The sequence below is a fragment of the Symbiobacterium turbinis genome (genome assembly GCF_055383075.1).
In genome coordinates, this window is record NZ_AP042433.1 from 1,367,614 (window position 1) to 1,479,584 (window position 111,971).

The window sequence follows — 111,971 nt, forward strand, 5'->3', positions numbered from 1 at the left end:
CTGGCTCTACGAGCGCACCCAGGCAGCGGTCCACCGGCGCGTGGCCGCCCGGTACCTGGACGAGTGGCTGAGCCGGCTCATCACGGCACAGCCCCGCCCCACTGGGATATGAAGTCCCGCAGCGCGTCCCGGGTGCTGGGAAAGGCCAGCTCATCCCAGGGGATCTCGTCCGGCGCGAAGAGCCGCACCTCCAGCGTTTCGCTGTTTGCCGACGGCTCGCCGCCCAGCACCTCGCAGTGGTAGACGATGACCACCACCACCGCATCGGGATAGGAATAGATGCCGACCGGCCGGGTGGCCCGCACCCGCAGGCCCACCTCCTCGAAGGTCTCCCGCTCCGCGGCCTGCGGCACGGTCTCGCCCCGCTCCATGTATCCCCCGGGGAAGACCCAGCGCCCCCGGGCCGGCTCAATGGCCCGGCGCGCGAGCAAGATCCGGCCGTTCAGCACCGGCACGGTACAGGCCGAGATCTTGGGATCCAGGTAGGTGATGCGGCCGCACGCCCGGCAGACCAGCCGGTCCTTCCCCTCCTGCGGCACATACCGCAGCTCCAGCTCGCCCCCACATGCAGCACAGAACTTCAGCGTCTCCTCCACCTCCCCGTGAGGCAGGCTGCCCGGTGCCCACCTCCGGCGTTAGAATTCCACACCCCGCCGCCGACTCCTGTATGGCAGGCGGACGCGCCGGTGTATCGAACCTTTGGATGAGGCAGCATCATCTTTATGGCGACAGGGGGGACGGCGCCACATGGAAGAACTGAACAGGAGGCTGGCGGCTGCAGCCGAACGCAAGGCGCGGAAGGAGAAGCTGGAGCGGCAGGCTGCCCGCCTGGAGGAAGAGTACCGCAGCGCGGCGGCCAGGGCCGAGATGCTGAAGCGGCAGCTTGCCAAAGAGCAGCGCGACGTGGAGCGGCTGGAGTCGGGCTCCCTCGGGTCCCTGCTTGCCACGTTGTTCGCCAACAGAACCGAACGGCTGGACCGGGAGCGGCAGGAGGCCGCCGAGGCCCTGGTGCGCTACGAGGAGGCCCGCCTGCACGCCGAACAGCTCCGTGAGGACCTGGAGGCCGCCCGGGCAGAGGCCGCCGGGCTGGCGGGCGCGGATGACGAGTTTCAGGCCCTGCTGGCTGAGAAGGAGCACCGCATCCGGGCCGAGCAGGGGCCTGCGGCCAGCGGCTTGCTGCAACTGGATGAGGAGGAGGCCGAGGCCCGGAATCGCCTGCGCGAGATCGCCGAGGCGCGTGCGGCGGGCGCGACCGCGCAGTCCGGACTCGCCCGCGTGACTGAGCTGCTGCAGTCCGCTCGCAACTGGGGAGCCTGGGACATGCTGGGCGGCGGCTTCTTCTCGACCATGGTGAAGCACTCCCGCATCGATGCCGCCCAGGCGGAACTGCAGGCGGTGCGGCATGACCTGGACGTCTTCCGGCGGGAGCTGGCCGACGTGGGCAGCTTCGTGAATCTGCCGTCGATCGACCTCAGCGGGTTCGCCCGGTTCGCGGACTACTTCTTCGACAACTTCTTCGTCGACTGGGCGATTCAGAACCGCATCGGCGAGGCTCATCGGAAGGTCGACGAGGCCCGGAGGCAGGTCGACCACCTGCTGGTGTGGCTGGATGAGGAGGACCGCCGGGTCCGGCAGGCCCTGGCAGACGTCCAGCGGCGGCGGGAGCAGCTCCTCACCGAGCTGGGGGGCAGGCCCTGAACCGGCAGAGCGGCGCATTCCGACGGGAATGCGCCGCTGTTCCATGTATGGTCACAACGTCACTGCCTCGGCCGGCCCTCCGCGCTCCACTCCCGGCAGACCGGCGCAAAGCCCAGCCTGGCCGCCAGGTGGAGCAGGTAGAGTTCCGACACGGGCAGGCGGCAGAGCACCCGGTGCCCCTCTTCCAGACCCGCCTGCACCGCCGCCGAAAGCGCAGCGGTGCCGTAGCCCCGGCGCCGCTCCCCCGGCCGGGTAAACAGGTACCGCACGGGCACGTAGCCGCCTTCCGGCGGGCCCATCGCCGCGCAGGCGAGCAACCGGCCGTCCCGCACCACACCAAACAGCCGATCGCCCTCCCGAAGCTGCAGCGGTTCTACCTGGTTGTACAGGCCGATCTCATCCGGCGCGATCTCAACGGCCATTTCCGCGCGCTGATCGGGCTGGAACTGCTGCCGGTCCGCCACGCAGAGCAGGTGCTGCACCGTCTGCGCGCATTCCAGCGAGCCCTGCACCAGCTCCTGCAGCCAGGGCCGGTACGTGTTGATGCGCACCTGTGCGGTGGGCGGAATCCAGGCAAGCAGTTCCAGGGCTTCGGCAGACGCCGCCGCGTCCAGCTGGATGCGGGTGATCAGGGGGCCGCTCCGGCGCCAGTCGGGACGGCTGACCAGCATGAGGGCCTTCACGCGCCCGGGGTCGTCCACGATCGCGGCGAAGCCGGGCCGCGGGCCTTTCTCCAGCGACCGGAGCAGGGCGAAGCCCACCTCTGGATGGCGCCTGGCGTAATCGAGGGCCGGCGCCAGGTCTCGCAGTTCATACGGCATGGCCACCACTCCTGAGTTTGAGGATACCACAGGGAATCCTGCAAACCCATCCAGCGAAAGGGCCATTTCCCCCCACGCGTATCAGAAAAAACGGATCTGACGGGGGCCGATGAACGTCCGCCGGTGCAGGGGACAGGGGCCGTGCCGCTCCAGCGCCTCCAGGTGCTCCTTCGACCCGTACCCCTTGTTGCGCGCAAAGCCGTACTCAGGGTAGAGCGCGTCGTATTTGACCATCATGCGGTCGCGGGTCACCTTCGCCAGAATCGACGCAGCGGCGATGGAGAGCGACTTGCGGTCTCCGCCCACCACCGGCCGCTGCCAGCCCGGCCACTGGGGAATGGGCCGGTTGCCGTCCACCAGCAGCGCGGCCTCCGCCAGCCGGCCCAGGCGCGCCGCGGCCATGGCGCGGGCCGCCTCCGCCGCCTGGGCCATCGCCTCGAAGGTCGCCTGAAGGATGTTGATCTCATCGATCCGGGCCGCCTCCACGATGCCCAGGCCCCAGCCGACCGCCACCTCCTGCACGGCCGCGAAGGCGGCCTCCCGCCGCTTCTCGGTCATCCGCTTGGAATCGTCCACCCCGGGCAGCGAGGCATCCGGCGGCAGGATGCAGGCCGCCGCCACCACCGGCCCGGCCAGCGGGCCGCGGCCGGCCTCATCGACACCGATCACCTGGCAGCCGTGGCGCCACAGCACGTGCTCCATCCGCAGATCCGCCATCCTGCCGCACCTCCTTCGCACACATCCCGGCCTGCTCCCCATGGGCCTTCGCCCGCCCCGGTCACCGCTCGTCGTGAGTGGCCCGCCCGTCCCCGCTGATGGGGATGACCGGACCCAGAAAGACCGGGCGCCGGCGTACGGCCACCTCGCCGAACGCCTTCACCCGCGCCGCGAACTCCCGGGCAGCGTAAACCCGCTCGACCCCGTACCGGAACCGGTCCGCCGCCACCCCCTGTGCGTCCAGCCCCAGCCTGGTGGCGATCCAGAGGGCCCGCGGGAGGTGGAACTCCTGGGTGACGACGATGACGTCCTCCACCTGGAAGATCGCAGCCGCGCGGTACATGGAGTCGTAGGTATCGAACCCGGCGTGGTCCAGGAACAGGTCCTCCGGGGGCACGCCCCGCTCCTCCAGATACCGCCGCATCGCGTTCACTTCATCATAATCGGGCCTGCTGTGGTCGCCCGAAAGCAACAGCTTCTGCACCTTGCCCGCCCGGTACAGCTCGAGAGCCGTCTCCAGCCGGTCCCTGAGCATGGGCGTGGGGCGCCCGTCGGCGCCGACGCCGGCGCCCAGCACCAGCGCCACCTGCGCCGGCTCCGCGGCCGCCGCCGTCGTGATGAGGCTGCGGCCGGGGAAGAAGACCAGCGCGTTGATGATCAGCAGCAGAGCCAACCCCAGCGCCGCGAGCGCGGACAGGCGCCGGCCGAACCTGACAAACCGCTGCACCCGCTGCCCTCCTTCCGCTGGGCATCACTTCTTATTGGACGTTGTGCGCCTCCCATGTGTTCACCTGCGAGGTGTATGCACACGGACAGGCCCGCAGCCGATCCTGTTTCGGCTGCGGGCCTGTCCATCACGGCAGCACTTCAAAATAGATGGTTTCGGAAACCCCGATGTGCTCGTGCCGTGGGTTGGCCAGCTCCACGTGAATCTTGTACTCACCGGGTTCAATATCGGGCACCCGGTACGTATAGCCGTAGATCATGGCTTCGGGACCGTCGTTCAGGTAGATGTGCACGTGGCCGTCCTTGCCCACCTGCCAGTTCTCCGTCTTCACGTGCACCACCAGGGTCCCGTCTTCCTGCGTCGCGGTCACCGTCAGCTTGGGCTCCGCGGTCTGCTTGCCCCCACAGCCCGCCAGCGCGAGCGACGCCGCCATCGCCGCCGCCAGCAGGGCCTTCATTCCCCACCGCCTCACTCGGCCACGCCTCCTCCCGCCAGCTCAGGTTCCGGCGCGGCCGGCCGCCGGCGCCAGGCGATCACCGAACCCACCGCCAGGACCGCGGCCGCCACCACGAACAGCACCCGCGTCCAGGTGAAGAGCGGTTCAATCTGATCCATGAGAAGGTACTGCTCCGGCACGGGCACGCCGGGCTCCACCGGAAGCGCGATCCGGTGCACATCGCCCCCGATCGCCAGATCGATGACGACCTCATACGGCCCCGCCACGTGCGGCGCCGCCCGCCCGCGGTAGGTGCCCGGCGAGACCTCCTCCATCACCACGGGCGCGCCTGCGCGGCCCCCCTGCGGCCTGGCGTACAGCTCCACCTGCTGCCCTTCCACCAGCCCGCCGTACACGTCCACCAGCCGGGCCACCACGGTGCCCTGCTCGTCCACCGACACGTAACCGAACAGGTCCATGGCGTGCCCCAGGGCCGGCTGCCACGACGCCGCCAGCAGCGCCGCCGCCAGGGCCAGGGGCAGCAGCCGCCCACCCACACGACTCCTCACCCGCAACTCCCCCCTGTGCGCGTGATCGCCCGCAGGCTGCTCCCCCCGGCCTGCGGGCGCTGGGTCAAAGGAACTACTCCAGGCGGATCAGGCCGTCTACTTCATAGACGCACTCGCCATCCCCCCGAGGTACGGTTCCCGCCTGGGTCACGGCGGGCGGAACGTCCGCGCAGGTCTGGGCCACGCCCTCGACCATGGCCTTGCACAGATGGCAGACCTGATCCGGATGGGCCGAGGCCACCTCGTGGAAGCCGCACGATTTCAGCACCAGGCTCGGCCGGCCATCCTGCCCTCTGACCACCCGGGCCGAGACGCCGAGCCGGTTGAGCGCGACGGCGCACGACTCCAGCAGCTCCAGCGGCCCCGAGGCACCGTTGGCGGCGCTCAGCGCAGGCGCCAGCTTGGCCATGGCCTCCTGCCCCAGCCTGCGGCCGAAGGACTGGCCGATCTGCTCCACGGCCTCCTTCCCGCCCTCCCCCAGGAGGGCCAGCGACTGCACCAGGAGATCGGCCAGCAGCTGAAAGTCGCGGGGCGGCACGGTGGTCAGCGAAACCGCGCTGCCGGAGGGCTCGTACACGTAGCTGGGCCGGCCGCCGCGGCCGGTCTTCTCGGTCCGCTGCCTGAGCAGGCCCACCTCGGCGAGCCGGTTCAGGTGCATGCGCGCAACATTGGGATGAAGGTCGAACCGCCGGGCCACCTCCGCCACGGGCACCGGATCGGGCGCGACCAGCACGTACTGATAGATGTTGTACCGGGTTGGGTCGGCAAGAACGGCACTGATCTTCTGCGGATCCCGTTCCAAGTTCTCCCCCCCATTCACCCTGCCCGGGCTGTCCGTCACCCTCGGGCAGCATCGCACGTCTATACTTACGACACAGTTGGGTTAAAAATCTCGGAATGGACCCGATAACACTATTGACACGGTGTAAATCTGGTCCATACAATGAGGCGTGAACCTGTACCGCGGCCACAAACTGGCTTGCATCCTATTTTACACTGTATCCACAGTGCAAAACAAGTGTATAGGTTGCGGCCATTTTCCGGTCCCAGGGAATGCTAGGACCGGCAGCGCCGGGGGCCGGTTGCACGCCGCTCGGCCAAGCAAACCCAAAACTGAAAAACCCAAGTTTCATGCGTGTGAAAGGAGTAGTGCGATCGTGACCACTGGCGCTCCGCTTGTCGTGCGGAACCTGCATGTGAGCATCGATGACAAGGAGATCCTGAAGGGCCTCGACCTGGAGGTCAAGCCGGGTGAGATCCACGCCATCATGGGCCCCAACGGCGCCGGCAAGACGACCCTCGGCTTCGCGCTGATGGGCCACCCCCGGTACGAGGTCACCGAGGGCACCGTGATGCTCGGCGACCAGAACGTGCTGGAGATGGAGGTCAGCGACCGGGCCAAGGCCGGGCTCTTCCTCGCGTTCCAGTACCCGTTCGAGATTTCCGGCGTCACCGTGGCCAACTTCCTCCGCCAGGCCGTGAACGCCGTGCGCGGCGAGGAGATCTCGGTGTGGGACTTCCAGGAGATGCTGTCTGAGAAGATGAAGCTCCTGGAGATGGATGAGTCCTTCGCCGGCCGCTACCTCAACGAGGGCTTCTCCGGCGGCGAGAAGAAGCGGAACGAGATGCTGCAGATGGCCCTGCTGGAGCCCAGGTTCGCCATCCTCGACGAGACCGACTCCGGCCTCGACATTGACGCCCTGAAGGTGGTGGCCAAGGCGGTTAACTCCCTGCGCGGCCCGGACTTCGGCGCCATCGTCATCACGCACTACCACCGCATCCTCGATCACATCAAGCCCGACGTGGTGCACGTGCTCATGGACGGTCGCATCGTGAAGACCGGCGGCCCCGAGCTGGCCCTGGAGATCGAGAAGAAGGGCTACGACTGGATCAAGGCTGAACTCGGCATCGTGGACGAGGCGGCCGAGGCGGGGGTGAAGTAGCGCGATGCCCACGGTCACCGAACCCCGCTTCCTGGAGGAGCGGCGCAAGGCCGCCCAGACGCTCACCGGAACGCTCTCGCTGCCCGCGAAGACCGATGAGGCATGGCGGCGCACCTCCCTGGAGGGGCTGGATCTCCTCCAGTACCAGCCCGCGCCTGCCCGCGTCACGCTGAAGGGCACGGTGCCCGAGGGCGTCGTCTTCGCCGAGCTGACCCAGGCCGCCGCCGAGCACGCGGAGCTCATCGAGCAGTACCTGGGCAAGCTCTTCCCGATGGAGCAGAACCTCCTCTCCGCTGCCCAGGCCGCACATCTGAACGGCGGTGTGCTCCTGTACGTGCCCCGCGGCGTCGTCGTGGAGGAACCGCTGGAGGTGGTCTACGAGGCCAGGGACGGCGAGGCGCAGTACGTGCACACCCTGGTCATCGCCGAGGATAACGCCGAGGTCACCCTGCTGGAGCGGTACGAGGGCACCGGCGACTACCTCAGCGTCGCGGTGGTCGAGGTCTTCCCGCTGCAGGGGGCCCGGGTGCGCTACGGTTACCTGCAGAACCACTCCCAGGACGCCTGGGCCTTCGCCTTCCGCCGCGGCCTCACCGGGCGCGACTCCACCCTGGACTGGGTCGGCGGCGAGTTCGGCGGCAGCCTGGTGCGCTCCGAGATCGTGAACGACGTGGCCGGCGAGGGCTCCGAGTCGAACCTGAAGGTCGTCTTCGGCGCCACCGGCCGGCAGCACCAGGACATCGTGGCCTCGCAGGTGCACAACGGCTCCTTCAGCCGCTCCGACATCCTGGGCCGCGGGGTCCTCTCGGGCCGTGCCCACACCGTCTTCCGGGGCAACGGCCAGATCAACCATGCCGCCAAGAATGCGTCCACTTATCAGCGGCAGCAGGCCCTGGTGCTTTCGGACAAGGCCCGGGCCGACTCGATTCCGGCCCTCATCATCAACGAGCATGAGGTCGAGGGCGCCGGCCACGCCGCGACGGTGGGCCAGCTGGACGAGGAGCAGCTCTTCTACCTGATGGCCCGCGGCCTCACCCGGCAGGAGGCCGTGCGGCTGCTGGTCATGGCCTTCCTCGCGCCGGTGCTGGAGCAGATCCCCGTCCAGGAACTGCGCGACGAGATGATCCGCCTCATGGGAGAGAAGGTGAGCTAATTGGCCCTGGATGTGGCCCGTATCCGGCAGGACTTCCCGATTCTCCACCAGGAGATGAACGGCCATCCCCTGGTCTACCTCGACAATGCAGCGACCACGCAGAAGCCGCGCCAGGTGATCCAGGCCCTTGTTGAATACTATGAGGGCTACAACGCCAACGTCCACCGCGGCATCCACACCCTGGCCGAACGGGCCACGGACGCCTACGAAGGGGCCCGGGCAAAGATCGCCCGGTTCATCGGCTCCCCCTCGCCCAACCAGGTGGTCTTCACCCGCAACGGCACCGAGGCCCTGAACATGATCGCCTACGGCTGGCTGCGCCAGCGGCTGCGGCCGGGGGACGTCATCGTCACCTCGGGCATGGAGCACCACTCCAACCTCATTCCCTGGCAGCAGGCAGCCCAGGCGGCCGGGGCGCAGATCAAGTATATCGAGCTGCTGCCCGACGGCACCCTGAACCAGGAGCACTACGACCGGCTGCTGGCGGAGGGGAACGTGCGCTTCGTGGCCTTCTCCGGCGCCTCCAACGTGCTGGGCACCCTCAACCCGATCAAGGAGATGGTCGCCAAGGCGCACCAGGTGGGGGCGAAGGTGGCGGTGGACGCCGTGCAGGTGGTTCCCCACATGCCCGTGAACGTGGTAGACTGGGATGCGGACTGGATCGCCGCCGCCGGCCACAAGATGCTGGCGCCCACCGGCACCGGGTTCCTCTGGGGCAAGATGGAGCTCCTGGAGGAGATGGAGCCCACTTACTTCGGCGGCTCGATGATCTCCGAGGCCCACCTCTCCGGCGCGAAGTGGGCCGAGTGCCCGGCGAAGTTCGAGGCCGGCACCCCGAACATCGCGGACTTCATCGCCTTCGGGGCGGCCGTCGACTACCTCTCCTCGCTGGGCATGGAGAACGTGTACGCCCACGAGAAGGCGCTCACCGAGTACGCCTGGGAGCGCCTGTCCGAAATCGGCGGCATCCGGCTCTTCGGTCCCCGGCAGCCCCGGGCGGGGCTGATCAGCTTCGACGTGGAGGGCATTCATCCCCACGATCTGTCGGCCGTGCTCAACGCCGACGGCGTCGCCATCCGGGTGGGCCACCACTGCGCCCAGCCGCTCATGGAGATCCTCGACGTGCCGGCCACCAACCGGGCGAGCTTTTATATCTACAATACGCAGGCGGAGATCGACCGGTTGGTCGAATCCCTCCTCCACGCAAAGGAGTTCTTCGGCTATGACGTCTGAGGCTCGGCATCCGGTGAACCTGAGCGCTCTGTACCAGCAGGTCATCCTGGACCACTACAAGAAGCCGCGCAACAAGGGGGCGGTGGAGCGCGCGGTGCTGAAGAAGCACCTGCACAACCCCACCTGCGGCGATGACGTGGAGGTCCAGGTCAGCCTGGGGGAAGACGGCAGAATCGACGACGTCAAGTGGAACGGGCGGGGCTGCTCCATCTCGATGGCCAGCGCCTCGATGATGTCCGTCGCCCTGAAGGGCAAGACGCTGGCGGAGGCGCAGGAGCTGATGCAGAGCTTCTACCGCATGATTCAGGGCGAGGAAGGCAATTACAAGGCCCTGGGCGAGATTCAGGCGCTCTCGGGCGTCAGCAAGTTCCCCGTGCGCATCAAGTGCGCGACCCTCGCCTGGCACTGCCTGGAAGAGGGGATGAAGGAGTACGAAGGAGGGGACGCGAATGGTTAGCCAGCCGCGCGACATCGTCGGTGAGTATAAATACGGGTTCCGTGACCCGGAGAACTATGTCTTCAAGTCTGACAAGGGACTGACCCGCGAGATCGTGGAGTCGATCTCCCGGTTCAAGAACGAGCCCGAGTGGATGCGGGAGATCCGGCTGAAGGCCTTCGAGGTCTTCCACGCCAAGCCGATGCCGACGTGGGGCGTCGACCTCTCCGCGATCGACTTCCAGAACATCCACTACTTCGTGCGGGCGACCGACCGCCAGGGCCGCTCCTGGGACGAGGTGCCCGAGGAAATCAAGCGGACCTTCGACCGCCTGGGCATTCCCGAGGCGGAGCGGAAGTTCCTGGCCGGCGTGTCGGCGCAGTACGAGTCGGAGGTCGTCTACCACAACATCCGGAAGGACCTTGAGGCGCAGGGCGTCCTCTTCTGCGATATGGACACCGCCGTGCGGGAGTACCCCGACATCGTGAAGGAGTACTTCGGCACCGTCGTGCCGATGACCGACAACAAGTTTGCGGCGCTCAACACCGCCGTCTGGTCGGGCGGCTCCTTCATCTACGTGCCCCCCGGGGTCACCGTGGAGATCCCGCTGCAGGCCTACTTCCGCATCAACACGGAGAACATGGGCCAGTTCGAGCGGACGCTGATCATCGTGGACGAGGGGGCCAACGTCCACTACGTGGAGGGCTGCACCGCCCCCATCTACTCCACCGACTCGCTGCACGCGGCGGTGGTGGAGATCATCGTGAAGAAGGGCGGCCGCTGCCGCTACACCACCATCCAGAACTGGTCCACCAACGTCTACAACCTGGTGACCAAGCGGGCCGTGGCGTACGACGACGCGGTCATGGAGTGGGTCGACGGCAACATCGGCTCCAAGGTGACGATGAAGTACCCGGCCATCTACCTGATGGGCCCCGGGGCCCGGGGCGATGTCATCTCCATCGCCGTCGCCTCGAAGGGCATGATCCAGGACGCCGGCGCGAAGATCTACCACTTCGCTCCCGACACTTCCTCCCGCATCACCTCCAAGTCCATCTCCCGGGACAGCGGCAACACCACCTACCGGGGCCACATCCTCGTGGAGCCGCAGGCCGAGCGGGCGAAGGTGAAGGTGGAGTGCGACGCGCTGATCTTCGACGACTACTCCGAGTCGCACACCATCCCGTATATGGACATCAAGAACCAGAACGTCGCCATCGAGCACGAGGCCACCGTCTCCAAGGTCTCCGAGGAGCAGCTGTTCTACCTGATGAGCCGCGGCCTCTCCGAGGAGCAGGCCCTGACGATGATCGTGATGGGCTTCATCGAGCCCTTCGCGAAGGAGCTGCCGATGGAGTACGCGGTCGAGCTGAACCGCCTCATCGAGATGGAGATGGAGGGCTCGGTCGGCTAAGGAGGTTGCTTCGGCATGGCCCTGGTCAAGGTCGCAGAGCTCGGCGAGATTCCCCCGGGCGGATGCAAGCGGGTGCTGGTGAAGCGTCATCCCATCGCCATCTTCCACCTGGACGACGGATTCTACGCCATCGACGACACCTGCACCCACGCGGAGGCCTCGCTCTGCGAGGGCCAGCTGATGGGCGACCAGGTGGCCTGCCCCCTGCACGGGGCCCGGTTCGACATCCGGACCGGGAAAGCCCTCACCCTCCCGGCGGTCACCCCGGTGGAGACCTACCAGGTGGTTGTTCAGGGGAACGATATTCTGGTGGAGGTGTGAGGACCGGTGGCACAGATCACCAAGGAACAGGTACTCAAGGTGCTCGAGCGGGTGAACGACCCCGAGCTGCGCATCAACATCGTGGACCTCGGCCTCGTCTACGACGTGGAGATCACCGAGGACAACAACGTCGGCATCGACATGACGCTGACGTCGCAGGCCTGCCCGGTCGGACCCCTGATCCAGATGCAGGCCGAGGCGGCCCTGAAGTCCATCCCCGGCGTGAACCAGGTGGATGTGCGGATGGTCTGGGATCCGCCCTGGACGCCGGACCGGATGAGCGAGCGGCTCAAGAAGGCCCGGCAGATGGGGCTGCTGTAACCGAATCACGACTCACCGGCACGGGTGCGCCCCGTGCCGGTTTCGCGTTGTGGCGACAATACGCGTTGACTGTCAACATTATGCAGAATTCTTCATTTTTTCTGGGAGGAAAAATGAGTCCTGTGTCGAAGAGTTGTGGGCACCAGCAGAGGTGCTCACCTGTGCGGAAGTCATTCCAGATCCACCCTCGGCTTCACTCCTCGCTGCCCCTCACTCGCTCCTAGCTACCACGGACCCAGGGGGTTGATGGATTGGCGCAGCAGGTGCGGTTAGTGGTGGCCGTGCAGCAGCCGGAGGAACGGGCCTACCTGAGCAGCGCGCTGACCGGACCCGACATGCGCGTGCTCGGCGAAACCGGCAACGGGCAGACGGCCCTCCTCCTCGTCAGCCAGCTGAAACCGGATGTGATCGTGCTGGACAGCGACCTGGAGGGCCTGGACGGCCTGAACGCCGCCCGCCAGCTCCTCCAGGACCAGAGCGTCGCGGTGGTCATGCTGGTCCACCACCACCACCTGGCTGCCGCGCGCAGCCTCGCCGAAACCGGCGCCGCCTGCTGCCTGATCAGACCCTGCTCGCCCCAGCAGCTGGACCTGGCGGTTGCCGCCGCCGCCCGGGCCCGGGCGGAGCGGCTTGCCCTGCTGAAGCGGGCGCAGACGGCCGAGCGTCGACTCGCCGACCGGCAGTACGTCGAACGGGCCAAGGCCCTGCTCATGGCCCAGGAGCGCATCAGCGAGGAGGAAGCCTACGTTCGGCTGCGCCACATGAGCATGAAGAGCCGCCGCAGCATGGGCGACGTGGCCCACATGCTGCTCCTGAACCACTCGTTGAGATCCACCTGAAACCGCACAGCCGCAGAGAACTCTTCAGGGAGGTGACCAGGCATGAGGCTGGACAGGGACCTGATGGCCGTCCAGCAAATGCGGGAGGCGGTCAGCCGGGCCTACGAGGCGCAGCAGAGGATGAGGCATTTCTCGCAGGAACGGGTGGATGCCATCGTGGCCGCCATGGCGAAAGCCGGCGAGGCGGCGGCGGAGAGCCTGGCCCGGGAGGCCGTGGAGGAGACGGGCATGGGCGTGGTGGCGGACAAGACCGTCAAGAACCTGCTCGCGACCCGCGATCTCCACCGGCACATCCGCGACATGAAGACCGCGGGCATCATCCGGCACGACGCCGAGCGCAAGGTCATCGAGATTGCGGAGCCCGTCGGGGTGATCGCCGCCCTCACGCCCACCACCAACCCCACCTCCACCGCCATGTACAAGGCGATCATCGCCGCCAAGTCCCGCAACGGCATCATAATCAGCCCCCACCCCCGGGCCGCCGCCTGCACGTGCCGGGCCGCACGCATCGTGGCGGAGGCCGCGGTGGAGGCCGGCGCGCCGGAGGGGCTCATTCAGTGCCTGGAAAACCCGCACCTGGAGGCCACCCAGGCCCTGATGACGCACCCGCAAGTCTCCCTGATCCTGGCGACGGGCGGGTCGGCGATGGTGAAGGCCGCCTACCGCTCGGGCACCCCGGCCCTGGGAGTCGGCCCCGGCAACGTGCCCGCCTTCATCGAGCGCACGGCTGACGTGCCCAGGGCGGTCTCCCACATCATCGCCGGCAAGACCTTTGACAACGGAACGGTCTGCGCCTCGGAGCAGGCGGTCATCGGGGACGCCCCCGTCGCCGACCAGGTGGTGGCCGAGTTCCGGCGCAGGGGCGGCTACTTCCTCTCCCCCGGGGAGACGGAGCGGGTCTCTGCCGCCGTGATCCGGGGCAGCGGCGTGAACCCTGCGGCGGTGGGCCAGCCGGCAGCCAGGATCGCCGAGATGGCCGGCATCCGGGTCCCGGCGGGCACCCGGGTGCTAATCGCCCCGCTGGACGGGGTGGGTCCCGAGTACCCCCTCTCCCTGGAGAAGCTCTGCCCGGTGCTGGCCTTTTACACCGCCGCCGACTGGCGGGAGGCCTGCCACCGGTGCATCGAGCTCCTGGAGTTCGGCGGCATCGGCCACTCCATGGCCATCCACTCCCGGGATGAACAGGTGATCATGGCCTTCGCGCTGGAGAAGCCTGTCTTCCGCATCCTGGTCAACACCCCGGCCACGCACGGCGCCGTGGGGGCCACCACCGGGCTCGCCCCGTCCATGACCCTGGGGCCCGGCGCCATGGGCGGCAGCGCCACCTCCGACAACGTCGGCCCGCTCCACCTCATCAACATCAAGCGGGTGGCGTACGGCCTCTGGGAGCCCGACCCTTCGCAGGAGTCCGGCGCCACGTCCGCGGACATCGAGCGGATCGCCCGGGCAGTGCTGGCAGAGTTGCGGGGCCGCTGAGCGGGCGGAGACGGTCGTGAGCGTGGAAAGGGACCACGGCGCGCGGAGGAGGCACGAAACCATGAATGCGGCCTTCATTCGGGAGCGGGTGGCGGCAGCCGGCGTCGTCGGCGCGGGTGGGGCGGGCTTTCCGACCCACGTGAAGCTCAGCAGCCAGGTGGAGTGGCTCATCGCCAACGGAGCCGAGTGCGAACCCCTCCTCTACGCCGACCAGGCGCTGATGGAGCACCGGGCGGCGGCCATCGTCCGCGGCCTGGTGCTGGCCCGGAAGGCCACCGGGGCCAGGCGGACGGTGATCGCGCTGAAGGCGAAGTACCGCGCCGCACGTGAGGCCCTGGCCGGCCCCGCCGCCGAGGCCGGGATCGCGCTTTTCCCCATGGACGACTTCTACCCCGCGGGCGACGAGCACATCATCGTCCACCAGGTGACGGGCCGTACGATCCCCTCCGGGGGCATCCCCCTCCACGTGGGTGCGGTGGTGCAGAATGTGGAGACCCTGGCGAACATCGCCCGCGCGGTGGATGAGGAGCGGCCCGTGATCACCAAGTTCCTGACGGTCGCCGGCGCCGTGCGCAGCCCCGTCACCGTCGAGGCGCCGATCGGGGTCCCCCTGGGCGCCCTGGTGGAGCTGGCGGGCGGACCCACCGTGGCGGACTACGTGCTCATGGAGGGCGGGGTGCTCATGGGCCGCCTCGCCGGGCCGGAGGAGCCGGTGACCAAACGGACCGGCGGTGTGGTGGTGCTCCCCCGCCAGCTCCGGTGGGTGCAGCGGCTCGCCCAGCCGTGGGAGATCGACAAGAAGCAGACCACGGTGTGCATCCAGTGCAACTTCTGCACCGAACTCTGCCCCCGCTACCTCCTGGGCCACCACATCTTCCCGAACAAGGCCATGCTCCAGGTCACCTACAGCCCCGACGACGAGGCAGCCCGGCTGGGCGCCTACCTCTGCTGCGACTGCGGCCTGTGCGAGGCTTTCGCCTGCCCCGAGCTGCTGATGCCGCGGCAGGCGGTGATCCACATCAAGCAGGAGCTGTCGCGGCAGGGGATCCGGTACCGGCCGGGGGCGACCCCCGAGCGGGAGCCCCACCCCTTCATCGCGGAACGCCGGGTGCCATCCCACCGGGTGGAGGAGCGGATCGGGGTGAGCCAGTACGACCGGAAGGCGCCGCTGGTGGAGGCCGCGGTCGCCTGCCCGGCCGTGAGCATCCGCCTGGACCAGCACATCGGCAGCCCGGCCGAGCCGCTGGTGCGCGAGGGCGACACCGTGACAGCCGGCCAACTCATCGCCAGGCCGCCGGAGGGCGCCCTGGGCGTCGTCGTCCACAGCAGCGTGACCGGCAGGGTCACCGCGATCACCCGCCAGGCCATTCAGATCGCCTGTGCAGACGGACCGGGCCCTTGTCCAACGTGTGTTGACAAGTGGCCGTGACTCATCAACCCCACACTGACAGCTCAACCGCTACCGACTGCCCGGCGGACTCGCCAGGCGGCGCGTGCGACCTCGGTCGCCCCCGATCATGCGCCCCAACCCGCGCAGCCGGCGGCCGTTGGCCCACTCAACCAGCCCCTCTGCCACATGCGGCGGCATCTGGTCCGGGCTGAACAGGACCAGCGCGCGGATGGGGTTCTCCGCAGCGGTGTGCATCATCATCCGGAAACTCGGGTTCTCGTAGTCCACCTTACCTCCGGCCCCCCGGGCCACCACCCGCTCCAGCACCTTGTAGAGCAGCTTGAACAGCAGGCTGCTCTCTTTCATTTCGTTGATCGAGCTGTTCAAGTCGAAGCGGCCCCGGGTCGGCGGCCTGTATTCGGGGTAGACGGGGTGGATGGTGAGGAAATCCTGCTGGCTGGGCACGCCCTGCAGCGCGTAATACCAGTCGCTGCACGGGGTCCTCACCGGGGCCACCCCCTCCACCTCCACCCGGGCCGTCAGCCGGATATCCGCTGAGCTGGCCCCGACCTCCAGGAGATACTCCCCCGCCTCCACCACCCAGTCCTTCCGGTCCGGGTCGTAGATGGCAAAGGCACGCCTGTCCAGGTGGAAGGTGACCGTGCGGGCCTCCCCCGGCCTCAGGGGCACTTTCGCAAAGCCCTTCAGCTCCTTCGCCGGCCGGTAGGCCCCGCCCGTCCGCGGCGCCACGTACAGTTGTGCCACCTCGGCGCCATCCCGGTCGCCCACGTTGGTGACGACCGCGGTGACCTCGAAGGCATGGGGGCCGGTCTGCCGCACCTGCAGGTCGGAGTAGGCGAAGCGGGTGTAGGAGAGGCCGTGGCCGAAGGGGTAGCGCACGGGCACCCCCGCGCTGGCGAAGTACCGGTAGCCGCAGTACATGCTCTCCCGGTACGGGGTCTGCCAGGGATTCTGCAGGTAGTAGCTGCTGCTCACCACGTCCTCGTACCGGAAGGGGTAGGTCTCGGCCAGCTTGCCGCTGGGGTTCTCCGCGCCGAACAGCAGGTCTGCCGCAGCCGTCCCGCCCGCCTGTCCGGGGAGGTGCATGTGGAGGATCGCCTTCACCCGGTCCGCCCAGGGCAGTTCCACCGCCGATCCGCCGAACAGCACCACGATCACCCGGTCGCACGCCGCCGCCACGGCCTCCGCCAGGGCGTTCTGGTTGGCGGGAAGGCGCATGTGCGGCCGGTCAAAGGCCTCGCTTTCGTAGAGGTCGGTGAGGCCCAAACAGAGGATGGCAGTCCCGGCCTCACGAGCCAGGGCCACCGCCTCATCCACCAGCGCCGGGTCCGGCGCATCCCGCAGCGTGTACCCCGGGGCGAAGCGCACCTGGTCGGTGTACTGCGCGAGCCCGTCCAGCAGGCTCTCCAGCCGGGTGGGCGTGACCTGGGAGGAGCCCGTGCCCTGGTACCGCGGGGTCCGGGCCAGCTCGCCGATGACGGCCACCTGCGCCCCAGCGGCCAGCGGCAGCGCCGGGCCGTCGTTCTTCAGGAGCACGGCGCCGGCGGCGGCGATACGCCGGGCCAGCCGGTGGTGCCGGTCATGCAGATGGCGCCTGTCGTGAAGGTCTGCGGGCAGGGCGCCCCTGTCGCTCCGGGTCGTACGGTCGATCAGGGTCAGCAGACGGTCGACGCTCAGGTCGATGAACCGTTCGTCCAGGCGGCCCTCCGCCACCGCCTCCCGGACCTCCCGGTCGAAGCGGCCCCGGCTCCCGGGCATCTCCAGATCCATACCGGCCCGGAAGGCAGCCACCCGGTCGTGGGTGGCGCCCCAGTCGCTGATCACGGCGCCGTCGAAGCCCCACTCGTCCCGCAGAATGTCCGTCAAGAGGCGCCGATGGTCGCTGCAGTACACTCCCTCCACCTGGTTGTAGGCGCACATCACCGCGGTGGGACAAGCCTCCTTCACCGCGATCTCGAACGGCACCAGGTAGTACTCCCGCAGCGCCCGCTCGTCCACCCGCACGTCGGTCGCCATGCGCTTGGTCTCCTGGTTGTTCAGGGCGAAGTGCTTCAAGGCCACCCCCACACCCCGGCTCTGCACCCCGGCGATCCAGGCGGCGGCCAGCTTGCCGGCCAGGTACGGGTCCTCGCTGAAGTACTCGAAGTTCCGGCCGCAGAGGGGGTTGCGCTTCATGTTGACACCCGGGCCGAGGATGATGTTGACCTCTTCCATCGCCGCCTCTGCGCCCAGGGCCTCGCCCATCTCCCGCACCAGGTCCACGTCCCAGGTGCAGGCCACGGCGCTGGCGGTCGGGAAGCAGGTGGAGGCCACGCTCGCGTCGAGGCCCAGGTGGTCGCCCGCCCCGGTCTGCTTGCGCAGGCCGTGGGGGCCGTCGCACATGAACAACGCCGGAATGCCGTGGTGGGGAAAGGCTTTCGTGGTCCAGAAAGAGGCGCCTGAGCAGAAAGCGATCTTCTCTTCCAGGCTCATGTTCGCGATGGTCGCTTCGTGCTTCAGCAATGCCGGTCCCTCCCGTTCCCCCGCCGACCGGGGGCGGTTTCACCTGATCACTTCGGCAAGGGCTGCCTTCCCCCTCCGTCTCCCGGGCGCCAGGCAACTGTTCGTCTCCGCTGGACCACCTGCTCAGCGTGGCCGTAGTGCCTCATGCTAGCGTTGATGTCCTCAGGCGACGTGAACGGTGAACAAATGAGCCACCTGATTTTGCGGTCTGGCTCAATCGGCCACCCGTCATACATCAACTACCTGACTGGCCGCCCTCGGAGGTTCGACTGCGCCCTTCACCGCCTGCTTATGGTTGGTCTCAGCCTTAGGACACAAAGGGCGTCGCAACGCAACCGGGGCAAATTTCGACTTCGTCCGCCAGGCAAGTGGCAATCCGTCGCACTTCCTCCCTCCTGTACCACTGAACCATTCCGGCCTGTGATGTGTATGTTCAGTGAACAGACGAAATGGGGGGGATTCGGTGAACGACCGGGCTGCGGATCGACGTTGCGGGCCCGGAACTGGAGCGTGGGGTGGAGCTGGCTCGCGGGGTGCAAGTGGACGAAACCGGGGGATGAAATGATAAGGCGCTCATGCTGGAGAAGACGCTGGAGTTCATCCTGAAGCACAGTGACTTGTGAAACATCCACGTCCCTGCCGCGTGCGCAGCAGGAATTGACGGAACCCTTCGAGAAGCGAAGAAGCACAGCGATATGCCCAAGAGAGGAGTGGTTCCGGAATGACGAATCTTCCCGTTCTTCCTGGCGCAGAACCGCTGTACAGCGTCGGCAACCGCACCGGCGTCCTGGTCTCGCATGGGTTCACGGGCACACCGCAGTCGATGCGCTTCCTGGCCGAGGGCATCGCCAGGGCGGGCTACACGGTGGCCATGCCCCGTCTGAAGGGGCACGGCACCACGCCGGCCGACATGGCCCAGGCGACCGCCTCTGACTGGACGGCGGACATCGTGGCGGCGATGCGCTGGCTCGAGGAGCGCTGCGACACCCTCTTCATGACCGGCCTCTCCATGGGCGGCACGCTGACCCTCTGGGCCGCTGCCCAGTTCCCGGACCGGTTCGCGGGCATCGTCCCCATCAACGCCGCCGTATCAATAGACTCCCCGGACATGGCCGCGCTGGCCTTCGCGCCGGACGCGCCGGCTGAACTGCCGGGCATCGGCAGCGACATCAAGGCCGAGGGCGTGAAGGAGCTGGCCTACCCGGTCACCCCGGTGCCGGCCATCAAGCACCTGATCGCGCTGGGCGCCGTCACGCACATGATGCTCCCCCGGGTCAAGTGCCCCGCGCTGATCATCACGTCCCGGGAGGACCACGTGGTACCGCCCCGCAACGGCGAACTGATCCTGAACGCCATCTCCAGCGAGGAGAAGGAGCTGTTCTGGCTGGAGAACTCCTACCACGTCGCCACGCTGGATAACGACAAGGAGCTCATCCTCGAAAAGACGCTGGAGTTCATCAGGAAGCACAGCTGACCCGGTTTGCGCGTGAACCGGGGCTGTCCTGCAGCGCATCAAGCTGCCGGGACAGCCCCGGCCCTTTTTGTCTTGGCCCGGGGCGCGGCGGGCCGACCGGTGGCCAGCCCCGCCAAAGCAGGACCAGCGACAGGCGGGGTAGAATAATACTCCGTCAAATTCGAATCTTGCGCGGATATCTCCCCTGGGCCCGAACAGGCGCATCGCAGCGCATGGCGTTGGTGGGCGTCAACCCATCAGCCCCGGAAGGTCCAGCGGCAAGCCACCAGCGGAGCGGGAGGAACGTCCGATGAAGCACCCGGCGGTCGTAATGCTCTTCTGGATATCCTTTTTCGCCCACATGGCGGATCGAGAGGCAGGCTTTGCCTGGTTGCGCGTCGTGTTCTACCTCTTCGCAGCGGCCACGGTGATCGGCCAGTGCCTCACCACCATGGCAGACAGCCGCAGGCAGCGGATGTTCAGCAGCCTGGCGCACCTCGCCCTTGCTGCATTGCTCTTCAGGTGGGGCGGCCGGACGTTCGCCGTTTTCATCGCGTTCCTGGGCGTACTGCCCCTGGCCGTCGCGGAAGCGGTGCACGTGTCGCGCGCCGCCCGCGGCTGAGCCGGTGAGGCCGGCGAGATCGCAGGGCGAGGCGCCCGTGCCAAAGCCCGTCCAAAACAAAAGGCGCTATCCCCCGGTCATGCCCGATGACCACGGGGACAGCGCCCTTTTTCCTGTGTTCCGCGCCAGCGCGCCTACCAGTGCCCAGCCGTCCTACACCACCACGCTGTATCCGGCCGGCACGTAGCTGCAGGCGGGGTCCTCCTCCAGCCAGTCGCCGAGCACCGTGAAGGCCCGGGCACGGGATCCGCCGCAGACCTCGCGGTACTCGCAGGCGCCGCAGCGGCCCTTCAGCTTGCTCGGGTCGCGCAGCAGCCGGAAGACCTCCGACTCCCGGTAGATCCTGGCCAGGGACTCCTCCCGCACGTTGCCCGCATTCCAGGGCAGGAAGCCGGAGGGGTTGACCTCGCCGGTATGGGAGATGAAGATAAAGCCCTTCCCGTCGTTGACGCCCTGCCCGGGGATCTTCATCCCCTTCTGAAGCAGCACGCGCCGCCAGTGCGGGGCCTCGGTGGTCTTGATGGGGAACGGGGCGGTGCGGCTGTACTCCGCCAGCCACTCCAGGACCTCCTCGGTCTCCTCGGCGGTGAGCATGTCCTCCATCTGTCCGCGCCCGGTGGGGATGTGGAAGAACACGGACCAGAGCGCCACCCCGATCTCCTCCACCTTCTCCGCGATCCGGTCCAGCTCCCTCCAGTTGTGGCGGGAGACGGTCGTGCCGATCTGGGGCACCAGGCCGGCCTCCCGCGCGGCGGCAATGCCCTCCATCGTCCAGCGGTACGAGCCCTTCACCCCGCGGAAGGCGTCGTGCGCCTCCTCGTCAGCGTGGTCGAGGCTGAAGGCCACCCGGTGCAGGCCCGCTTCGGCGCAGCGCTTCATGTTCGCCAGATTCGCGAGGCGGGTGCCGCTTGGGCTGCTGGACACCCGCAGCCCGATGGAGGTCGCGTACCGGATCAGGTCGGGCAGGTCCTTCCGCATGAACGGGTCGCCCCCGGTGAGCACGAAGAGCGGGGGGGCGAGCTCCTTCACCTGATCGATGAGCCGGCAACCCTCTTCGAAGGTGAGCTCCTGCGGATCCCGCCGGGGGATGGCCTCGGCGCGGCAGTGCCGGCAGGCCAGCGCACAGGCTCGGGTCACTTCCCAGATCACGATGAGCGGACGCTCATTGAAATCCACCTTGGGCAGTTCCCGAAACACGGGAAAGTCACACCTCCCACAACTCGCAGCACATGTATATAGCTTAAACCTACCGGCCCGCAGCGTCTATGGGTATCCGGTGCTACGACATCGGGCCCGGTCTGTATTTTTGCAATACATTCCGAAGACCATCGGGGCGGGGCCCGCACAGTAGTTAGATGCGGTCACGCCTCCTCATTTTTAGGGTCATATGGCGGGGCACAAACGGACCAATTAGGAGACATACCTGACCGATGTACCCATTGACCTTTGTTCAAGTTACAAGAAGAATAGGTATATGGTTCTGAGGAGGTGTATGGCTTGCCCACCCGCCCCACACCGCTCACACGCCGCCTCTTCGCCGCGCTGCTCCTGCTTTTCTTCGTTCTCATCGGCGCAATCGTCGTCTCGGCAGCGCTCGGGCCGGTCAGCATCCCCTGGGATCACACTGCGGCCATTCTCCTGAAACGTGTCGGCATCGCCACCAGCATCCCGATCACCGAACGTGAACTCCTGATGGTCGACCAGATCCGGCTGCCCCGAATCCTCGTGGGCGGACTGGTCGGGGCCGCGCTGGGCGTCTCCGGCGTCGTGATGCAGGCCCTGTTCCGCAACCCCCTGGCAGAGCCGGGGGTCGTGGGCGTCTCCAGCGGTGCAGCCCTGGGCGCGGTGGGCGCCATCTACTTCGGCCTGGCTGGCGTGAGCCGCTGGTTCATGCCGGCCGCCGCGTTCGTGGGCGCGATGTTCGCCGTCATCATCGTCTTCCTGGTCTGGACCCGCAGCCGGCGCTCCGGTGCAGGGACGCTGCTGCTGGTGGGCATTGGCATCAACTCGTTCCTGAGCGCCGTCATCAGCCTGATGGTCGCCAACGCCCCCAACGAACACGAACTGCGGGGCATCATCTACTGGCTGCAGGGCGGTCTCGAGGCCCGCACCTGGGAACACGTGCACCTGGTCGCGGGGCCCATCCTGCTGGGGTGCCTGCTGCTCATGGCCTTCGCCCGGGATCTGAACATGCTCCTGCTGGGCGACGACCACGCCCGCACCTCCGGCATCGACGTGGCCCGCACCCGCGGCGCCCTGCTCGCGATCGCCTCGGTCGTCACGGGAGCAGCGGTGGCGGTGAGCGGGATCATCGGCTTCGTGGGCCTCGTCATCCCCCACAGCATCCGGCTGGTCGCCGGACCGGACCACCGCCTCCTCCTGCCGGCCAGCGCCCTGGGCGGCGCCGCCTTCCTGATCATCGCCGATACCGTCTCCCGCCTGGCCTGGAACCCCATCACCATCCAGGTGGGTGTGGTCACGTCGCTCATCGGAGCGCCGTTTTTCCTTTACCTGGTGCTTCGTGGCGACAGGAAAGGAGCGACTCGATGAACCGGATTGCCGCACAGGCGGTCAGCCTGGAAGTTGCCGGCCGCCTGATCCTGGACGCCGTGAGCATGGAAAGCGGCCCCGGCCGCTTCACCGGCATCATCGGCCCCAACGGGGTCGGCAAGTCCACCCTCCTGCGGATCATGGCCGGGCTGCTGAGCCCCACCCGCGGCGAGGCCCTCCTGAACGGCAGCCCCGTTTCCCGTCTGGGCGCCCGCGCGCTCGCCCGGGAGCTGGCTTACCTGCCGCAGGAAACCCAGATCGACTTCGCATTCCCGGCCTGGGAAGTGGTCATGATGGGCCGCCACCCGCACCTGGGCCGCTTCAGCGTGGAGGGCCGGCGCGACGAGGAGGCCGTCCGGCGTGCGATGGAGCTCACCGGCACCCTGCACCTGGCTGAGCAGCCGGTCACGACCCTCTCCGGCGGCGAGCGGCAGATGACCTTCCTCGCCAAGACCCTGGCGCAGGAGCCCAACGTCCTGCTCCTGGACGAGCCCATCTCCGCACTGGACCTCAACCATCAGCTCCGGGCCCTGAACCTGATCCGCTCCCTGTGCAGGGAGGGGATGGCCGCCATCGCCGTGCTGCACGATCTGAACCTCGCGGCCCGCTACTGCGATGAGCTGGTGCTGCTGGCCAGGGGCCGGGTGCTGGCCATGGGCAGCCCGCGCGCGGTGCTGACCCCGGCCAACCTGAAGGAAGCCTACGGGGTGACGGCCATGGTGCGGACGGACCCGCTTACCGGCTGCCCGCACGTCGTCGCTTTCGACGATCCGTCGGAGTCACGGGACAACCGCCGCTTCCACGTGCTGGCCGGCGGAGGCACCGCCGGTCCCACCCTGGCCCAGCTCGTCCGGCGGGGGGCCAGCGTCACGGTGGGGCCGGTGGAGGAGCGGGATCCCGACGCGCAGCTGGCCCGCGCGCTGGGCCTGCCGGTGCTGACCTACCCGCCGTTTCATCACCTGCCGGACGGCATTCTGCATGAGGCCGGCGAGTGGCTCAACCGGGCCGACCTGATCCTTGCGGCTCCGGTGCCCCTCGGCCCCGCCAACGCCGCCCTGGAGCGGCTTCTGAAGGGCAGGCAGGTGCTCCCGCTGGGGCCCAGACCCCAGACCCAGGCCCTGCTCCTCACCGACCTGCTGCCCCAGAAGCCCGCGAACCTGGAGCACATCCTGGCTTCCTGAGAAGGGGAGGGTATGCGAGTCATGAAGTCGACCATATCCAGCCAAGGCCGCGCATCCCGCCGGTTCCGGCACCTGGCCGTCCTACTGATCGGCCTCCTGCTCCTCGTCGCCTGCGGGGGCGGCCCGTCTTCGGGCGAGCCCGGGGAGGCGGAGCCCGATCGCGCCGAGCCCGGCGCGGAACAGACTGCACAGGCGCCGCAGCGCATCGCCGCCCTCTCGACCAACGTCGCCGAGATCGCGCTGCAGCTGGCCGGTCCGGAGCGCATCGTCCTCATCGGCCGGAACGCCCTGAACCCGGCCCTCAGCAACCATGCCGACCTGGCCCGGCAGGTCCCCAACACCATCATCGACGGGGCCAGCCTGGACCCCGAGCAGGTGCTGGCCCATGAGCCAGATCTCATTCTGCTCACCGGCCGGCTGGGGGCGGAAAAGGACGCCATCGCCGTGTTTGAGGCGGCCGGCGTGCCCCTCCTCTCCTTTTCGGACTGGTCTTCCATCGCGGCCTTCCAGCAGAACATGCTGACCATCGGCGAGGCGCTGGGGCCCGAGTCGGCGGCCAGGGCGAGGGAGATCGTGGACGACATGAACCGGCGCCTGGCCGAAATCGAGAGCCGGGTTCCCGAGCAGGAGAACCCCCCCAGCGTCCTGATGATCTCCAACCAGGCCACACGGCCGCTCATGGCGGGCCCGGACAGCCTCAGCTACGAGCTGATCATGCGGGCCGGAGCGGTCCCGGCGGTGGACAGCCTGGGGCTCACGCGGTCGATGCCGGCGGGCGTGGAACAGATCGTTCAGGCCGACCCGGACTACCTGCTGCTCGTGGACGTGCTCGGCAGGGGCGAGGACTCCTTCAGGGAGCTGATGGAAAACCCGGGGATGGCCACCGTCAAGGCCGTGCAGAACGGAAACGTGCGCCTGGTGCCCGCCCGCTCGTTCTACTCGGCCAGCACCGGCATCGTGGACGGCCTGGCAGAACTGGTGGAGTGGCTCTATCCGTAAGAGACAGCCCCCCGGCCATTCGGGCCAGGGGGCTGCGTTTGTGTGTTGGCTAGTTGGCCGGCAGCACGGGCACCTCGACCTGCGGCATCTCGCCCACCAGCGAGTTCAGGAAGGCGACGATGTCATCCCGCTCCTGGTCGGTCAGGTCATGGCCGAGCTGCACCTTGGCCATAATCGTCACCGCTTCCTCCAGGGTCTCCACCGAGCCGTCGTGGAAGTACGGGCCGGTCAGCGAGATGTTGCGCAGGGTCTGCACCCGGAAGAACTTCTCGTCGTTCGGATCGCCCGTCCAGCTCGCCTTGCCGGCGTCGTTGCCCCAGTCGAACTTCATCATGGCGCCGCTGGAGAGGGCCGGGCCGGCGTGGCAGGACGTGCAGCCGATCGCCTCAAAGGTCTCCATGCCGCGGATGGCCTGGGGCGAGAGCGCATTCTTGTCGCCCCGCAGGTAGCGGTCCAGCGCGTCGTTGGGGGTGATCAGCGTGCGCTCGAAGGCGGCGATGGCCTTGACGATGTTGTCGAAGGTGATGGGATCCTCCTCGCCCGGGAAGGCCTTCTCAAAGTACTCGTGGTAGCCCTTGATCGACTTGATCCGCTCCACGGCCATGTCGGCGGGCATGTTCATCTCGGCTTCGGCCTGGATCGGGCCCTTGGCCTGCTCCTCCAGCCCCTGGGCACGGCCGTCCCAGAACTGGTTCTGGAAGAACGCCGCGTTCAGCACCGTCGGGGCGTTGCGGGGGGTCTGCGCGAAGCCGTGACCGAACGACACCGGGAGACGGTCGGTGCCGCCCAGGCCCAGGTTATGACAGGTCGCACAGGAGATCACGCCGCTGCTGCTGAGCCGTGGATCGAAGAAGAGCATCTTGCCGAGCTCCACCTTCTCAGGGGTGGACGGGTTGTCCGGGTTGTCAGGCGCTGCCACGATGGTGGCGAAGCTGCCCTGGCGGACTTCGGTGAGTTCACCCGACGAACCCTGCGACTTGGTGGAACTCGAGCTACAGCCTGCGACCATGACCATGACGAGGGCTCCGACCAGCGCAATCCAGCGCTTCCGTCGAAACATGCCTGCATCCTCCTCTGCGTGGTTCCACGGCGTACGCCGTTTGTAATCTCACGATAAACTAGAATCTTTCTAGACACAAAGACGTAATGTTGATATCCGTCATAATTCCGGGTTATGTCTTGCGCGGGGCGTCAAAGCCATTCCCGGTGCGGTTTTGCGGCATTGCATAAGGCCGGCGCTGCTGGCCGGCCTCTCAGCCAAAAGGACTACATTGTCCGCCCGAGCCCTGTCCTGCCGCCCCCGCGGACGGCGCGGAGCATCGCCAGACGTACAGGATTCTGGCGGGGAGTCACCGAATTGGCATACATATCATGCGATGATGGTCGGAAAGGAGAGTCGCCGGTGAGGTGGCTGAAGGCCCTCCTCCTTCGCATTCTCCTCTGGTTCCTGGGCCGGGGCATCTGCGCATGCGCCAGGCTCGACAGCCGCGCAGCGGCCGAGGTTGCCGGCTGGGCGGAAGGGCAGGGGCTCTGCCTGCAGATCGCGCCGACGGGCCCGGCCATGGCCCTCACGAAATCGGACGGGCGGCTGCGGTTCCTGGGTCTGAGGGCGGAACCCGCTGCCGATTTGGTGATTCAGTTCAAGCACCCGGAAGGGGCCCTGCCGGTCTTTCTGGGCAGGCAGTCCATCGCCCAGGCCTACGCCCAGCGCCGTATGACCATGAAGGGCGACCTCACCTTTGCCATGTCGGTGGTGCGCGTTATGCTCATCACCGAGGCCTACCTTTTCCCGGGACTGATCACCCGGCGCATCATGCAGCGGGTCCCCGAGCGCGAGGTGTCGGCGGCCCGCGTCTACCTGAGCACGCTGCTGACAGCTTGAGGAGGTGCCCCACGTGCTCCCGCGGTATTATGAGTTCTACAATCCGGTCAAGGTGCTGTCGGGTGATCACGCGCTGGAGAACCTGCCGTACGAGATGGCGCACCTCAGCGCCAGCCGTCCCATCCTGCTCACCAACCAGCAGCTGGTGGAGGTGGGGCTCACCCGCATCCTCGAATCCGCGCTGCGGGGCTCCGAGCTCGTCATCGCCGCCCAGTTCACCGAGATCCCGCCGGACTCTTCGGTGCATGTGGTGAACGCTGCCGGCCGAGTCTTCCGTGAGGCCGGCTGTGACAGCATCATCGCCCTGGGGGGCGGCTCCGTCATCGACACCGCCAAGGGGCTGCGGGTGCTGATCGGCCAGGAGACAGACGACATCATGCAGTACATGGGCGCCGACATCGTGAAGCCGGCGCGGCGCGTGCCCTTCGCCGTCATCCCGACCACGGCCGGCACCGGCTCCGAGGCCACCCTGGTGGCGGTCATCGCCCACCCGGAGCGGCAGGTGAAGATGGAGTTCGTCTCGCACCACCTGCTCCCGGACCTGGCCGTGCTCGACCCGCGCCTGACCCGCTCGCTGCCGCCCCGCATCACCGCCTCCACGGGCATGGACGCCCTGGTTCACGCGATCGAGAGCTACACGTCGGTTCAGCGCAACCCGCTGAGCGACGCTTACGCCTGGGCGGCCATCGAACTGATCCGCGACCATCTGCCCAGGGCGGTGGCCAATGGCCACGACACCGAGGCGCGCCTGGCCATGGCCAACGCCGCCCTCATGGCCGGAGCGGCCTTCTCCAACGCGATGGTGGGGCTGGTCCATGCCATCGGCCACGCCGTGGGGGCCATCTGCAGGGTGGCGCACGGCGACGCCATGGCCATCCTGCTTCCCCACGTCATGGAGTACAACCTGGACCTGGTGCACGAGCGCTATGGCCGATTGCTGCTGGCCCTGGCCGGGCCCGAGCTCTACGCGGCGACGCCGGCCCCGGAGCGCGGGCAGCAGGCCATCGCCGCGGTGCGGGCCTTCAGCCAGCGGCTCCACGAGGCCTGCGGTCTGCCCCTCAGGCTCCGCGACGTGGGCGTGACCGACGATGTGCTTCCGGCCATCGCCCGCACGGCCATCAACGACGGCGCCCTGCTGCTCAACCCGAAGGAGGCCGGGCTCGACGACGTGCTGCAGATCCTGCGGCAGGCCCTCTGAGCCGCCCCCGCCGGGTGTGGGCAGCGCCCACCATCGCCGCCAGCGCGCCCATGCTTCCCCACAGCAGCCCCTGGCCCCGCAGCGGCTGCACGGGCCGCCGCCCCCGGCCGTACATGTCGTGCAGGCGCCTGAGCGTCCACTGTTCCCCCTCGTCCCGGGTCGTGGCGCTGATCAGCAGCGAACAGTCCGAAGCCGTGTACCGCTGGTCTTCCGGGCTGTAGTCCAGGCCGATGTAGACCTGCAGTCCGCTGGCGGTCACACGGCGATACCCGCTGTAGGTGTAGACGAAGGTCAACGTGGGCGGCCCCTCGCCCTTCAGGTAGCGGTCGACCTCCATGGTCACCTCGGTACTGGCCACATATGGCTCCAAGAGGCGGATCAGGAGCCTGCCGTCTGCCGACGGGAGCTGCACCACCTTCGGCTTCTCCCCTGGAATCGGCCGGGCGCTCTGGATCCGGCCCAGCACCACCAGGGCGTAGTCGTCCAGCCGCTGCTCGCAGGACAGGGCCCGCGCCTTCCCCGACAGAACGGGCGCCCCCAGCAGCGCGATCCCCAGCAGCAGCGCGATCAGGCCTTTTCGCACGACCTATCCTCCTTCGAGGCGCGATAGCGAAGACAAGCCATAAGTTTCCGTGAAGTAGACGGTGTTGCCGGGGAGGCAGGTTTCACCTTCCGCCGGCTCCACTCACGCCGAGCGGCTTACGGGAGGTGCGTGTGTGCGTAGATTCATCCGCTTTGCCGTGGCGCTGGCCGCCGCCCTGGCGGTGGTCTTCGTCACCGGCCGGAGCATCGCCCACGTGCGCAGAGAACCCGAGACTCGGCCGAAGCACATCCGCATCGACGAGGCCCGCATCGCCGCCATCGACGACGTCATGGATCTCATCGAGCCCGTGTGGTGGACCGTCACCATCTACGACGGCCCCGCCGCCTACGAGGAGAGCCTCGCCCCCTTCACCCGGGCCCAGCGGCTGGTCAACGCCATCCAGTGGTACCGGGCTGAGGTGGACAACGGCGGGCACGGCCAGTTCTACGGCAACTCCACCGGCATCGTCTGGCGGGATGCCCTGGCCGGGTTCGAACTGCTGGGGCTGGAAGAGTTCGCCGACAACCTCCGGGCGTCCGCAGACCTGCTGGGCGGCGACCCGCCCCTGGACAGGCGCGAGCGTGAGGCGCTGCTGGATCAGCTGAAACCGGACTTCGGGGAGATTACCCAGCGGTTCTGGGAGCTGGAGGCGCAGACCGACCTCGATGCGGTGATCCTGGATTACGCGCGGGCCCACCCGGAGGAGTTCCTCTTCGACGGCGTGATCTACGTGCCCAGTTCGTCTCATGTTGTATTCCACCAGTTCATAATCTGGTTCTTCCCGTAAGCGCGGGTTCGGCGGCAGAAAGGAAGGTGAGGCGGATGACCACGCGGTTTGGCGGCTACATGGGCCGGATGCTGAAGATCGACCTCACCACCCGTGAGGTGAGTGAGTACCCGATCTCCGACGAGCAGCGCGAGCTTTACCTGGGCGGCAAGGTGATGGCGGCCCGCATCCTGGCGGACCTGATCACGGGTCCGCTGGACCCCTTCGGGCCCGAGAACGTCATCGTCGTCACCACCGGGCCGCTCACCGGCACCGGCGCCCCCATGGCGAGCCGGTTCAACGTCTCCAGCATCTCCCCCCTCACCGGGCTGCTCGCCTCCTCCAACTGCGGCGGCTCCTTCGGGCTGCACCTGAAGAAGGCCGGCTGCGACGGGCTGGTCATCACCGGCCGGGCCGACGCCCCGGTCTGGGTGGAGATCGCGGAGGACGGGGTCCGCTTCCACGACGCCTCCGACCTGTGGGGCATGACCACCGGCGAGACCCAGGCGGCCCTCCCGCCCCGCACCGGCAAGCTGGTCATCGGGCCGGCGGGGGAGAACCGGGTCCGCTATGCCGGCCTGGTCAGCGACGACCGCATGGCGGCCAGGGCCGGCATCGGCGCGGTCTTCGGCGCCAAGAACCTGAAGGCCCTGGTGGCCCACGGCCGCAAGGTGGTGCCCGTCGCCCTACAAGAGCAGGTGCGGAGCCGGATCAAGGGCTGGGCGCAGGAGCTGCGGGCGCATCCCATCACCGGCAACCAGCTGCCACGGCTGGGCACGGCCGGGCTGCTCGCCGGGATGCACGCCCGCCGGATGCTGGCCACCCGCAACTTCAGCCGGGGGCAGTTTGAGCGGTTCGACGCCGTCTCCGGCGAGACGCTGGCCGAGGCGCACCTGATCCGCAACGGCGGCTGCACCGGCTGCCCCGTCCACTGCGGGCGCGAGGTCAGCCTGCCCGAGGAGGGCGCGGGCGCAGGCGCCGCCGAGGCGGAGTGCGCGGGCGCAGGCGCCCCCCGGGCCACTGGCAGCGGCCAGAAGGCCGGCCCGAAGGGCCGCCGGGTGAAGGGGCCCGAGCTGGAGACCATTGTGCTGCTGGGGCCCAACCTGGAGAACGCCGACCTCCCGGCGATCATCCGCTGGAACCACCTACTGGACGAGCTGGGCATGGACTCCATCTCCACAGGCGGCACCATCGCCTTCGCCATGGAGCTGAACGAGAAGGGGCTCTGGGAGAACGGCCTGCGCTTCGGCGAGGTGCAGGACCTGCCCCGGCTCTTCGAGGACATCGCCCACCGGCGGGGCATCGGCGACCTGCTGGCCGAGGGCAGCCGCCGGCTGGCCGAGCGGTTCGGCGGGATGGGCTTCGCCATGCAGGTGAAGGGGCTCGAGCTGCCCGCCTACGAACCCCGGGCTGCCGTGGGGCAGGGGCTGGGCTACGCCGTCTCCAACCGGGGAGGCTGCCACCTGAACGCGGGCTACCTGGCCGTGCTGGAGGGGCTGGGGCTCGAGATGGACCCACAGACGCCGCGGGCCAAGGCGGCCCTCACCATGCTGATGCAGGACCTGATGGAGGCCATCTCCGCCGCGGGCAACTGCCTATTCAGCTCGTACGACGTCTTCCCCGCCGCCCTGCTGAACCGGCCCAACGGCCTGCTCGCCCGGGCCGTCAACCGGCTCCTGCCGTGGGTCGGCGGCCCCGTGGCCCTCATCCTCTGGCTGCGCTGGATGCCCATCCACCTGCCGGGCCTGCCGCTCACCCACGCGCTGGAGGCGGTAACGGGAATGAAGATGGACCTCGGCCGCCTGAAGCTCATCGGCGAGCGGGGCTACAACCTGGAGCGGCTGGTGAACACGCGCCTTGGCGTGACGGCGGCGGACGACGACCTGCCCGAGCGGCTGAAGTCCGTCGAGCAGGTGCCGGGCGACCCCCGCACCAGGGTGCCGCTGGCGCCGATGAAGCGGCAGTACTACCGGCTGCGGGGCTGGACGCCCGACGGCGTGCCGACGCCTGCCCTGCTGCGCCGGCTCAGGATCCAGCAGGAGGTGGGCGCATGGTGACGGTGCGCCTCTTCGGCACCTTGCGGCTGGACGCCGGCCGGCGCCAGGTGGAGGTGGACGCGGCGACGGTGGCCGAGGCCCTGGAAAAAACCGCCGCCGCCCTGGGGCTGCCCGGCGCGGGCCCGCTCCTGCAGGCGGCGGTCTTTGTGAACGGCGAGCGGGCGGGCCTGCGCACCCCCCTGAAGGCGGGCGACGTGCTCTACCTCCTCTCCCCGGCGGCGGGTGGGTGACGTCTTGATCACACTGTTGCGGGGATATGGCCAGATTCTGGCCGCATCCCTCTGTGTCATCGGAACGCCATAAGCAGGCGGTGAAGGGCTCCCAGAAGTCCCGCGGCCCAATCAGAAGGGACAGAGCGGCAGCCCGGGGAGCCCGGTCCGCTGAACTCGGGGACTAACTCAGGTTCACTTCCGTATACCCATACATCTCCACCTTCGCCTGCTGCATCGCCGGCTTCGCCAGCCGGCGCGCCGCCGCGCCGGCCCTGGGCAGCCCCTTCCGGGCCGCCGCCGCGGCCAAAGCAGCCAGGGCGCCGGTGAAGAGCGTCAGGATCGCCTTCCGCCGGATCGAGTTCATCGCTCCCCCTCCCCTCTAGAACCAGGGCTGGCCGCTCAGGTAGAAGAGCGCACGGCCCGCCAAGTTGCCCAGCAGCGCAAGGCCGAGACCGGCGGCCACCAGCTGGCCGCAACGCCTCAGGCTCCCGCCCTGGCGGCTCAGCGTCCAGAGCGCCACGCCCAGCAGCGCGGGCACCCCGACCGCCAGGGAGATCTCCAGCCACAGCAGCGGGCTGTTCGCCGCCACCACCTGCTGGCCCAACAGCAGGGCGGTCTTCACCGTCTCGCCGCCCACCGCCGCCTTGCCCGCGGCCCCCGGCGTGGCCAGAGCGGCCGCGGCCCCGCCAAAGAGGTGGCTCAGCCGCGCCAACAGCCCGATGCCGTAAACCACAGAGCCGGCCAGCAGCGCCGGCCCCACGTGCCGGTACGAGGTGCGGAGCACCGCGCCCGCCTCGGCCGGGCCGGCATCTCCCGCCCGCGTGCGACTCCGGAGGCCGCTCCACACGGCGCCGTGCAGCGCGGCCACCGCCAGCGGCCCCAGGGTCAGGGCAGTGCCGAAGAAGAGGACCACGGTGGACCAGTGGTTCCACATGGGACGACCGGGGATGAGATAGATCATCGCCTGCGTGACGATGGTCGCGGCGCCGACGACCGCGCCGAGGGCGCCGATGCTCCGGCGGGCCTTCCCGGCCTCAGGCCGCCACCACCAGAGCACCGTGTACAGGGCGATGAGCCCGAAGAAGAGACCTGTCGCCCAGATCTCCCGCGACATCCACGAGCTCTCCCAGTGACGCAGGGCCCGGATGGCCAGAAGCGGCCGGCCCAGGTGGGTGGTGGAGAACAGCAGGCCGACCGCCGCCACGGGCACCAGGAGGGCGCTGCCCAGCCGGGTGAACCGCGCCCGGACGGCGTCCGGCGCCTGCGCCAGCTGCAGATCGGCGGCCGCCAGCACCCAGAGCGCCCCGACGGTCACCTGAATCAGGACCGTAAAGACGGCCAGACTGTACTGCGCTTCGTGCAGCCACTCCGCCATGCTACCTCACCTCCCCCGCATCGGCTGCCCGCTCCGCCCCGGCGGGCGGCGGCGCCACGCGCACCTGCCGCTCAGGCTGCGGCCCCTTTCTGGGCCAGGCAAACCGGGTGGCGGGCCGGGTGACGGAGGGATCGGGGAAGCCCGGCGCCTCCTTCACCGCCTGCCGCTTGTCCGCCTCGTGCGCCGCCCTCTCACCGAAGCTGAGCGCCCCCGTGAGGCAGGACTGCACGCAGCGGGGCAGCTGCCCCTGGTCCACCAGCTGATAGCACCCGTTGCACTTGGAGACCACGCCGTGCTCGGGGTCGAACTGCGGCACACCATAGGGGCAGGTCCAGGTGCAGTACTGGCAGCCGATGCAGGCGGCGGGATCGTGGATCACCAGGCCATCCGCCCGCTTGGTGTACGCCTCCACCGGACAGCCCTTCATGCAGGCCGGGTCCTCGCAGTGGTTGCAGGCCAGCGTCAGGTGGACCCGCAGCGCGGTGGGAAACTCGCCCATCTCGAAGGAGCGGACCCGGCGCCAGCGGATCTCCGGCGGCAGCCGGTAGAAGTCCTTGCAGGCCGCCTCGCACGCCTTGCAGCCGATGCACTTCTCCATGTCCACGTGAAAACCAAGCTGTGTGCTCATCTGCGGATCCCCCCTTACGCCCTGCGCAGGCGCACGGCCTGCTGCTTGTAGTTGGGCTCCTTGGAGAACGGGTCGACCGCCCAGACGGTCAGCCGGTTCACCGGGCCCTCGTTGAAGTGCATCGGGATGAAGCACGAGCCCGGCGCCACCTGCGAGGTGACGACCACCTTCGCCTCGATCTCACCCCGCCGGCTCTCGATACGCACCCGGTCGCCGTACTGTACGCCCAGGGCCTCGGCGTCCCGGGGGTTCAGCTCCACGTAGGCCGTGGGCACCATGTGGTTCAGCTCCGGAACCTTGCGGGTCTTGGTGCCGGTGTGGTAGTGCTCCTGCACCCGGCCGCTGTTGAGGTTGAACGGATACTCCTCGTCGGGAAGCTCGGGCAGCTCAATCGGGTCCACCGCCCAGAGCACGGCCCGGCCGTCCGGCGTGTTGAACCGCCCGTCGGCGTAGAGCCGGGGGGTGCCGGTGGAGTTTTCGTCGGGGATGGGCCACTGCAGCCCCTTGTTCGCCTCGATGCGGGCGTAGGTGGCGCCGGAGTAATCGTTGGGCCGGCCCCTGGTCACCCGCTTGATCTCCTCGAAGCATTCCTCGGTCGTGCGGTACGGGAACAGGTGGCCGAAGCCCATGCGGTCCGCGACATCCAGGAAGATCTCGAAGTCCGTGCGGGCCTCTCCGGGCGGTGCGACCGCCGGCTTCAGCAGGTTGAGCCGCCGCTCGGAGTTGACCATAATACCGCTCTTCTCCGCCCAGAGCGAGGCCGGCAGGAAGATGTGCGCGTACTCGGCGGTGTCCACCGTCTCGTAGGCGTCCTGCACCACGAGGAGCTCCAGCTTCTGCAGGGCCTCGCGCACCCGGTTCTGGTCGGGCAGCGACATGATGGGGTTGGTGCAGATCACCCACAGGGCCTTGATCTTGCCCTCCAGGATCGCGTCGATGATCTCGGTGATGGCCGGAGACTTATCCGGCAGCGTGGCCGGGTCCACCCCCCAGAGCGCGGCGATCTCGGCCCGGTGTTCCGGGTTTCCGATGGCCCGGTAGCCGGGGTACGTGGAGGAGCCGCCCACCTCCCGGGAGGCCATTGCGGCCGGCTGGCCCGTGATGGAGAAGGAGGCGCAGCCAGGCTTGCCGATCTTGCCCTGGATCAGGTTGAGATTGTGGAAGCAGTTGTTGGCGATGGTGCCGTTCACCGACTGGTTGATGCCCATCACCCACATGGAGAGGGAGCGCTCCGCCCGGCCGTAGAGCAGGGCGGCGGCCTCGATGTCCCCGGCGGGCACGCCGCAGATCCCGGCGGCGTACTCGGGCGTGTACTTCCGCAGGTGCTGCTCCAGCGCTTCGTAGCCGGTGGTGTGGGCGTCGATGTAGGCCCGGTCGATCAACCCTTCCCGGATGATGACGTGGGCCATCGCGTTGAGCAGCACCACGTCCGTGCCCGGCCGGATGGCCAGGTTGATGGTCGCCAGCCGGCTCACCTGGGTGAGGCGGGGGTCGACGCAGATCAGCTTCGCCCCCTTCTCCACCGCCTTCACCACCCGGCCGAAGAGAATCGGGTGGCACTCGGCCATGTTAGAGCCCGAGATGAGGATGACCTCGGCCGCCTCGATGTCTGCGTACGCCCCGATGGCGCCGTCGGTGCCGAAGGAGCGCGTGTGGCCCACCACGGCCGAGGCCATGCAGGTGCGGGTGTTGCCATCCAGGTTCGGCGTGCGGAACCCGGCCCGCATCAGCTTTCCAAGGGTGTAGAACTCCTCCATGCAGAGCTGGCCGGTGTTGTAGCAGGCGATCGACTCCGGGCCGTGGTCGGCCAGGAGCTGCTTCAGCTTATCGGTCATCGCGGTAAGCGCCTCGTCCCAGGATGCCCGCACCAGCTTCCCATCCTTGCGGATCAGCGGGTGCTTGCCCCGGTCGGGAGCCGTGATCGTCTTCCACTGGTAGATGCCCTTAGCACAGAGCAGCCCGTCGTTTACCGGATACCCCTTCGTCCCGCGGATCGCCACGGGACGGCCGTCCTTCGTGCCGATCTCGATGCCGCAGCCGGTCCCGCAGAAACCGCAGGTGGAGTACGTCCACGTGTCGGGTTCCACGTGCGCCGGGGCGGCTCCCCCACTGACGTAACTGCCGGGTTCGCCGGCTATGACGGCGCCGGCCGCCCCCGCAGCCGCCGTGGCGGCAACCGAGAGCTTCAGGAACGCGCGTCGGTTCATTCCGCCTGTCATATGTGAATCCCCCTTTGCACCGTCGAGAAACTGTCTTGCTTAAAATTGTAGAGCCAGGTGCGTTTACCTCACAGTGACCGCATGGACAAACAAGGGCGCATTGTATTTTCAAGCGAGCACCCGATGCGCCTTTGTGATGTTCATCACTGCCCGGCCAACGCCAGGTCCGGCGCGGATTTGCTGCCGCGCCCCGCCACGACGAAAGCACTAGGAAGCAGAACCTGCAGCAAAATAGGGCAGGGGCCGCGCCGACGCAAAAACCCCCGATCGGCCCAAACCATCGGGGGTACATTCTGTTAGTTTCCGGTTGTGTATCATGCCAATGTTCTATTACAATGGGACAAACTATCCCAAAGGAGCGACGTCCCGATGTCCAAGTCCAAGGGAGGCAAGAGCCCCGGCCGCAAGAAGGACAGAAGCCTCTGGTGGATCGCCGGCATCGCCGTCGTGGTGACCGCAGCGCTCATCGTTGCGAGCAACGTGACGGCCCGCAGGCTCGGCGAGATCACCCTGCCGGAGGTCATCCTCACCGATCAGGAGCGGGGGGGCGAACGCAACGTCCTGGGCAGCGCAGACGCGCCGGTCGAGTTGGTGGAGTTCAGCGACTTCCGCTGCCCCGCCTGCATGCAGGCCAACCTGGCGCTGGGAGACCACATCGAGCAGCTGGTGAGCGACGGCACCGTGCGCTACGTCCGCAAGCACATGCTGGTCATCGATCCTGACGACACGTCCCTCAACGCCGCGGAGGCCGTCGAGTGCGCGGCGGACCAGGGGTACTACTGGGCGTTCCACGACCTGCTCTTCGCCAACCAGACCGGCCACGGGCAGAAGTGGACCCGCGACGCGATGAAGCAGTATGCCCGGGAGCTGGGGCTTGACACCCAGGCCTTCAACGAGTGCATGGACAGGAAGACCCACCGCGACAAGGTGCTGGCCGACAACACCGAGGCCTACGGCACCCCCGGCATCACGGGCACGCCCTCCTACCTGGTCAACGGCGAACTTCTCCGTCTCCGATCCTTCCTGGACGTCATCGATGCGGTTCAGGCCGCGGCGGGCCAGACTACCGGGCAGGGGGGCTCGTAGCCCGCTGCAGTTCGGCCAGAAACTGCGCCTCGGGGTAGCGGCCTGCGAAGGCGACCTGCCTCCGTCCGTCGATGACGGTGTGAGGCACGGAACGGACGCCGTGCCGGCCGGCCAGCCCGGGGAACTCGGCCGCCTCCACAGCGTACGCCAGAATGCGGGGATTCTCCATGGCCGCCATGTGCGCCAGGCGAACCGCCTGGGGGCACCAGGGTCACGTGGGGCTGGAGAAGACGCGGATGACCACGTCCGCGTCGATCGCCCGGATCAAGGCGCGGGCCGGCGCAGAGAGGCGGGTCGCCCCGCGCGAGACGTCGATCAGGTCCTCCAGCAGGACCATGAGTTCGTAGCCCAGCGGCGCGCCGTAGAAACGAATGCGGGCATCGCGGCCGCCCTCGTCCAGCAGCACGAGCGCCGGGGCCTGCTCCACCCGGTAGCGGGCCGCCTCCGCCCGCCCCTCCGGCCCGGTCATGGCCTTGACCCGGATCTTCCCGTCCGAAAGGGGCACCAGCTCATCGAACAGTGCTCTTGCGGCAGCGGTGGACGGCGCGTAGGCATCGGCGTAGAAAAAAAGAACCTGCACCGGCGCCGGGAGGTGCTCGGCAAACAGCTCCTTCGCCTGCCGGCGCTGGGCAGCGGAAAGCATGGCCACTCCGTGTTCCTCCTCAGGGGCTCCCCCTCAGCGGCGGGGAGCCCGTGTTCATTGGTCCCCTATTCGCTTCCGGAGGATGCCGTCCCTGCCGCGGCAGGGGCGCCACGAAGCGGACCTTAAACTACATACCCACTTCTTGTGAGCCGAGTCGCAGCGGCAGCGGATGTCCTGCTCAACCAGCAAGTGGGCGTAGTCCCACCGTGTAGCACTCCTCCTCGGTCCACACGTACAGGTCCGTGAACCGCTCGACCGCGCCGCGCGCATCCCAGAACCCACCGTCCCCCAATATTCCCTTTAGCCTTCCATCTTTGACTAATAAATATGTTTGTTGCGGATTCCGGGCTGCCTATGGTCCCCAGTGCATTGGAACTAGTCTCTTCGCCTCATGCATCGACTGTGTTACTGTGGTAACATTACGCTGCGTGTTGTAGGGAATTAAGTCTTATCTCAGACACGAAGATGGTTACCCCAGAAAATACTACGCTGATTAGATTCGTATCAGCAGGATTGCATTCTCCGTTGATCGAAGCATAAAGAGGACGACTGCGGCCGATGCCGGCCAGGCCAGGCGCCCCGCCAGGGAGGTGTTCTGAACCCTGGGAGAGAGACAAGAGAAACAGCGGATCATTCAGGAGTTCGTTCCCGGCAAACAGGTCACCCTTTCACACCTCATCGCGCATCCGACCGGCGAACTGTGTGAGCGGCTCGGCATTGAACAGGCCGGCGCCATCGGCATCCTGACCATCACCCCCGGTGAGGGGGCGATCATCGCCGGGGATGTGGCCACGAAGGCCGCAGCGGTCCATATTGCCTTTCTGGATCGCTTCAGCGGCGCAGTGGTCATCTACGGCGACGTGGCCAGTGTGGAAGCCGGATTGCGGGCAGTCAACGAGACACTGGGAGAGGTACTGAGGTTTACTCCAGCCAGCATCACACGCTCTTAACTTCGGCTCATACTGGAGGCACTGCATGCAGTCGGTCCGTGTACTCGTCGCTCTCGAAGACCAGCGCGAACGCGAGCAGACCGTGGCAGCGCTGCGGGCAGCCAACATCCCGCCGGTCGCTGACACCGGAGACGGCCAGGTTGCGTACGAACTCAGCCGTCATCTGACCCCTGACCTGTTGATTCTGGACGCCCAGCTCAGGGTCGCGAAGGGCGAACGGGTGGTCGACAAAGTTCGGTCGACGTCCGACATCTCCCTCGTCCTGCTCTCGGAACCCAAGGGTCTGTCTGTGCTTTGCGAGATGGCCCGGGTCGAAGCATCCGCCTGTCTCCTGAGACCCGTCCAGCCGGAACAGATCGTGTTAACCGCCCTCTTCGCCGCCCGCCAGCGCGCGGAGATTCAGGCGCTGCGGAAGCGGGCCGAAACCGCCGAACGGCGGCTGGCGGACCGCAAGCTGGTGGACAGGGCGAAGGCCGCTCTCATGGAAGAGCTTCAGATCAGCGAGGCCGAAGCCTACCGGCACCTGCGCAGGCTGAGCATGAACAGCCGCAAGTCGCTCGGCGAGGTGGCCGAGATGGTGCTGTTGGATCGGTCGCTCCGCTCCTGATCGCTCAACCGAAATACTGGCGGACAAAGGCGTCCGCACCCGGGCAAAGAGGCCCACCACCCTCACGTCCTGGTGAGGGTAGTGGGTCTTTTGCTTTTTTGCGAAACGGGGGGAAATCCAGAGGATGCCCAAGACGCATGTCGACGGAACCGTGCGTGATACCATCACGAGCATCGGTATCGACATCGGCACCACATCTACCTGCCTGATCGTCAGCCGGCTGACCACGGCTCAGCTGGGAGGCGTCCACGCGATGGCGTCGGTGGAGATCATCGACCGCGAGGTGCTCTACCGCAGCCCGGTCATCTTCACGCCGCTCATCGACCACAGCACGCTGGACAGCGACGCCATCTTCACCTGGGTCAGGGAGCAGCTCCGGCAGGCCAACATCACCTGGGGCAGCGTCGACTCGGGTGCCGTGATCATCACCGGCGAATCGGCGCAGCGCCGGAACGCCCGGGCGGTGATCGAGCAGCTTTCTGAGGATGCCGGCCGCTTCGTGGTGGCGACGGCCGGACCCCAGCTCGAGGCCATCCTGGCCGGCCGGGGCAGCGGCGCAGCTGCGCTCTCCAAGGAGCAGAACCTGCGGGTTCTCAACCTGGACGTGGGCGGCGGTACGACCAACGGCACGCTCTTCGTCGCCGGTGAGGTCGAGGCCACAGTCTGCGCCCACGTCGGCGGCCGCCTGGTCCGAATCGATCCCGCCACCGCCCGCATCGTCGGCATCTCGCCTCCCGCCCGGCGGGCGGCCGAGATCCTGGGGCTGCAGATCGAGGAGGGCCAGCCCGCCAACCCCGAGACGCTCTGGACGCTCTGCTCCGGCATGGCGCAGGGACTGCACGAGCTGATCCAGGGTCGGGCGGAATCCGACATGGCACAGGCCCTGCTCATCGGGGCGCCGCCATCGGCCCCCATCCGGGCCGATGTGGTGACCTTCTCGGGCGGAACCGGCCGGGAACTGTACAAGTCCACCGAGCGCCGGTCGCTGACTGAGGTGATCCAGTACGGGGACTTCGGCCCCATGCTGGCCGACGCCCTCAGGGTCGGACCCACGTGCCAGACCTTCACACTGCGTGAGCCGCCGGAGACGGTCTATGCCACCGTCATCGGCGCCGGCATGGAGGTGCTGGAGCTGAGCGGCTCCACCATCTTCCTGCACGCCGACAAACTGCTCCCGCTCCAGAACGTGCCCATGGTCAAACCACCGAATTTTGATCCGCTGGCCCCGGCTGCCGACATCGCCGCATCCGTGCGCGAGGGGCTCTCCTGGTTCGCCAACGGCGAAGAGGACCTCGATCAGCCGATGGCCATAACGTTCCCGGGGCTGCACCACCCCCGCTTCCACCAGGTGCGCAACCTGGCGGAGGGGCTGGTGCAGGGGCTCCAGCCACTGGTGGAGCGCCGCCTGCCCATCATCGTGGTCCTGGAAGAGAACATCGGCAGCGTGCTCGGGCACAGCCTCGCCACGTTCCTTCCGCCTGACTATCCGGTCATCTGCATCGACCAGATCCGCAGCCAGACCGGAGACTACATCGACATCGGTGCTCCGATGTACGGGGGCATTGTCGTCCCCGTGGTCGTCAAGAGCTTGGTGTTCCACAACTGAACCACTTGGTTAAGGAGGGAAAGGGATGATCCTGAAGACTACCTTGCGTGGACAGGTCTATCAGTTCGGATCTGTCAAGGAGGTGCTCGCGAAGGCCAACGAGCTGCGCTCCGGTGACGTGCTCGCCGGCATCGCGGCCGAGTCCGACGCGGAACGCATCGCTGCCAAGCACGTCCTCGCCAACCTGACTCTGGAGGACCTGCGCAACAACCCGGTCATTCCCTACGAAGAGGATGAGGTGACCCGGGTCATCCAGGATGCGGTCAACGAGCACGTCTACCGGCAGATCAAGGGCTGGACGGTCGCCGACCTCCGTGAGTACATCCTCTCGGACAAGGCCGACGCCGCTGAGATCCAGCGCATCAGCCGGGGTCTGACGTCCGAGATGATCGCGGCCGTGGCCAAGCTCTGCTCCAACATGGACCTGATCTACGGCGCCAGCAAGACGCAGAACGTCGTGCAGTGCAACACCACCGTCGGTCTGCCCGGCACGCTGGCGATGCGGCTGCAGCCCAACGATCCCACCGACTCCATCGACGGCATCATGCCTCAGATCATGGAAGGCCTCACCTACGGCATCGGCGACGCCGTCATCGGCATCAACCCGGTGAACGATGACGTCGAGTCGGTCTCCCGCCTGCTCAACATGATGTACGAGTTCATCGAGAAGTGGAACATCCCGACCCAGCAGTGCGTGCTGGCCCACGTCTCGACTCAGATGCAGGCCATCCGCGAAGGCGCTCCGGTGGGCGTGGTCTTCCAGTCCATCGCCGGCTCGCAGAAGGCCATGGAGTCCTTCGGCGTCTCGGTCGAGATGCTGGACGAGGCTCACGAGCTGGTCAAGAAGTACGGCTCGGCCAAGGGCCCGAACCTGATGTACTTCGAGACCGGCCAGGGCGCCGAGCTCTCGGCGGACGCGCACCACGGCGCGGACCAGGTGACGCTGGAGGCCCGGTGCTACGGCCTGGCCAAGCGCTACCAGCCGCTGCTTGTGAACACCGTCGTCGGCTTCATCGGCCCCGAGTACCTCTACGACTCCAAGCAGGTCATCCGCGCCGGCCTGGAGGACGTCTTCATGGGCAGCCTGACCGGCATCTCCATGGGCTGCGACGTCTGCTACACCAACCACATGAAGGCGGACCAGAACGACATCGAGAACCTGGCCGTTCTGCTGACCGCCGCCGGCGTCAACTACCTTATCGGCGTGCCGATGGGCGACGACCCGATGCTGAACTACCAGTGCGGCGCGTTCCACGATGGCGCTGCCCTGCGCCACACCCTCGGCAAGAAGCCGGCGCCCGAGTTCCACGCCTGGGCTCAGGAGATGGGCTTCCTGGATGCCGAGGGCCGGCTGGCGGAGCGCGCTGGTGACCTGTCCATCTTCCTGGGCAAGTAAGGAGGGAGACACGAATGGCCTACACGGAAGCTGAACTCCGCAAGATCGTCGCTGAGGTAATCTCGCGGCTTAACCCCGGCACGGAGGCTGCCGCCCCCGCGCCGCAGCAGCCCGCCGCCGTCTCCGATGGGGAAGGACTGCCCGACCTGGCTGCGATGAACATCCGCGAGACCTGCTACGTTCCCAACGCCGCCGATCCCGAGGGGCTCATGCGGCAGAAGAGCAACACCCCCACCCGCCTCGGCATCTGGCGGGCCGGCCCCCGGTACCTGACCGAGCCCTGGCTCCGCTTCCGCGCTGACCACGCCGCCGCCCGCGACGCGGTCATGCTGGAGGTGGACGAGAAGCTCCTGGAGGAGATGGGGCTGTTCACCGTGCAGACGCAGGTGCGTGACAAGGAAGAGTACCTGACCCGTCCGGACCTGGGCCGCCGGCTCTCCGAGGAGGCGAAGGCCATCATCCGGGAGCGCTGCCAGATGAAGCCCCAGGTGCAGATCGTCGTGGTCGACGGTCTCTCCTCCACCGCCATCGAGGCCAACCTCCGCGACTTCCTGCCCGCGCTGATGCAGGGCCTGAAGAACGTCGGCCTCAGCGTCGGCACCCCGTTCTTCGTGAAGTACGGCCGCGTCGCGGTGATGGACGACATCGGCGAGATCCTGCAGCCCGACGTCGTCATCGAGGCGGTGGGCGAGCGGCCGGGCCTGGTGACGGCCAAGTCGATGTCGGCCTACATGTGCTGGCGGCCGCGCCACGGCACCATCGAGTCCGACCGTTCGCTGATCTCCAACATCCACGACGGCGGCACGCCCGCCACGGAGGCCGGCGCTGCGGTGGCCGCGTTCGCCAAGCGGATCTTCGACAACCAGGCCAGCGGCACCAAACTGGCCAACGCCTAGCCGAGGGGAGGTTCCTTCGTGTACGGGTTGCAACCCATCAAGGCCAGGGTCCTGGCCATCAAGCTCATCCCCAACGTCCACGACGCGATGAAGAAGCAGCTGAACCTGCAGCCGCACCATCGCTCGCTGGGAATGATCACCTGCGACATCGACGACGTCGGCTACACCGCCGTCGACGAGGCCACCAAGAAGGCCGCCGTTGACGTGGTCTACGCCCGCTCCTTCTACGCCGGCGCCGCCCATGCGTCCGGCCCGCTGTCCGGTGAGTTCATCGGCATGCTGGCCGGGCCCGACCCGGCAGAGGTGAAGGCGGGCCTGGGCGCCGCCATCGACATGATCGAGAGCGGTGAGTGCTGCTTCTACACGGCCGATGAGGAGGGGAAGATCGCCTTCTTCGCCTACACCATCAGCCGCACCGGCAGCTACCTCGCCCAGGAGAACAACATCCCCGTGGGCTCGCCGCTGGCGTACCTGATCGCGCCGCCGATCGAGTCGATGTACGCGGTGGATGCCGCCGTGAAGGCTGCCGAGGTCGAGCTCACCAACCTGTTCGGCCCGCCCAGCGAGACTAACTTCGGCGGCGCCCAGCTCACGGGCACCCAGTCGGCCTGCAAGGCCGCCTGCGACGCCTTCGCCGGGGCCGTCATGGAAGTCGGCCGGTATCCCAAGCGGTACTAGGTCCGCACGATTCTCGCCTCAATGCTGAATGAGGAGGGACTACCATGAGCGCAATGATCGCCCTCGGAATGATCGAGACCAAGGGTCTTGTAGGCGCAATTGAAGCTGCCGACGCGATGGTGAAGGCCGCGAACGTGACCCTGATCGGCAAGGTGCTGGTGGGCGGCGGACTCGTCACCGTCATGGTCCGCGGCGACGTGGGCGCCGTGAAGGCGGCCACCGACGCCGGCGCCGCTGCCGCTCAGCGGATCGGCGAGCTGATCTCGGTCCACGTGATCCCGCGCCCGCACGGCGACGTGGAGCTGATTCTGCCGCAGAAGTCGTAGCAACGCAGACCGGAAGGGGGACGTCGCGCTTCCCCCTTCCGCGTCTCCCAACCGAAGTGCGCGATCCGAGAGGAGGCACCTATTAAATGAAGCTCAAGACCCGGCTTCGTGGTGTGACTTACGAATTCCGGGATCTGGTGGACGTTCTCGCCAAGGCCGGCGAGGAGAAGGCCGGCGACGTCCTGGCCGGCATCGCCGCCAACTCCAGCGCCGAGCGCGTCGCGGCCAAGCGCGTCCTGGCGGAGGTGACCCTGGAGGAGATCCGGAACAACCCGGCGATTCCCTGCGAGATCGACGAGGTGAGCCGCGTCCAGGAGGAGCAGATCAACGAGCAGATTTTCAGCGAGATCAAGCACTGGACCGTGGCCGAGTTCCGGGAGTGGATCCTGAGCCACGAGACCACCGGCGACATGATCCGCCGCGTCAGCCGTGCGCTCACCGGCGAGATGGCCTCGGCGGTCGCCAAGCTCATGTCCAACATGGACCTGGTCTACGCCGCCAGCAAGATCCACGTCATCACGCACTGCGAGACCACCCTGGGTCTGCCGGGCACCCTCTCCTACCGCATCCAGCCCAACCATCCGGCCGACTCCATCGAGGGCATCACCGCGTCCACGCTGGAGGGGCTTTCCTACACGTCGGGCGACGCCTGCATCGGCGTCAACCCCAACGACGACTCGGTGGAGAACACCATCCGCATCATGAACGCCATCCAGGAGATCAAGCACCGCTACGAGGTGCCCACCCAGACCGTGGTGCTGTCGCACATCACCACGCAGATGGCGGCGCTGGAGCAGGGCGGCGTGGCCGACATGCTCTTCCAGTCCATCGCCGGCACCCAGAAGTGCAACGAGGAGTTCGGCATCAACACGGCGCTCCTGGACGAGGCCTTTGAGATGGTCAAGAAGATGGGCGGCGCCCCGGGTCCGAACCTGATGTACTTCGAGACCGGGCAGGGCTCCGAGCTCTCCCTCGGCGTCCACCACGGCGTCGACATGCAGACGCTGGAAGCCCGCACCTACGCCTTCGGGCGGCGGTGGATTCCGTTCATGGTCAACAACGTCACGGGCTTCATCGGCCCCGAGACCCACTTCGACGGCAAGCAGATCATCCGGGGCAGCCTGGAGGACCACTTCATGGGCAAGCTCCTGGGTCTGCCGATGGGCATGGCTCCGTGCTACACCAACCACGTGCGCGCGGACCAGAACGACCAGGAGAGCGCCGTCATGCTGCTGGCCCTGGCCGGCGCCACCTACTACATGGGCGTCCCGCAGAACGACGACTGCATGCTGGCGTACATGGACACCTCGTACCACGACGACGCCACGCTGCGTGAACTCCTGAACCGGCGGCCGACCCCTGAGTTTGAGCGCTGGTGTGTGAAGATGGGCCTGCTGGAGAACGGGCGTCTGACCGCCAAGGCCGGCGACCCCACCATCTTCCTCAGTGACGGCAAGTTGGGAGGGATGTTCTAATGGCCCGGGACGAGCTGGTTCAGAAGGTCGTAGAAGCCGTACTGGCCCAGCTGGCAGAGAGCCAGCAGCCCTCCGCCCCTGCGGCCTCCGCACCGGCCGGCGCCGGGTGCGTGCCCGCGGCGGTGAAGGCGGCCATGGCAGAGATTGACGACGAGTACCTCAGCGACATTTCCGAATATGACCTGAAGGAACGCACCTTCCTGGAGAACCCGCGCGACCCCGAGGCGCTGAAGCGGCTGAAGGCCTCCACCCCCGCCCGGATCGGCATCGGCCGCGCCGGCCCCCGGTACCGCACCCTCCCCTACCTGCGCTTCCGGGCGGACCACGCCGCCGCGGAGGACGCCGTCATGGGCGAGGTCAGCCCCGAACTCATCGAGAAGATGGGCTGGCTGCCGCTGCAGTCCACCGCCACCTCCAAGGAGGACTTCCTGGCCCTGCCCGACAAGGGCAAGCGGCTCAACCAGGAGAGCGCCGAACGGCTGCGCAAGGAAGCCGTGCACCGGCCGCAGGTGCAGATCGTCATCGCCGACGGCCTCAGCTCCAGCGCCATCGAGGCCAACGCGGCCGACTTCCTGGCCGCCCTGACCCAGGGGCTGAAGAACTTCGGCCTGTCGGTGGGCACCCCCGTCTTCGTCAAGTACGGCCGGGTGGCCATCATGAACGACATCGGCGAGATCCTGGAGCCCGACGTGGTGGTCGAGCTGATCGGCGAGCGCCCAGGCCTGGTCACCGCCAAGTCCATGTCCTGCTACATGTGCTGGCGGCCGCGCCACAGCACCGTGGAGTCTGAGCGCTCGGTCATCTCCAACATCCACGACGGCGGCACGCCGGCGGCCGAGGCCGGCGCCAGCGCGGCGGCGTTCGCCAAGCGCATCTTCGATAACCAGGCTAGCGGAAACAAGCTTTCCGTCATCTAGAGAAGGGAGGCCAGAAGATGTACGGCATTGCTCCCATTCGCGCGGAGGTGCTGGCGATCAAGCTGATCCCCAACGTCCAGCGCGACCTGGCCGAGAAGCTTTCGCTCCAGCCCCATCATCGGTCGCTGGGCATGATCACCCTGAACATCGACGACGTCGGCTACACGGCGATGGACGAGGCGACCAAGAAGGCCGCGGTTGACGTGGTCTACGCCCGCTCCTTCTACGCCGGCGCAGCCCACGCCTCGGGCCCCCTGTCGGGTGAGTTCATCGGCATGCTGGCCGGTCCCGACCCGGCCGAGGTCAAGGCAGGCATTCAGGCCGCCGTCGACCTGGTGAACAGCGAGGACTGCTGCTTCTATACCGCCGATGACGAGGGCGGCATCGCGTTCTTCTCCTATACCATCAGCCGCACCGGCAGCTACCTGTCCAAGGAGTGCGGCATTCCGGTCGGCTCCCCGCTGGCCTACCTCATCGCCCCGCCCATCGAGTCGATGTACGCGGTGGACGCGGCCCTGAAGGCGGCGGAGGTCGAGCTCGTCAACTTCTTCGGCCCGCCCAGCGAGACCAACTTCGGCGGCGCCATGCTGACCGGCACCCAGTCGGCCTGCAAGGCGGCGTGCGACGCCTTCGCGGCGGCGGTGATGGAGGTCGCCCGTTACCCCAAGCGCTACTAAGGGATTCCCTGAGGGCTTACCGAAGGGAGGACTGACAAGTGCCAGGAGATGCCCTTGGATTGATCGAGACGCGCGGCATGGTCGCCGCCGTGGAGGCGGCGGACGCCTGCGTGAAGGCGGCCAACGTCCGGCTCCACGCCTGCACCCTGGTGAAGGGCGGGCTGGTGACCATTGAGATTCTGGGCGACGTCGGGGCCGTGAAGGCCGCGGTGGACGCCGGGGTGGCAGCCGCATCCCGCGTTGGCGAGGTCATCTCGTGCCACGTGATCCCCCGGCCCCACGAAGAGGTGGCCGACATGCAGGGATTCGGCCGGAAGCCGGAGCCGGAGCCTGAGCCGGATCCGGAGCCCGGGCCTCAGCTGGATCCGGAGCCCGAGCCGGAGCCCGAGCCGGAGCCCGAGCCTCAGCCGGATCCGGAGCCCGAGCCGGAGCCTGTGCCCGAACCCGGGCCGCAGGCGCCGGCGCAGGAGCAGGCCGAGGGCGGTGCGCAGGAAGACGACGAGCGCTGCCTGGCCGAGCTCCGCCGGCTGCTCCCGGAAATGGCTGAACTGACCCGGGTCACAAGCCTGTCAGGCCTTTCGGTGGCAAACCTGCGCCGGGTGGCGCGGGCCCTGCCGACGATCAGCCTGACCCGCGCGCAGATCCGCGACGGTACCAAGGACCAGATTCTGAAGGCCATACGCGAGGCCCTCGGGCCCAAGGACGGTGAGTAAACGTGAACCTCGACAAAGATCTACGGGCCCTCCAGGAAATGCGCAACGCTGTGGAGGCCGCCTATGAAGCGCAGCAGAAGCTGAAGCACTACTCTCAGGAGCAGATCGACAAGATCGTCGCCGCTATGGCCTCGGCCGGCGCCGCCGCCGCGCGGCGCCTGGCCGAGGACGCGGTGGCGGAGACGGGGATGGGCGTGGTCGCGGACAAGGAGATCAAGAACCTGCTCGCGACCCGCGATCTCTACCAGTACATCGCCAACATGAAGACGGCCGGCGTCATCCGCCGCGACGAGGAGCGGAAGGTGCTGGAGATCGCGGAGCCGATGGGCGTGATCGCCGCCCTCATTCCGACCACGAACCCCACCTCCACCGCGATGTACAAGGCGATCATCGCCATCAAGTCCCGCAACACCATCGTGATCAGCCCGCACCCGCGGGCCGTGAAGTGCACCACCGACGCCGCCCGCATCGTGGCGGAGGCCGCGGTGGAGGCCGGCGCCCCCGAGGGGATCGTGCAGGTCCTGCAGACGGTGCACATGGCCGCCACCAACGAGCTCATGCGGCACCCGAAGGTCTCCATGATCCTCGCCACCGGCGGTTCGGCCATGGTCAAGGCGGCCTACCAGTCGGGCACGCCGGCCCTGGGCGTCGGCCCGGGCAACGTCCCCGTGTTCGTGGAGCGGACCGCCGATATTCCGAAGGCCGTGTCGTGCATCATCGCCGGCAAGACCTTCGACAACGGCACGATCTGCGCCTCGGAGCAGGCGGTCATCGCCGACGAGCCCATCGCCGATCAGGTGATGGCCGAACTGCAGTACCAGGGCGGCTACTTCCTCTCCCCCGAGGAGGTCGACAAGGTGTCGGCGGTCGTCATCCGGCCCAACGGCGCGGTCAACCCCGCCGTCGTGGGCCAGCCCGCCACCCGCGTGGCGGAGATGGCCGGCATCCAGGTCCCGGCAGACACCAAGGTCCTGGTGGCGCCGCTCGACGGCGTCGGCCCCCAGTACCCCCTCTCCCGGGAGAAGCTCTCGCCCGTGCTGGCCTTCTACACCGCCCCCGACTGGCGGGCCGCGTGCGAGCGCTGCATCGAGCTCATCGAGTTCGGCGGCGTCGGCCACAGCATGGGGATCCACAGCCGCGATGAGAAGGTCATCATGGCCTTCGCCATGGAGAAGCCGGTCTTCCGCATCCTGGTGAACACCCCCACCACCCACGGTGCGGTGGGCGTCACCACCGGGCTGGCCCCGGCGCTCACGCTGGGCTGCGGCACCTGGGGCGGCAGCGCCACCTCGGACAACGTCAGCCCGCTCAACCTGATCAACATCAAGCGGGTGGCCTACGGTATCCGCGAGCCGGCGCTGCCCACCGACTGCGGACAGGCGTCCGCGGACATCGAGAGCATCGTGCGCGCGGTGCTCGCTCAGCTCAACTCACGCTAACTACTGAGGAGGAACCCACATGCACGGAGTTATGGCCCTCGGCATGATCGAAACCAAGGGACTCGTCGGCGCCGTTGAGGCGGCTGACGCGATGGTCAAGGCTGCGAACGTTACCCTGGTTGGCAAGGTCCTGGTCGGCGGCGGCCTGGTCACCGTCATGGTGCGGGGCGACGTCGGCGCCGTCAAGGCGGCCACCGACGCCGGCGCCGCGGCGGCCCAGCGGATCGGCGAGCTGATCTCGGTCCACGTGATCCCGCGCCCGCACGGCGACGTTGAGCTGATTCTGCCCCAGAAGGGCTAATGCAGTCCCTGCATGTCAGTGCGGGGATGAGAGGTGAAGCCTGTGGCTGCACTGACTGAGCTCGAACTGCGGCAGATGGTTCGTGAACGGGGCGAGTTCGACTCCATCACCGTTCCACCTGGCACCCTGATCACCCCCGCCGCGCGGCAGTTCCTGCAGGAGCGCCGCATCACGGTGAACTTCGGGGAGCCAACCAGCTCCTCCCCCTCCTCTCCGGCCGGGCGTCCGACACCGTCGGCCCCGCCGGAGGGGGCCCCTGCGCCGGACGGTCCGCCGGCTGCCGAGCAGCCGGCCCCGTCCCGGGCGGACGGCCCGCAGGCGAAGCCTGAGCAGATGACCCATCTGCGGGGCAGGCTGCTGGTGCCGAAGAGCCATCCGCGCATCCGGCTGCGCGGCAAGCTGGACAGCCTCGAGGCGCACATCCTGCTCGCGCAGATGGCGGCGCACAAGGAAGGGCTGGCCCCGCTCGCGCAGCACCTGGGAGAGGTGCTCGACTACGTCCGGCAGATGGTCCGGGCAGAGGTGATGGACGAGCCCCTGCCGCCCATCCAGCTCTTCGGGCTGGACGACGCACAGCTGAGAGAGCGTTCCCACCATCCCAAGAAGTACTACGGCGTGTCGCATACGCCGCCCGCCGTGGCGCACGGGGAGATCATGCTCTGGCTCAACCTGGTCCGGACGCAGGTGCGGGAGACCGAACTGGCGGCCGTTCAGGCCTTCTGGCAGGAGGGCGAGCTCCCCGAACGGCTTGATATCATCCAGGCCCTGAACCGCCTCTCCAGCGCCGTCTGGATCCTGATGATGCAGCATCTTTCGGAGAAAGGGGGAACCGCCGGTGATCTGCGCTAAGAAGGGCCCCGAGCCTGGCCGCATCCCCGTCGGGGTGTCCGCCCGGCACGTGCACCTCACGCAGGAGCACGTTGAGATCCTCTTCGGGCCGGGCGCCGAGTTGACCCCGGATCGGCCGCTGAGCCAGCCTGGCCAGTTCGCGTGCCGCGAGCGGGTGCTGCTGGCGGGCCCCAAGGGCTCCCTGTCCGGCGTGCGGGTGCTGGGCCCGGCGCGCAAGGCCACGCAGGTGGAGATTTCCGCCACCGACGCCATCGCCCTGGGCATCCGGCCCCCGGTGCGGGAATCCGGCAAGCTCGACGGCAGCGCTGCCGTGACGCTGGTCGGCCCTCACGGTGCGGTGACGCTGGAGTCCGGCGTGATCATCGCCCAGCGGCACATCCACATGCTGCCCGAGGACGCCCGCCGCTTCGGCGTGGCGGACGGCGAGTCGGTGTGGGTGGCCAGCACGGACGGACCCCGCCGCACGGTCTTCGGAGACGTGATCGTGCGGGTGAGCCCGAACTACCAGCTAGAGTTCCACATTGACACCGACGAGGCCAACGCCGCCGGCCTGCGTACGGGAGATACGGTGGTGTTGATAAAGGCATGACGACCAGACGCGGAGACTCCCTGGATCGCGCGAACCAGCTGGTTGCAACGCTGACCGAGCGCATGGCCGATCCTCAGCCGGCCCCCAAGGGGCCGCTCTACACCGGCATCGACCTGGGTACGGCCAACGTGGTGCTCACGGTGGTGGATGCCCAGGGCAACCCGGTGGACGCCGCCTACACCTTCGCGCAGGTGGTGCGGGACGGGCTGGTCGTGAACTACGTGGCCGCCGTGGACATCGTGCGGAAGCTGAAGGCCCAGCTGGAAGAGCGGCTCGGGCAGGAGCTTCTGTACGGGGCGGCCGCCTACCCGCCCGGAACCGGCGGCCGGGATGTCAAGACCCACCAGTATGTGGCCGAGGCGGCAGGCTTCGAGATCATCTCCATGGTCGACGAGGTCGACGCGGCCAACCGCGTCCTCGGCTTCACCAACGGCGCCGTCGTCGACGTCGGCGGCGGCACGACGGGCATCTCCATCCTGCAGGACGGCCAGGTGGTGCACACCGCGGACGAGCCCACGGGGGGCACCCACTTCAGCCTGGTCGTGGCCGGGGCCCACCAGGTCTCGTTCGAAGAGGCGGAGCAGATGAAGAGAGACGCTGCGCGCCATCGGGAGATCCTCCGGCTGGTCACGCCCGTCATTCAGAAGGTCGGCTCCATCGTGGCGCGGCACATCGCGCGGTACGACGTGGAGACCGTCTGCCTGGTGGGCGGCACGAGCAAGCTGACCGGTTTCGAAGAGGTCCTTGCGAAGGAGGTGGGCCGCCCCGTGATCAAGCCCGCGGAGCCGCTCTTCGTCACTCCGCTGGGCATCGCGATGGCGGCAGCAAAGGCAGGTGAAGACCTGTGACAGAGGCAGAACTGATTCAACAGATTACACGTGAAGTCCTGAAGCAGCTGCGCCAGGGTGCGGGCCAGGGTCCCAGTGCGCCCGCGCCGGCCGGACCCAAGGTCCTGCTGCTCTACACCGGCGGCGACCAGTGCCTGGACGAGGCGGTGGCCGTGGCCGGAGACCTGGCGGCAGCCGGGGCGCAGGTGCGCATCCTCTGCACCCCCTCTGCCCGGGCCCTGCTGGGCTCCACCCGTCTGGAGCGGCTGGCCTCGGCAGGCGAGCTGATGGACGAGCCAACTGAAGCCGAAATCTACGGCGCCGTGCACTGGGCAGACGTGGTGGCGGTGCCTGTCCTGACACAGAACACGGCGGCCAAGTGCGCCCTGGGCATCCGCGACACGCCGGCCACCAACCTGCTGGCCGCGGCGCTGATGATGAACCGCCGGGTCGTGGTCTGCCCCGATTCGGCGGTGCCCAGCACGGCCAACGCGCCCTACCGCGCCATGCTTGAAGCGCATATCGACAAGCTCCGCACCTTCGGGGTGGAGACTTTGCCCGCAGCGGCCATCGCCCAGGCCTGCCTGGGACAGGCGAAGCCCGCCGTTCGGGAGCAGCCGCCGGTTCAGGCGCAGGCCCCCGCTCCGGCGCAGGCGTCCGTGCAGGCGGCCGCCCCGGCGCCCGCAACACCGGCGACGTCGTGCACGTGGCCTGCGGATACCGCCGATGCGCCGCTGAAGCTGGTCACGGCCGGCGACGTGGAGAAGGCCGTTCAAAACGGCGTCCGGCAGGTCGTGATCGCCCGCGGGGCCATCGTCACGCCGCTGGCGCGGGACCTGTGCCGGAACCACGGCGTGGCGCTCGTGGGGCCGGATGGGGGTGAGACGCATGCGGCTGGCTAAGGTGATCGGAAACGTGTGGGCGACCCGGAAGGAGGAAGGCCTGACGGGCCTCAAGCTCCTGATCGTGCAGCCCATCGACGTGGACGGCACGCCCAGCGGCAGCTCCCTCGTGGCCGGCGACCGGGTCGGCGCCGGCATCGGGGAGACCGTCCTGGTGGTCGGCGGCAGCTCGGCCCGCAAGGCCACTGACCGGCCCGACAACACCCCCATCGACGCGGTGATCGTCGCCATCGTCGACACCGTGGAGTGGGAGAAAGCCATGCGGCAGACGCATCCCGAGGATGCCGCCGGAAGGGGGGCCGCTGAATGAACGCAGCGACCATCCTCGAACGGGTGGCGGCGGCGGGCGTCGTGGGCGCCGGCGGGGCCGGCTTCCCGACGCACGTGAAGCTGAGGGGCCAGGCCGAGTGGCTGATCTGCAACGGGGCCGAATGCGAGCCCCTCCTCTACTCCGACCAGGCCCTGATGGAAGGATACGCCGCCGAACTGGTCCGCGGGCTCGAGCTGGCCCGGGAGGCAACCGGGGCCCAGCGGGTGGTCATCGCCCTGAAGGGCAAGTACACCGAGGCCCGCGCGGCGCTCGCCGAGCCGGCCGCCCGGGCGGGAATTGAACTGTTCCTCCTCGATGACTTCTACCCGGCCGGCGACGAGCAGGTCATCGTGCAGCAGGTGACCGGCCGCGTCGTCCCCGCCGGGGGAATTCCGCTGGATGTCGGCGTGGTCGTCTCCAACGTGGAGACGCTGATCAACGTGGCCCGGGCCGTCGATCACGGGCAGCCGGTCACCACCAAGTACCTGACGGTCGGCGGCGCGGTGAAGAACCCGGTCTCCGTCGTGGTTCCCGTGGGCGTCCCGGTCGCCTCGCTGGTGGAGCTGGCGGGCGGCCCCACCGTGGATGACTACGTGATCATGGTGGGCGGCGTGCTCATGGGCCACCTGGCCGAGCCCGGCGAGGTGGTGACCAAGCGGACGGGCGGCGTGATCGTGCTCCCGGCCGACAATCGCTGGGTCCAGCGGCTGTCGCACCCCGAGGAGATCGACATCAAGCAGACCCAGGCCTGCATCCAGTGCACCTTCTGCACGGAGCTCTGTCCCCGCAACCTGCTGGGGCACTTCATCATGCCCAACAAGGCCATGTTGCACTCCAACTACGGCCAGCAGCCCCCTGAGGTGCTGATGGGCGCCTACCTCTGCTGCGAGTGCGGCCTCTGCGAGGCCTTCGCCTGCCCCGAGCTGCTCATGCCCCGCCAGGCCGTCATCCGGATCAAGAAGGAGCTGTCGGCCCAGGGCATCCGGTACCAGAAGGGCGCCACCCCCGAGCGGGACGTGCACCCGATGCAGGAGGGGCGCAAGGTCGGCTCCCAGCGGGTGAAGGCGCGCACTGGCGTCGCCGAGTACGACCGCAAGGCGCCGCTGGTCGAGACACCGCTCTCCGTTTCCGAAGTCCGTATTCCGCTTTCGCAGCACATCGGTGCGCCGGCTGAGCCGGTGGTCGCCGTGGGCGACCGGGTCGCCGCCGGCCAGGTGATCGGCCGGGCCCCCGAGGGCAAGCTCGGCGCAGCGGTTCACGCCAGCGTCAGCGGAACCGTCGTCGAGGTCACCGGTCAGGTGATTCGCATCAACTGTGCGGCAGAGCCGGGAGGTGAGTAAACGTGGCCATCGCCATTGGCATGCTCGAGACCCTCAGCCTTCCCACCGGGGTGCGCGCCGCTGACGCCATGGTCAAGGCCGCTGCGGTGGAGCTGCTGGTCAGCCGGACGATCTGCCCGGGCAAGTACATCACCATCGTCGGCGGCGACGTCGGCGCCGTGCGCGCCTCGCTGCAGGCGGGTCAGGCTGAAGCAGGAGACCTCCTGGCCGACAAGCTGCTCCTGCCCAACGTACACCCGTCGGTCCTCCCCGCCTTCCACCTCACCGGCGTCCACGACCTGGAAGAGATGCGGGCCGTCGGCGCGGTGGAGACCTTCACGGTCGCATCCGCGATCGTGGCGGCCGACGCGGCGGTGAAGGCCAGCCGGGTCTCCCTGCTGGAGATCCGCCCCGGCGTCGGGTACGGCGGCAAGGGCTACTTCGTGGTGGCAGGCGAGGTCAGCTCGGTCCAGTCGGCCATCGACGCCGGGCTCAACACGCTTCCGCCCGGCGCGCTGGTGGACAAGGTCGTGATTCCGAGCCTGCACCCCGACCTGATCAAGACGCTCCTCTGACGAGCCGGAGGGAGGGACTCATCTCATGACGCGTCGGCTCGTGACACGACAGGAGATCCTTTCGCTTCATTATCAAGGTGTGCACTGCCTGGAGATCCCGCCTGACGCCATCATCACGCCCGGGGCCCGGGATCTCATCATGGCTCTTGATTTCCGCATCCAGCGGGGCTCCGCGTCCTGCGCCCCTGCAGGCGATCCGGCGGCCGCTTCGGCGGACGCCGGCGCCTGCGACCGGGTCGAGGACCAGCTGCGGCGCCTCGTGGAGGAGCTGGCCCCACAGCTCACTCCCGAGCAGCGGGAGCAGGTCATCTGCGCAGTGCGCAATCAGCTCAGCAAGCAGCAGTAGGGAGGTGCAATGAATCATGGAAGCGCTCGGCATGATTGAAACCAAGGGTCTGGTTGGTTCCGTGGAGGCGGCCGACGCCATGGTGAAGGCGGCCAACGTCCGCCTGATCGGCAAGGTCCACGTCGGCGGCGGGCTGGTCACCGTCATGGTCCGCGGCGACGTCGGCGCGGTGAAGGCCGCTACCGACGCCGGTGCGGCCGCCGCGCAGCGCATCGGTGAGCTCATTTCGGTCCACGTGATCCCGCGGCCCCACGAGGATGTCGAACTGATTCTGCCGCAGCCCGAAGGCGGGCAGAAAACAGATCAGCGGCTGTAATGGGAAAGGGGACGTAGCACAAAATGAGTGCCATTAACACTGTAATTATCTGGATCATGATGATCTTCATGGTCCTCGGGGCCATCGACCGGATCATCGGCAACAAGTTCGGTCTGGGTGAGGAGTTCGAAGAGGGTATCAACGCCATGGGCCCGCTCGCCCTGGCGATGCTCGGCGTGGTCTCCATCGCCCCGGTGCTGGCCGACGTCCTCCGGCCAGTGGTCGTGCCGCTCTACCAGGCCCTGGGCGCCGACCCCGCCATGTTCGCCACCACCCTGCTGGCCAACGACATGGGCGGCTACCCCCTGGCCATGGAGCTGGCCCTCACCCGTGAGGCCGGGCTCTACGCCGGCCTGATCCTGGGCGCCATGATGGGCCCCGCCATCGTGTTTACGATCCCGGTCGCTCTGGGCATCATCCAGCCTTCTGACCGCCGATTCCTCGCGACCGGCATGCTGGCCGGCTTCGTCACCATCCCCATCGGCTGTATCGCCGGCGGCCTCGTGGCCGGCTGGCCCATCGGCTTCCTCGTGGTCAACATGATCCCGGTCGCCCTCGTGGCCGGCCTGATCGCCATCGGCCTCTGGCTGATCCCCGAGAAGATGATCAACGGCTTCCAGATCTTCGGCAAGGGCGTCGTGATCCTGATCACCGTCGCGCTGGCCGCCATCATCTGGGAGACCCTGACCGGCATCGTCATCATCCCGGGCATGACCCCGATCTGGGAAGGCGTTGAGATCGTCGGCTCCATCGCCATCGTCCTGGCGGGCGCGTTCCCCATGGTCAAGTTCATCACCAAGGTCTTCGCCAAGCCGCTGGGCGCCCTGGGCAAGGCCATGGGCATGGGTGAGGTCGCGGCGGCCGGCATGGTGGCCACCCTGGCCAACAACATCCCCATGTTCAACATGATGAAGGACATGGACAACCGGGGTAAGATCCTGAACTCCGCCTTCGCCGTCAGCGCCGCCTTCACGTTCGGCGACCACCTCGGCTTCACCGCCGGCGTGGAACCCGAGATGATCTTCCCGATGATCGTCGGCAAGCTGGTCGCCGGCATCACCGCCCTCCTGCTGGCCATGCCCATCGCTTCCCGGGTGGCCGGCGGCGACGACAAGATCGACGCGTCGGCTGCGTAGGCGATGCGCAAGCGCTCGGTCATCGTCCTCGGAGGCGTGGGCTACGGCAAGACCACCTTGCTGCAGGCAGTCATGGGCAAGCCGATCGCCTACAAGAAGACCCAGGCGATCGAGTACGGCCCCTTCGCCATCGACTTCCCGGGCGAGTTCTGCCAGCGCCCCATGTTTTACAACGCGCTGGTCAGCGCCGCCCCCGAAGCGGAGGCGATCTGGGTGCTCCAGGACGCCACCGCCCGGATCCCGGGCGTCCTGCGGGAATCCCTGATGCAGATGCGGCGCCGGGACCAGGTGGTGCGGGGCATCATCACCAAGGTGGACCTGCCCAAGGCCGACCTGGACAGGGCCGGGCGCCTGCTGCAGAGCATCGGGGTCAGGCCGCCGTACTATCCGGTCTCCGCCGTCACCGGCGAGGGGCTGGAGGTCCTCCGCAACCTGCCTGAGCTCAGGCAGGCGCTGGGCGGCGAGTCCGATCCCGCCGCTTCAGGTGAACCATAGTACCAATGACCCGGGGACGTAGTCCCCGGGTCACTTCTTATTTATGGTAGTTCCGCGAGCACGCACCAGGCGCCGATTCGGACCCAGGTTGCAGAATACACGAAAATCAGCCTTTAGTCTACTGCTCTCTGGAAGGAAGATATTCTCGCGCATCGAATTTCGTTGTTACCGCCTGTGCTCGCCACTCGCCACTGAACCGTCCCGGGAGGTGTGCGGCCCGTGGAAGAAAGACAGCGCATCATCCAGGAGTACGTTCCCGGAAAACAAGTAACGCTGGCCCACCTCATTGCGCATCCCACGGCGGAGTTGTGCGAGCGGCTCGGCATCGATCAGGCAGGCGCCATCGGTATCCTGACGATCACCCCGGGAGAAGGAGCGATCATCGCCGGCGATGTGGCCACCAAGGCTGCGCCCGTGGGGATCGCGTTCCTCGATCGTTTCAGCGGTGCAGTCGTGATATACGGTGACGTCGCCAGTGTGGAAGCCGGCTTGCGGGCAGTCAACGAGACATTGGGAGAGGTCCTGAAGTTCACCCCGAGCATGATCACACGGTCGTAGCCCACTCTCTGCTGCACTGGAGGAGCGTTCATGCAGTCGGTCCGTGTACTCGTAGCCGTAGAGGACCGGCAGGAACGGGATCAGGTCATCGTCGCACTGAAACGGGCCAACATCCCACCTCTGGCAGACACCGATGACGGCACCACGGCGCTGAACCTGACCCGGTCGCTCACCCCCGACATGCTGGTTCTGGACATCCAGCTCCGGGGTCCGGGCGGGTGCAGGGTCGCCGACGAGTTGCTGTCGTCTGCCCACACGTCTCTGATCCTGCTCTCCGAACCTGACGGTCTTCCCCTCCTCCGCACGATGGCCCTGGGCGGGGCTGCCGCCTGTCTGCTGAAACCCGTTGACCCGGACCAGCTCGGCCTGACTGCGCTCGCGGTCCTTCGGCAGCGCAAGCAGATGGCCGCCCTGCAGAAGCAGGTGGATACCGCCCAGCGACGGCTGGCCGACCGCCAGCTGGTGGAGCGGGCCAAGGCCAGCCTCATGGAGGAGTATCAGCTCAGCGAGGCCGATGCCTACCGGCACCTGCGGCGGCTGAGCATGAACAGCCGCAAGACGCTCGGCGAGGTGGCCGAGATGGTGCTGATGGATCGGTCGCTTCGTGCCTGAATTATAATTTTCCAAACCGAATATTGTGCGGACAACGGCGTCCGCAACGGGGCAACGGGGCCCACGCCCTCACCTGCACGTGAGGGCAGTGGGCCTTTTGTGTCTTTTCGGAACTGGGGGGATTGCCTCGAATGCCCAGACCTTACTGCGAGGAATCACTGCGCGATACCCTGACCAGCATCGGAATCGACATCGGCACCACGTCCACGTGTCTGATCATCAGCCGGCTGACCACGGCCCGCCTGGGCGGCGTCCACGCCATGGCATCGGTGGAGATCGTCGACCGCGAGGTGCTCTACCGCAGCCCCGTCATCTTCACGCCGCTTCTGGACGAGACCCGCCTTGACAGCGACGCCATTTTCACCTGGGTCAGGGAGCAGCTCCGGCAGGCGAATCTGACCTGGGGAAACATCGACTCCGGCGCGGTGATCATCACCGGCGAATCCGCTCAGCGGGAGAACGCCCGGGCCGTCGTGGAGCAGCTTTCCGAGGATGCCGGCCGGTTCGTGGTGGCCACGGCGGGGCCTCAGCTCGAGGCCATCCTCGCCGGCCGGGGCAGCGGCGCCGCCCTGCTTTCCAAAAAGGAGAATCTGCGGGTCCTGAACCTGGACGTCGGCGGCGGCACGACCAACGGCGCGCTCTTCGTCGCCGGCGAGATCGAGGCCACCGTCTGCGCCCACGTCGGCGGCCGCCTGGTCCGAATCGATCCAGGCACCGCCCGCATCGCCGGGATCTCACCCCCCGCCCGCCGGGCGGCCGGGATCCTGGGGCTGAACATCGAGGTGGGCCAGCCCGCCAACCCCGAGACGCTCTGGACGCTCTGCACCGGCATGGCGGATGCGCTGCACGAGCTGATCGAGGGCAAGGCGGAATCCGAGATGGCCAGGGCCCTGGCGATCGGGTCGCCGCCCTCGGCCCCCATCCGGGCCGATGTGGTGACCTTCTCGGGCGGCACGGGCCGGGAACTCTACGCGGCCGCCGAGCGCCGGTCGCTGCAGCAGGTCATCCGCTACGGGGACATCGGCCCCATGCTGGCCGACGCCCTCAGGCTCGGGCCCACCTGCCGGGCCTTCCGCCTGCGCGAGCCGCCGGAGACGGTCTACGCCACCGTCATCGGCGCCGGCATGGAGGTGCTGGAGCTCAGCGGCTCCACCATCTTCCTGCACGCGGACGGCCTCCTCCCCCTCCAGAACGTGCCCATGGTCAAGCCGCCAAACTTCGACCCGCTGGCGCCGGCGGCCGACATCGCCGCATCCGTGCGCGAGGGGCTCTCCTGGTTCGCCCATGGCAAGGAAGGGCTCGATCAGCCGGTTGCCGTCACCTTCCCCGGGCTGCACCATCCGCGGTTCGAGCAGGTCCGCAATCTCGCAGCCGGATTGGCTGAAGGGATGCGCCCGCTGGTGGAGCGCCGCCTGCCCATCATCGTCGTCCTGGAAGAGAACATCGGCAGCGTGCTCGGGCACAGCCTCGCCACGTTCCTTCCGCCTGACTATCCGGTCATCTGCATCGACCAGATCCGCAGCCAGACCGGAGACTACATCGACATCGGTGCTCCGATGTACGGGGGCATTGTCGTCCCCGTGGTCGTCAAGAGCTTGGTGTTCCACAACTGAACCACTTGGTTAAGGAGGGAAAGGGATGATCCTGAAGACTACCTTGCGCGGACAGGTCTACCAGTTCGGGTCTGTGAAGGAGGTGCTCGCCAAGGCCAACGAGCTGCGCTCCGGCGACGTGCTTGCCGGCATCGCGGCCGAGTCCGACGCGGAACGCATTGCCGCGAAACACGTCCTCGCAAACCTGACGCTTGAGGACCTGCGCAACAACCCGGTCATTCCCTACGAAGAGGATGAGGTTACCCGGGTCATCCAGGACTCCGTCAACGAGCACGTGTACCGGCAGATCAAGGGCTGGACGGTCGCCGACCTCCGCGAGTACGTCCTCTCGGACAAGGCCGACGCCGCTGAGATCCAGCGCATCAGCCGGGGTCTGACGTCCGAGATGATCGCGGCCGTGGCCAAGCTCTGCTCCAACATGGACCTGATCTACGGCGCCAGCAAGACGCAGAACGTCGTGCAGTGCAACACCACCATCGGCCTGCCCGGCACGCTGGCGATGCGGCTGCAGCCCAACGATCCCACCGACTCCATCGACGGCATCATGCCCCAGATCATGGAAGGCCTCACCTACGGCATCGGCGACGCCCTGATCGGCATCAACCCGGTGAACGATGACGCGGAGTCGGTCTCCCGGCTGCTGTGGGCCGTCTACGAGTTCATCGAGAAGTGGAACGTCCCCACCCAGCAGTGTGTGCTGGCCCACGTGTCGACCCAGATGCAGGCCATCCGCGAAGGCGCTCCGGTGGGCGTGGTCTTCCAGTCCATCGCCGGCTCGCAGAAGGCCATGGAGTCCTTCGGCGTCTCGGTCGAGATGCTGGACGAGGCGCTCGAGCTGGTCAAGAAGTACGGCTCGGCCAAGGGCCCGAACCTGATGTACTTCGAGACCGGCCAGGGCTCCGAGCTCTCGGCGGACGCCCACCACGGCGCGGACCAGGTGACGCTGGAGGCCCGGTGCTACGGCCTGGCCAAGCGCTACCAGCCGCTGATGGTGAACACCGTCGTCGGCTTCATCGGCCCCGAGTACCTCTACGATTCCAAGCAGGTCATCCGCGCCGGCCTGGAGGACGTCTTCATGGGCAGCCTGACCGGCATCTCCATGGGCTGCGACGTCTGCTACACCAACCACATGAAGGCGGACCAGAACGACATCGAGAACCTGGCCGTTCTGCTGACCGCCGCCGGCGTCAACTACCTCATCGGCGTGCCGATGGGCGACGACCCGATGCTGAACTACCAGTGCGGCGCGTACCACGACGGTGCGACCCTGCGCCAGACCCTCGGCAAGAAGCCGGCGCCCGAGTTCCACGCCTGGGCACAGGAGATGGGCTTCCTGGATGCCGATGGCCGGCTGGCGGAGCGCGCTGGTGACCTGTCCATCTTCCTGGGCAAGTAAGGAGGGAGACACGAATGGCCTACACGGAAGCTGAACTCCGGAAGATCGTCGCTGAGGTGATCTCGCGGCTGGGCCAGAGCACGGAGGCCAACGTCCCCGCGCAGTCTGCCGCCGTCTCTCAGGGTGACGGGCTGCCCGACCTGGCCGAGATCAACATCCGCGAGACCTGCTACGTTCCCAACGCTGCGGACCCCGAGGGGCTCATGCGGGTCAAGAAGCACACCCCCACCCGCCTCGGCATCTGGCGGGCCGGCCCCCGGTACCTGACCGAGCCCTGGCTCCGCTTCCGCGCTGACCACGCCGCCGCCCGCGACGCGGTCATGCTGGAGGTGGACGAGAAGCTCCTGGAGGAGATGGGGCTGTTCACCGTGCAGACGCAGGTGCGGGACAAGGAAGAGTACCTGACCCGTCCGGACCTGGGCCGCCGGCTCTCCGAGGAGGCGAAGGCCATCATCCGGGAGCGCTGCCAGATGAAGCCCCAGGTGCAGATCGTCGTGGTCGACGGTCTCTCCTCCACCGCCATCGAGGCCAACCTCCGCGACTTCCTGCCCGCGCTGATGCAGGGCCTGAAGAACGTCGGCCTCAGCGTCGGCACCCCGTTCTTCGTGAAGTACGGCCGCGTCGCGGTGATGGACGACATCGGCGAGATCCTGCAGCCGGACGTCGTCATCGAGGCGGTGGGCGAGCGGCCGGGCCTGGTGACGGCCAAGTCGATGTCGGCCTACATGTGCTGGCGGCCGCGCCACGGCACCATCGAGTCCGACCGTTCGCTGATCTCCAACATCCACGACGGCGGCACGCCCGCCACGGAGGCCGGCGCAGCGGTGGCCGCGTTCGCCAAGCGGATCTTCGACAACCAGGCCAGCGGCACCAAACTGGCCAACGCCTAGCCGAGGGGAGGTTCCTTCGTGTACGGGTTCAAGCCCATCCAGGCTAAGGTCCTGGCCGTCAAGCTCATCCCCAACCTCCACGAAGGGATGAAGAAGCAGCTGAACCTGCAGCCGCACCATCGCTCGCTGGGAATGATCACCTGCGACATCGACGACGTCGGCTACACCGCCGTCGACGAGGCCACCAAGAAGGCCGATGTTGAGGTGGTCTATGCCCGCTCCTTCTACGCCGGCGCCGCCCACGCGTCCGGCCCGCTGTCCGGTGAGTTCATCGGTATGCTGGCCGGGCCCGATCCGGCAGAGGTCAAGGCCGGCCTCAATGCCGCCATCGAGCTGATCGAGAGCGGCGAGTGCACCTTCTACGCGGCCGACGAAGAGGGCCAGATCGCCTTCTTCGCCTACACCATCAGCCGCACCGGCACCTACCTCTCCAAGGAGAACAACATCCCGGTGGGCTCGCCGCTGGCGTACCTGATCGCGCCGCCGATCGAGTCGATGTACGCGGTGGATGCCGCTGTGAAGGCTGCTGAGGTCGAGCTCACCACGCTGTTCGGCCCGCCCAGCGAGACCAACTTCGGCGGCGCCCAGCTCACGGGCACCCAGTCGGCCTGCAAGGCCGCCTGCGACGCCTTCGCCGCCACGGTTATGGAGGTCGCCCGGTACCCCAAGCGGTACTAGGATGACCGCTGCGGGCACCAGCAGTAACGAGCACAAGGAGGGACGAGCATGAGTGCAATGATCGCCCTGGGCATGATCGAGACCCGAGGCCTGGTCGCTGCCGTTGAGGCCGCCGACGCCATGGTGAAGGCCGCCAACGTGACCCTGATCGGCAAGGTGCTGGTGGGCGGCGGACTTGTCACCGTCATGGTCCGCGGCGACGTGGGCGCCGTGAAGGCGGCCACCGACGCCGGCGCCGCTGCCGCTCAGCGGATCGGCGAGCTGATCTCGGTCCACGTGATCCCGCGCCCGCACGGCGACGTGGAGCACATCCTGCCCAAGAAGTCCTGAGTCCATCGCCCGGAAGGGAGGCGCGCGCCTCCCTTTCCGGGCCGCTCTACCCGGCCGCGTGACTTGAGAGGAGGCAGCCACTGATGAAACTCAAGACACGGCTCCGCGGCGTAACCTACGAATTCCGCGACCTGGTGGACGTTCTCGCCAAGGCCGGCGAGGAGAAGTCCGGGGACGTCCTGGCCGGCATCGCCGCGAACTCCAGCGCCGAGCGTGTCGCGGCCAAGCGCGTCCTGGCGGAGGTGACCCTGGGTGAAATCCGGGCCAACCCCGTGATCCCCCCTGAGATCGACGAGGTGAGCCGCGTCCAGGAGGAGCAGATCAACGAGCAGATCTTCAGCGAGATCAAGAACTGGACCGTCGGCGAGTTCCGGGAGTGGATCCTGAGCCACGAGACCACCGGCGACATGATCCGCCGCGTCAGCCGTGCGCTCACCGGCGAGATGGCCTCGGCGGTCGCCAAGCTCATGTCCAACATGGACCTGGTCTACGCCGCCAGCAAGATCCACGTCATCACGCATTGTGAGACCACCCTGGGCCTGCCGGGCACCCTCTCCTTCCGGATTCAGGCCAACCACCCCGCCGACTCGATCGAGGGCATCACCGCGTCCACGCTGGAGGGGCTCTCCTACACGTCGGGCGACGCCTGCATCGGCATCAACCCCAACGACGACTCGGTGGAGAACACCATCCGCATCATGAACGCCATCCAGGAGATCAAGCACCGCTACGGGGTGCCCACCCAGACCGTGGTGCTGTCGCACATCACCACGCAGATGGCGGCGATCGAGCAGGGCGGCGTGGCCGACATGCTCTTCCAGTCCATCGCCGGCACCCAGAAGTGCAACGAGGAGTTCGGCATCACAGCGGCCCTCCTGGATGAGGCCCTGGACATGATCAGGAAGATGGGCGGCGCCCCGGGCCCGAACCTGATGTACTTCGAGACCGGGCAGGGCTCCGAGCTCTCCCTCGGCGTCCACCACGGCGTCGACATGCAGACCCTGGAGGCCCGCACCTACGCCTTCGGGCGGCGGTACAGCCCCTTCATGGTCAACAACGTCACGGGCTTCATCGGCCCCGAGACCCACTTCGACGGCAAGCAGATCATCCGGGGCAGCCTGGAGGACCACTTCATGGGCAAGCTCCTGGGTCTGCCGATGGGCATGGCGCCGTGCTACACCAACCACGTGCGCGCGGACCAGAACGACCAGGAGAGCGCCGTCATGCTGCTGGCCCTGGCCGGCGCCACCTACTACATGGGCGTCCCGCAGAACGACGACTGCATGCTGGCCTACCAGGACACCTCGTACCACGACGACGCCACGCTGCGTGAACTCCTGAACCGGCGGCCGACCCCTGAGTTTGAGCGCTGGTGTGTGAAGATGGGCCTGCTGGAGAACGGGCGCCTGACCGCGAAGGCCGGCGATCCGACCATCTTCCTCTGCAACGGCTCGATGGGAGGGAAGTCGTAATGGCCAGGGACGAACTGGTTCAGAAGGTCGTAGAAGCCGTACTTGCCCAGCTTGCGGAGAAAACCAGCTCCCCTGCCGCCTCCGCACCGGGCGGCGCCGGCTGCGTTCCGGCCGCCGTCAGGGCAGCCATGGCTGAGACTGCTGGCGAGTCTGAGGACGACTTCCTCAGCGACATCGGCGAGTATGACCTGCGGGAGCGCACCTTCCTGGAGAACCCGTGCGACCCCGAGGCGCTGAAGCGGCTGAAGGCCTCCACCCCCGCCCGGATCGGCATCGGCCGCGCCGGCCCCCGGTACCGCACCCTCCCCTACCTGCGCTTCCGGGCGGACCACGCCGCCGCGGAGGACGCCGTCATGGGCGAGGTCAGCCCCGAACTCATCGAGAAGATGGGCTGGCTGCCGCTGCAGTCCACCGCCACCTCCAAGGAGGACTTCCTGGCCCTGCCTGACAAGGGCAAGCGGCTCAACCAGGAGAGCGCCGAACGGCTGCGCAAGGAAGCCGTGCACCGGCCGCAGGTGCAGATCGTCATCGCCGACGGCCTCAGCTCCAGCGCCATCGAGGCCAACGCGGCCGACTTCCTGGCCGCCCTGACCCAGGGGCTGAAGAACTTCGGCCTGTCGGTGGGCACCCCCGTCTTCGTCAAGTACGGCCGAGTGGCCATCATGAACGACATCGGCGAGATCCTGGAGCCCGACGTGGTGGTCGAGCTGATCGGCGAGCGCCCGGGCCTGGTCACCGCCAAGTCCATGTCCTGCTACATGTGCTGGCGGCCGCGCCACAGCACCGTGGAGTCCGACCGGTCGGTCATCTCCAACATCCACGACGGCGGCACGCCGGCGGCCGAGGCCGGCGCCAGCGCGGCGGCGTTCGCCAAGCGCATCTTCGACAACCAGGCCAGCGGAACCAAGCTGTCCGCCAAGTAGGAGAAGGGAGGTTGGATCATGTACGGCATTGCTCCTGTGCGCGCCAAGGTGCTGGCCATCAAGCTGATTCCCAACGTACACGGGGATATGCATGAAAAGCTCAACCTGAAGCCGCATCATCGTTCGCTGGGCATGATCACGATGGACATCGATGATGTGGGCTATACCGTGATCGACGAGGCGACCAAGAAGGCGGACGTCGAGGTCGTCTACGCCCGGTCCTTCTACGCCGGCGCGGCACACGCCTCGGGTCCCCTCTCGGGCGAGTTCATCGGCATGCTGGCCGGGCCCGATCCCGCGGAGGTGAAGGCCGGCATTCAGGCCGCCATCGACCTGGCGAACAGCGAGGACTGCTGCTTCTACACCGCCGACGAGGAGGGCGGCATTGCGTTCTACGCCTACACCATCAGCCGCACCGGCACCTACCTCTCCCAGGAGTGCAACATTCCGGTCGGCTCGCCGCTCGCCTACCTGATCGCGCCGCCCATCGAGTCGATGTACGCCGTGGATGCGGCCCTGAAGGCGGCCGAGGTCGAGATGGTCAACTTCTTCGGCCCGCCCAGCGAGACCAACTTCGGCGGCGCCATGCTGACCGGCACCCAGTCGGCGTGTAAGGCGGCGTGCGACGCCTTTGCGGCTGCCGTGATGGAGGTCGCCCGTTACCCCAGGCGCTACTAGGCAATCCCTGAGGGCTCACCAAAGGGAGGACTGACACATGTCTATCGACGCACTAGGATTGATCGAAACCCGCGGCATGGTCGCGGCCGTGGAGGCGGCGGACGCCATGGTGAAGGCGGCCAACGTCCGGCTCCACTCCTGCACCCTGGTGAAGGGCGGCCTCGTGACCGTTCAGGTCCTGGGCGACGTCGGGGCCGTGAAGGCCGCGGTGGACGCCGGGGTTGCGGCAGCCTCCCGCGTCGGCCAGGTCATCTCGTGCCACGTGATTCCGCGGCCGCACGAAGAGGTGGCCGACATGGAGGGCTTCGGGCGGAAGCCTGATCCGGGGCGTGAGCCTGACCCCGATCCCGACCCGCAGCCCGGACCGAAGCAGGAACCGGAACCCAGCACCGAGCCCGGGGAGGAGGCGGAGAGCAGCTCCCCCGACCCGGTCGATGACGACTGGTACCTGGCGGAACTCCGCCGGCTGCTCCCCGACATGCCCGCGGTGGCGGAGGCGACCAGCCTTTCCGGGCTCTCGGTGGCGAACCTGCGGCGGGTGGCGCGGGCGCTCCCGTCGATCAGCCTGAGCCGCGCCCAGATCCGCGACGGTACGAAGGATCAGATCCTGAACGCCATACGTGAGGCTCTTGCACCGAAGGACGGTGACTAGCGTGAAGCTGGACAGGGATCTGCTGGCCATACAGCAGATGCGCGAAGCCGTGGAGCGGGCCTACGAGGCCCAGCAGCAGATGAAGCATTACACGCAGGAGCAGGTCGACAAGATCGTCGCAGCGATGGCCAGGGCCGGCGAAGAGGCCGCGGTGCGGCTCGCCGAGATGGCCGTGCGCGAGACGGGCATGGGCGTGGTCGAGCATAAGGTCATCAAGAACCTGCTGGCCACCCGCGATCTGCACCGGTACATCGCCGACATGAAGACGGTCGGCATCATCAACCGCGACGAGGCGCGCAAGGTCGTCGAGATCGCCGCGCCGGTGGGGGTCATCGCCGGGCTGATTCCGACGACCAACCCCACCTCCACGGCGATGTACAAGGCGATCATCGCGGTCAAGTCCCGCAACGCGCTCGTCATGAGCCCGCACCCGCGCGCCATCCAGTGCACCAGCGAAGCCGCCCGCGTGGTCGCCGAGGCCGCCGTGGCGGCCGGGGCTCCCGAGGGCATCATCCAGTGCCTGGAGACGGTGCACCTGTCCGCCACGAACGAGCTCATGCGCCACCCGAAGGTCTCGCTCATCCTGGCGACCGGCGGCTCCGGCATGGTGAAGGCAGCTTACCAGTCGGGAACGCCGGCGCTGGGCGTCGGCCCGGGCAACGTGCCGGTCTTCGTGGAGCGCACGGCCGATGTGCCCAGGGCGATCTCGTACATCATGGCGGGCAAGACTTTCGACAACGGCCTGATCTGCGCGGCGGAAGAAGCCATCATCGCCGACGAGCCCATCGCAGACCAGGTGGCCAGCGAACTGCGGCGCCAGGGCGGCTACTTCCTCTCGCCGGAGGAGATTCGCCGCCTGTCGGCCGTGGCCGTCCGCCCGAACGGGGCCGTCAACCCGGCCGTCGTCGGGCAACCTGCCATCAGCGTCGCCGAGATGGCGGGCATTCAGGTCCCGTCCGACACCAAGGTCCTGGTGGCGCCGCTGGAGGGCGTGGGACCGGAGTATCCGCTTTCCCGCGAGAAGCTCTGCCCCATCCTCGCCTTCTACACCGCCCCCGGCTGGCGGGCCGCCTGCGAGCGCTGCATCGAGATCGTCGAGTTCGGCGGCCTCGGGCACAGCCTGGCCATCCACTCGCAGGACGAGGAAGTCATCATGGCGTTCGCCATGGAGAAGCCGGTGTTCCGCATCCTGGTGAACACCCCCTCCACCCACGGTGCGGTGGGCGTCACCACCGGGCTGCCGCCGGCGCTTACCCTCGGCTCCGGCACGTGGGGTGGCAGCGCCACGTCGGACAACGTCGGACCGCTGAACCTCATCAACATCAAGCGCCTGGCGTACGGCATCCGTGAACCGGATGGCGGCTCCGATCAGGCGCAGGTCGAGGACATCGAGCGCATCGTGCGCGCGGTGCTGGCCCATCTCAATGCACGATAACTGAGGAGGAAGCCACATGACAGGAGTTCTCGCCCTCGGCATGATCGAAACCAGGGGTCTCGTGGGTGCCATTGAGGCTGCGGACGCGATGGTGAAGGCTGCCAACGTGACGCTGATCGGCAAGGTCCTGGTCGGCGGCGGCCTGGTCACCGTCATGGTGCGGGGCGACGTCGGCGCCGTCAAGGCAGCCACCGACGCCGGCGCGGCGGCGGCCCAGCGGATCGGCGAGCTGATCTCGGTCCACGTGATCCCGCGGCCGCATGGCGACGTCGAGATGATCCTGCCCCAGAAGGGCTAATGCGGTCCTCGCACCCATGCGAGGATGAGAGGTGAAGCCAGTGGCTGCACTGACTGAACTCGAGCTGCGGCAGATGCTCCGCGAGCGGGGGGAGTTCGACTCCATCACCGTGCCCCCGGGCACGCTGATCACCCCCGCCGCGCGGCAGTTCCTGCAGGAGCGCCGCATCAAGCTGATCTTCGGAGAGCCGGCCGGCCCCTCCACCTCCCCGCCGGCGGGCGCCCCTGCGCCCGATGCGGCTCAGGCTGCGGCAGCGCCGGCTGAGGCGCCGCAGGCCGCCGGCCCGCAGGCGAAGCCGGAGGAGATGACGCACCTGCGCGGCAAGCTGCTGGTGCCCAAGAGCCACCCGCGCATCCGGCTGCGGGGCAAGCTTGACAGCCTCGAGGCGTACATCCTGCTGGCGCAGAACCACGCGCACAAGGAAGGGCTGGCCGAGCTGGACCGGAACCTGGGCGAAGTGCTCGACTTCGTCCGCAAGATGGTCCGCGCCGAGGTCATGGACGAACCGCTGCCGCCCATCCAGCTCTTCGGGCTGGACGACGCCCAGCTCAGGGAGCGCTCCCACCACCCCCAGAAGTACTTCGGCGTGCCGCACACCCCGCCCGCCGTGAGCCACGGCGAGATGATGCTCTGGCTCAACCTGGTCCGGACGCAGGTGCGCGAGACCGAACTGGCGGCCGTACAGGCCTTCTGGCGGGAGGGCGAGCTGCCTGAGCGGCTGGATATCATCCAGGCCCTGAACCGCCTCTCCAGCGCCATCTGGATTCTCATGATGCAGTATCTTTCAGGGAAAGGGGGAACCGCCGGTGGTGGGCGGTGAGACAGGCGTCCGTGCCGGCCGCATCCCGGTCGGGGTGTCTGCCCGGCATGTGCACCTGTCGCCGGAACACGTGGAGGTCCTCTTCGGCCCTGGCGCCGAGTTGACCCCGGACCGACCGCTGAGCCAGCCCGGACAGTTTGCCTGCCGTGAGCGCGTGCTGCTCGCAGGCCCCAGGGGTAGCCTGTCCGCTGTGCGGGTGCTCGGTCCCGCGCGCGGGGCCACCCAGGTGGAGATCTCCGCCACCGACGCGATTGCGCTGGGCGTCCGCCCGCCGGTGCGGGAGTCGGGCCGGCACGAGGGCAGCGTCTCCCTCACCCTGATCGGACCGGCCGGCGCCGTAACGATCGATTCGGGCGTGATCCTCGCGAAGCGGCACATCCACATGCGGCCGGAGGACGCCAAACGCTTCGGTGTGTCCGACGGCGAAACCGTGTGGGTGGCCGCGACGGACGGGCCCCGGCGCACGATCTTTGGCGACGTGCTGGTGCGGGTGAGCCCCAACTACCAGCTGGAGTTCCACATTGACACCGACGAGGCCAATGCCGCCGGCCTGCGGACGGGTGACACGGTGGTGTTGATTAAGGCATGACCATGAACACGAATTCACTGGAACGGGCGAACCGATTGGTGGGGGCCCTGACCCGCCGGATGGCAGAACGGGCGAACCCCCCCGCCGGCCCGCTCTACACCGGCATCGACCTGGGCACCGCGTACGTGGTGCTCACGGTGGTGGACGGCCGGGGCAACCCGGTGGACGCGGCCTACACCTTCGCACAGGTGGTGCGGGACGGGCTGGTTGTGGACTTCGTCTCCGCCGTCAGCATCGTCCGCACGCTGAAGGCCCAGCTCGAGGAACGGCTGGGGCGGGAGCTGCTCTACGGGGCGGCCGCCTACCCGCCGGGCACCGGCAGCCGCGACGTCCAGACCCATCAGTACGTGGCTGAGGGGGCCGGGTTCGAGATCATCGCCATGGTGGACGAGGTCGACGCGGCCAACCGCGTCCTCGGCCTCACCAACGGCGCGGTGGTCGACGTGGGTGGCGGGACCACCGGCATTTCCGTCCTTCAGAACGGGCAGGTGGTGCATACCGCCGACGAACCTACAGGCGGCACCCACTTCAGCCTGGTCGTGGCCGGCGCCCACCAGATCTCCTTCGAGGAAGCGGAGGAGATGAAGAAGGACGCAGCCCGGCACCGGGAGATCCTGCGGCTGGTCACGCCTGTCATCCAGAAGGTCAGCACCATCATCGAGCGGCACATTGCGCCCTACGACGTGGAGACGGTCTGCGTGGTGGGCGGCACGGCGAAGCTGACCGGATTCGAGCAGGTCCTGGAAAAGGAGCTGCGCCGCACCGTGGTCAAGCCGGCGGAGCCGCTCCTGGTCACTCCGCTGGGCATTGCCATGGCGGCCTCAGAGGCAGGTGAGCATCGATGACAGACGAGGAACTGATCCGGCAGATCACACGTGAAGTCCTGAAGCAGCTTCGGCAGGGCCGGGAGCAGGCGCCGGCGCCGGCCGAGCCCCGGGGCCCGAAAGCCTTGCTGCTCTACACCGGCGGCGATCAGCACCTGGACGAGGCGGTGGCGGTGGCGGGCGACCTGTCCGCGGCCGGCGCGCAGGTCAGGATTCTCTGCACGCCGTCGGCCCGGACCCTGCTGGGCTCCACCCGCATGGACCGGCTGGCCGAAGCGGGCCAGGTGCTGGACGAACCGACCGAAGCTGAGATCTACGGCGCCGTTCACTGGGCCGATGTCGTCGCGGTGCCTGTCCTCACGCAGAACACGGCGGCCAAGTGGGCCCTGGGCATCCGCGACACCCCGGCCACCAACCTGCTCGCCGCAGCCCTGCTGATGAACCGGCCTGTGGTCGTCTGCACCGACTCCGCCGTCCCCAGCACCAGCAACGCGCCCTATCGTGCGCTGCTCGAAGGACACATTGACAAGCTCCGCACCTTCGGCGTGCAGACGGTTCCCGTCGCGGAGATGGCCCGGGTCTGCCTGGGCCAGGCCTGCGGGCCGGCCCCGGCCACCCCGGCGACCCCGGTTGCCTCGGCGACTTCGGCGGCCCCGGTCACCCCCGCGGCTGCCGCGGCGGCCGGAGAAACCGGGACGCCGCTGAAGCTGGTCACGGCCGGCGACGTGGAGGCGGCCGTTCAGAACGGCGTCCGGCAGGTCGTGATCGCCCGCGGGGCCATCGTCACGCCGCTGGCGCGGGATCTGTGCAAGAGCCACGGCGTGGCGCTCATAGGGCCCGACGGGGGGGACGCACATGCGCTTGGCTAAGGTCATCGGCAACATCTGGGCCACCCGCAAGGAGGAGGCCCTGACCGGCCTGAAGCTGCTGATCGTGCAGCCCATCGACGTGGACGGGTCGCCCAACGGCTCCACCATCGTGGTGGGCGATCGGGTCGGCGCCGGCATCGGGGAGACCGTCCTGGTGGTCAGCGGCAGCTCGGCCCGCAAGGCGGCGGACCGTGACGACACTCCCATCGACGCCGTGGTCGTCGCCATCGTCGACACCGTGGAGTGGGAGAAGACCGTCCGCCCGTCCGGGGCCGGGGGAGCAAGCGGAGGGGGGCCCGCTGAATGAACGCAGCGACCATCCTGCAGCGGGTGGAGGAAGCGGGCGTCGTCGGCGCCGGCGGGGCCGGCTTCCCGACGCACGTGAAGCTGAAGGGCCGCGCCGAGTGGCTCATCTGCAACGGCGCCGAGTGCGAGCCCCTCCTCTACTCCGACCAGGCCCTGATGGAAGGGTACGCCGCCGAACTGGTCCGCGGGCTCGAGCTGGCCCGGGAGGCCACCGGAGCCCGGCACGTGGTCATCGCCCTGAAGGGCAAGTACGCCCAGGCCCGCGCGGCGCTCGCCGAGCCGGCGGCCGGGGCCGGGATTGAACTCTTCTTCCTCGACGACTTCTACCCGGCCGGCGACGAGCAGGTCATCGTGCAGCAGGTGACCGGCCGCGTCGTCCCCGCCGGGGGAATTCCGCTGGATGTCGGCGTGGTCGTCTCCAACGTGGAGACGCTGATCAACGTGGCCCGGGCCGTCGATCACGGGCAGCCGGTCACCACCAAGTACCTGACGGTCGGCGGCGCGGTGAAGAACCCGGTCTCCGTCGTGGTTCCCGTGGGCGTCCCGGTCGCCTCGCTGGTGGAGCTGGCGGGCGGCCCCACCGTGGATGACTACGTGATCATGGTGGGCGGCGTGCTCATGGGCCACCTGGCCGAGCCCGGTGAGGTTGTGACCAAGCGGACGGGCGGCGTGATCGTGCTCCCGGCCGACCTGCGGTGGGTCGAGCGGCTGATGCACCCGGAAGCGGTCGACATCAAGCAGACCCTGGCCTGCATCCAGTGCAATTTCTGCACGGAACTCTGCCCCCGCTACCTGCTCGGCCACCACATCATGCCGCACAAGGCCATGTTGCACTCCAACTACGGCCAGCAGCCCCCTGAGGTGCTGCTGGGCGCCTACCTCTGCTGCGAGTGCGGCCTCTGCGAGGCCTTCGCCTGCCCCGAGCTGCTCATGCCCCGCCACGCGGTCATCCGCATCAAGCGGGAGCTGTCGGCCCAGGGCATCCGGTACCAGAAGGGCGCCACTCCCGAGCGGGACGTGCACCCGATGCAGGAGGGGCGCAAGGTCGCATCCCTGCGGGTGAAGCAGCGCCTCGGTATCGCGGAGTACGACCGCAAGGCGCCCCTGGTCGAGACCGCACTTTCCCTTTCCGAAGTCCACATTCCGCTTTCACAGCACATCGGTGCGCCGGCTGAGCCGGTGGTCGCCGTGGGCGACCGGGTCGCCGCCGGCCAGGTCGTCGGCCGGGTGCCCGAGGGCAAGCTGGGCGCCCCGGTTCACGCCAGTGTCGACGGAACCGTCGTCGAGATCACAGCCCAGGCGATCCGCATCGCCTGCGCACGAAAGCCGGGAGGTGAGTAAGGTGGCCCTCGCCATCGGCATGATCGAGACCCTGAGCCTCCCCACCGGGGTGCGTGCCGCCGACGCCATGGTCAAGGCCGCTGCAGTGGAGCTTCTGGTCAGCCGGACGATCTGCCCCGGCAAGCACATCACCATCGTCGGCGGCGACGTCGGCGCCGTGCGCGCCTCGATGCAGGCCGGGCTCGCGGAGGCCGGCGACCTCCTGGCCGACCAGCTGCTGCTGCCCAACGTACACCCGTCGGTCCTCCCCGCCTTCCACCTCACGGGGGTCTACGACGTGGAGGAGATGCGGGCCATCGGCGCGGTGGAAACTTTCACCGTGGCGGCGGCCATCGTGGCAGCCGACGCGGCGGTGAAGGCCAGCCGGGTCTCCCTGCTGGAGATCCGCCCCGGCGTCGGGTACGGCGGCAAGGGCTTCTTCGTGGTGGCAGGCGAGGTCAGCTCGGTCCAGTCGGCCATCGACGCCGGGCTCAACACCATTCCGCCCGGCGGCCTGGTGGACAAGGTCGTGATTCCGGGCATTCACCCCGACTTGATCAAGACACTCCTCTGACGAGCCGGAGGGAGGGATTCCGCTATGAAGCGACGGCTCGTGACGCCGCAGGAGATCCTTTCGCTCCACTACCAGGGCGTGCACTGCCTGGAGATCCCGCCGGACGCCATCATCACGCCCGGCGCCCGGGATCTCATCATGGCTCTTGACTTCCGCATCGCGCATGGCCCGCCTTCGTCCGCCGCAGCGGGCGGTTCGGCTGAGGCCACGGTCTGCGGCCAGACCTCTGAACAGGTCTGTGACGGCCTCTGCGACCAGGTGCGCGGGCTCGTGGAGGAGCTGGCCCCGCAGCTCACTCCCGAACAGCGGGAGCAGGTCATCCGGGCGGTGCTCGCAGAGCTGGGCGAACAGAGGTAAGGAGGTGACTGAACCGTGGAAGCGCTCGGCATGATTGAAACCAAGGGTCTGGTCGGCTCCATCGAGGCGGCCGACGCCATGGTGAAGGCGGCCAACGTCCGCCTGATCGGCAAGGTGCTCGTCGGCGGCGGTCTGGTGACCGTCATGGTCCGGGGCGACGTCGGCGCGGTGAAGGCCGCCACCGATGCCGGTGCGGCAGCCGCGCAGCGCATCGGCGAACTCGTCTCCGTCCATGTGATCCCGCGGCCCCATGAAGAGGTCGAAATGATCCTCCCGCAACCCGGAACCGAACAGATCGCGGATCAGAGGCTGTAATGGGAAGGGGGACTGACCATGAGTGTAATTAACACTGTAATCATCTGGATTATGATGATCTTCATGGTCCTCGGGGCCATCGACCGGATCATCGGCAACAAGTTCGGTCTGGGCGAGGAGTTCGAAGAGGGTATCAACGCCATGGGCCCGCTGGCGCTGGCCATGCTCGGCGTGGTCTCCATCGCCCCGGTGCTGGCAGACATCCTCCGCCCGGTGGTCGTACCGGTCTACCAGGCCCTGGGCGCCGACCCTGCCATGTTCGCCACCACCCTGCTGGCCAACGACATGGGCGGCTACCCCCTGGCCATGGAGCTGGCCCTCACCCGTGAGGCCGGGCTCTACGCCGGCCTGATCCTGGGCGCCATGATGGGGCCGGCCATCGTGTTTACGATTCCCGTCGCCCTGGGCATCATCCAGCCTGAGGACCGGCGCTTCCTGGCCACCGGCATGCTGGCCGGCTTCGTCACCATCCCCATCGGCTGTATCGCCGGCGGCCTCGTGGCCGGCTGGTCCATCGGCTTCCTCGTGCGGAACATGATCCCGGTCGCCATCGTGGCTGGTCTGATCGCCCTGGGCCTCTGGCGCATCCCCGAGAAGATGATCAACGGGTTCCAGGTCTTCGGCAAGGGCGTCGTCATCATGATCACCATCGCCCTGGCCGCCATCATCTGGGAGACCCTGACCGGCATCGTCGTCATCCCGGGCATGACCCCGATCTGGGAAGGCGTTGAGATCGTCGGCTCCATCGCCATCGTCCTGGCGGGCGCGTTCCCCATGGTCAAGTTCATCACCAAGGTCTTCGCCAAGCCGCTGGGCGCCCTGGGCAAGGCCATGGGCATGGGTGAGGTCGCGGCGGCCGGCATGGTGGCCACCCTGGCCAACAACATCCCCATGTTCAACATGATGAAGGACATGGACAACCGGGGTAAGATCCTGAACTCCGCCTTCGCCGTCAGCGCCGCCTTCACGTTCGGCGACCACCTCGGCTTCACCGCCGGCGTGGAACCCGAGATGATCTTCCCGATGATCGTCGGCAAGCTGGTCGCCGGCATCACCGCCCTCCTGCTGGCCATGCCCATTGCGTCGAGGCTGGCCGGCAACGGCGCCGAGGAAGAGGCCAAGGCGTCCTGATAGATGCGCAAGCGGGCGATCATCGTCGTTGGAGGAACGGGATACGGCAAGACCACGCTGCTGCAGGCGATCATGGGGAAGCCGCTGGTCTACAAGAAGACCCAGGCGATCGAGTACGGCCCCTTCGCCATCGACTTCCCGGGCGAGTTCTGCCAGCGCCCCCTGTATTATCACGCGCTGGTCAGCGCCGCCCCCGAAGCGGAGGCGATCTGGGTGCTCCAGGACGCCACCGCCCGGATCCCGGGCGTCCTGCGGGAATCCCTGATGCAGATGCGGCGCCGGGACCAGGTGGTGCGGGGCATCATCACCAAGGTCGACCTGCCCAAGGCCGACCTGGACAGGGCCGGGCGCCTGCTGCAGAGCATCGGGGTCAGGCCGCCGTACTATCCGGTCTCCGCCGTCACCGGCGAGGGGCTGGAGACTCTGCGCAACCTGCCCGAACTCAGGCGGGCGCTGGAAGGCGGCGCCGATCCCGCCCACCAGGGCGAGCCCTGATCAAGAAGACCCGGGGACACGCGTCCCCGGGTCTTTGCGCGCCTCCGGGCCGGAGGCGGGGCGTCACTCGCGGTAGCGCAGCTTGTCGACGATTCCCCGCGGCTTGTTCAGGTTGTAGAGCATGATCTTCTCGTTCAGCTCCTGGATGCGCACCTGCCGCTCCGGGTGATCCTTCGGGTGGGTCGCCAGCCACTCCCGGTCCTCGCGGATGGACTTCTCCAGCTCGATCCAGAGCGGCGCCACCTTGTTCTCCCGCAGGATCTTGTTGACCAGCCACGAGCCCTCCTTCGCGTACGGGTCGGGCTCGTCTTTCTCCAGGTCCAGCGGCTTGCCCTTGCCCGGCAGGTCGTCGAACTCGCCGCGGCGCATGGCCTCCGTGATGATCTCGTCCAGCCACCCCGCCGAGAACTTCCGCGGCGGGGGCGTCTTCGGTGCGTTGTCGTCCTGCACTGCCCTCGCCCCCCCTTCACCACGATATCATTCGCCATGCGGGCTCATCCGCCTGCCTGCGCGCGCAAGGCCCCCCGGCCGCCTGCGCGGTCGGGGGGCTCGGCTTGCCTGCTCTACGCCAGGTACTCCCAGGTGGAGTGGAACGGCACGTTGGCCGCGTTGATCAGGCCTGCGGCCGGGCAGCGGGCCTCCACCTTCTCCTTCAGCTCATCCAGCCGCTCCCGGGGCTCTTCGGTCTTGATCTTCACCGTCAGGCGCACCTCGGTGAAGTGCGGCTGCACCCCCGGCACGCCCTTCAGTCCGCGCACGTCGAGCACGCCGTCAGCGAGCAGCTCCACGGCCTCGTACTTGAAATCCATCTCCGCCGCGATCACGGCGATCATGACGGAAACGCAGCCGTTCAGGGCGGCCATCATGTACTCCATCGGATTCGGCGCCGTGTCGTCTCCGCCCAGCGAGACGGGCTCGTCCGAGTAGAAGGGCTCAAACCGGCGGACCTTGAGGGCTGTGCGGACCTTCGGCTCCCAGGTGCCACGGCAGCGAACGGTCGCGAGCTGCGGCTTGTCCATGGTGGCTGTCACCTGCAACACCTCCGGGCAACGTGTTCATACCCGTTCTTATGTTACCCTGTTCACGAGCCGTTGCGCATGGCTTTGCCACCCTATTTCGGAGGGAAACAATTCATCATTCTCTGCAGGTGAAAAGTCTAGCGAACCCAGCCGTTCCACAGGCACATGTGCCCTAGTCTGCCGGACTCTCCTGCGCCCCCTCCCGCGCAAACCGCAGGTTGGGGATGAGCAGCGCCGCGGCGAGGCTGAGCAGCGCGGCCAGCAGCATGACCAGGTGCACGTTGCGCAGGGCCGCCGCAAGGGCGTCCTGCATCGCCGCCTGCAGCTCCGGCCCCAGGGCGGCCCGCTGCGCGGGGTCCAGCAGCCGGTTCGCCCACGCCCCCGCCTCGGCGGTCGTCCGCGCGGCCACGCCGGGAATCCGCTGCAGCCGGCCCAGCAGGTCCACGTTCATCACGCCGCCCATCGCCGAGACCCAGATCATGCCCCCCAGCGTGCGGATGAACTGGAACGACGCGGTGGCCACCCCGCGCTGCGCCCAGTCAACCGAGGACTGAATCCCCAGGATGAAGGCCAGCGTGGAAAAGCCCATGCCGGCGCCAATCACGAATGTGACGACGGCGAGCAGGATCTCGGGTATCTCGGCCATGGTCCGCGCCAGGGCCACCAGCCCGGCCGAACCGGCCACGTTCAGCCCCAGCCCCAGGAGCGCCGAGGGACGCACCCCCATGCGCACGATCAGCCGGCTGCCCAGCACCGCCGCCAGGGGCCAGCCGATGGAGAGCCAGAGCAGCGAGGCCCCCGAGCGGGTGGCGGAGTAGCCCTGCACCCCCTGTGCCCAGATTGGGAGGTAGACCGAGGTGCCGTACATCACCCCGCCCACCATGAGCGAGGAGAGGTTGCCCCAGCCGATGATGGGGATGCGGAAGAGCCGCAGCGGCAGGATCGGATCCAGGGCCCGGCCCTGCGTCCAGAGGAAGAGCAGGAGCAGCGCCGCGGCCCCGGCCGCCATGCCGAGGATCTGGGGCGAGCCCCAGGGAAGCTGGCTGCCGCCCGTAAGCAGCACCAGGAGGAGCAGGGTCATGCCCCCGGTCAGGGTAACCGCCCCCAGATAGTCGACCCGGGCCTTGCGCCGCTCGACCCGCTCGTCGAAATAGCGCCAGACCATGAAGAGGGCCAGGGCGCCCAGGGGCAGATTTATATAGAAGAGATAGCGCCAGGTGAGGAAGTCGACCATCAGCCCGCCCACCAGCGGCCCGGCCAGGGCAGAGAATCCCCAGACCGCCGAGAACCAGCCCTGCACCTTCGCCCGCTCCGCCGGGCTGAAGATGTCTCCCAGAATCGTCTGCACGGTGGGCTGCATCGCCCCGGCCCCGAGCCCCTGCAGGGCGCGGAAGAGGATCAGGGCCTGCATCGACTGCGCCGCGCCGCAGAGGGCGGAGCCGGTGACGAAGATGAGCGCGCCGATGGTGAACGTCTTCTTCCGGCCGATGATGTCTGCCAGCTTGCCGTAGACCGGCATCGTGGCGGTGGAGGTCAGCATGTAGGCTGAGACGAGCCAGGTGAGCATGGCGAAGCCGCCCAGGGAGCCGACGATCCGGGGCATGGCCGTGTCGACGATGGTGACGTCGACGGCGGTCAGAAAGCTGGCCAGCATCAGGGCGAACACCGTAAGCATCCGGCGGTCACGCACGCGAGTACCCCCCTCCCCCTGCCCTTTGGGACGACGCGGGACCGCCTTCGGCTACGCCTCTCATGAGAGGCGGCACCCCCGCACGTTGGCAGGGGGTGCCGCCCTCATCGCTTATTTTCCGAGTTCGGGGTTCCCCATGATGGTCTGGTCGCCGTCGGCCTTGATGTCGAGCGTCTGCACGTCGGCGATGTCGATCTCCACCTCGAGCAGCTGGCCCCACGCGGCCTCGAACTCCCGGATGGGCACGTCGTTCTCGTCCACGAACGTCGCATCGGTGGGTAGGTCTCCCGGACCGACGTCTCCCCGGACGGCCGGTGGGTTGTGCTGGAGGCCCTCCGTCCCGCCAGCGCCTCCGAGTGGAACGTGTGGCTGGTCGACGTCGCCGTGGGTCGGGCGATCAAGACGGACCTGCAGGAGTCGCCGTACATCCCCGGCTACTACTAGTTCCCCGACCGGCTGATTGTGGCCGGGTGGACGGAGCTGCAGGAGTGGGACCTGACGCGCAGCGTGCGCCGGGTGCTCCCGGCCAAGGCTTCCTACGTCGGCCCCCTCTCCACCGACGGACGCTACCTGGCGGGGAGAATGCTGGAGGGCCCGGAGGATCCCGAGACCTGGCTGGCCCCGCTGACCGTGGCGGTGTACGACCTGGCCACGGAGACCGAGCGGCTCTACCGGCATGTGGGCAACTACCGGGTGCCGCACCGGGGCGGCGGCGTGCCCGTCAGCGTGCCCATGCGCTGGGGGGACGACGTCCGGAGCCTCTATGTGCGGCAGTGGGAGGATGCGCCCTACACGGACTCGCAGTCGTACTGGGCCGTGCTGGACCTGGAGACGGGGGACCTGCGCCCTGCGGAGGAAACCCTCCCCGGGGATCCCTGGTCCTACGGCTCCGGGCCGCAGACGGTGACCAGCTCGACCGGCTGGAGCTTCCGCCAGGCGGACTGGGGCCCCGTAACCCTTACATCGCCGGATGGACGGGAGGTCACGCACGGCGAGGGGCTGCCGCTGGCCTGGATGGAAGACGGCCGGCTGCTGCTGGTGCGGTGGCCCGACTACGACTACCGGCGGGATCCCTGAGCGGCAGTGGCCCATCCCCCTGCGCCGGAGCGCCCTCGCGGCACGGATGGCGACCAGAGCCGTGCATCCCCACCCTCCGTGAGCATATCGATGGGTTTCGGGGGGGATAGGATGTGCGTTACCGCACTGCAGCGTGGCTGCTGGGCTCCGGCCTCTGCCTGTTCGCCGGGCTGTCGCTGAAGAACCTCGTACCCTTCGCGGCGGTCGTGGGGTTCTTCCTCGGGTTTTCCTGTGCGCTCGCCGCCGCGGCCAGCTACTTCATCGGCCTCGTCAGCGGGGAAGACGCATGAAATGCGACCGGCCCGCACGCCCCGGACGGCGTGCGGGCCGGTCGCCTACAGAGACACAGAGAGGGGAAACAGCGTAAGAGGGAAAATGCGACTTTCAGTCTTCCGGTTTGCAGCCTGGCACTCCACCCGAACGAATCCCCATCCGCTCACGAATCTTGACGAGCTCCGAGACCTGTGTGCAGGAGAGCTCGTTGCTCCGGCCGATGATGTTGCCCGTGTACATCAGGATCGTGGCGTAGTACTCCACCGACTCCATGCGGTACCACGCCTCCAGGAGGTCCTTACCCCAGGTCACCGCGCCGTGGTTCGAGAGCAGCGCTGCGTTGTGCGTGCGGCAGAACGGGGCGATGGAGTCGGGAACCTCCTGCGTTCCCGGGGTCGCGTACGGGGCCAGCGGCACCGCGCCCAGGTTCAGGATGGCCTCCGTCAGGATCGGCCGGTCCAGGGCCATTCCGGCGATGGAGAACGAGGTGGCCACGGGCGGGTGCGCGTGCACCACGGCCATCACTTCCGGATTTTCGTGGTACACCCGCAGGTGCATCGCCAGCTCCGAGGAGGGGCGTCCGCCGGAGAGCACCCGCCCCTCCAGGTCCACCTTCACCATCATGTCGGCATCCATGTAGCCCTTCGAGACCCCGGTGGGCGTCACGAGGAGCTCCTCCGGCCCGATCTTCACGCTGATGTTGCCGTCGTTGGCCGCCACAAAGCCCTTCAGGTACATGCGGCGGCCAATGTCGACCATCAGCCGTCTCGCTTCCGCTTCGTTCATGTAGCGCATAGCCGCCTGCATGGTCACGCCCGGCCTTCCGCCGCCTCCTTGCGCCGGAACAGCTCCTGCAGCGACTCGGTGTAGGGCGGGCGGGCGATGCCGTACTCGGTGATGATCGCCGTGATGAACTCGGCATCGGTCACGTCGAAGGCCGGATTGTAGACCTTCACGTTCTCCGGCGCCATCCGCTTCGCGTACCACATCTCGGTGACTTCCTCGGGCTTGCGCTCCTCGATCACGATGTCCGCCCCGGTCTTGCAGTTCATGTCGATGGTGGACGTCGGCGCGCAGACGTAGAACGGAATGCCGTAGTTCTTCGCCAGAATCGCCACGCCGGAGGTGCCGATCTTGTTGGCCGTGTCGCCGTTGGCCGCGACCCGGTCGCAGCCGACGAAGACCGCCTGCACCCAGCCGTTCTTCATCACCATCGAGGCCATGTTGTCGCAGATGAGGGTCACGTCGACCCCGGCCTGCATCAGCTCGTAGGCCGTGAGTCGGGCGCCCTGCAGCAGCGGCCGGGTCTCGTCGGCGAACACCTTGAAGTTATACCCCCGTTCCTGGCCCAGGTAGATCGGGGCCAGGGCCGTCCCGTAAGCTGCCGTAGCCAGCGCTCCTGCGTTGCAGTGGGTGAGAATCCCCATCCCGGGCTCCAGCAGCGACAGGGCGTACTCGCCGATGGCGCGGTTGGCCCGGATGTCCTCGTCCCGGATGGCGTCGGCCTCAGCGCGCAGGGCCTCCTTGATCTCCGCGATCGGCCGCTCCCGGTTGCGCAACACGCAGTCCTCCATCCGGTCCAGAGCCCAGAACAGGTTCACCGCCGTCGGGCGGGAGGAGGCCAGGTACTCCTTCACCTTCTTGAACTCGGCGTAGAAGGCGTCGAAGTCCGCAGCCGCCGAGCCCTTCACGCCCAGGTAGGCGCCGTAGGCCGCCGCGATGCCGATGGCGGGGGCCCCGCGCACCCGGAGCACGTGAATGGCCTCCCAGATCTCCGGCTGCGTCTTCAGCCGGAGGTACTTGGTCTCGTTGGGAATCAGGGTCTGGTCGACGATCACCAGCGCGCTGTCTGCGTCGTCGAGCGCCACGGGGACGATCTGCTTACCCTGCGTCATACCTGCACTCCCCTCTTTCCGTCACTGCCGCGGGAACTGCGCCAGGGCCCGCTTGAAGGGGGCGACAAAGTCGGCGCCCGTCTGGAACCGGCGGCGGTCCTTGATGAACTCCTTCGCCGTGGTCAGGCAGACGCGCTCCGCCCGCACCCGCTTGTCGGGGTCTGCGATGGAGGTGATGTCCTTCACCTGGGCGATGCCCAGAATCCGGCGGCAGAGCTCGAGCCCCGCCACCCCCGCGGTGTCCTCCATGACGGTTTCGAGATACCACTCCTTGAAGCCTGCCGTGCGGGCCAGAACCTCGGTGGCGTGCTCATCCCAGGCCTTCAAGAACTTGGCGCGGAACAGGTCGATGACGTCGACGATGGTCGTCTCCAGCCAGTCGATGTAGTCCGCCCGCTGTGCCTCATCTTCAATGGTGGCGTCGGCGTTGGCCCAGGCGAACATCAGGTTGGCCACCACGTTGCCGATGTCGTAACCCATGGGCCCGTAGTATGCGAACTCCGGGTCGATCACCTTCGTGGAGTCAGGCTTGATGAAGATCGAGCCCGTGTGCAGGTCGCCGTGGATGAGGGCCTGGGCCTTGGTCATGAAGTCGAACTTGAGCTTGCTGACCTCGAAGAGCAGCTCCTGGTCGCCGTAGATCTCCCGCTTCACCCATTCCAGGTTGGGCGGGAAAACCAGGTTCCGGCCCTTGTAGTCGTTGAACGGCTCGGTGTAGACCAGGTCTTCGGTGATCTCGCAGAGGTCGGGGCTGCCGAAACGGCGGGCCAGTTCCTTCTTCTCCTTGTGGTCCATGACCACGTCGGAGGTCAGGAGCAGCGTGTTGACCATGAACGTGGTGATGTGGTCGGCAAACAGCGGGAACTTCTCGTGCTTGATCAGCGCGGTGCGCATGATCTGGTGGTCCGACAGATCGTCCATCACCGTGCAGTTCATGACCGGATCGTACTTGTACACCTTCGGGACCAGCCCGGGAGCCAGCTTGCCCTCCAGCATCAGCGCCTCCGCCTCGATGCGGTTGCGGTCGATGGAAACCTTGAATTCGTCGGAGATGCGGGCGGTGTCGCCGGACTGCTTCACGATCAACGATGCGCCCGAGCCCGGGTCCCACACCCGGAAGACATAGTTCAGGTTGCCGTCGCCGATCTCCTTGCACTCCAGGTCGGCGTCGGGAGCGAATATGTCAAACTGGGTCTTTACATACTCGATGACGTCTTCGGGCTTCATGAGGAAATACTGGTCGAACTTCGCCATCCACCATACCTCCCGTGCCCTATCGTTTCAGACTCACTTCTTGCGGAAGTAAGTCATCGCCAGCGCAAGCGCCAGCACGGCGCCCTTCACGATGTTCATTGAGTAGTACGGAACCGACAGCATCACGAGGCCGTTCTCCAGCACGCCCACTAGAACGGCGCCCAGGAACGTGCCGATGGCGTTGGGCCGGCCCTGGCCGGCGACCGAGAACCCGATGAAGGCCGCGGCCACCGAAGGCATGAGGTAGCCGGCGCCGGCGTTGATCTGCGCCGAACCGAGGCGTGCGGCCAGCATGATGCCGCCCAGGGCTGCCAGCAAGCAGGACAGGATGTACGCCAGGGTGCGGTAGCGGTTCACAGGGATGCCCGAAAGCCGCGCCGCCTCCCTGTTCCCGCCGACCACGTACAGATAGCGGCCGTGCTTGGTGTAGTTGAGGAAGATATGCACGACGGCGACCACGACCAGCATGATGATGATGATCCAGGGCGCCTGCCCGATCATCTTGAAAGAGTTGGGGATCGTGCCGAAGGTCGGCGTGCCGTCGAGCCGGGGCATGCCCTGGCTGATGGAGCCGCCGCCGGTGTACGTGAGGGCCACGCCCTCGAAGATGAACATGGTGGCCAGCGTGACCAGCAGGTCGGGAATGCGGACCTTGACGATCAGCGTGGCGTTGATGGCGGCCACGACGAGCGAGAACAACAGGGCCGCCGCGATGGCCGGCAGCGTCGACCAGCCGTACCAGACGAAAAACGAGATGACCAGGGCGTCCGCCAGGGTGGCCACCGTGCCGACGGACAGGTCAAAGCCATCCACCGTCAGCGAAATGGTGACGCCCACGGCGATCACCGTGACGATCGAGATGCTCCGCAGGATCGTGATCAGGTTGGATACGGTGAGGAACGACGGCGAGGCGATGGAGAAGAAGACCAGGAGCAGGACGATCGTGAGCACGGTGCCCCACTTGGTGATGAAGTTGAGAACCTGGGCACCCAGAGGGGCCCGCGTGGTCTCCGTCTTTGCAAGCATGGATCACTTGCCCCCTGTCGACCAGTACAGGATTTCCTGTTCGGTGGTCTCCGCCGTCCGCAGCTCCTTCACGATCCGGCCGTCGTACATGACGTACGTGCGGTCGGTGATCGCGAGGATCTCGGACAGCTCGCACGACGCGTAGATGATCCCCTTACCCATGGCCGCGAGCTGGCCGATCAGGTCGAAGATCTCACGCTTCGCCCCGACATCCACGCCCTTGGTGGGCTCATCAAAGATGTAGATGTCGGCATCGGCGATGAGCCATTTGCCCACGGCCACCTTCTGCTGGTTACCGCCCGACAGGTAGGCAACCTTCTGCTCTTCGCTGGGGGTCTTCACCTTCAGGTCTGCGATGACTTTGCGTGCGGTGGCTCGCTCAGCCTGCTTCCTGATGAAGTGCAGCGCGCCGGTGAAGTTTTCCAGGCTGGCGGCGGTGAGGTTGGTGACCACCGATTCCTCCACCAGAACCCCTTCCTTCCGCCGCTCCTCGGGCACCAGCGCGAGGCCCTGCTTCACCGCGGCGTGGGGCGAGGTGACGTTGAGCCGCTTGCCCCTGAGCAGCATCTGCCCGGAGCGGGCGGGCAAGGCTCCGAAGATGGTCTTACAGAGTTCGGTCTTGCCCGCCCCCACCAAACCGGCCACGCCAACAATCTCGCCGCTGCGCACAGTGAGGCTCACGTCGGTCACCGCACCATTCAGTTCGGTGAGGCCCTTCACCTCAAACAGCGTGTCCCCGATCTCGACCGGCCGCTTGGCGTAGTTCTCCTCGAACTTGCGGCCGAGCATCAGCTCCACGACGTCGTTCGCGGTGAGCCCGTTCATGGGGCGGCTGGTGACCACCGTGCCGTCCCGCATGACGGTAATCTCCCGGCAGATGGCGAACAGTTCCGGCAGCCGGTGGGAGATGAAGACCACGCCGACGCCCTGGTTGTACGCCAGGTCCTCGACCACCCGGAACAGCTCCTCGGTCTCCGTGTTGCTGAGCGGGGCCGTGGGCTCGTCCAGGATCAGGAACCGGGTCTCCTCCGCGATGGCCCGTGCGATCAGCACCATCTGCTTCTGGGCGAGGCTGAGGTCCTGAATCAGCGCGTCTGTGTCCAGGTCGATGTTCAGGCGCTGGAGCACCCGCTCCGCCGACGCGTGGATCTCTGACCAGTTGACAAACTGCCTCCGGCCCATGCTGTTGACCAGCACGTCCAGCATGATGTTCTCCGCCACGCTGAGGTGCGGGATCAGGGCCGTGTCCACCTCCTGGTAGACGATCTGGATGCCGAGTTTCTTGGCGTCGCGCGGTGTGCGGATGTCGACCTCCTGACCGTTCACGAAGATCCTGCCGGTGTAGTGGTTGTAGGCTCCGGAGAGAACCTTCATGAGCGTGGACTTTCCAGCGCCGTTTGCCCCGACCAGCGCGTGGATGGTGCCGCTGCGCAGGTTGAAATCGACGTCAGACAGCGCCTTTACGCCGGGGAACTCGATGGAGATGGACTCCATCGCGACTGTGTGCAGCTGTGGCTGGCTCATCACGGATCAACGGCTACTTGCCGTAGTGGGCGCGGAGGGTCTCCATCCAGGGCTCGTTGAAGGCGTCGGAGGTGCCCCAGCCCGGCACGACGTCGCCGAGGTTGGTCATGTTGGTCTCAGGCTTCAGCTGCTCCTGCTTGACCAGCATGGCCTCCAGGTTGTACTCGACGGGCGTCGGCTCGCCGGCGAACTTCTTGGCCAGCAGGCGCATGTTCACGACACCGATCAGGTGCGGGTCCACGGCCGCGGTGGCCAGCCACTGGCTGCCGGGCTCGCGCATCAGGTTGATGTCCTGGTTGGAGATGTCGATGGAGATCATCGGGATGTCCGTACGGTTGTTCTCCACGAGGGCCTGGTAAGCGCCCTTGGCCATCTCGTCCCAGCAGGCCCAGATGGCATCGACGGTGCCGGGCGGGTACTTGGCCAGCAGCGCGCCGACCTTGGCGGCGATGTCACCCTGCACGTCCTGGAAGTTGGAGACACCGACCGTCTCGAGGGTCACGATCTTGCCGGCATCCTCGTACTCCTTGTAGATGGTCTGGCGCCGATCCAGCGGCGGGAAGCCGGCCATCCAGAGCTTCAGCACCCGCACGGGCTCGTCGCCCTCAGCCAGGGCCACGACTTCCTCCAGCGACAGCTCGGCCAGCTTGAAGTCGTCCTGGAAGGTGAGGGTGATCTCGGGCAGCGTCTCGCCGTCCTTGTCGATGAAGGTATCGAACGCGACCACCTTCATGCCCTTGTCCACGGCGGGCTTCAGCACATCGTAGGAGTAGTCGATCTTGCCGTGGGAAACGATCAGGCCGTCGTAGCCCTTCTGGATGGCCTGGGCGATCAGCTCCTGGAAGCGGGTGTCGTCGCCGTCCGAGAGGAAGGTGTCGACCTGGAAGCCGAAGGCCGTACCCTCGGAGCGGGCGCCGTCGAGGAACTGCTTGGTGTGGTCGTCCGAGGGCAGGTTGCGCACCACGGCCACGCGGATCTGCTTCGACGTCAAGGCCTCGGGAACGCCTTCGAGGGCCGGGTCGACAGAGCCGGTCTCGCTCTGGGTCTGGGTCTGGGTCTGGGACGGGGTCTGGGTCTCGCTCGGCGCCGGGGTCGAGGCGGGCTTGGAGCACGCCGTCAGACCGACAATCAACACCAGGGACAGGAGCGCAGCCAGGTACCTTCTCATGTGTGAACCCCTCCTACACTTGAGATCGGAACCTTAAATTTCACTGACACCGGCCTTTCCCAGTATTTGCCGGGCAGTATCGGTATCCGTGATCAGGCTGTGGATCAGGCGGCCGCGCAGGGCGCCCAGAATCGCATCCACCTTTCGCGGGCCGGCGGCCATCGCCACGATGTGCGGCAGCCGCTTGATGTCGGCCCACTCCAGAGAGATGATGCACGACTCCAGCGGGCCCGGGACGTACTCCCCGTTGCTGTCGTAGAAGCGCATCAGGATGTCGCCCACGGCGCCCCGCTCCCGGAACTCGGCGACCGTTTGGGCCGACAGGTGGCCGGTGCGGACCAGGGTGCACTCCGGCCCCACATCGCCCAGCCCGACGAAGGCGATGTCGCACTGGCGGGCGTGCTCCATGGCGGTCCGGATCGACTCCTCGCTCATGATGGCGTCGCGCGCCGCCGGGCTCTGCACCACCACCGGGACCGGGAGGGTCTCCAGGGGCATCCCCAGGGCGTTGGCCAGCTGGCCGCTCACGCTGAACGGGTTGGTCTGCACCGTGCGCGTGCCCACCAGCTCGTTGATGGTGCCGCCAAGCGGCTGCTTCGGCCGCTGCAGGTACGGGATAATGCGCCGCACCGTCTCGCTCCAGGCCACCCCCAGCCGGCAGCCCGGGAACAGCAGGCTCTGCAGGTACTGCGCCCCCGCGCCGCCCAGGGCGTCCAGCGTGACCCGGTATTCGGGGTACGACCGCACGACGATGGCCCGCTTCAGACCGAAGGTCTCCTCGAGCTGCTTCGCCATACGGAACTGCACGGGCAGCGGCCGGGTGATGTGAATCTGCACGATGCCCTCCCGGCGGGCCTTCTGCAGCAGCCGCGTCACCGAGACCCGGGACATGCCGAGCCGTTGGGCGATCTTCTCGTGGGTGAGCCCCTCGTCGTAGTACATCCACGCAACCAGAACCTTCAGATCCGCCTCGCTGTGCACTTGCATGGCGGCTAACCCCCCTGCATGGCACGGCGGACCGCCGACTCGGCCGCAGCCAGGGCCTCCCGCGGCGTGGCCTTTCCGGTGAAGGCGTCGTGAACCGCGGCGTACAGGGCGCCCAGGAAGGCCCCCACCCGCGGGTGAATCGGCAGGGTTCTGGCCCGCTTCACCATCTCGTACTGCGCCGCGAGCCAGGGGTACTTCGCCAGCTCGGCGGGGCTGTAGCTGGACCGGCGCACCGGGCTGCCCGCCGCCCGGGTCACCGCCCGGTCGGTCTCCGGCCCCGCCGCCTGGAGCAGTACAGCAAGCATGCCCTCCTGCGCGGCCGGCGGCAGGTTGGCCGGAATGGCAATGCCCCACGTGCCATTCCAGGGCTGCGGGAAGGTGCCCACCCGGTAGGCGGCGCCTGCGGCATCCGGCGCCAGCATGATCGCCGCCGCCTGGCCGCCCCACGTGGCGGCGATCCCCACCCGCCCCTGCCGGAGCAGGGCGGCGATCTCGGCGTTGCCGTACTGGTCGGTGTCGGACGGGCAGTACCGGCGCAGGGCGCAGTACGCCTCCAGCGCCCTGACCCCCGCCGGGCCGGCGAAGGCCGGCCGGCCGTCCTCGTCCAGAACGTCGCCCCCCTCGCTCCACAGGTAGGGGAGCCAGTCCAGCAGGATCTCGCTGGGGTGGGCCTTCAGCGCCAATCCGTAGCGCTCAGGCGGACGGTGGGCCCTGGCCGCCAGCCCGGCGATCTCGCCGGGAGCGATCAGCGGCACCGCCTGGTCGGAGCCGGGGGCGGCCGCATCCGCCCTGCAGAAGAGCAGATGGCCGTCGGAGAAGAAGGGCAGCATGTACTGGGCCCCCCGGAACCGGCTCTCCCGGGCCAGGGAAGGAAGGACGTCATCCGGTTGGTAGCGGTCCACCAGCTCAGGAAGCCTGTCCAGAATCGGGTCCAGGGCGGCCAGCAGGCCCGCGTCCGCCAATTCTGGCACCCAGACGTGCCCTGGCACAAACACCGCATGGTAGGGCGCCTCGGGCGCGCCCAGGGTCTGCATCAGCCTGTCCCGGTACTCGGCCCAGGGCACGATGGTCAGACTGGTCTCCCACTCGGGGTGCGCCCTGAGCGCTTCATCCAGGGCGGCCAGGGCCGGGTCGTCGGGACCGAGCACACGGTAGGGCACGGCTCACTCCCCCTTTCTAAGCGGAGACGGTCGCCAGGAAGTCGCGGCAGTTCGCCACCAGGTCGGGGCCGGCCTGAAACAGCCCGCCGCCAATCAGGAGGATCACATCGCGGCCGTAGAACCGGAGCATCTCGGGAACCCGCTCCAGGCTCATGCCGCCGCCGGGGGTCGGGAAGACGGGCTTGATGTGGCCCATGGGCACTGCGGCCCCTTCGGCGATGGACCGGCACTCCTCCTGGCTGAAGGAGAAGCGGCCGCCCCAGTTGGGGTAGACCGAGGCGTCCGCCCCGGCCAGCCGGGCGATCTGCCCGAAGAGGGCGAAGTGGGAGATGCCGCTGGCCGGGCTGGTCACGAAGCTGCCCTGCAGGGCCGGGTGGCTCATGATCGGCAGGGCGAGGGAATCGTCGTCCGCCAGGAGCCGCATGGTGTCAAACCCGACCAGCCCCGGGGAGATGAGCAGCCCGCCGGCGCCGGCCTGCTTGGCCATCCGGGCCCGCTCCACGATGGTGTCGACGGGCCCGGCCACGTGCGGCATGTAGATCGCCCGCCGGCCGGTCTCCCGGTTGGCCCGCTCGACCGCTTCCGAGCACAGCTTCACCCGCTCCTCAAACGGGGCGAACTCCTGGTCTGCCAGGCCGTGGTCGTCCTTGATGATGTCGATTCCGCCCAGGGCCAGGTGATACGCCAGGTTCGCCAGGTCGGCCGCCGACAGCCCGAGCGGCTTCAGCGCCGTGCAGAGCAGCGGCCGGTCGTGCACGTTCAGGTACTCCCGCAGCCCCTGCACCCCGAACCGGGGGCCCCGGAAGCTCCTGAGCAGCGACTCGGGCAGGTCAAACCGCTCGACGCGGATGGCCGGCTTGATGCTCGTGTTGCCGAAGAGCACGTTCAGGAACTGGGTCAGCTCGAAGCCGGTGATCTCCACCGCGTAGCTGATCACGGCTTCGAAGCCCTGGGGAGCGACGGGCTGCAGCGACTCGATCCGGCCGACGATCTTCTGCCGGATGTCGCCCCTGGGCACCAGCGGCTCGGGGAACTCCACCGTCTGCTCGACGCAGACCGCCTCCGCGAACGCCCGCGCCTCCTGCTCGTCGGCCAGGGCGATGCGGTAGTGTACAGTAAATCGGTCACCTGAAAGGTTCAGCGTAGGGTTCGGTAGCATCATTACAGCGCCTCCGCCTTGGCATCGCTGTGGACTGCGGTGAGCCGGACGGCGGCCAGGTCGTCCTCGGTGATGCCCAGCGGCTGGCCCACCACCTCCTCGACCTTGCGGACCAGCGCGGCCGCGTCGAGCCCCAGCTCCTTCATGAGGTACTGGCGGCTGGCCCCGTGGGAGAAGACGTCGGGAATGCCGATGCGCACGAGCCGCTTGCCCAGGCCGGCCTCGGCCATGACCTCCGCCACCGCCGTCCCCAGGCCGCCGATGATCGAGTGGTTTTCCATGGTGATGACGCCGTACTTGGCGCTTTCCGCCGCCTCCAGCACGGTCGGGTCGGTGAAGGGCTTCAGGGTGGTCACGTGCAGGTGCTGGATGGAGACCCCCCGCTCCCGCAGCACGTTGGTGGCCCGCATGGCCTCCTCCGTGCAGATGCCGGAGGTGATGAGCGCGATGTCGGTCCCGCGGCTCAGCACCCGGGCCCGGTTGAACACCATCGGCTCGCTGGCATCGAACAGGCGCGGGATCTCACCCCGGAGCATGCGGACGTACACGGGGCCCTCCACCGCCTGCGCCACGTCCAGCACCGACTCCACGTCGGTGGCGTCGCCGGTTTCGAGGATCGTCATGTTGGGCAGGGCCCGCATGACGGCGATGTCCTCAATCGCCTGGTGGGTCGCCCCGCCGGGGGTGAGGATGCCGGGGAGGAAGCCGATCATGCGGACAGGCAGGTTGGGGTACGCGATGGACATCGCGATCTGATCGTACGCACGCCGATAGATGAAGACGGCAAAGGTATGAACATACGGGTAGAGCCCCTCGCGGGCCATTCCGCCGGCGATGCTCAGCATGTTCTGCTCGGCGATCCCGCAGCTGTAAAACCGGTCCGGGTACGTGTCACGAAAGAGGTCCGCTTCGCTGGAACTGGTGAGATCGGCCGACAGGACGACCACTTCCGGCTTGTCCTTGGCCCACTCCACCAGGTTCTGCGCGTGCACCCGCTTCAGGATCTCCATGCTATACCCCCTCCTCCGCCTGCATCTTCCGCAGCTCATCCGCGTAGAGCTGCCACTCTTCCGGACCCTTGAACCGCACGTAGTGCAGCTTGGGGGCCCTCTCCCGGAGCAGGTCCAGGCCGCGGCAGGGGTCGGTGTAGGCCAGCACCACCAGCGGCCGTCCATCGGGCTCCAGCTCCGCCGGCGCGGCCAGGGCGTCCGGGTCGTGGCCGTCCACCTGGAAGACCCGGGCGCCGAACGCCTCCAGGCGGGCCTTCAGGGGTTCGATGGACATCACCGACTCGGTGGTGCCGTCGCACTGCTGGCCGTTGACGTCGACGTAGATGCCGACGCTGTCCAGCTTGTAGAAGGAGAGGAACTGCATGGCCTCCCAGGTCTGGCCCTCCTGGAACTCGCCGTCCGACAGGTAGACCCAGGTGCGGCCGGTCTCGCCCCGCAGGCGGCGGGCCAGCGCCACGCCGATCGCCTGGCTCAGCGCCTGAGCCAGCGACCCGGAGGTGACCTCCATGCCCGGCGAGTGCTCGGCGCCGATCATCTCCACCGAGCTGCCGTCCTGGTTGAACTGCGCCAGCCCTTCCGGCGCCATGCGGCCGACCTCGATCAGGGTCGCGTAGAGCACCAGGGCGTAATGGGCGGGAGAGAGGTAGAAGCGATCCAGGTGGGGCGCGCGGGGTCCGTTGTACGCCGCGCCGGTGAAGTAGTTCTTGTTCCCGGGGCCGGGAACGCCCGGGAACGGCAGGGGCACCATGGGCGCCTCGCTGGGACCCAGGTTCATGACCTTCAGGTACAGGGTCGCCAGCGTCTCTGCCGACGAGCACGCCTGGCTCAGGTAACCGCCGTTGTTGTTGAGGGTGTGCTCCAGCACCCGCATGCGGATCCGCCGGGCCACCCGGTGGACCTGGTCCTGCCAGGTCAGGGACTTCGCCTGATTGCTCACGCTGATAACCGCCCCCTCTTCACACCTTCGCTGACTCGTGGGAATCGGCCCCGTACATCGAACCGTCCCAAGTGAACAATTGTGCAGTACTGTGCAACTGTTCAATGCATTTATAGCCGGGGAGGGCGGAGTGGTCAATAGTTATTTCGCGCTATGTTGGACAAAAGCTTTTGGTGTGCGCGCGGCACTTCCGTTCAGCCGGGTGGCACAGGTCTTCCGGCGGCCGACCCCCTGGCGCCGACGAACTATCACATGCCGCCGTGCCGCACAGGCTGACGCCAACGGGCGCCGGGCGGCATACGCTGGCCATGAGCGTACTTACGGAGGAGGATACCGATGCACCAGCCACCCTGGTGGATTCCAGGCTGGCCCGGCCTCATCGCGCAGAGGCCGCCCTGGGGCCGGCCCGACTGGAACAACAACGACTGGAACAATGACTGGAATGACAACTGGAACGACGACCGGGACGATGACGACTGGGACGACGAGCGCGACGTGGAGTGGAACCTGCGGCAGGAGGGCGGGCCCCTCAGCCGCACGGGCTGGTCCAACTGGCGGCGAATCGGCACCGGGGCCACCCTCGACTCCCCCGCCCCCGTCACGTATCAGAACGACCTGCACCTCTTCGTGCGGGGCACCGACAGCGGCATCTACTGGAACCGGATGAGCCGCCGCACCGGCTGGGGCGAGTGGTGGGAGGTCCCCGGCCAGGGGCGGACCCCCAGCGCGCCGGCCGGCACCGCGTACCGGGGCTCCCTCCACCTCTTCGTGCGGGGGACCGACAACCGCATCTACCAGAACCGGCTCACCGGCAACCGGTGGAGCCGCTGGACGGAGGTGCCCGGCGGCGGGCTCACCACCAGCGGCCCGGCCGTGACCGTGCACCGGGGCGCGCTCTACCTGGCCGTGCGGGGCACGGACAACGCCGTCTACGTGCAGCGCTACGATGGCCAGTGGCGAGGATGGCAGCGGGTGCCCACGGGGGCCACGCCCGACGCCCCGGCCATCGTGTCGTACATGGGCACGCTCTGGCTCTTCGTGCGGGGCACCGACAACCGCATCTACGGCGCCGCCATGCAGGGCGCGAACCAGTGGAGCAGCTGGAGCGAGATCCCGGGCGGCGGGCGCACCCCCAGCGGCCCCGGCGCCGTCGTCTACCGGGGCAACCTCTACCTGCTGGTGCGTGGCACCGACGACGGCATCTACCTGAATGTGCGCGACCGGCGGGGCCAGTGGACCGGCTGGTCAGAGGTGCCCGGCCAGGGGCGCACGCCCAGCGGGCCGGAGGGCGTCCGCTTCGCCGACCGACTCTACCTGTTCGTGCGGGGCACGGACAACGGCATCTACACGACGGTGCGCACGCGGCGGTAGCCTTGTTGGCGCCGAAAAGGCCGCCGCCCGGGAGGAGAATCCCGGGCGGCGGCTCCCTGTGCTTGGATGAAGGTCGGGAAGCCCCGGCAGGCGAATACGCTTGGTCAGGCGTGTCGCGATTCTGACCCGTCGCGGCACACGCGATCGGAGGTGGCCTGGGTGCGGAAGGCAATCGTGCTCGTGGCAGCGGCGGCCTGGGTGCGGAAGGCGATCGTGCTTCTGGCAGCGGCAGCCTGCGTGCTGGCCGGCATGTATCTGTACCCCGTCGGCGGGCGCATCTGGACCGCCGCGCAGGTCTCGGGCGTGGCGATGATCCGCGACGGCCGGCGGGTGGAGCTCGCGGAGCCCGCTGCGCTGTCGCATGCGGCGCGGGAGGCGGTCCTGGCGGCCCGGCTCGACCGCTTCCGACGGCTCATCCCCGCCCTTCGCAGCGGGGCGTGCGTTCCGCTGAACCTCGCCCTGCGCACAGGCGGCGAGTGGGTGGACGTGCCGCTCAGGTGCACGAGCGGGCTGCTGTTCGACTACATCGCCCGCGACGCCTGGCGGTAGGTCGTTTACAGGCGCCGCACCATGTCTGGGTCCGGGGCTGGGGCTGGGGCTGGGGCTGGGCCCGGTGCCCAGTTCCCGACCCCCGGTACCCGGTGCCCAGCGACGGCACCTGGCGACCCTGCAACAGCTGCACTCGTGCAGTCGGGCAGCGGTGCGACGCCTCTACTAAGCTGGGATGCGAGGGAGGTCATGCGATTGAATCCGCTGCACGATCTGAACGCTGCCCTGGCCCACATCGAGGCGCACTTGGACGGGGAGGTGAACATTCGGGCCGCGGCCCGCGTCGCCGGTTGCTCGGAGTATCACTTCCGCCGGATGTTCGCGGCGCTCGCCGGTATGCCGATTTCGGTCTACATCCGCCGGCGGCGGCTGACGCTGGCCGCGCAGGAACTGGCCGCAGGGGCCCGGGTCATCGACGTCGCCCTGAAGTACGGCTATGAGTCGCCCGACGCCTTCGCCCGCGCCTTTCAGGCAGAGCACGGCATCCCGCCCTCCCAGGCCCGGCAGCCCGGCCGCACCCTCAGGGCATTTTCCCGCATGGCCTTCCAACTGACCATCCGAGGAGGCACCGACATGCGCTACCGCATCGTGGAGAAGGAACCCTTCCGCATCGTAGGCATCATGCGCCGCGTGACCCTGCAGTACCACGGGGTGAACCCGGAGATCGCCTCCATGTGGAAGGACCTGGGTATGGAAGGGGTTCAGCAGTTGAAGGCCCTGTCCAACGTGGAGCCCCAGGGCATCGTTCAGGCCTCGCTCAACTTCTCGGAGGGGCGTGAGGACGGCGGCTCGCTGGACCAGTGGATCGGCGCGGCCACCGACCGCCCCTGCCCGCCGGGCTTTCAGGCCCTGGAGGTCCCCGCGCTCACCTGGGCCGTGTTCGAGTCGGTGGGCCCGTTCCCTGAGGCGCTGCAGAGCACCTGGGCACGCATCTACGCCGAGTGGTTCCCCTCTTCCGGGTACGAGGCGGCCGATGGTCCTGAGATCCTGTGGAACGAGAGCGACGATACGTCGTCGCCCAACTTCCGCAGCGAGATCTGGATCCCCGTGAAGCGGTAACGGTTACCGCGGCTTGTATGGTGGCAGTCGACGGGGAGGAACGCGCAAGACACGTGAGGACGGTTCGGGCGAAGGCGCTTGGCTTCGCCCGAACCGTCCTCATCTTGCGTAATCGACACTGCAACTGGCGGAGACGTGTACGCCTTGGGCCCGCTTGACTCTTTTCGTCTCACACGATGTGCGAGTTTGCCGTGCCAAACGTGCAAAGCGTGGGAGGGTGGGGCCGGAAAGGCCCGTGAATGGATGCGGGCCAGTGCGCCTGCGCCGCAATACGCGAAGGTGGCCTGGAGCAGGCCGGGGAAGAGGCGGCCTCGGGGCCGTCTGCTACCGCGTTTCTCGCACGATGTGCGAGTTTGTTGTACGAAACGCGCAAGGCGTGGGAGGGTGCGTCCTGGAACATCCTGGCGTGGAAGCGGTACTAGATCCGCCGGCGCCACCTTACACCGCAGCAGGCACATAGGACCGGGAGCAGGCCGAAGAGGAGGCGGTCGGGGCGTCGCGTTCCCCGGGCACCTCACACGATGTGCGAGTTTGCCGTGCCAAACGCGCAAAGCGCGGAAGGATGTGGCCGGGAAGACCCGGGCGAAGGAGCGGGCCAGGGCGCCCGGGCACGACTTACATCGCAGTAGGCGAAGATGGCCGGGAGCAGGCCGGGGAAGGGACGACCTCGGCGCCGTCCGCTGCCGGGTCTCTCACACGATCTGCGAGTTTGGCCTGCCAAACGCGCAAACCGTGGGAGTTTGGCGGCCGGATGGACCCTGGCAACAGCATGGGCCAGTCTGGAGAAATGGCACCTGTAGGCATCGCCTGCTCGTAGTTCCTCACACGAGGTACGAGTTTGCCGAGCCAAACGCACAAAGCGTGCGAGGATGTGGCCGGGAAGACCTGGGCGAAGGCGCGGGGCAGGGTGCCCGGGCACGACTTAGATCGCAGTGGGCGAAGTTGCCCGGGAGCAGGCCGGGAAAGGGGCGCCCGCGGCGCCGTCACCTGCCAGGTCTCTCACACGATCTGCGAGTTAGCCGTGCTAAACGCGCATAGCGTGGGAGGATGCGGCGCGAAAAAGGCCCCGCGAAGACGCGGGCTAGGGGCGCACGGCTTCGTCTTGTACCGCCGTAGGCGAAGATGGCCGGGAGCAGGCCAGGGAAACGGCGGCGGTGACGTCAACGGCTCCCAGGTTCCTCCCACGAAATGCGAGTTTGCCTTGCCAAACGCGCATTTCGTGGGAGGATGCGGCGCGAACAAGGCCCGCGCAGACGCGCGCTAGAGGCGCACGGCTTCGTCTTGCACCGCCGTGGGTGAAGATGGCCGGGAGCAGGCCAGGGAAGAGGCGGCGGTAACGTCACCTGCTCCCAGGTTCCTCCCACGAAATGCGAGTTGGCCGTGCCAAACGCGCAAAGCGTGGAAGGATGCTGCCGCGAAGGCCCCGGCGTAGACGCGGGTCAGGGCGCACGGGAACGGCTTACACAGAAGTGGACGATGATGGCCTGGATCAGGATGGGGAAGAGGCACTCACGGCGTCGTCCGCTGCTTCGTCTCTCACTCGAAGTGCGCGTTTGGCCTGCCAAACGCGCATAGCGTGGGAGGATGCGGCACGAAAAAGCCCGCGGAGACGCGGGCTGGAGGCGCACGGTTTCGCCTTGCACCGCAGTGGGCGAAGATGCCGGGAGCAGGCCAGGGAAGAGTCGCCCCCGACGCCGTCACCTGCCAGGTCTCTCACACAATGTGCGAGTTCGTCGTGCCAATCGCGCACGACCTGGGAGGAAAGGCGCAGAACACGGCCGCCCTGCGCCCTGCATTCCTATGCGAGCAACGCAGCGCACTCCCCGAATCGACAAAGGCCCAACCCTCGCGGGTGGGCCTCCACGATTGCTGGCATGCTGCCACGCTACCCCGCCAGCCACCGCCGGGTAGCCGCCTCCTGCACCGGCAGGGGGTTCAGCAGAGGCCGGCGGCGGCGCAGCTCCTGCAGGGCGGCGTCGTAGCTCAGGCCGTGCCGGCGGGCGTGAAACGCCACCAGGATGGCCGCCGTGCGCTCGGCGCCGGCCCGGCAGTGCACATACACGACACTGCCGGGCTGCCGCAGGCTCTCCTCCAGGAAGGCGACGGCCTCATCGAACTGCGCGGGGTGGGCGGGCCCATGTCCACGACCGGGATGTGCCGGCGCAGCACACGGTCCGCCAGCGCGTCCAGCGCCTCCTGCCCGAACCGGGGCGGCGCCCACTCCCACGGCTCGCGCAGATCCAGCACGTGGGTGACACCCCGGGCCAGGAGCCATTCGGCGTCCAGCGCGGTCAGCGGGTTGCGGCCGGCCAGCAGGCCGTAGTCGATCCAGTTGCAGTTCATGGGCGGCAGATGGGGGGTGGCGTAGACCGCTCGGTGCGCCCGGAAGAGCGGCAGGTCAAGCCCCGCCGCCGCATCGCGCAGGGCCTCCTCAGCTCGGGCGAGCAGTTCCCGGGCGGCCCGGATCACCGCTAGCGCCTCGCGCCGCTCACGCTCACGTACCTCCGCTCGCTCACGTACCTCCGCTCCGCTCTGCTCAATATGCCCCTGCGCTTCAGTCGAGTGGCGCCCAATCGGCACGCCCGAGCGCAGGGCCTCCACCTCAGCCCGCATGGCCGCATCCAGCCGCTCCCGCAGAGGCGACGGGGCCTGCGAATCGTGCAGCAGCGCAACGTCATGCATCAGGAAGGCAAGGATCTCTTCTTGAATCGCGGGCATCGGCAGTCCTCCCAAGATCAAGCTGGCCTGATCGCCGTCACCATCGTGCGGCCATCGGCCTCGACGACGGTCACCAGCCAGGCCCCGGCAGCGTCGATCGCTTCGAGCAGCACCTCGCCGTCGCCAACGCTCCTCACGGTGAACCCTTCGCTGAGCCTCGAAGGCAGTTCCAATTCCAGAGCAGTCTCCAACGCATCGGCGGTCGCCGAGCGCCAGCGCTCCGCTTCCGGCTCCATGAGCAGCACCTGCACGAACCCGGCCACGACGCTTTCCGCGGGGGTCAGCTCGATCCGGTCCCGCAGCACGTACCGCGAGCCCTCCCGCTCCCAGTCCTCCCGCACGGAGGCTCCGCCCACACCCACGAAGCGCGTGTACCGGTCGATGCCCTGCGAGGGCAGGAACACCGTGGCGACCACCGTGTCGGGTGCGGGCGGCTCAGGCCCCCACACCGCGCGCCACTCCCCGCCCTCGTGCACCTGGAGCCCCACCTGGGCCACAAACCGGGTCTGGCCGCCGCCCACGTTCATCACCACCTGCAGCAGGTCTCCCTCTCGCCGCAGGCCGTGGAAGTTGCCCACCCCCTCCAGGCCCTCCAGCGGAAACGGCTGGCTTCGCCACAGGCCATCTTCACGCCAGAAGAGCATCCGGCCGTCGTTCATCACGTTGTAGCCCTTGCCCCACTGGCAGGCAAGCACCGCTTCCTCCGGAGCCTCGGCAGTGCCGGCGCAATAGACCGCCCATCCGGGGATCTGCCACCCGTCCTTCACGCCTGCAGCCTCGGTCGGTGACATCCCCTCCAGGCGCGCCAGGATTGCTGCCGCGACGTCCGGCACAGGCTCAGACTGTTCGCCCTGGGCGGCAACAGCGCTGGCGGGGGCGGCGGGGACCTGCTCCCCCTCCCCGGCGGCTGGTGTATTGTCGGACACGGCGACCCCTTCGCCCGCGCGGGGCGACGGCGCGCCGGTGGGGTGCGGGCCGGCGCAACCCACCCCGAGGGCGCTGAGGAGAACGGCAGCGCAGACCAGCCATCTCTTCATGCCAGATCAACCCCCTGGTCCGTTAGACCACTGCCAACAGGCCGGGGTTCCGAGCCTGGATCCCAAGCCGTGTCCCAAGCCTGGATCCCAAGCCGAGTCCCAAGCCTGGATCCCAAGCCCAGGTCCAAAGCCCGGGTTCCACGCCGATCCCGCCCGCACAACGCGACGAGACGCCCCGGCAGCGGGGCGCCTTGCGGTTGACGCGGTCCACTCAGTGCGGCAGCACCCGCTGCAGGAAGCCCCCCTTGTACGCGGCGGCGTCAAGCTGCACGACAAAGGCGTGCGGGTCCAGCTCCTCCAGGAGCTGCATCACCCGCGGGCCGTGCTTGCGGCGGGCCACGACCATGAGCACCTCCCGCTCACCCGTGCGGCCCTCCGCCCGCCAGTCGGTCACCCCGAGCCCGCGCTCGCGCAACTGCGGCGCCACCCGTCCAATGCGATCGGTGATGACCTGGAACACCACGTAGCCCAGCGCCAGCCGCTCCTCGATCTTGCTGCCCACCAGCGAGCCCACGGCGTAGCCCAGCGCGTAGGTGGCGATCTTCAAAGGGTTGGAGAGCTGCGTGACGACGAGTCCCAGCGCGTAGACGTATAGGATGAGCTCGAAGAAGCTGATGGCCGAGGCTAGCAACCGCCGGCCCTTGACGAGGATGATCCACCGAACCGTCGTAATCGACACGTAGGTCGCCTGTGCGAAGAAGATGACCAGGAGGTCCAGCACGGCTCTCCTCTCCCTTCGCGAGACGATTTCGCCGGACCGGGACATCCATCCTGTCGCGCTGGCGTTGACGCATGTTTCCTGAGCCGGTAGAATGGCAGGAACCCCCACCGGGGGCAGTGGCAGCAGAGGATCCCGGGGACGGAAACCCTATCCGGGGGTTCGTGCCGCGCCGTGCGCAGCACAAGGTGACGCCCGGCGCACAGGAAGGCTGCGCCGGGCTCTGCAGAAGGTGGTGTGAACGTGATGGACAAGGCAGGCCGCGAGATTGCGCCGGATCAGCGGGAAGCGCTGCTCCGCACCCTGAAGGTCCGGTTCGAGAAGAACATGCACCGCCACCCCGGCCTGGACTGGGCGGACGTGCAGGCCAGGCTGGAGGCCCGCCCGGAGAAGCTGTGGTCGCTCCACGAGATGGAGCGGACGGGCGGGGAACCGGACGTGGTGGGGTTCGACCGCGAGACGGGCGAGTACATCTTCTACGACTGCGCGCCCGAGAGCCCCAAGGGGCGCCGGAGCCTCTGCTACGACCCCGCCGCGCTGGAGTCGCGCAAGCAACACAAGCCCGAGGGCAGCGCGGTGGGCATGGCAGAGGCGATGGGCATCGAACTGCTCACCGAGGAGGAGTACCGGGAGCTGCAGAAGCTGGGCGCCTTCGACACGAAGACGTCCAGCTGGGTGAAGACGCCCCCGGAGATCCGGAAGCTCGGGGGCGCCATCTTCTGCGACCGCCGTTACAACACGGTCTGGACCTACCACAACGGCGCCGAGTCATACTACGCTTCCCGGGGCTTCCGGGGTTCTCTCCGGGTTTAGGGCCTCTCGCCGGGGGCGCCGCGCGGGCCCGGGGCCAGGGCCGCGGACAGTGCCCGTTCCAGCATCCTGCTCCACCGGGGATGCAGCGTCCGCGCCTCCTCGGGTTGAACGAAGACCCGGCGGGCGGACTCGAACTCCGCGCCGAAGGGCAGCACTTCCGTGATGTCCACCCGGTAGAAGGCCTGGTAGCCGATCCTGGGGTACTTGCCCCCCGGCTGCCACTGGTCGTTCTCGCTGTGGTCCACCTTCACCAGCCCTACCAGGGTGGGCACCCCGCGCACGTAACCCTCCTCCATCGTCTCCCGCAAGACGCACGCCTCGGCAGACTCGCCGGGGTTCCGGTGCCCGCCGGGAATGTCCCATCCCCGATGGTTCAGGTCGACCAGCATCAACTTACCGTCCAGGAAGCAGAGGCTGTGGACGCTGGTGATGAGCTCAACCGGCGGCAGTTCCCGAGGGGCATCCAGCCACTCCAGCCGGATTCTCCCGCCGCCCCAGTTGACGTACTCGACTCCGTTCATGCAAGACGCCTCCCCATGGCAGAGACAAACCGCCGGACCCGGCCGCAGTCTGCATGCCCCGGTGAGCAGGCAGGTGCCCTGGCGAGTAGGCAGATGCCCCGCGAATGAGCAACTGCCCCGGCGAGGCCGGCGCCAAGACCGCCAGCACGGCCGCGACGATCGGCTCCGTCTGATTCATACGACGAATCACAGCGCGGCAGGTTCCGGCGGCTGAGCGCCCCACCCATAGCAGAGAGCAGACCGACCGACCCTCGCGGACAGAGGGTCGGTCGGTCTGCTACTTGCCGCCTAAATCTTCTCCACCTCCACCCACGTGTCGTACTGGGCGCTGGCGTTGGTCAGCGCATCCACCAGGCTCGAACCCCGGCCCAGGTTCTCGTCCTGCCGGATCAGGTCGTTCACCCGGAAGCCCGTGCCCCGGCCCGGGGCGAGCCCGGTCGGCTCCGTGCCCGTCTGCCGGAAGTCGTAGCCCGTGTGGCCGTAAGCCGTAACCGGCGGGATGACCACCCCGTCGATGGTCACCGCCTTCGCCCCGTACGTCTCGTGGCCGTACGAGAACTCGGCCCCCACGACCCCCGGCCGGATGCCCTCGGTGAGGTAAGCCGTCGCCTCCACCGTGTGCGAGGCCGACCGCAGCCGGATCCGGTCCCCGCTGCGGATCCCCCGGGCGGCGGCATCCTTCGGGTGCATCCACACCGGGTTCTCCTCCCGGATCTCCCGCAGCCAGGCGTTCCCGATGGTCCGGTGGTTGGAGAGGTGGCTCGACTTCCAGTTGATGAACTGCAGCGGCAGGTTGTCCTCGATCTCCCTGCCGGTGTAGTCCACCGCCCCCCAGATCATCGGCGTCCCGTCGTAGTACTTGCCCGTGTACGACGACTTCTGCCGCGCCGCCACCTCGTCGTACAGGTTCACCTGCCCGCCGAAGCGCATCGCGAGCCACTCGCCCTCGTAGGCGGTGTCCGGCGGGGCGAACCGGCCCCCGCGGTTCAGCACGTAGACCACCTTGGGCCACTCCTCGGGCGTGACCGCCGCCTTCCAGGCCTCCTCGTCGTACCGGTCGCCCAGGGCGATCCGCCGGGACCGGCTGAACAGCTCCAGCTCCTCCGGCGAGGCATCCGGCACCGGCTCCTCGTCGAAGGCGATGTTGGCCACGATCTTCAGGTAGTAGTCCTCTGCCCGGTCCAGGCTGTGGCCGCCCGGGAAGGCGTTGGGGCCGAACCCCTTCAGCCCCAGGGCCTTGCCCAGGTCGATCAGCACATCCTCCACCGCCCGGGGCCCGTCCATCACGTGGCAGGCCGGCTGCTCGATGTGGCTCTCCTTCAGGTTCTGGTTGGGGTAGATGGAGAGCAGGTTCCACCGCTCCAGGTAGGAGAGGTCGGGCAGGATGTAGTCGGCGTACTGCGACGTGCCGCCGATCACCAGGTCGAAGGCCACCACCAGCGGCAGCTTCTGCTCGTCTTTCAGCATCTCCGCCTGGTAGTTGCCGCCGGGGGCGGACTCCACCAGCGACATCCGGTTGATGAACAGGGCCTTCAGCCCGTAGGGGTACTCGTCGTACGCCGAGGGGATCACCTCGTGGCAGGCGTTGCCGCCGAGGAAGGTCCAGCGCCGCTTCGCCGGGTAGCCGTCCCGCTCGAAGAGGGTGGTCTGCTCGTAGACCTGCTTCTCCCGGGTGATGGGCACACCCCACGGCGTGTATCCCCCCTCCACCTTCGACACGTCGTAGCGGCTGCCGGAGGTCTCCTTGTACCGCACTGCCGAGGAGTTCTCGCCGCCCTTCCAGTCGTGGTTGCCGATCAGGTAGTTGAGGATGCCGATGGCGTAGACGGCGTAGAAGCCATTGGTGTGCATCGCCGGACCCCGGTAGGAGACGACGACCGCCCGCTTGCCGTGGGAGGTGAAGTTGCGCGCCATCTCGACGATGGTCGCCTCGGGCACCCCGGCCATCTCGGCGTACTCGGCGATGGACTTCTCGAAGACCCGCTCCTTCAGCAGGGTGAAGGCCGACTTCACCCGGATGCCGTTGATCTCGGTGTCGACCTCCAGCTCGCCGTCCATGGCCTCGGTGGCCGGCACCGGCACGCCGTCCTGCAGGGCCACGAAGGCGTCTCCCTCCAGGCCGATGTCCTTCGCCCGCAGCTTCGGCCGGTTGGGGTGAGAGAGGTTCACCAGGTGGGTCGCGTCGGACCAGGTGGGCTCGCCGTCGGCCGCGGCCGCCTTCTTGCCCGGGTTGCGCAGGTAGCGCTCGTCGTAGCGCTTGTTCTCGATGATCCAGCGGATCATGCCGAAGGCGAGGGCGATGTCCATGCCCGGCTTCACCGGCACCCAGAGGTGCGCCTTCTCCGCCGTCCGGGAGAGCCGGGGGTCCACCACCACCAGCTTCATGCCCCGCTCGATGGCGTTCATGAGGCGCGGCGCCAGCCAGGTCGGCCCCTTGTTGGCCACCGCCAGGTTGGTGCCCCAGGCGATCAGGTACTCACAGTGATCCAGATCGGCGTACTGCCGCTTCTTCAGCTGGTTGCCGTTCCGGCCCCGCACGTTCGCGGCCACCCCAGGCACGCCGCAGATGCCGCCGTGGTTGAAGGTGTTCACGGTGCCGATGGCCTGGTTGAACATCCGGGTGATGAAGTCGTCGCGGTTGCCGAAGACGAAGGCGATCTGGTTGGACCTGGGGCCCAGGTCCGGGTGGCGCGTGTCGATGAGGACGTCTCTGTACTTGGCGTCGAACGCCTCCCAGGTCATCTCGCCGGCCTTCACCTTCGCCCAGTCCGCCATCACCGGCTCCTTGTCGACGAAGGCGATGTGCGGCCGGAGCTTCTCCGCGATCTCCTCGATGGCCTGCTCCCACGAGATGGTCTGCCACTCGCCCGAGCCCCGGGGGCCCACCCGCTTCAGGGGCCTGGCGATGCGGTAGCCGTCGTACGCCGTCTGGATGCCCGCCTGCCCCTTCAGGCAGGTGCGCCCGCCGGCGAAGAGCCGGCCGTCCCTGGCCAGGTCGCCGTGGCCCCTGGCGGCGTCGAAGGGCGAGGTGTCGTACGGGATCTGGTCGTAGGGCACCGTGTTGAGCGGCGAGTAGGGGTTGCCGGCGATCTTGCGCACGTAGGCCTTGCCGCCGGTCTTGGCCGGATCGGTCAGGACCACCTTGATGGTGCAATGGGTCTGGCACTGCTCGCAGGTGGTGTAGATCACCCGCTCCGCCGGGGCCTCCTCGCCGAACGAGCCGGCGCCGTGGGTCTTGGTGTTGGCGAAGGGATCGTCGAAGGCCTGGGAGATGCCGCCGCCCAGGAGGGGCATGGCGGCGATGGAGCCGCCCACCACGGCCGCCCCGGCGACGAACTGGCGGCGGGTAACGCCGGCCTTCTGAGTGCCGGCGGTCTCTGCGGTGCTGCGCTTGCGGTCGTCAGTCATGAGCCGTCCCTCCGATCACGTGAACATCCTCGTCGACAGGCAGCAGGTCCGCGGCCAGGCTGAAGAGCAGCAGCCCCATGGCGATGATGCCGGCGCTCGACCACCACTCCACCGCGTTCGGGAAGTACTGCCCGGCGGGCAACCCCTCAAGCGCCGGCGTGATGAGCGGCGGCACGACAATGTTGAACCGCACCCCGACGATGCCCACCACCACCATGAGGGCTGCCACGGCGGTGAGCGGCACCGACTCCCGCAGGCGGGTCATCAGGATGATCGCAGGAGCCACCATGCCGATGCCCAACTGCAAGATCCAGAAGGTCCAGGCGTAGGGCCCCTCCATCATCAGGTGCATGACGCCGGTGTCGTGCGGCGCCATGGAGAGCAGCGGCACCAGGTATTCGTAGAACAGCAGGCCCAGGTCCACCAGGAGGAACGCCCCGAGAAGCCGGCCCAGGTCGGCCACCATCCCGCCGTCCACGGGCCGCTTCAGGGCCTTCTGCCGCAGGATGTAGAGCAGGGCCAGCAGCGCCGTGCCCGACACCAAAGCCGACACGATGAAGACGATGGGCGTGAGCGCCGAGAACCACATGCCCCGGGCCTTCACGATGGCGAAGATCGTGCCAGTGCCGCCGTGCACGCCGAAGATGGCGATGGGCACGCCGATGGTGCCGAGGATGCGAAGCATGCGGTGGTCCCGCGCGGTGTCCAGGGACTTGCTGCCGAAGCTGAGCCACCGGGCAAGCCGCGACCGGTCGGCCCTGCGCACCAGGTCGACCCGCATCGCGAACCAGAGCTCGGCCGCGAGCAGCAGGATGTAGATCAGGTAGAACCGCATCTCCCACGCCAGCGGCGAGAGCCAGTTGAAGTAGACCAGGGCGCTGAATGCCCGCTCCATGCGGCCAAGGTCGAGCAGCACGAAGGAGAGGGCGACGATCATCGCCACCAGCGCGGTGAGCAGGGCCATGCGCCCCAGCCGCTCGAACCGGGTCATGCCGAAGACGTAGATGAGGCTGGAGAGCAGGAACGCCCCGGCCGACAGGCCGACGAAGTAGATGTAAAACGCGATCCACGCCCCCCAGGGGGTGATCGAGGTCAGGTTGGTGGTGGCCAGGCCGTTTACGGTGCGGTGGAAGATGGCCGCTCCGCCGGCGATGAGCAGGGCGGCGAGCAGGACGTACCAGCCTGCTCGGAGATGCTTGCTCGGCTCAGGGGCAGGATGCTCGTCGGCGTGCCGCAGGGCCGCCTCTTCTCTGGTCAGCGCGGACATCGTGTGCTCCCTCCTCTTACTTCAGGTAGATGACCCGCGGTTGAGTGCCCATCTCTTCCTTCAGCCGGAAGGCCCGCGGGCTGGCGGCCAGCTTCGCCACCGCCGAGTCGGGGTCGTTCAGGTCGCCGAAGTACCGGGCGTCGCCGATGCAGGTCTCCACGCAGGCGGGCTCCTCGCCCCGGTTGATGCGGTGCAGGCAGAAGGTGCACTTGCGCACCGTCCCGATGGGCGCCTCCCCCTTCCGGCGGGGGCCCTGCTCGACCCCGTACTCGGGGGCCTGCACCTCGGTGAAGGCGATCATCTCGTCGTAGTTCTCGCCGAAGTCGAAAGACCGGGCGCCGTAGGGGCAGGCGGCGATGCAGTAGCGGCACCCGATGCAGCGGTCGTCGTCGATGATGACGACGCCGCTCTCGCCCTTGTACGTGGCGCCCACCGGGCAGACGCCGACGCAGGGCGGCCGGTCGCACTGCATGCACGGCCGGGGCACGTAGGTCCGCCGGGTATGGGGGAACTCGCCGATCTCCATCTGCATCACAACGTTGTAGCTGATGCCAGGCGGGGTGCGGTTCTCGGCCTTGCAGGAGACGGTGCAGGTATCGCAGCCGATGCACTTCTGCAGGTCGATCACCATCACCCAGTAGGGCTCCTTCCGCGAGCCGGGATCCTGGGCTGCTGCGGTCATCGGGGTCACTCCCTCTCTGGATCTTGTGCCTTCGCCAGAGAGATGTAGCAAGGGACGTGCCAACGGTTGGATCGGCGAAATTTCGCTCCGCAGCCGGGCAGGTGTGGCGCCAGGACCGCACTGGGGCGGCAGTGGAGCACCACTGGGGCACCACTGGGGCACCACTGGGGCACCACTGGGGCGGCACTGGGGCAGCACAAAGCAGCACCGGGGGTGACATTTTGTCACCCCCGGTGGTCTGTGCATGCATGACATTTTGTCAGGTTGTCAGATTGTCACGGGTGCGGCCGCACGCTGCCCAGCCCGGTCGGTCGGGAATCCCCGGCGGACTGCAGGGCGCGTACCGGACTAGTGAATCACACGCTTCGCGAACAGGAAGTGGGTGTACCAGTAGTCGCCCTTCTCGGGATCGTCCCTGAGGGTCGCCATGGTCACCCCCACGCCCTCCTCGTAGGTGTGAAGGATCCGACCGTCGCCCATGTAGATGGCCACATGCCGCACCCGGGAGATTCCCTCCTCGTCCGGGAACCGGTCGTCCCAGAAGAACAGCAAGTCGCCGGGCCGCATCTGGTCGAAGTGCACCCACTCGCCCTGCACGGCCTGCTCCCGGGAGTTCCAGCCCAGCGCGATGCCGTGCTTGTCGTAGAGGTACTGCACGAAGGAAGAGCAGTCGAAGCTCCTGTCCTGGAACCGCTGGGCGCCGTAGACGTACGGCGTGCCCCAGTAGGTGAGCCCCATGTCGATGATGCTGTCGGCCGTCCGCTTCCAGGCCGGCTCGGGAAGGGAGAGCCGCTGGCCCGGATAGATCAGGCCTATATCCCTGATCTGGGGGTTGGCCGCAGCCAGGTCGGCGATCGTCAGGCCGTTCTGCCAGGCAATCTGGCCGAGGGTGTCCCCGGGCTTGACGGTGTAGCGGGAGGCCTCCCGCGCCCCTGCTGCGGGCAGGGTGAGCGGCTGACCGGGGTAGATCCTGGTGATGTCCGTGATCTGCGGGTTCGCGCGGACCAGTTCGCCGATCGTCACGCCGTGCCGCCAGGCGATCTGGCCCATCGTGTCGCCCGGCCTCACGGCGTAACTCGCCGGCGCGGCGGCCCGGGCCACGCCGCCCAGCGCAAACAGCCAGATGAGCGCGCCAGCCAGAGCCCTCTTCATCGTCGCCCTCCCCCTTTCTCTGCCTAAACGTTTAATCCTATGCTAAATCGTAGCACGGGAGAGGGCGGCGCGGCGCTGAGAAGTCCTTCCTCCGGCACTGCCGCCGCGGTCCTACGTCACCTTCAATCCCCGCCGCTCCAGCTGCGCCCGAATCCGGTCCATGGTCTCCTGCGTCGGCGGCTCCACCCCCTCCAGGGTGTAGCGGATCCCCATCGCCTCCCACTTGTGCTTCCCCAGCAGGTGGTAGGGCAACAGCTCCACCCGCTCCACGCCCCGCAGGCCCTGCACAAAGTCCGCCAGGGCCTCCACATCCGCCGGGGCGTCGCTCCACCCGGGCACCACCACGTACCGGATCCAGAGCGGCACACCCCGGTCTGAAGCGTAGCGGGCGAAGGCCAGGGTCAGCTCGTTCGACTGGCCGGTGAGGGCCCGGTGCTTCTCCGGGTTGAGCTGCTTCAGGTCCAGCAGGATCAGGTCGGTGTGATCCAACACCGGCGCCGCCCGCTCCCGCGGTGCGAACCCGTTGGTGTCCAGGGCCGTGTGGATGCCGACCTTGTGCGCCTCCTCGAAGAGGCCCGCCACGAAGTCGGCCTGGAGCAGCGGCTCGCCGCCGGTCACCGTCACCCCGCCCCCGGATGCCCGCATGTAGGGCACGTAGGCGCGCATCTCGGCGATGAGTTCCGCGACCGTCCGCTCCTCCCCGCCCCGCCGGTCCCAGGTGTCGGGGTTGTGGCAGTACCGGCAGCGGTAGAGGCAGCCCTGCAGGAAGACCACGAAGCGCAGGCCCGGGCCGTCCACCGCGCCCATCGAGTCCACGGAGTGCACCCGGCCCACCCGCAGGGCCGCCGGCAGTTCCAGCTGCGTAAACTCGCAGAGCTGCACGGAAATCGCCCCCTACAGGCACTGGTGGAACGTGCGGTTGATCACCTCCAGCTGCTGCTCGCGGGTGAGCTTCACGAAGTGGACCGCATAGCCCGAGACCCGGATGGTCAGCTGCGGGTACTGCTCGGGATGCTCCATCGCGTCCAGCAGCGTCTCCCGGTTCAGGCAATTGACGTTGATGTGGTGCCCGCCCGACGTGGCGTAGCCGTCCAGCAGGCCGATCAGGTTCGACACCTGCTCCTCGGCCGACCTGCCCATGGCCCCGGGCACCATGGAGAAGGTGTAGGAGATGCCGTCCAGCGCCGAGGCGTAGGGGATCTGCGCCACCGACGTGCAGGAGGCCAGGGCGCCCTTCACGTCCCGCCCGTGCATCGGGTTGGCCCCGGGTGCGAAGGGCTCGCCGGCCTTGCGGCCGTCGGGCGTCGCGCCCGTCTTCTTGCCGTAGACGACGTTCGACGTGATGGTCAGCACCGAGAGGGTGGGAATGGAGCCCCGGTAGGTCTTGTGCCTGGCCAGCCGGGCGGCGAACTCGTCCACCACCCGGGCCGCGATCTGGTCCACCCGGGGGTCGTTGTTGCCGTAGGCGGGGAAGTCCCCCTCCCGTTCGAAGTCCACCGCGATCCCCTGCTCGTTGCGGATGGGGCGCACCTTCGCGTACTTGATGGCCGAGAGCGAGTCGGCCACCACCGAGAGGCCGGCGATGCCGCAGGCCATGGTGCGCAGGATGTCCCGGTCGTGCAGCGCGAACTCCAGCCGCTCGTAGAAGTACTTGTCGTGCATGTAGTGAATGATGTTGAGCGTGTTGATGTAGAGCCGCGCCAGCCAGTCCATCATCTGCAAGAACCGGTCCCACACCTCGTCGAAGTCCAGCACGTCGCTGGTGAGCGGCGGCAGCTTCGGCCCCACCTGGATGCCCAGCCGCTCGTCCACGCCGCCGTTGATGGCGTAAAGCAGGCACTTGGCGAGGTTGGCCCGGGCGCCGAAGAACTGCATCTGCTTGCCGATGCGCATGGCGGAGACGCAGCAGGCGATGCCGTAGTCGTCTCCCCAGTACTGGCGCATGATCTCGTCGTTTTCGTACTGGATCGCGCTGGTGTCGATGGAGACCTTCGCGGCAAAGCGCTTGAACCCCTCGGGCAGCCGCGGGGACCAGAGCACTGTCAGGTTCGGCTCCGGCGCCGGCCCCAGGTTGTAGAGCGACTGCAGGATGCGGAAGCTGTTCTTGGTGACCAGGGTCCGGCCGTCGATGCCCATGCCGCCGATGGACTCCGTCACCCAGGTGGGGTCGCCGCTGAAGAGCTCGTTGTACTCGGGGGTGCGCAGGAAGGCCACCTGCCTGAGCTTGATGGTGAGCTGGTCCATCAGCTCCTGGGCCTCCTGCTCGGTGAGTCTGCCGGCGCGGAGGTCCCGCTCGATGTAGATGTCCAGGAACGTCGAGATGCGGCCGATGGACATCGCTGCGCCGTTCTGCTCCTTGATGGCGGCCAGGTAGCCCATGTAGGTCCACTGCACGGCCTCGCGGGCGTCCATCGCCGGCCGGCCGACGTCGCACCCGTAGCCGGCGGCCATCTCCTTCAGCTCGTGCAGGGCCTTGATCTGCTCCCGCAGTTCCTCCCGCAGCTGGATGGTCGCCTCGTCCATCGTGTCCGGCTCGGTCCAGGCCATCTCGAGCTCTTTCGCGCGGATCAGGTTGTCCACGCCGTAGAGCGCCACCCGCCGGTAGTCGCCGATTATGCGCCCCCGGCCGTAGGCGTCGGGCAGCCCGGTGATGATGCCGCTCTTGCGGGCGAGCCGCATCTCGGGGGTGTAGACGTCGAACACGCCCTGGTTGTGGGTCTTGCGGTACTCGGTGAAGATCTGTTTCAGCGCAGGGTCGGGCTCCACGCCGTAAGCCGCCAGCGAGGCCTCCACCATGCGCCACCCGCCGTACGGGTAGATGGAGCGCTTGCCGGGCTTGTCGGTCTGCAGGCCGACGATCAGCTCCAGGTCCCTGTCCAGGTAGCCGGGGCCGTAGGCGAGAATCGACGAGGGCGTGCTGGCGTCGATCTCCAGGGGCGCGCGCGTGGCCTGCTCCTGCCTCAGGATGGCGAAGAACTTCTCCCAGAGGGCTTTCGTGCGCTCGGTGGGGCCGGTGAGAAATGAGCCGTCGCCCTCGTAGGGGGTGTAGTTGCGCTGGATGAAGTCACGCACGTCGATGCGCTGCCGCCACATGCCGGGGATGAAGCCTTCCCACGCGGGGTGGTCGTCGAACTCGATGCGAAACACCGCGGCATCCTCCTCTGTGGTGTTGCGTTCCGTGGGTAGGGTGCCGCGGTTCGCCCGCCCTCAGTCAGATGCAGGCGATGGCCCGCACAATGGGCCGTTTCGCCTCTCCGCAGCCCGGTGCAGACGACCTGAATTGGACAAATCCACACGCGCATACATCTCCGGGGGAGGTGGTGCGCCCGTGTTTTTCCACGACCGGCGCCTGCAATACAACGCCAAGCCGGCACGGCCCGATCCGGTCTACGCGAAAAAGCTCCAGGAACTGCTGGGCGGACAGTGGGGCGAAATCACCGTTGCGCTGCAGTACCTCTTCCAGGGATGGAACACCCGGATCCCCGGCAAGTACCGGGACATGCTGCTGGACACCGGCACGGAGGAACTGGCCCATATCGAGATGCTGGCCACGATGATCGCCCGCCTGCTGGAGGGGGCGCCCGTGTCCCAGGAAGAGGCGGCGCGCAACCCGGTCATCGCCGCGGTCCTGGGCGACATGAACCCGCAACACGTGATCGTCAGCGGCCTGGGCCCGCAGGTGGCCGACAGCGTCGGCTACCCCTGGAATGGGCGGTACGTCACCGCCAGCGGCAACCTGCTGGCAGATTTCCGCTACAACCTCACGGCCGAGTCCCAGGGAAGACTTCAGGCGGTGCGCCTCTACAACATGACCGACCATCCAGGGGTCCGCGACATGCTTGCCTTCCTGATCGCCCGCGACACCATGCACAAGAACCAGTGGCTGGCCGCCATCGCCGAACTGGAGGCGGACGGGCTGGAGAGGACGCCCGTGCCCTCGGCGTTCCCCCCTCACCTGGAGCACCGGCAGTTCTCCTACCAGTTCTGGAACCTCTCGGCCGGCAACGAAAGTGCGCAGGGACGCTGGGCGCACGGGCCATCGCCCGACGGGCGGGGCAGTTCCAGTACGTGGCCAATCCGGCCCCGCTGGCACCGCCGCCTGAGCCGCCTCCCGTCCCCAACCCGCGGGTCTACGACACCGTGCCCCGCCGCCCGCCGGCGCCGCCCGGACCGCCTGTCCGCCCATCCGGGCTGTGACCGGGCGCACCGAACTCGTCGATCAGGGCCCCGTCCGGGCACAAAGGCA

General features: G+C 67.8%; 119 protein-coding genes and 3 pseudogenes (1 of these 122 running past the window's edge). 79 read left to right on the forward strand and 43 right to left on the reverse strand.

All coding sequences use genetic code 11. From position 1 onward, the window contains the following. A protein-coding gene (locus ACZ45O_RS06635) for a hypothetical protein (protein WP_464856753.1) crosses the window boundary here: on the forward strand, positions 1-112 show its final stretch. 422 nt of this gene lie to the left of the window's left edge; 112 of the gene's 534 nt are visible here — the last part of the coding sequence; the start codon falls outside the window, past its left edge; the stop codon is at positions 110-112. On the opposite strand, the gene ACZ45O_RS06640 is transcribed toward ACZ45O_RS06635, so the two are convergent. Beyond that, positions 81-596, reverse strand: coding sequence for an NUDIX domain-containing protein (locus ACZ45O_RS06640; RefSeq protein WP_464856755.1), 516 nt, complete (start codon positions 594-596; stop codon positions 81-83). The genes ACZ45O_RS06635 and ACZ45O_RS06640 overlap by 32 nt on opposite strands. A gap of 151 nt (positions 597-747) precedes the next feature. On the opposite strand from ACZ45O_RS06640, the gene ACZ45O_RS06645 reads away from it, so the two are divergent. Next, entirely contained in the window at positions 748-1,698 is a 951-nt protein-coding gene (locus ACZ45O_RS06645) for a hypothetical protein (protein WP_464856757.1), read from the forward strand. Positions 1,699-1,757: 59 nt separating this feature from the next. On the opposite strand, the gene ACZ45O_RS06650 is transcribed toward ACZ45O_RS06645, so the two are convergent. From ACZ45O_RS06650 to ACZ45O_RS06675, 6 genes are all read right to left on the reverse strand, one after another. Next, entirely contained in the window at positions 1,758-2,519 is a 762-nt protein-coding gene (locus ACZ45O_RS06650) for a GNAT family N-acetyltransferase (protein WP_464856759.1), read from the reverse strand. A gap of 81 nt (positions 2,520-2,600) precedes the next feature. Next, positions 2,601-3,236 carry a ribonuclease HII gene (locus tag ACZ45O_RS06655; protein WP_464856761.1) on the reverse strand — a complete coding sequence of 212 codons (636 nt, stop codon included), beginning with the start codon at positions 3,234-3,236 and terminating at the stop codon, positions 2,601-2,603. A gap of 61 nt (positions 3,237-3,297) precedes the next feature. Further along, positions 3,298-3,963, reverse strand: a complete 666-nt coding sequence (locus tag ACZ45O_RS06660; RefSeq protein ID WP_464856763.1) for a SanA/YdcF family protein — start codon at positions 3,961-3,963, stop codon at positions 3,298-3,300. 127 nt (positions 3,964-4,090) lie between these two features. Continuing rightward, positions 4,091-4,435, reverse strand: coding sequence for a hypothetical protein (locus ACZ45O_RS06665; protein ID WP_464856765.1), 345 nt, complete (start codon positions 4,433-4,435; stop codon positions 4,091-4,093). Next, on the reverse strand, positions 4,432-4,968 hold the full coding sequence (locus tag ACZ45O_RS06670; protein WP_464856767.1) for a hypothetical protein: 537 nt from the start codon (positions 4,966-4,968) through the stop codon (positions 4,432-4,434). The genes ACZ45O_RS06665 and ACZ45O_RS06670 overlap by 4 nt, the downstream gene beginning before the upstream one ends. Before the next feature lie 73 nt (positions 4,969-5,041). Next, positions 5,042-5,770: a helix-turn-helix transcriptional regulator gene (locus ACZ45O_RS06675; protein WP_464856769.1), complete on the reverse strand. Its 729-nt coding sequence runs from the start codon at positions 5,768-5,770 to the stop codon at positions 5,042-5,044. A 355-nt stretch (positions 5,771-6,125) separates the two neighbouring features. Here ACZ45O_RS06675 and sufC point away from each other — a divergent pair, with 355 nt between their 5' ends. The 10 genes from sufC (at position 6,126) to ACZ45O_RS06725 (ending at position 15,533) form a co-directional block, all read left to right on the forward strand. Beyond that, positions 6,126-6,911 (forward strand): Fe-S cluster assembly ATPase SufC, encoded by a 786-nt coding sequence (gene sufC, locus ACZ45O_RS06680; protein WP_464856771.1) that lies wholly within the window; start codon positions 6,126-6,128, stop codon positions 6,909-6,911. Between the two features lie 4 nt (positions 6,912-6,915). Then, positions 6,916-8,064, forward strand: a complete 1,149-nt coding sequence (gene sufD / locus ACZ45O_RS06685) for a Fe-S cluster assembly protein SufD (protein WP_464856773.1) — start codon at positions 6,916-6,918, stop codon at positions 8,062-8,064. Then, on the forward strand, positions 8,065-9,297 hold the full coding sequence (locus ACZ45O_RS06690; protein ID WP_464856775.1) for a cysteine desulfurase: 1,233 nt from the start codon (positions 8,065-8,067) through the stop codon (positions 9,295-9,297). Continuing rightward, entirely contained in the window at positions 9,287-9,754 is a 468-nt protein-coding gene (gene sufU / locus ACZ45O_RS06695) for a Fe-S cluster assembly sulfur transfer protein SufU (protein ID WP_464856777.1), read from the forward strand. The genes ACZ45O_RS06690 and sufU overlap by 11 nt, the downstream gene beginning before the upstream one ends. Further along, positions 9,747-11,147, forward strand: a complete 1,401-nt coding sequence (gene sufB / locus ACZ45O_RS06700; protein ID WP_464856779.1) for a Fe-S cluster assembly protein SufB — start codon at positions 9,747-9,749, stop codon at positions 11,145-11,147. Before sufU ends, sufB begins: the two co-directional genes overlap by 8 nt. A 15-nt stretch (positions 11,148-11,162) precedes the next feature. Then, entirely contained in the window at positions 11,163-11,468 is a 306-nt protein-coding gene (locus ACZ45O_RS06705; RefSeq protein WP_464856781.1) for a bifunctional 3-phenylpropionate/cinnamic acid dioxygenase ferredoxin subunit, read from the forward strand. A 6-nt stretch (positions 11,469-11,474) separates the two neighbouring features. Continuing rightward, complete coding sequence (locus tag ACZ45O_RS06710; protein WP_464856783.1) at positions 11,475-11,789, forward strand: metal-sulfur cluster assembly factor; 315 nt, start codon at positions 11,475-11,477, stop codon at positions 11,787-11,789. A gap of 251 nt (positions 11,790-12,040) precedes the next feature. After that, positions 12,041-12,628, forward strand: a complete 588-nt coding sequence (locus tag ACZ45O_RS06715) for an ANTAR domain-containing response regulator (RefSeq protein ID WP_464856785.1) — start codon at positions 12,041-12,043, stop codon at positions 12,626-12,628. A gap of 42 nt (positions 12,629-12,670) precedes the next feature. Beyond that, a complete protein-coding gene (locus ACZ45O_RS06720) occupies positions 12,671-14,104 on the forward strand; it encodes an aldehyde dehydrogenase family protein (RefSeq protein WP_464856787.1) in 1,434 nt (477 codons plus the stop codon). 61 nt (positions 14,105-14,165) lie between these two features. Beyond that, positions 14,166-15,533, forward strand: coding sequence for a 4Fe-4S dicluster domain-containing protein (locus ACZ45O_RS06725; RefSeq protein WP_464856789.1), 1,368 nt, complete (start codon positions 14,166-14,168; stop codon positions 15,531-15,533). Between the two features lie 30 nt (positions 15,534-15,563). Here the strand turns inward: ACZ45O_RS06725 and ACZ45O_RS06730 are convergent, their stop codons facing one another. Then, entirely contained in the window at positions 15,564-18,017 is a 2,454-nt protein-coding gene (locus tag ACZ45O_RS06730; RefSeq protein WP_464856791.1) for a glycoside hydrolase family 3 C-terminal domain-containing protein, read from the reverse strand. A gap of 721 nt (positions 18,018-18,738) precedes the next feature. Here ACZ45O_RS06730 and ACZ45O_RS06735 point away from each other — a divergent pair. Both ACZ45O_RS06735 and ACZ45O_RS06740 read left to right on the forward strand, forming a co-directional pair. Further along, positions 18,739-19,491 carry an alpha/beta hydrolase gene (locus ACZ45O_RS06735; RefSeq protein WP_464856793.1) on the forward strand — a complete coding sequence of 251 codons (753 nt, stop codon included), beginning with the start codon at positions 18,739-18,741 and terminating at the stop codon, positions 19,489-19,491. Positions 19,492-19,780: 289 nt separating this feature from the next. Further along, entirely contained in the window at positions 19,781-20,092 is a 312-nt protein-coding gene (locus ACZ45O_RS06740) for a hypothetical protein (RefSeq protein ID WP_464856795.1), read from the forward strand. A 153-nt stretch (positions 20,093-20,245) separates the two neighbouring features. On the opposite strand, the gene ACZ45O_RS06745 is transcribed toward ACZ45O_RS06740, so the two are convergent. Then, the gene (locus tag ACZ45O_RS06745) at positions 20,246-21,289 is read right to left on the reverse strand and encodes a radical SAM protein (RefSeq protein WP_464856797.1); all 1,044 of its coding nucleotides are present in this window, start codon (positions 21,287-21,289) and stop codon (positions 20,246-20,248) included. A 300-nt stretch (positions 21,290-21,589) separates the two neighbouring features. Here ACZ45O_RS06745 and ACZ45O_RS06750 point away from each other — a divergent pair, with 300 nt between their 5' ends. From ACZ45O_RS06750 to ACZ45O_RS06760, 3 genes are read left to right on the forward strand one after another with little or no spacing between them, the layout of a single operon-like run. Next, entirely contained in the window at positions 21,590-22,642 is a 1,053-nt protein-coding gene (locus ACZ45O_RS06750; protein WP_464856799.1) for a FecCD family ABC transporter permease, read from the forward strand. Beyond that, a complete protein-coding gene (locus ACZ45O_RS06755) occupies positions 22,639-23,823 on the forward strand; it encodes an ABC transporter ATP-binding protein (protein WP_464856801.1) in 1,185 nt (394 codons plus the stop codon). Before ACZ45O_RS06750 ends, ACZ45O_RS06755 begins: the two co-directional genes overlap by 4 nt. A gap of 21 nt (positions 23,824-23,844) precedes the next feature. After that, on the forward strand, positions 23,845-24,822 hold the full coding sequence (locus tag ACZ45O_RS06760; RefSeq protein WP_464856803.1) for an ABC transporter substrate-binding protein: 978 nt from the start codon (positions 23,845-23,847) through the stop codon (positions 24,820-24,822). A 49-nt stretch (positions 24,823-24,871) separates the two neighbouring features. Here the strand turns inward: ACZ45O_RS06760 and ACZ45O_RS06765 are convergent, their stop codons facing one another. After that, complete coding sequence (locus tag ACZ45O_RS06765; protein ID WP_464856805.1) at positions 24,872-25,882, reverse strand: cytochrome-c peroxidase; 1,011 nt, start codon at positions 25,880-25,882, stop codon at positions 24,872-24,874. A gap of 342 nt (positions 25,883-26,224) precedes the next feature. Here ACZ45O_RS06765 and ACZ45O_RS06770 point away from each other — a divergent pair, with 342 nt between their 5' ends. Further along, a complete protein-coding gene (locus ACZ45O_RS06770) occupies positions 26,225-26,704 on the forward strand; it encodes a hypothetical protein (protein ID WP_464856807.1) in 480 nt (159 codons plus the stop codon). A gap of 13 nt (positions 26,705-26,717) precedes the next feature. Continuing rightward, positions 26,718-27,902, forward strand: a complete 1,185-nt coding sequence (locus tag ACZ45O_RS06775) for an iron-containing alcohol dehydrogenase (RefSeq protein WP_464856809.1) — start codon at positions 26,718-26,720, stop codon at positions 27,900-27,902. On the opposite strand, the gene ACZ45O_RS06780 is transcribed toward ACZ45O_RS06775, so the two are convergent. Continuing rightward, the gene (locus ACZ45O_RS06780) at positions 27,844-28,485 is read right to left on the reverse strand and encodes a hypothetical protein (RefSeq protein WP_464856811.1); all 642 of its coding nucleotides are present in this window, start codon (positions 28,483-28,485) and stop codon (positions 27,844-27,846) included. The two genes, ACZ45O_RS06775 and ACZ45O_RS06780, sit on opposite strands and share 59 nt — an antisense overlap. 133 nt (positions 28,486-28,618) lie before the next feature. Here ACZ45O_RS06780 and ACZ45O_RS06785 point away from each other — a divergent pair, with 133 nt between their 5' ends. Genes ACZ45O_RS06785 through ACZ45O_RS06795 form a run of 3 tightly spaced genes read left to right on the forward strand, consistent with a single transcriptional unit; the run spans position 28,619 to position 31,538 of the window. Continuing rightward, on the forward strand, positions 28,619-29,272 hold the full coding sequence (locus tag ACZ45O_RS06785) for a DMP19 family protein (protein ID WP_464856813.1): 654 nt from the start codon (positions 28,619-28,621) through the stop codon (positions 29,270-29,272). Between the two features lie 35 nt (positions 29,273-29,307). Then, positions 29,308-31,308: an aldehyde ferredoxin oxidoreductase family protein gene (locus ACZ45O_RS06790; RefSeq protein ID WP_464856815.1), complete on the forward strand. Its 2,001-nt coding sequence runs from the start codon at positions 29,308-29,310 to the stop codon at positions 31,306-31,308. Then, positions 31,302-31,538, forward strand: a complete 237-nt coding sequence (locus ACZ45O_RS06795) for a MoaD/ThiS family protein (protein WP_464856817.1) — start codon at positions 31,302-31,304, stop codon at positions 31,536-31,538. Before ACZ45O_RS06790 ends, ACZ45O_RS06795 begins: the two co-directional genes overlap by 7 nt. A 163-nt stretch (positions 31,539-31,701) precedes the next feature. Here ACZ45O_RS06795 and ACZ45O_RS06800 read toward each other — a convergent pair whose 3' ends face one another. Genes ACZ45O_RS06800 through ACZ45O_RS06815 form a run of 4 tightly spaced genes read right to left on the reverse strand, consistent with a single transcriptional unit; the run spans position 31,702 to position 35,730 of the window. After that, positions 31,702-31,884: a hypothetical protein gene (locus tag ACZ45O_RS06800; protein WP_464856819.1), complete on the reverse strand. Its 183-nt coding sequence runs from the start codon at positions 31,882-31,884 to the stop codon at positions 31,702-31,704. A 15-nt stretch (positions 31,885-31,899) separates the two neighbouring features. Further along, a complete protein-coding gene (locus ACZ45O_RS06805; protein ID WP_464856821.1) occupies positions 31,900-32,895 on the reverse strand; it encodes a dimethyl sulfoxide reductase anchor subunit family protein in 996 nt (331 codons plus the stop codon). A gap of 1 nt (position 32,896) precedes the next feature. Continuing rightward, the gene (locus tag ACZ45O_RS06810) at positions 32,897-33,523 is read right to left on the reverse strand and encodes a 4Fe-4S dicluster domain-containing protein (RefSeq protein WP_464856823.1); all 627 of its coding nucleotides are present in this window, start codon (positions 33,521-33,523) and stop codon (positions 32,897-32,899) included. Positions 33,524-33,537: 14 nt separating this feature from the next. After that, entirely contained in the window at positions 33,538-35,730 is a 2,193-nt protein-coding gene (locus ACZ45O_RS06815) for a molybdopterin oxidoreductase family protein (RefSeq protein WP_464856825.1), read from the reverse strand. A 381-nt stretch (positions 35,731-36,111) separates the two neighbouring features. Between ACZ45O_RS06815 and ACZ45O_RS06820 the strand changes: the two genes are divergently transcribed. After that, a complete protein-coding gene (locus ACZ45O_RS06820) occupies positions 36,112-36,828 on the forward strand; it encodes a DsbA family protein (RefSeq protein ID WP_464856827.1) in 717 nt (238 codons plus the stop codon). Here the strand turns inward: ACZ45O_RS06820 and ACZ45O_RS06825 are convergent. Next, positions 36,806-37,021: pseudogene (locus ACZ45O_RS06825) on the reverse strand (thioredoxin family protein); the annotation flags it as partial. The gene ACZ45O_RS06820 and the pseudogene ACZ45O_RS06825 sit on opposite strands and share 23 nt — an antisense overlap. A gap of 18 nt (positions 37,022-37,039) precedes the next feature. Beyond that, complete coding sequence (locus ACZ45O_RS06830) at positions 37,040-37,477, reverse strand: hypothetical protein (RefSeq protein ID WP_464856829.1); 438 nt, start codon at positions 37,475-37,477, stop codon at positions 37,040-37,042. A gap of 596 nt (positions 37,478-38,073) precedes the next feature. Between ACZ45O_RS06830 and eutS (ACZ45O_RS06835) the strand changes: the two genes are divergently transcribed. From eutS (ACZ45O_RS06835) to ACZ45O_RS07070, 48 genes and pseudogenes are all read left to right on the forward strand, one after another. Then, complete coding sequence (gene eutS / locus ACZ45O_RS06835; RefSeq protein WP_464857686.1) at positions 38,074-38,421, forward strand: ethanolamine utilization microcompartment protein EutS; 348 nt, start codon at positions 38,074-38,076, stop codon at positions 38,419-38,421. 25 nt (positions 38,422-38,446) lie between these two features. Continuing rightward, positions 38,447-39,028 (forward strand): ANTAR domain-containing response regulator, encoded by a 582-nt coding sequence (locus ACZ45O_RS06840; RefSeq protein WP_464856831.1) that lies wholly within the window; start codon positions 38,447-38,449, stop codon positions 39,026-39,028. Between the two features lie 124 nt (positions 39,029-39,152). After that, positions 39,153-40,634, forward strand: a complete 1,482-nt coding sequence (locus tag ACZ45O_RS06845) for an ethanolamine ammonia-lyase reactivating factor EutA (protein WP_464856833.1) — start codon at positions 39,153-39,155, stop codon at positions 40,632-40,634. A 25-nt stretch (positions 40,635-40,659) separates the two neighbouring features. Beyond that, a complete protein-coding gene (locus ACZ45O_RS06850) occupies positions 40,660-42,030 on the forward strand; it encodes an ethanolamine ammonia-lyase subunit EutB (protein ID WP_464856835.1) in 1,371 nt (456 codons plus the stop codon). Between the two features lie 14 nt (positions 42,031-42,044). Continuing rightward, a complete protein-coding gene (eutC, locus tag ACZ45O_RS06855; protein WP_464856837.1) occupies positions 42,045-42,926 on the forward strand; it encodes an ethanolamine ammonia-lyase subunit EutC in 882 nt (293 codons plus the stop codon). 18 nt (positions 42,927-42,944) lie between these two features. After that, on the forward strand, positions 42,945-43,604 hold the full coding sequence (gene eutL, locus ACZ45O_RS06860; RefSeq protein ID WP_464856839.1) for an ethanolamine utilization microcompartment protein EutL: 660 nt from the start codon (positions 42,945-42,947) through the stop codon (positions 43,602-43,604). A gap of 44 nt (positions 43,605-43,648) precedes the next feature. Further along, positions 43,649-43,930: an ethanolamine utilization microcompartment protein EutM gene (gene eutM / locus ACZ45O_RS06865; RefSeq protein ID WP_464856841.1), complete on the forward strand. Its 282-nt coding sequence runs from the start codon at positions 43,649-43,651 to the stop codon at positions 43,928-43,930. 86 nt (positions 43,931-44,016) lie between these two features. Further along, positions 44,017-45,405 (forward strand): ethanolamine ammonia-lyase subunit EutB, encoded by a 1,389-nt coding sequence (locus tag ACZ45O_RS06870; RefSeq protein ID WP_464856843.1) that lies wholly within the window; start codon positions 44,017-44,019, stop codon positions 45,403-45,405. Next, positions 45,405-46,322, forward strand: a complete 918-nt coding sequence (gene eutC, locus ACZ45O_RS06875) for an ethanolamine ammonia-lyase subunit EutC (RefSeq protein WP_464856845.1) — start codon at positions 45,405-45,407, stop codon at positions 46,320-46,322. The genes ACZ45O_RS06870 and eutC (ACZ45O_RS06875) overlap by 1 nt, the downstream gene beginning before the upstream one ends. 17 nt (positions 46,323-46,339) lie before the next feature. After that, positions 46,340-46,999, forward strand: coding sequence for an ethanolamine utilization microcompartment protein EutL (gene eutL / locus ACZ45O_RS06880; RefSeq protein ID WP_464856847.1), 660 nt, complete (start codon positions 46,340-46,342; stop codon positions 46,997-46,999). A 59-nt stretch (positions 47,000-47,058) separates the two neighbouring features. Further along, positions 47,059-47,712: a BMC domain-containing protein gene (locus tag ACZ45O_RS06885; protein WP_464856849.1), complete on the forward strand. Its 654-nt coding sequence runs from the start codon at positions 47,059-47,061 to the stop codon at positions 47,710-47,712. 2 nt (positions 47,713-47,714) lie between these two features. Beyond that, entirely contained in the window at positions 47,715-49,151 is a 1,437-nt protein-coding gene (locus ACZ45O_RS06890) for an acetaldehyde dehydrogenase (acetylating) (RefSeq protein WP_464856851.1), read from the forward strand. 19 nt (positions 49,152-49,170) lie between these two features. Next, positions 49,171-49,452, forward strand: coding sequence for an ethanolamine utilization microcompartment protein EutM (eutM, locus tag ACZ45O_RS06895; RefSeq protein WP_464856853.1), 282 nt, complete (start codon positions 49,171-49,173; stop codon positions 49,450-49,452). Between the two features lie 42 nt (positions 49,453-49,494). Continuing rightward, on the forward strand, positions 49,495-50,301 hold the full coding sequence (locus ACZ45O_RS06900) for an ATP-binding protein (RefSeq protein WP_464856855.1): 807 nt from the start codon (positions 49,495-49,497) through the stop codon (positions 50,299-50,301). Beyond that, on the forward strand, positions 50,288-50,890 hold the full coding sequence (gene pduL / locus ACZ45O_RS06905) for a phosphate propanoyltransferase (RefSeq protein WP_464856857.1): 603 nt from the start codon (positions 50,288-50,290) through the stop codon (positions 50,888-50,890). The genes ACZ45O_RS06900 and pduL (ACZ45O_RS06905) overlap by 14 nt, the downstream gene beginning before the upstream one ends. Beyond that, a complete protein-coding gene (gene eutJ, locus ACZ45O_RS06910; RefSeq protein ID WP_464856859.1) occupies positions 50,887-51,738 on the forward strand; it encodes an ethanolamine utilization protein EutJ in 852 nt (283 codons plus the stop codon). Before pduL (ACZ45O_RS06905) ends, eutJ (ACZ45O_RS06910) begins: the two co-directional genes overlap by 4 nt. Next, the gene (locus ACZ45O_RS06915) at positions 51,735-52,619 is read left to right on the forward strand and encodes a flavoprotein (protein ID WP_464856860.1); all 885 of its coding nucleotides are present in this window, start codon (positions 51,735-51,737) and stop codon (positions 52,617-52,619) included. Before eutJ (ACZ45O_RS06910) ends, ACZ45O_RS06915 begins: the two co-directional genes overlap by 4 nt. Beyond that, positions 52,606-52,929: a EutN/CcmL family microcompartment protein gene (locus ACZ45O_RS06920; RefSeq protein ID WP_464856862.1), complete on the forward strand. Its 324-nt coding sequence runs from the start codon at positions 52,606-52,608 to the stop codon at positions 52,927-52,929. The genes ACZ45O_RS06915 and ACZ45O_RS06920 overlap by 14 nt, the downstream gene beginning before the upstream one ends. Then, complete coding sequence (locus ACZ45O_RS06925; protein ID WP_464856863.1) at positions 52,926-54,269, forward strand: 4Fe-4S dicluster domain-containing protein; 1,344 nt, start codon at positions 52,926-52,928, stop codon at positions 54,267-54,269. Before ACZ45O_RS06920 ends, ACZ45O_RS06925 begins: the two co-directional genes overlap by 4 nt. A gap of 2 nt (positions 54,270-54,271) precedes the next feature. Then, complete coding sequence (locus ACZ45O_RS06930; RefSeq protein ID WP_464856865.1) at positions 54,272-54,823, forward strand: BMC domain-containing protein; 552 nt, start codon at positions 54,272-54,274, stop codon at positions 54,821-54,823. A 25-nt stretch (positions 54,824-54,848) separates the two neighbouring features. Next, complete coding sequence (locus ACZ45O_RS06935) at positions 54,849-55,169, forward strand: hypothetical protein (RefSeq protein WP_464856867.1); 321 nt, start codon at positions 54,849-54,851, stop codon at positions 55,167-55,169. 16 nt (positions 55,170-55,185) lie between these two features. Beyond that, positions 55,186-55,485, forward strand: coding sequence for an ethanolamine utilization microcompartment protein EutM (gene eutM, locus ACZ45O_RS06940; protein ID WP_464856869.1), 300 nt, complete (start codon positions 55,186-55,188; stop codon positions 55,483-55,485). Positions 55,486-55,508: 23 nt separating this feature from the next. Then, the gene (gene eutH / locus ACZ45O_RS06945; RefSeq protein WP_464856871.1) at positions 55,509-56,621 is read left to right on the forward strand and encodes an ethanolamine utilization protein EutH; all 1,113 of its coding nucleotides are present in this window, start codon (positions 55,509-55,511) and stop codon (positions 56,619-56,621) included. 3 nt (positions 56,622-56,624) lie between these two features. After that, positions 56,625-57,116 carry a EutP/PduV family microcompartment system protein gene (locus ACZ45O_RS06950; RefSeq protein ID WP_464856873.1) on the forward strand — a complete coding sequence of 164 codons (492 nt, stop codon included), beginning with the start codon at positions 56,625-56,627 and terminating at the stop codon, positions 57,114-57,116. A 219-nt stretch (positions 57,117-57,335) separates the two neighbouring features. Then, positions 57,336-57,674 (forward strand): ethanolamine utilization microcompartment protein EutS, encoded by a 339-nt coding sequence (gene eutS / locus ACZ45O_RS06955; protein ID WP_464856875.1) that lies wholly within the window; start codon positions 57,336-57,338, stop codon positions 57,672-57,674. Between the two features lie 30 nt (positions 57,675-57,704). Then, positions 57,705-58,286 carry an ANTAR domain-containing response regulator gene (locus tag ACZ45O_RS06960; RefSeq protein WP_464856877.1) on the forward strand — a complete coding sequence of 194 codons (582 nt, stop codon included), beginning with the start codon at positions 57,705-57,707 and terminating at the stop codon, positions 58,284-58,286. Positions 58,287-58,417: 131 nt separating this feature from the next. Beyond that, positions 58,418-59,899, forward strand: coding sequence for an ethanolamine ammonia-lyase reactivating factor EutA (locus ACZ45O_RS06965; RefSeq protein ID WP_464856879.1), 1,482 nt, complete (start codon positions 58,418-58,420; stop codon positions 59,897-59,899). Positions 59,900-59,924: 25 nt separating this feature from the next. Further along, positions 59,925-61,295 carry an ethanolamine ammonia-lyase subunit EutB gene (locus tag ACZ45O_RS06970; RefSeq protein WP_464856880.1) on the forward strand — a complete coding sequence of 457 codons (1,371 nt, stop codon included), beginning with the start codon at positions 59,925-59,927 and terminating at the stop codon, positions 61,293-61,295. Positions 61,296-61,309: 14 nt separating this feature from the next. Then, positions 61,310-62,185, forward strand: a complete 876-nt coding sequence (eutC, locus tag ACZ45O_RS06975; RefSeq protein WP_464856882.1) for an ethanolamine ammonia-lyase subunit EutC — start codon at positions 61,310-61,312, stop codon at positions 62,183-62,185. An 18-nt stretch (positions 62,186-62,203) separates the two neighbouring features. Next, positions 62,204-62,863 carry an ethanolamine utilization microcompartment protein EutL gene (gene eutL / locus ACZ45O_RS06980; protein WP_464856884.1) on the forward strand — a complete coding sequence of 220 codons (660 nt, stop codon included), beginning with the start codon at positions 62,204-62,206 and terminating at the stop codon, positions 62,861-62,863. A 48-nt stretch (positions 62,864-62,911) separates the two neighbouring features. Beyond that, a complete protein-coding gene (eutM, locus tag ACZ45O_RS06985; protein ID WP_464856886.1) occupies positions 62,912-63,193 on the forward strand; it encodes an ethanolamine utilization microcompartment protein EutM in 282 nt (93 codons plus the stop codon). Positions 63,194-63,276: 83 nt separating this feature from the next. Continuing rightward, complete coding sequence (locus tag ACZ45O_RS06990; RefSeq protein ID WP_464856888.1) at positions 63,277-64,665, forward strand: ethanolamine ammonia-lyase subunit EutB; 1,389 nt, start codon at positions 63,277-63,279, stop codon at positions 64,663-64,665. Beyond that, on the forward strand, positions 64,665-65,588 hold the full coding sequence (gene eutC, locus ACZ45O_RS06995; RefSeq protein ID WP_464856889.1) for an ethanolamine ammonia-lyase subunit EutC: 924 nt from the start codon (positions 64,665-64,667) through the stop codon (positions 65,586-65,588). Before ACZ45O_RS06990 ends, eutC (ACZ45O_RS06995) begins: the two co-directional genes overlap by 1 nt. Positions 65,589-65,606: 18 nt before the next feature. Further along, the gene (gene eutL / locus ACZ45O_RS07000) at positions 65,607-66,266 is read left to right on the forward strand and encodes an ethanolamine utilization microcompartment protein EutL (RefSeq protein ID WP_464856890.1); all 660 of its coding nucleotides are present in this window, start codon (positions 65,607-65,609) and stop codon (positions 66,264-66,266) included. 37 nt (positions 66,267-66,303) lie between these two features. Continuing rightward, positions 66,304-66,555, forward strand: a pseudogene (locus ACZ45O_RS07005) (BMC domain-containing protein); the annotation flags it as partial. Between the two features lie 364 nt (positions 66,556-66,919). Next, on the forward strand, positions 66,920-68,353 hold the full coding sequence (locus ACZ45O_RS07010; protein WP_464856892.1) for an acetaldehyde dehydrogenase (acetylating): 1,434 nt from the start codon (positions 66,920-66,922) through the stop codon (positions 68,351-68,353). 16 nt (positions 68,354-68,369) lie between these two features. Next, positions 68,370-68,651 (forward strand): ethanolamine utilization microcompartment protein EutM, encoded by a 282-nt coding sequence (gene eutM / locus ACZ45O_RS07015; protein ID WP_464856894.1) that lies wholly within the window; start codon positions 68,370-68,372, stop codon positions 68,649-68,651. Positions 68,652-68,691: 40 nt separating this feature from the next. Next, a complete protein-coding gene (locus ACZ45O_RS07020) occupies positions 68,692-69,471 on the forward strand; it encodes a hypothetical protein (RefSeq protein WP_464856896.1) in 780 nt (259 codons plus the stop codon). Next, entirely contained in the window at positions 69,461-70,060 is a 600-nt protein-coding gene (gene pduL / locus ACZ45O_RS07025) for a phosphate propanoyltransferase (protein WP_464856898.1), read from the forward strand. The genes ACZ45O_RS07020 and pduL (ACZ45O_RS07025) overlap by 11 nt, the downstream gene beginning before the upstream one ends. 2 nt (positions 70,061-70,062) lie before the next feature. Then, entirely contained in the window at positions 70,063-70,905 is an 843-nt protein-coding gene (gene eutJ / locus ACZ45O_RS07030; RefSeq protein ID WP_464856900.1) for an ethanolamine utilization protein EutJ, read from the forward strand. Further along, positions 70,902-71,753 carry a flavoprotein gene (locus tag ACZ45O_RS07035; RefSeq protein ID WP_464856902.1) on the forward strand — a complete coding sequence of 284 codons (852 nt, stop codon included), beginning with the start codon at positions 70,902-70,904 and terminating at the stop codon, positions 71,751-71,753. The genes eutJ (ACZ45O_RS07030) and ACZ45O_RS07035 overlap by 4 nt, the downstream gene beginning before the upstream one ends. Further along, on the forward strand, positions 71,740-72,060 hold the full coding sequence (locus tag ACZ45O_RS07040) for a EutN/CcmL family microcompartment protein (RefSeq protein ID WP_464856904.1): 321 nt from the start codon (positions 71,740-71,742) through the stop codon (positions 72,058-72,060). The genes ACZ45O_RS07035 and ACZ45O_RS07040 overlap by 14 nt, the downstream gene beginning before the upstream one ends. Next, a complete protein-coding gene (locus ACZ45O_RS07045; RefSeq protein WP_464856906.1) occupies positions 72,057-73,400 on the forward strand; it encodes a 4Fe-4S dicluster domain-containing protein in 1,344 nt (447 codons plus the stop codon). The genes ACZ45O_RS07040 and ACZ45O_RS07045 overlap by 4 nt, the downstream gene beginning before the upstream one ends. Before the next feature lies 1 nt (position 73,401). After that, positions 73,402-73,953, forward strand: coding sequence for a BMC domain-containing protein (locus ACZ45O_RS07050; protein WP_464856908.1), 552 nt, complete (start codon positions 73,402-73,404; stop codon positions 73,951-73,953). A gap of 24 nt (positions 73,954-73,977) precedes the next feature. Then, positions 73,978-74,310, forward strand: a complete 333-nt coding sequence (locus ACZ45O_RS07055) for a cupin domain-containing protein (protein WP_464856910.1) — start codon at positions 73,978-73,980, stop codon at positions 74,308-74,310. Positions 74,311-74,325: 15 nt separating this feature from the next. Beyond that, entirely contained in the window at positions 74,326-74,625 is a 300-nt protein-coding gene (eutM, locus tag ACZ45O_RS07060; protein WP_464856912.1) for an ethanolamine utilization microcompartment protein EutM, read from the forward strand. An 18-nt stretch (positions 74,626-74,643) separates the two neighbouring features. Beyond that, positions 74,644-75,756, forward strand: a complete 1,113-nt coding sequence (gene eutH / locus ACZ45O_RS07065) for an ethanolamine utilization protein EutH (RefSeq protein ID WP_464856914.1) — start codon at positions 74,644-74,646, stop codon at positions 75,754-75,756. Between the two features lie 3 nt (positions 75,757-75,759). Next, on the forward strand, positions 75,760-76,251 hold the full coding sequence (locus ACZ45O_RS07070) for a EutP/PduV family microcompartment system protein (protein ID WP_464856916.1): 492 nt from the start codon (positions 75,760-75,762) through the stop codon (positions 76,249-76,251). 63 nt (positions 76,252-76,314) lie between these two features. Here ACZ45O_RS07070 and ACZ45O_RS07075 read toward each other — a convergent pair whose 3' ends face one another. From ACZ45O_RS07075 to ACZ45O_RS07090, 4 genes are all read right to left on the reverse strand, one after another. Beyond that, positions 76,315-76,701: a DnaJ family domain-containing protein gene (locus ACZ45O_RS07075; protein WP_464856918.1), complete on the reverse strand. Its 387-nt coding sequence runs from the start codon at positions 76,699-76,701 to the stop codon at positions 76,315-76,317. Positions 76,702-76,814: 113 nt separating this feature from the next. Next, positions 76,815-77,282 carry an OsmC family protein gene (locus ACZ45O_RS07080; protein WP_464856920.1) on the reverse strand — a complete coding sequence of 156 codons (468 nt, stop codon included), beginning with the start codon at positions 77,280-77,282 and terminating at the stop codon, positions 76,815-76,817. 160 nt (positions 77,283-77,442) lie between these two features. Further along, on the reverse strand, positions 77,443-78,960 hold the full coding sequence (locus ACZ45O_RS07085) for an MDR family MFS transporter (protein ID WP_464856922.1): 1,518 nt from the start codon (positions 78,958-78,960) through the stop codon (positions 77,443-77,445). A gap of 111 nt (positions 78,961-79,071) precedes the next feature. After that, entirely contained in the window at positions 79,072-79,221 is a 150-nt protein-coding gene (locus tag ACZ45O_RS07090) for a hypothetical protein (RefSeq protein WP_464856924.1), read from the reverse strand. Between the two features lie 60 nt (positions 79,222-79,281). On the opposite strand from ACZ45O_RS07090, the gene ACZ45O_RS07095 reads away from it, so the two are divergent. The 3 genes from ACZ45O_RS07095 (at position 79,282) to ACZ45O_RS07105 (ending at position 80,327) form a co-directional block, all read left to right on the forward strand. Then, the gene (locus ACZ45O_RS07095; protein WP_464856926.1) at positions 79,282-79,404 is read left to right on the forward strand and encodes a hypothetical protein; all 123 of its coding nucleotides are present in this window, start codon (positions 79,282-79,284) and stop codon (positions 79,402-79,404) included. Between the two features lie 18 nt (positions 79,405-79,422). After that, entirely contained in the window at positions 79,423-80,037 is a 615-nt protein-coding gene (locus tag ACZ45O_RS07100; protein WP_464856928.1) for a hypothetical protein, read from the forward strand. 113 nt (positions 80,038-80,150) lie between these two features. Beyond that, a complete protein-coding gene (locus tag ACZ45O_RS07105) occupies positions 80,151-80,327 on the forward strand; it encodes a hypothetical protein (protein ID WP_464856930.1) in 177 nt (58 codons plus the stop codon). Positions 80,328-80,421: 94 nt separating this feature from the next. Here the strand turns inward: ACZ45O_RS07105 and ACZ45O_RS07110 are convergent, their stop codons facing one another. The 11 genes from ACZ45O_RS07110 to ACZ45O_RS07160 are packed head-to-tail and all read right to left on the reverse strand — an operon-like array spanning position 80,422 to position 92,430. After that, the gene (locus ACZ45O_RS07110; protein WP_464857688.1) at positions 80,422-81,117 is read right to left on the reverse strand and encodes a class II aldolase/adducin family protein; all 696 of its coding nucleotides are present in this window, start codon (positions 81,115-81,117) and stop codon (positions 80,422-80,424) included. A gap of 2 nt (positions 81,118-81,119) precedes the next feature. Then, on the reverse strand, positions 81,120-82,205 hold the full coding sequence (gene mtnA / locus ACZ45O_RS07115; protein WP_464856932.1) for an S-methyl-5-thioribose-1-phosphate isomerase: 1,086 nt from the start codon (positions 82,203-82,205) through the stop codon (positions 81,120-81,122). A 21-nt stretch (positions 82,206-82,226) separates the two neighbouring features. Further along, positions 82,227-83,459: an S-methyl-5-thioribose kinase gene (gene mtnK, locus ACZ45O_RS07120; protein WP_464856934.1), complete on the reverse strand. Its 1,233-nt coding sequence runs from the start codon at positions 83,457-83,459 to the stop codon at positions 82,227-82,229. Between the two features lie 33 nt (positions 83,460-83,492). Then, positions 83,493-84,485: an ABC transporter permease gene (locus ACZ45O_RS07125; RefSeq protein WP_464856935.1), complete on the reverse strand. Its 993-nt coding sequence runs from the start codon at positions 84,483-84,485 to the stop codon at positions 83,493-83,495. A 3-nt stretch (positions 84,486-84,488) separates the two neighbouring features. Continuing rightward, a complete protein-coding gene (locus ACZ45O_RS07130) occupies positions 84,489-86,009 on the reverse strand; it encodes a sugar ABC transporter ATP-binding protein (protein WP_464856937.1) in 1,521 nt (506 codons plus the stop codon). A 13-nt stretch (positions 86,010-86,022) separates the two neighbouring features. Next, the gene (locus ACZ45O_RS07135; protein WP_464856939.1) at positions 86,023-87,177 is read right to left on the reverse strand and encodes a sugar ABC transporter substrate-binding protein; all 1,155 of its coding nucleotides are present in this window, start codon (positions 87,175-87,177) and stop codon (positions 86,023-86,025) included. Between the two features lie 33 nt (positions 87,178-87,210). Then, the gene (locus tag ACZ45O_RS07140) at positions 87,211-88,164 is read right to left on the reverse strand and encodes a sugar-binding transcriptional regulator (protein ID WP_464856941.1); all 954 of its coding nucleotides are present in this window, start codon (positions 88,162-88,164) and stop codon (positions 87,211-87,213) included. A gap of 5 nt (positions 88,165-88,169) precedes the next feature. Next, positions 88,170-89,324, reverse strand: coding sequence for an extracellular solute-binding protein (locus ACZ45O_RS07145; protein WP_464856943.1), 1,155 nt, complete (start codon positions 89,322-89,324; stop codon positions 88,170-88,172). A 16-nt stretch (positions 89,325-89,340) separates the two neighbouring features. Continuing rightward, on the reverse strand, positions 89,341-90,486 hold the full coding sequence (locus ACZ45O_RS07150) for a RuBisCO large subunit C-terminal-like domain-containing protein (protein ID WP_464856945.1): 1,146 nt from the start codon (positions 90,484-90,486) through the stop codon (positions 89,341-89,343). Then, positions 90,486-91,493, reverse strand: a complete 1,008-nt coding sequence (locus tag ACZ45O_RS07155) for a transketolase family protein (protein WP_464856946.1) — start codon at positions 91,491-91,493, stop codon at positions 90,486-90,488. The genes ACZ45O_RS07150 and ACZ45O_RS07155 overlap by 1 nt, the downstream gene beginning before the upstream one ends. A gap of 1 nt (position 91,494) precedes the next feature. Next, a complete protein-coding gene (locus ACZ45O_RS07160; protein ID WP_464856947.1) occupies positions 91,495-92,430 on the reverse strand; it encodes a transketolase in 936 nt (311 codons plus the stop codon). A gap of 336 nt (positions 92,431-92,766) precedes the next feature. Here ACZ45O_RS07160 and ACZ45O_RS07165 point away from each other — a divergent pair, with 336 nt between their 5' ends. The 3 genes from ACZ45O_RS07165 to ACZ45O_RS07175 all read left to right on the forward strand — a co-directional run bounded on the left by ACZ45O_RS07165 (position 92,767) and on the right by ACZ45O_RS07175 (position 95,409). Continuing rightward, positions 92,767-93,801 carry a DUF8189 domain-containing protein gene (locus tag ACZ45O_RS07165; protein ID WP_464856949.1) on the forward strand — a complete coding sequence of 345 codons (1,035 nt, stop codon included), beginning with the start codon at positions 92,767-92,769 and terminating at the stop codon, positions 93,799-93,801. A 159-nt stretch (positions 93,802-93,960) separates the two neighbouring features. Continuing rightward, on the forward strand, positions 93,961-94,350 hold the full coding sequence (locus ACZ45O_RS07170) for a hypothetical protein (protein ID WP_464856951.1): 390 nt from the start codon (positions 93,961-93,963) through the stop codon (positions 94,348-94,350). A 195-nt stretch (positions 94,351-94,545) separates the two neighbouring features. Then, positions 94,546-95,409 carry an AraC family transcriptional regulator gene (locus ACZ45O_RS07175; protein ID WP_464857690.1) on the forward strand — a complete coding sequence of 288 codons (864 nt, stop codon included), beginning with the start codon at positions 94,546-94,548 and terminating at the stop codon, positions 95,407-95,409. A 1,885-nt stretch (positions 95,410-97,294) separates the two neighbouring features. On the opposite strand, the gene ACZ45O_RS07180 is transcribed toward ACZ45O_RS07175, so the two are convergent. The 4 genes from ACZ45O_RS07180 to ACZ45O_RS07195 all read right to left on the reverse strand — a co-directional run bounded on the left by ACZ45O_RS07180 (position 97,295) and on the right by ACZ45O_RS07195 (position 99,885). Then, positions 97,295-97,471: a hypothetical protein gene (locus ACZ45O_RS07180; protein ID WP_464856953.1), complete on the reverse strand. Its 177-nt coding sequence runs from the start codon at positions 97,469-97,471 to the stop codon at positions 97,295-97,297. Beyond that, complete coding sequence (locus ACZ45O_RS07185; RefSeq protein WP_464856955.1) at positions 97,393-98,127, reverse strand: hypothetical protein; 735 nt, start codon at positions 98,125-98,127, stop codon at positions 97,393-97,395. The genes ACZ45O_RS07180 and ACZ45O_RS07185 overlap by 79 nt, the downstream gene beginning before the upstream one ends. A gap of 17 nt (positions 98,128-98,144) precedes the next feature. Continuing rightward, a complete protein-coding gene (locus tag ACZ45O_RS07190) occupies positions 98,145-99,164 on the reverse strand; it encodes a hypothetical protein (protein WP_464856957.1) in 1,020 nt (339 codons plus the stop codon). Positions 99,165-99,375: 211 nt separating this feature from the next. Then, the gene (locus ACZ45O_RS07195; RefSeq protein WP_464856959.1) at positions 99,376-99,885 is read right to left on the reverse strand and encodes a DUF2179 domain-containing protein; all 510 of its coding nucleotides are present in this window, start codon (positions 99,883-99,885) and stop codon (positions 99,376-99,378) included. A gap of 243 nt (positions 99,886-100,128) precedes the next feature. Here ACZ45O_RS07195 and ACZ45O_RS07200 point away from each other — a divergent pair, with 243 nt between their 5' ends. Next, entirely contained in the window at positions 100,129-100,695 is a 567-nt protein-coding gene (locus ACZ45O_RS07200; protein WP_464856961.1) for a DUF4256 domain-containing protein, read from the forward strand. Here the strand turns inward: ACZ45O_RS07200 and ACZ45O_RS07205 are convergent. The 7 genes from ACZ45O_RS07205 to pflB form a co-directional block, all read right to left on the reverse strand. Then, on the reverse strand, positions 100,692-101,216 hold the full coding sequence (locus ACZ45O_RS07205; protein WP_464856963.1) for an NUDIX hydrolase: 525 nt from the start codon (positions 101,214-101,216) through the stop codon (positions 100,692-100,694). The genes ACZ45O_RS07200 and ACZ45O_RS07205 overlap by 4 nt on opposite strands. A 288-nt stretch (positions 101,217-101,504) precedes the next feature. Further along, positions 101,505-104,624 (reverse strand): tetrathionate reductase subunit A, encoded by a 3,120-nt coding sequence (locus tag ACZ45O_RS07210; RefSeq protein ID WP_464856965.1) that lies wholly within the window; start codon positions 104,622-104,624, stop codon positions 101,505-101,507. Beyond that, positions 104,617-105,891, reverse strand: a complete 1,275-nt coding sequence (gene nrfD, locus ACZ45O_RS07215; RefSeq protein WP_464856967.1) for an NrfD/PsrC family molybdoenzyme membrane anchor subunit — start codon at positions 105,889-105,891, stop codon at positions 104,617-104,619. Before nrfD ends, ACZ45O_RS07210 begins: the two co-directional genes overlap by 8 nt. Before the next feature lie 16 nt (positions 105,892-105,907). Further along, positions 105,908-106,573, reverse strand: a complete 666-nt coding sequence (locus tag ACZ45O_RS07220; protein ID WP_464856969.1) for a 4Fe-4S dicluster domain-containing protein — start codon at positions 106,571-106,573, stop codon at positions 105,908-105,910. A 348-nt stretch (positions 106,574-106,921) separates the two neighbouring features. Further along, on the reverse strand, positions 106,922-107,725 hold the full coding sequence (locus ACZ45O_RS07225; protein ID WP_464856971.1) for a C40 family peptidase: 804 nt from the start codon (positions 107,723-107,725) through the stop codon (positions 106,922-106,924). A gap of 111 nt (positions 107,726-107,836) precedes the next feature. Continuing rightward, positions 107,837-108,607: a pyruvate formate-lyase-activating protein gene (pflA, locus tag ACZ45O_RS07230; protein WP_464856973.1), complete on the reverse strand. Its 771-nt coding sequence runs from the start codon at positions 108,605-108,607 to the stop codon at positions 107,837-107,839. A 12-nt stretch (positions 108,608-108,619) separates the two neighbouring features. Beyond that, positions 108,620-110,872, reverse strand: coding sequence for a formate C-acetyltransferase (gene pflB / locus ACZ45O_RS07235; protein WP_464856975.1), 2,253 nt, complete (start codon positions 110,870-110,872; stop codon positions 108,620-108,622). On the opposite strand from pflB, the pseudogene ACZ45O_RS07240 reads away from it, so the two are divergent. Then, positions 110,862-111,779: pseudogene (locus ACZ45O_RS07240) on the forward strand (manganese catalase); the annotation flags it as partial. The gene pflB and the pseudogene ACZ45O_RS07240 overlap by 11 nt on opposite strands. Positions 111,780-111,971: the final 192 nt, after the last annotated feature.

Excerpts from the sequence above, each read along its gene's own strand:
- ACZ45O_RS07220 (WP_464856969.1), bottom strand. The coding sequence starts at position 106,573 with ATGACCGCAGCAGCCCAGGATCCCGGCTCGCGGAAGGAGCCCTACTGG.
- ACZ45O_RS06655 (WP_464856761.1), bottom strand. The coding sequence starts at position 3,236 with ATGGCGGATCTGCGGATGGAGCACGTGCTGTGGCGCCACGGCTGCCAG.
- ACZ45O_RS07125 (WP_464856935.1), bottom strand. The coding sequence starts at position 84,485 with ATGCTTGCAAAGACGGAGACCACGCGGGCCCCTCTGGGTGCCCAGGTT.
- ACZ45O_RS06950 (WP_464856873.1), top strand. The coding sequence starts at position 56,625 with ATGCGCAAGCGCTCGGTCATCGTCCTCGGAGGCGTGGGCTACGGCAAG.
- sufD (WP_464856773.1), top strand. The coding sequence starts at position 6,916 with ATGCCCACGGTCACCGAACCCCGCTTCCTGGAGGAGCGGCGCAAGGCC.
- eutM (WP_464856841.1), top strand. The coding sequence starts at position 43,649 with ATGAGCGCAATGATCGCCCTCGGAATGATCGAGACCAAGGGTCTTGTA.
- eutL (WP_464856847.1), top strand. The coding sequence starts at position 46,340 with ATGTACGGCATTGCTCCCATTCGCGCGGAGGTGCTGGCGATCAAGCTG.
- eutM (WP_464856869.1), top strand. The coding sequence starts at position 55,186 with ATGGAAGCGCTCGGCATGATTGAAACCAAGGGTCTGGTTGGTTCCGTG.
- ACZ45O_RS06645 (WP_464856757.1), top strand. The coding sequence starts at position 748 with ATGGAAGAACTGAACAGGAGGCTGGCGGCTGCAGCCGAACGCAAGGCG.
- ACZ45O_RS06705 (WP_464856781.1), top strand. The coding sequence starts at position 11,163 with ATGGCCCTGGTCAAGGTCGCAGAGCTCGGCGAGATTCCCCCGGGCGGA.
- sufB (WP_464856779.1), top strand. The coding sequence starts at position 9,747 with ATGGTTAGCCAGCCGCGCGACATCGTCGGTGAGTATAAATACGGGTTC.
- eutM (WP_464856886.1), top strand. The coding sequence starts at position 62,912 with ATGAGTGCAATGATCGCCCTGGGCATGATCGAGACCCGAGGCCTGGTC.
- ACZ45O_RS06735 (WP_464856793.1), top strand. The coding sequence starts at position 18,739 with ATGACGAATCTTCCCGTTCTTCCTGGCGCAGAACCGCTGTACAGCGTC.
- ACZ45O_RS06760 (WP_464856803.1), top strand. The coding sequence starts at position 23,845 with ATGAAGTCGACCATATCCAGCCAAGGCCGCGCATCCCGCCGGTTCCGG.
- ACZ45O_RS06755 (WP_464856801.1), top strand. The coding sequence starts at position 22,639 with ATGAACCGGATTGCCGCACAGGCGGTCAGCCTGGAAGTTGCCGGCCGC.
- ACZ45O_RS07055 (WP_464856910.1), top strand. The coding sequence starts at position 73,978 with ATGAAGCGACGGCTCGTGACGCCGCAGGAGATCCTTTCGCTCCACTAC.
- ACZ45O_RS07040 (WP_464856904.1), top strand. The coding sequence starts at position 71,740 with ATGCGCTTGGCTAAGGTCATCGGCAACATCTGGGCCACCCGCAAGGAG.
- ACZ45O_RS07140 (WP_464856941.1), bottom strand. The coding sequence starts at position 88,164 with ATGCAAGTGCACAGCGAGGCGGATCTGAAGGTTCTGGTTGCGTGGATG.
- ACZ45O_RS06845 (WP_464856833.1), top strand. The coding sequence starts at position 39,153 with ATGCCCAAGACGCATGTCGACGGAACCGTGCGTGATACCATCACGAGC.
- ACZ45O_RS07190 (WP_464856957.1), bottom strand. The coding sequence starts at position 99,164 with ATGAAGAGATGGCTGGTCTGCGCTGCCGTTCTCCTCAGCGCCCTCGGG.
- ACZ45O_RS06840 (WP_464856831.1), top strand. The coding sequence starts at position 38,447 with ATGCAGTCGGTCCGTGTACTCGTCGCTCTCGAAGACCAGCGCGAACGC.
- ACZ45O_RS07110 (WP_464857688.1), bottom strand. The coding sequence starts at position 81,117 with ATGCAGGCGGCTATGCGCTACATGAACGAAGCGGAAGCGAGACGGCTG.
- ACZ45O_RS06790 (WP_464856815.1), top strand. The coding sequence starts at position 29,308 with ATGACCACGCGGTTTGGCGGCTACATGGGCCGGATGCTGAAGATCGAC.
- eutM (WP_464856894.1), top strand. The coding sequence starts at position 68,370 with ATGACAGGAGTTCTCGCCCTCGGCATGATCGAAACCAGGGGTCTCGTG.
- ACZ45O_RS06800 (WP_464856819.1), bottom strand. The coding sequence starts at position 31,884 with ATGAACTCGATCCGGCGGAAGGCGATCCTGACGCTCTTCACCGGCGCC.
- ACZ45O_RS06925 (WP_464856863.1), top strand. The coding sequence starts at position 52,926 with ATGAACGCAGCGACCATCCTCGAACGGGTGGCGGCGGCGGGCGTCGTG.
- ACZ45O_RS07165 (WP_464856949.1), top strand. The coding sequence starts at position 92,767 with ATGCACCAGCCACCCTGGTGGATTCCAGGCTGGCCCGGCCTCATCGCG.
- ACZ45O_RS07150 (WP_464856945.1), bottom strand. The coding sequence starts at position 90,486 with ATGATGCTACCGAACCCTACGCTGAACCTTTCAGGTGACCGATTTACT.
- ACZ45O_RS07155 (WP_464856946.1), bottom strand. The coding sequence starts at position 91,493 with ATGGAGATCCTGAAGCGGGTGCACGCGCAGAACCTGGTGGAGTGGGCC.
- ACZ45O_RS06725 (WP_464856789.1), top strand. The coding sequence starts at position 14,166 with ATGAATGCGGCCTTCATTCGGGAGCGGGTGGCGGCAGCCGGCGTCGTC.
- ACZ45O_RS06990 (WP_464856888.1), top strand. The coding sequence starts at position 63,277 with ATGAAACTCAAGACACGGCTCCGCGGCGTAACCTACGAATTCCGCGAC.
- eutH (WP_464856871.1), top strand. The coding sequence starts at position 55,509 with ATGAGTGCCATTAACACTGTAATTATCTGGATCATGATGATCTTCATG.
- ACZ45O_RS07035 (WP_464856902.1), top strand. The coding sequence starts at position 70,902 with ATGACAGACGAGGAACTGATCCGGCAGATCACACGTGAAGTCCTGAAG.
- sufU (WP_464856777.1), top strand. The coding sequence starts at position 9,287 with ATGACGTCTGAGGCTCGGCATCCGGTGAACCTGAGCGCTCTGTACCAG.
- eutJ (WP_464856859.1), top strand. The coding sequence starts at position 50,887 with ATGACGACCAGACGCGGAGACTCCCTGGATCGCGCGAACCAGCTGGTT.
- eutJ (WP_464856900.1), top strand. The coding sequence starts at position 70,063 with ATGAACACGAATTCACTGGAACGGGCGAACCGATTGGTGGGGGCCCTG.
- ACZ45O_RS07135 (WP_464856939.1), bottom strand. The coding sequence starts at position 87,177 with ATGAGAAGGTACCTGGCTGCGCTCCTGTCCCTGGTGTTGATTGTCGGT.
- ACZ45O_RS06740 (WP_464856795.1), top strand. The coding sequence starts at position 19,781 with ATGAAGCACCCGGCGGTCGTAATGCTCTTCTGGATATCCTTTTTCGCC.
- eutC (WP_464856837.1), top strand. The coding sequence starts at position 42,045 with ATGGCCTACACGGAAGCTGAACTCCGCAAGATCGTCGCTGAGGTAATC.
- nrfD (WP_464856967.1), bottom strand. The coding sequence starts at position 105,891 with ATGTCCGCGCTGACCAGAGAAGAGGCGGCCCTGCGGCACGCCGACGAG.
- ACZ45O_RS06870 (WP_464856843.1), top strand. The coding sequence starts at position 44,017 with ATGAAGCTCAAGACCCGGCTTCGTGGTGTGACTTACGAATTCCGGGAT.
- ACZ45O_RS06960 (WP_464856877.1), top strand. The coding sequence starts at position 57,705 with ATGCAGTCGGTCCGTGTACTCGTAGCCGTAGAGGACCGGCAGGAACGG.
- ACZ45O_RS06965 (WP_464856879.1), top strand. The coding sequence starts at position 58,418 with ATGCCCAGACCTTACTGCGAGGAATCACTGCGCGATACCCTGACCAGC.
- eutC (WP_464856882.1), top strand. The coding sequence starts at position 61,310 with ATGGCCTACACGGAAGCTGAACTCCGGAAGATCGTCGCTGAGGTGATC.
- ACZ45O_RS06805 (WP_464856821.1), bottom strand. The coding sequence starts at position 32,895 with ATGGCGGAGTGGCTGCACGAAGCGCAGTACAGTCTGGCCGTCTTTACG.
- eutH (WP_464856914.1), top strand. The coding sequence starts at position 74,644 with ATGAGTGTAATTAACACTGTAATCATCTGGATTATGATGATCTTCATG.
- eutC (WP_464856889.1), top strand. The coding sequence starts at position 64,665 with ATGGCCAGGGACGAACTGGTTCAGAAGGTCGTAGAAGCCGTACTTGCC.
- ACZ45O_RS07070 (WP_464856916.1), top strand. The coding sequence starts at position 75,760 with ATGCGCAAGCGGGCGATCATCGTCGTTGGAGGAACGGGATACGGCAAG.
- eutM (WP_464856853.1), top strand. The coding sequence starts at position 49,171 with ATGCACGGAGTTATGGCCCTCGGCATGATCGAAACCAAGGGACTCGTC.
- ACZ45O_RS07185 (WP_464856955.1), bottom strand. The coding sequence starts at position 98,127 with ATGCCCGCGATTCAAGAAGAGATCCTTGCCTTCCTGATGCATGACGTT.
- ACZ45O_RS06650 (WP_464856759.1), bottom strand. The coding sequence starts at position 2,519 with ATGCCGTATGAACTGCGAGACCTGGCGCCGGCCCTCGATTACGCCAGG.
- mtnA (WP_464856932.1), bottom strand. The coding sequence starts at position 82,205 with ATGACGCAGGGTAAGCAGATCGTCCCCGTGGCGCTCGACGACGCAGAC.
- ACZ45O_RS07200 (WP_464856961.1), top strand. The coding sequence starts at position 100,129 with ATGGACAAGGCAGGCCGCGAGATTGCGCCGGATCAGCGGGAAGCGCTG.
- ACZ45O_RS07130 (WP_464856937.1), bottom strand. The coding sequence starts at position 86,009 with ATGAGCCAGCCACAGCTGCACACAGTCGCGATGGAGTCCATCTCCATC.
- ACZ45O_RS07205 (WP_464856963.1), bottom strand. The coding sequence starts at position 101,216 with ATGAACGGAGTCGAGTACGTCAACTGGGGCGGCGGGAGAATCCGGCTG.
- ACZ45O_RS06850 (WP_464856835.1), top strand. The coding sequence starts at position 40,660 with ATGATCCTGAAGACTACCTTGCGTGGACAGGTCTATCAGTTCGGATCT.
- eutL (WP_464856890.1), top strand. The coding sequence starts at position 65,607 with ATGTACGGCATTGCTCCTGTGCGCGCCAAGGTGCTGGCCATCAAGCTG.
- ACZ45O_RS06810 (WP_464856823.1), bottom strand. The coding sequence starts at position 33,523 with ATGAGCACACAGCTTGGTTTTCACGTGGACATGGAGAAGTGCATCGGC.
- ACZ45O_RS06820 (WP_464856827.1), top strand. The coding sequence starts at position 36,112 with ATGTCCAAGTCCAAGGGAGGCAAGAGCCCCGGCCGCAAGAAGGACAGA.
- ACZ45O_RS06765 (WP_464856805.1), bottom strand. The coding sequence starts at position 25,882 with ATGTTTCGACGGAAGCGCTGGATTGCGCTGGTCGGAGCCCTCGTCATG.
- ACZ45O_RS07225 (WP_464856971.1), bottom strand. The coding sequence starts at position 107,725 with ATGAAGAGGGCTCTGGCTGGCGCGCTCATCTGGCTGTTTGCGCTGGGC.
- ACZ45O_RS06795 (WP_464856817.1), top strand. The coding sequence starts at position 31,302 with ATGGTGACGGTGCGCCTCTTCGGCACCTTGCGGCTGGACGCCGGCCGG.
- ACZ45O_RS06720 (WP_464856787.1), top strand. The coding sequence starts at position 12,671 with ATGAGGCTGGACAGGGACCTGATGGCCGTCCAGCAAATGCGGGAGGCG.
- ACZ45O_RS06815 (WP_464856825.1), bottom strand. The coding sequence starts at position 35,730 with ATGAACCGACGCGCGTTCCTGAAGCTCTCGGTTGCCGCCACGGCGGCT.
- ACZ45O_RS07045 (WP_464856906.1), top strand. The coding sequence starts at position 72,057 with ATGAACGCAGCGACCATCCTGCAGCGGGTGGAGGAAGCGGGCGTCGTC.
- eutC (WP_464856845.1), top strand. The coding sequence starts at position 45,405 with ATGGCCCGGGACGAGCTGGTTCAGAAGGTCGTAGAAGCCGTACTGGCC.
- ACZ45O_RS06970 (WP_464856880.1), top strand. The coding sequence starts at position 59,925 with ATGATCCTGAAGACTACCTTGCGCGGACAGGTCTACCAGTTCGGGTCT.
- ACZ45O_RS06935 (WP_464856867.1), top strand. The coding sequence starts at position 54,849 with ATGACGCGTCGGCTCGTGACACGACAGGAGATCCTTTCGCTTCATTAT.
- ACZ45O_RS07210 (WP_464856965.1), bottom strand. The coding sequence starts at position 104,624 with ATGACTGACGACCGCAAGCGCAGCACCGCAGAGACCGCCGGCACTCAG.
- mtnK (WP_464856934.1), bottom strand. The coding sequence starts at position 83,459 with ATGGCGAAGTTCGACCAGTATTTCCTCATGAAGCCCGAAGACGTCATC.
- ACZ45O_RS06920 (WP_464856862.1), top strand. The coding sequence starts at position 52,606 with ATGCGGCTGGCTAAGGTGATCGGAAACGTGTGGGCGACCCGGAAGGAG.